Consider the following 115,343-nt stretch of genomic DNA (forward strand, 5'->3'; position numbering starts at 1 on the left):
CGGCCCGAACGAGCACCGAGCACCACGTTCCGCCAGCCATGTCGTCTATGCCGGGCATGGACATGGCCGGCACGGCCATGCCGGCAAGCAGCGGACCGCCTGTATGGTTTAGCGCTGTGAACTGGCTCGCTGCCGTCGGTTTCGCGGTTGCGGCGCTCTTTTGGACCTACTGGTACTTCGTCAAACGTCAGCATGAGCCGTCCCTGTTCAGGTCGCTGGGTAACCTAAGTCAGGCAGGGATGGCTATCGGCATGTCTATCCTGTTCTCCGCCACGCTATTTCGGATTTGAGCGTACGAAAGCCGCTTCCGACAGTCCTTTCGCGCCTTCAGCATGGGCGAGGTCGACGTACGCCTCCACTCCCTTATCCGCTCAAGCGTGGAGTGCCATTCGGCTGTTCAGTGCTGCATCGTTCGCGAAATCTTGTGTGCCCCAGGGCAAGCCGCGAAATGCCTTGCAACCAGCGGAGCCGCGTCGAAATCGCATACGGCGTGGCGCAACCCTGATGCAGGGTATTTCGTGGCTCCTCATTTCACAGCGCCCACTGATTTGCGTACGCCCAGCTGGGCCTCGCGACCGAAGCGGCGGAGCCGCAGCGAGTTGGTTACCACGCTGACCGAGGAGAACCCCATCGCGGCACCCGCCACGACCGGGTTCAACATGCCGAGCGCGGCGAGTGGGATTGCGGCGGTGTTGTAGCCGAAGGCCCAGCCGAGGTTCTGGTAGATGGTGCGCAGGGTCTGCCGGGAGAGCCCGATCGCAGACACGACACCGTCTAGCCGCTCAGACATCAGGGTGATGTCGGAGGCCTCGATGGCCACGTCGGTACCGGTGCCGATGGCAATGCCGAGGTCAGCCTGCACCAGGGCGGGCGCGTCGTTGACGCCATCGCCGACCATCGCGACCACCTTGCCCGTGTCCTGGAGCCGGCGAACCTCGGTGACCTTGTCTTCCGGCAACACCTCGGCCAGCACCTGCTCGATGCCGACCTGGTTCGCGATCGCGTTCGCGGTGCGGGCGTTGTCGCCGGTAATCATGGCGACCCGCAGACCCATGGCCTGCAGTTGACGGACCACGTCGACGGCGTCGTCTTTGACCGTGTCGGCCACCGCTAGCACACCCACCACGTGACCGTCGCGGCCGACGAACACCGCGGTGCGGCCCTGCTCTTCGAGGTCTGCGGCGGCTGCAGCCAGGTGGTCGGGCAACTCCAGATCGTGCTCGTCGATGAGCTTGCGCCGCCCAACCACCACCGGCCTGCCGTCAATCTCGGCGCGCACGCCGTGCCCGGCGACGTTGGTGAACGCAGTGGCGGCCGGGATCTCCAATCCCCGCTCATGCGCTTCGGCGACGATCGCCGCGCCGATCGGGTGTTCGGAGCCCGACTCGACTGCGGCGGCGATCCGCAGCACCAGATCGGGCTTGCGCCGCTTGCCGGCAACGACCTCGGTCACCCGCATCTGGGCGCGGGTGAGGGTGCCGGTCTTGTCGAATACCACCGTGTCGATCTTCTTCGACGCTTCGAGCACCTCGCCGCCCTTGACCAGGATTCCCAGGTCTGCGCCCCGGCCGGTGCCGACCATGATCGCCGTGGGGGTGGCCAGGCCCAGCGCACACGGGCACGCGATGATCAGCACCGCGACCGCCGCGGTCATGCCGCCGATCGGGTTGCCGGCAAGCAGCGTCCACCCCGCAAACGTCGCGACGGCAACAACAATGACGGCCGGAACGAACACGGACGAGACCCGGTCGGCCAGCCGCTGGACCGGGGCCTTGCCCCTCTGCGCCTGCTCGACAAGTCGCACAATCTGCGCCAGCGCAGTATCCGCCCCGACCGCCGTGGCGCGCACCGTCAGTAGCCCATCGGTGTTGACGGTCGCGCCGGCAACATGGTCGCCCACCGTTTTCTCGACCGGGACGGACTCGCCGCTCAGCATCGACTCATCGACGGCGGCGCGCCCGTCGATGACTTCGCCGTCGACCGGGATCTTCTCCCCCGGCCGCACGCGCACCAGGTCTCCGACGCGGACCTGATCGACTGGCACGCGGCGCTCCTCGCCGTCCACAAGCAGCGTGGCTTCCTTGGCACCGATCTCCAGCAGCTTGCTGATCGCCTCGCGCGCCTTGCCTTGGGCTCTGGCTTCGAAATAGCGGCCCAGCACCACGAACGCGATGATCAGCGCCGAGGTGTCGAAGAACAGAGGCCCACCGGCAAACAACTGATAAGTGGAGTAGAGGAACGCGGTCAATGTGCCCAGCGAGATCAGAGTGTCCATGTTCGAGGTCAACTCCCGCGCCCGCTCGACCGCCCCCTGGAGGAACGGCCACCCGGCGACGAATTGCACCGGCACCGTCGCGGCGAACGCCAACCAGCCCGCCCAAGGGTAGGCGCCGAAGAACATTGTCGAAGCCATCGCTACCAACCCCAGCGGGAAGGCCAACCACACCCGCCGCCACCACTTGCGCCGTTCGCGCCGACTCTGCTCGTCCGGCGACAACTCACCCCCGATGACCGGCCCAGACCCGCAGCCGCCGCAACTCTCGCCGTCCGTCGCACGATCTTGCACATCACGGCGCAAGCCGAACAGCGCCAATCCGATCCCGCTGGCAATTCTTCGCAGCACACCGGTCTTTGGAATATCAGCCGAGTGCGGGGCCCGCGCGGGCACCGATTCGGCGGGGATGTGCTCGGCCTCGGCGATCGCCGACAGCACGTCAGCGGTGTCGCAGGCTTGGGGCATGTACCAGACCACCACGGATGCGGTACGCGGATACGCTTGCACGGCCTGCACGCCGGTCACTTGGGAGACCATCTCCTCGATCGCGACGGCGCGAACAGCGTCCACACCAAACCCGGTGACGCGCACACGCATCCGCCCCGACGCATCGGATACAACTTTCAATGCGACGTCGCCGTCAAGGACCCCAGTGGTCATTTGTCGTCGCTCGAGTCCACCACTGTCAGTGGTGCAGCTTCCTCCCCGGCGCGCTCTTTGGCCTCAGCCACCACGTCGGCGACCGTCAGTCGAGCCTGCTCGGCGCCCGCCCCGGCCTTGCGCTCGGCCTCGCGGACAACGCGTATGCCCCAAGCGGTAGCGATGACCGTCGCCTTCCGCAACGGAGCCTTCCCCGCCGCCTTGCGCAGTGCCTCATACGCGGCAACCCCGACTACGCCGGTCGCCACCGTGGGTACCGCCTTCACCAAGAATCCGTGCAACACCATTCCGAGTGCTCCCTTTCATGTCATGCAAATTGTTGACCCGTCGGTGGGTTCAACTTCGGTGGTGTCCGCCGTGATGACCGGACTGAAGAGACCATCAAGCCACTGCCGCGGGCGTCATAGGCCAATTACTGCCGTACAAGCCGGCAACAATCTCTGGGGCCAAGGTGACTTCTGGACTCACCGAAACCAACCGTCAACCTTGAGCGCACCTCCGCAGCTCGCGATTGCCATGAATCCAGTGTTATCCTTCCAGTGCACTGGAAGGTCAAGGAGGGCGCATGAAGATCGGCGAGCTGGCCAAACTGACCAAGACCAGCACCAAGACGATCCGCTTCTACGAGGACTCGGGGCTGTTACCGTCGCCCGCACGCAGCGCTTCGGGGTATCGCGACTATGGACCCGAGATCGTGGATCGGCTGCGGTTCATCCATCGCGGTCAAGCGGCCGGGTTGACCCTGCAGAAGGTTCGCCAAATCTTGGCGATTCATGACCGCGGCGAGGTGCCGTGCGGGCACGTCCGCCAAGTCCTGCACAGCCGCCTTGACCAAGTCCGCGCCCAGATCGCCGAACTCGTCGCGCTTGAGGGTCACTTGCAGACTCTTCTCGACCGTGCATCGCGCCATACGCCGACCAAACATGACCATTCCACGGTGTGCTGGATCTTGGAAAACGATCTGGACGCCCCAGCCGGCGTCGAACTCACGGACGCCCGTGGTCAGTACAGCTAGATCGGCACCCTGCCGGGACCAGCACGTGCACGGTTTCCGAGGGCTCCTGCGCGTTTGCGTAGACAGTAGTGGGTTCATCGAGTCAGACTTGCGGATGTCTGTGACAGGTCGGGCTACACCTTGGCCATGACTGGTCAACGAGCTCGTCGAAGCCGCCGACGACAAACAACTGACCAAGGCCACCTACTGCCAGGGGCGTGTGGATCTTCTGCTGCTTGATTGGCTACACGGAACTAGGCACGTGCAGCGCCGACCTGCTCTTCCAGGTTTTGACCAGCGGAGGAAAGAACGCTATCGCGATCGCCAGCAAGGAAGCCTCCTCACGGTGGACAAACCGTTTACCGCCCCACGCTTCTGCGCCGCCATTCGCCCGACTTACCTTCGGCGGCGCCATTATTGAACCGGCACCGCCTCCTACCGGCTGGCCCAGACCCGAAATCTAAAGTCTCAGCCCCAGCTGAATCCGTGCCGCGGGCGCGTCGATCAGGCTAACGGCGCCGATCATCATTCAGCGCCGCCAGCACTCGCTCCCTGGTCGGGAGGTCCAGCCGGCACGCATTGGCGATCAATGGGGCACCCGATGTCATGACATCGACACCATCAACGAGCACGGTCGGCGATGTATATGCACCGACTCTTTCCACCACTCGCTCAGCGAAACCAACCTCGGACAGACAGTCCACGAGCAGGCGCCGAGCCAGCGCCGCATTTGGACACCCCGGGCTCGTGAGTAGCTCTGCACGCATACACCCAGCTTCGCTCACCCGGCATCCTCAAGCATCCTAAGTGGGCCAATTCATACCGCCAGCCGGACCCAGTTCATGTTGACATAGCGACCCGGGTGACGGATGGACTCTTATTGCCACCGAATTCCATATGCACCCTGCGCAGTTGATTTGCGGCCAACCGAAGGAGATGACCAGTGGAGTAGCAGCCACGCGCGTGGGCGGTCATGGACGGACGCGCCCGAGCCGGCCGTCCTTCGAGCACGAATTTCTTTGCTGCGGAACGGTTTCAGAGTCAATGCGTGGCCTAGGAACCTCTGGATGCGGTTGCTAGGCCATTCGGCTACGGTCTCGGCGTGACCGGGGCCGAAGGAGTAGTCGACGTCGACGACGACGGTTGGCCAGGCCCCATCGGCCCCATGCCACCGGGCCCCATCATGCCTCCCATTCCGCCGCCAGACCCGCCCATCTCACAGCGCATCACCTGCGGTCCGTTGTGATGCTCCCAGCGGGAGCCAAGGAAAAAGCCCGAAACAAACACCGCACCCACGATGAAGACAACACCGGCGGTGATTCCCACCACTGCCGCGGCCTGACCTAGACGGCTGGATCGCTGAGGGCTCGGTTCTCCGGCCGTGGATTCGCTTGGGGCTTAGGGTGTTTCAGTCATGTGCACCTCCGGGTTTCGCTAGATAACATTACGTGGCTTTGGAAGGCCGTTCCACCCTTGACGTTCGCGCCGGCTGGTCTAACGCCTCGGAAACGATCGGACTCGACCCGATCAGATCCGCCGCCGGCGCATCGAATATCCATATGCGGGTCGCGACGGAGCAATCCTCTTCCTGTCTGTCAGCGGCGCCATCGTAGGCGCCCAATTCCTCACGGGTCATTGATGCAGCACTGTCTACGTACACATATAGTAGATGATTAAACGGTAAAGCGCACAGGCCTCCCCAGTCTGAGTAACCGTCGAGGTCCAGCGATGATCGGCGTCGCCCGTCGGAGAATCGGCCTCGTGCACACGCACGCCTTGACGCAGTGATTCATATCAATAGCCCGTGAAGGAACGTTTACCCTCGACGAGTTCTTACAGAATTGGGCGTGGGCCTGTCCACTGACAGCATCGGCGGGCTGCGAGCCGGTGCCGGAAGACGCTACGGGACTTCCTTAATGGCAATCCCATGAGCGGCGACCCTGCTGCCCTGCCCTCAACGCACACGACGAATCGTCCTGACCTACGACACCGTCCAGCCCGGAGAACCCACACCGACCAGAACAACTTCGAGGCGGAGCCGTAGCGTTGCGCCTCGCATAACAATTGGGTGCGGCTGCGGTCGAGGCTAGATCGAGCGCTGGAGCATCACGTGGCCGTTGTCGGCCAAAACCACTTGTACTGCGGCGATCTGGGTTACCGGCATCGAAATGCTACCGGTGGGCGTCGCCGTATGGCCTGGGATCGCCACCCACGTCGCCAGCCGGGTCTGGCTGCCGTCGCGGCCCACGACGACCAACGCCACCGTATCGTGAGGAGCATCGGGTGGAGCTAGGCACACGAACTTCAGCGCGATGTTTGTACCCCATTGCTGGCCGCTAAGTGACACTGTCGACGCCAGCAGGGTCGTACCGATTTGGTCCATCGGCAGCGCCGCCTGTGGCGGCGAAGTCGGGAACCTGCCATTAACCCCAATTAACACACCGATCGTCAGGATGACGGCAGCGGCAGCCGAGCCCACCCAGATCATCGCGCGGCTTCGAACGCGGTGCGAACGGACCGCGGCCAGCATCGACGGCAGCAAATCCGGCGGCATCTCGGTTGCTCCGGCTGGGTGGTCTGCCTCGTTGATCGCACCAATGTCACTGCGGGCGAGCTGCGCCAGCATGGCCGGAATGCCGCTGAGCTCGGCAACGGCCTGACGGCATTGCGGGCAGCCGGCCATGTGGGCCTCGAATTCCCGCCAATCGGTGGCCGACAGTGATCCCAAGACGTACGCGGCATCCCACATCGCATGGAGGTGGTTGTCACCAGGCGGGCCAAGTCCGCGTAACAATGTCATCATCGCCCTCCATCCCTAGCTACTAGCAGGCATTCGGGCTCGAAGGCACACGGATCGGGCTGCCGGACGGCTTTTGGCCTCGAGCCAATTACCTTGCATCATTTGGCGTTCGCTGCCAGCGGGCATCGCGATGGGCGGTAGCGCGGTCAACGTGTCACCCCGTCCTCTTGCAGCGTAAGCCGTTCTGTCCGAGCGACATAGCGCAATCGGGACTTGACCGGCCCCTCGGCGATTCCGAGGTCCCCCCGGAGCAGCGTTTCCCAGACCACGACTTTGGCACGACAAGCGCCGCCCATCAATCGCAACGCGTATCGCCACAAGATGGCGGCCTGATCGTCGTCGCGAACCGTCATCGTCGCTTGCAAATCCGATCCGCTGATGACCCTTGGGCACTTCATCACCTCCTGCTATGTCACGAGGGAAGCACCTGGCAAGTTCACCAGCCGAAGCGTCACCACACCTTGATCATCTACGACAGCCGGTACGTAGATGCAGTTTCATATCTGGTCGTAGTCACGATTGTTTCGTCCGACTCCTCGACTACGCGCGGCCGAACGTGTTCATCGTCGCGCGACCGGCTTGGCCCGTGACACGACTAGCCGGCCGCAGCCAGAGCCGCATCATCTCTGTCCATTGCCGGAATTTTCGACTTTGTCGGCTGCCAGGGACAAGGGGCCAGCTCGGCGCCGGTTTTGCCATGAGCATGGGACCACCCGTTTGCCAGTGATGGGACCACCTGGCTAGCTGTTTTGCCAGTTATGGGACCACCCGGCGTGGCGTCGGGGCTTCCGGTTGCTCGGCCGCTGTATTGGCCGAATGAGCTACCGGGAGGTTTCTGTGATCGAAGTCAAGGAGATGTTGCGGCTGTGGCTGGATGGTCGCGGGTATCGGGAGGTGGCCCGGCTCTCGGGCACCGACCGCAAAACGGTGCGCCGGTATGTGGATCGGGCGCGCGCGTGCGGGCTGGACCGTGATGGCGACGCCTGTCAGCTGACTGACGAGCTGTTGGCGGCGGTGATCGCCGAGGTGCGGCCGAGCCGGCCCAACGGCAAGAGCCAGACGTGGGAGATCATCGACACTCAGCGTGAGCAGGTCCAGGCGTGGCTGAAACAGGACTTGACCTTGACGAAGGTGCACACGCTACTGGGCAGGCGCGGAGTGGTGGTGTCGTATCGCACGTTGCATCGATATGCCACAACGGAATTGGGCTTTGGGCAACGGCGGGCCACGGTGCCGGTGGCCGATTGTGAGCCCGGCAGCGAACTGCAGGTCGACTTCGGTCGACTCGGGCTGCTCACCGACATCGAGGACGGCCGCCGGCGGGTGGTGCATGGGTTGATCTTCACCGCGGTGTATTCGCGGCACATGTTCGTTTGGCCCACCTACCGGCAGACCCTGGGCGAGGTGATCGCCGGGTTCGAAGCGGCGTGGGTGTTCTTTGGTGGGGTGTTCGCGGTGGTGATCCCGGACAACATGAAGACCATCGTGGATAAGGCTGATGCGACCGACGCGAAGCTCAACGACGCATTTCGCGAATATGCCCAGGCTCGGGGATTCGCTGTGGACCCCACCCGCATCCGCAGCCCCCGCGATAAGCCTCGCGTCGAACGCTGCGTCCAATATGTGAGATCGAATTTCTTTGCCGGAGAAGACTTTCGGAACCTGAGTGACTGCCGCGCGCGAGCTGAGCAGTGGTGTGGGCAGGTGGCCGGGATGCGAATCCACGGCACCACCCGGTGCCGCCCGGTCGAGGTGTTCGCCGCCGAGGAGCTACCCCAACTCAAGCCGGTGCCCAACGAGGTGTTCGACATCCCGACCTGGAGCCGGCCCAAGGTGGCCCCGGATCGGCATGTGCAGATCGCGCGGGCGCTTTACAGCGTTCCCGGCGAGCTGATTGGCCGCCGCCTCGATGCCCGCGTGGATGCGCATACGGTCAAACTGTATTGGCGCGGTGAGCTGATCAAGGTCCACCCCGTGGTGGGTCCGGGGCGCCGCCACACCGATCCCGCCGACCTGCCCGCTGAGGTGTCGGTCTATGCCATGCGGGATCTGAACACGTTGCAGCGCAAGGCAGCCACCCACGGCACCCATGTCGGCGTCTACGCCGCCGCGGTGTTAGAACACCCGCTGCCGTGGACCAAGATGCGCCAGGTCTACCGCCTGTTGGGATTGGTGCGCCGCCACGGCGCGGAGGCGGTCGATGATGCCTGCCGACGCGCGCTGGACGCCGAGGTCATCGACGTCGGCCTGATCGAGCGCATGCTCACCCGTGGCGCCGGTGCGCAGCTGCCGCTGATCCCCAAGCCGTCGCCCACGGCATCCAGATTCGTGCGCGCCGCCACTGACTTTACGGTGCGGAGGCCATCATGAGCCCCGCCCGTCCTGACGCCACCCCAGCGGTCAAGCCGATCGAGATCTCTGCAGACCTCAAAGTCCTGATGCGCCGTCTTAAGCTCGGCCAGCTGCTCGACACCCTGCCCGAACGGCTCGCCTTGGCACGATCCAATCGGTTGCCGCATCACGATTTCCTGGAGATGCTGCTGGCCGATGAGGTCACCCGCCGCGACCGCAAATCCGCCCAACTACGCGCCAAGGCGGCCCGTCTGGATCCGCAGATGCAGTTACAGGCCTGGGACGATACCGCCGCGGTCAGCTACGACCGCCAGTTGTGGGCAGAGTTGACCTCGCTGCGGTTTTTGGCCGACGCCTACAACGTGCTCATCATGGGCCCGGTCGGGGTCGGAAAAACGTTCCTGGCCAACGCCTTAGGACACATCGCGGTCCGACGTCACCACAGCGTGCACACCGAACGCGCCGACAAACTCTTCAAACGCCTACGCGGGGCACGGCTAGACGGCAGCTATGAAGACGAGGTACGCAAACTGCACCGCGTCGAGCTACTCATCATCGATGACCTCGCGTTGCACCGGCTTGAAACCACCGAGACCAATGACTTCTATGAAATCATCGTGGAACGCCACCGCACCGCCTCAACGATCATCACCAGCAACCGCGAACCCCCAGAGATTCTCACCATGATGGCCGACCCACTGCTGGCGCAGTCGGCGATGGACCGGCTCCAATCCGCGGCCTACGAACTCGTCGTCGAAGGCGAGTCCTACCGGCAACGTCAGAAACCCCGCCCCGCAAAGCCGGTCAATTCGGACCAGCCGAATTGACCAGCAGCCATCTCGTCAGTCACCATCACAACGGCCAGTAACCGGAAACAACCGGTCCCATGCTCATGGCAAAACGGTGGTCCCATCACCCTGGCAAGCGACACGCTTGATCTACTATCTGTGTACATAGATAGTAGAAATGCATATCGGACTCGTCGCCCGACCGATTCTGGCGGGTGGCGTCGCAGTCTAGGTGGGCGATACGGTTGGGCAGTATCGGTTTTCAGATCCCGCGGTCGTGTGGTGATCGGTAACGAGACGGAGGTAATGCGCTGATGATGTCGTATGGCGGCGACGGCTGGGTTTGGTGTAGCGCGTTGTTCAACACGTTGGGGGTGATGGTGATTTTGGGTGTCATCACCGCGGCCGTGGTGCTTGCGGTTCATCTTGGCGGCGCGGGACGAAGCGGCCGGTCAGCGGGAGGAGATGGCGCGTTTGCTCGGGTCGGGTCACCTCATGAGCGCGGCGATGCGGAAGAGGATGAATTTTACCGCCGGTTGATGTAGGCGGGCGAGATGCGATGACTGCGCGAGTAATTGGCCGTATACAAATGATTTGGGGTAGCTGACCGCAGCGCGGAGTTCGTTTGGTATGAGCTCGACCCCGCCGACGCTGTACCGCGATACTGGGGTGGCTGCCGCCTACGGCGACGCGCAGGGGGGCCACCATCGCCGTGAGAACGTCTGGTCCCGCGTTGTCTGGCACCATCCGAGCTCATGCCCGCGAGGTGAGTGGTTTCGTGCACGACGGGATACCACGACGATGCAGGACGTGATGGACGGGGCCGGCGGGCCCGTGGGACCACCATAGCGGCCCGCGATCACGAGATGACTTTCAACAATACGTCTGCAACGCAGCCCTATTCGATGCGGTAAAGGCAGGACTCTGGCGGCCCGGTAATGGTTACTTGCGCCGGGTTCTTCTGGCCAGACGCTGCAGCGCAGCACGCAAATGCGCGGATTCCTCGGGACTGATCTGTTCGAGAAAGTGGCTGAGCACCAGTTCAGAGCGCCCCCCGGCGTCAAACACCTCGCGCATCAGTTGCGCACTGTGCTGCTCGCGGGTCAACGCCGGCCAGTACCGGTAGGCCTTGCCATCTCGCTCACGCGCCAGCCACCCCTTGGTGTGCAGGTTGTCCATGGTCGACATCACTGTCGTGTAGGCGATCTCGCGTTCAGCGGCCAGCTCGTCAAAAATCTCGCGGACCGTCGTGGTTCCATCCCGGTCCCAGATGCGGTCCATCACCACCGCTTCCAACTCCCCGAAGCCCCGCACCCGCACCGTCACCCTCCGATCCGCACAGCATTCGACGCCGGTCGCCGTCATACACTAACTACGTACGCACATAGTAGATTACCCATGGCCGGCACACAATGTCGGATGTCTGATCACGACGGCGGCGAAACCCAATCAACGTTGTTGCCGGCGTGTTCGTTTCCTGCCGTTGGGAGACCGTCGAAACGCAATTGTCGCACTGACGCATCGCTTCGATCGCCCGCCACGACTTCGGCGACCATGTCGGGTAACAACCCGATACGCTCTTATTCGGTTATGGAAACAATTGCCGCTGGGCCGTCGTCGCGTACTGACCGTCAGCTGCGCTCTACTTTTTGCCCCGCGCCGCCGCCCGGTGCGAGTCCCATGGCCGGCACCACCCGCATGTTCGGGCGCCTCCGAACTCATCGCGGCCAGCTTGGTCAATCCCGCCGCCCGCCCACTGCCTTGCCTATTCCTTCCTTATGTAGGCACAAACCAGTCGAAATGGCGTTCGCGCTACGAATGCGCGTTCACGTCAGCTATTGAGGTTGGCGGTCCGCGTTTCGGAGGCGCCTGGCGGCCCGGGAAGCGCCGGTGTGGTCAGTGGGCCTACCTGGACCAGGTAGGCGTCGAGATTCCAGATTTTTCTAGCATCTTGGGTGATTCAGCCACGCGTTGAGCGCCAAGCAAGCGATTCGGGCATTGTGCATCTCGGAGACACAAAACGGAGCTTGGCTGCCTCAGCGAACCTCCATTGTGCCGAAGGAGAACCAACACCGCCATTCAGGATTCAACAAGAAACGAGCGCCTCACACGCCGCAGTTTCGATCTGAAAGACACAGCAGCCCCCCAGGTTGCAATGTCGGAGGCACACGCCTAGCGCTGCTACATTTGGAAGCACTGTGCATAGCGACCTTCTCAAGCTTCCCCTGCTGCGATCGGCCATCGCCATCATCGCGGCACTCTGGTTGCTGGGTGGTGCCGCCGAGCACGCGTGGCACGCGGCCGCCACGGTTGATGCGGCTCAGCAGTCGGATAGCTCATCGAATGGTGCACCGGCGGTAAATGGCGATCACGCGCAGTGCGACAGCGGGCTGTCGCACTCCTGCCTCGTAGCGACGGCGGTGGCGGATGTCCCGCGCTGGGATGACGCGTTTCTGGTGTACGCCGGGGTCGCGGCGGTGGCCGTTGTCGGTTATTGCTTTGTGTGGGCGCGACAGGCCAGACGGGGTCCACCTCGAGGACCCGCTACACCCGTCGCCGGTCAAGACCTGCTAACACGATTTTGTCTCGCACGGCGCTGATAGGTCGGCGCCAGATCAGACGGCGTTGCACGGTCTACCGGTAATCCCCCTGCTCGATTGACGAGCATTCTTTCCCGCGGGATGGGTCGAAGACCTGTCGATATTTTCGATGAGTTGACCCGGCAGCCAAGCTGCGTCGCGTTATCTGGCGTCCTCACTCACCATGCGGCCCAGGGCCAGTCGGCCGCGTCTAAGAACAGTGAAGCGACGCCACCTGGAGTCGTTTCGTCAAATGCCTTTGTCGTTCGGGAGAATTTTGATGCGCCACCACACCATCGCGCCCGGTCTCCGGCCGCGGTTCGTGACACCGCCCGTCAGCGGACCGCTGAACCCGCAGAGCCAGTCATGGAAATAGTTGACTCAGTCGCCGCCCGCGGCGTACTAATGAGCGCCGCGCCAGTCGTCGCTAAAGGCACCGAGCCAATCGGACCAACAGCGTGTATTTCGCAGCGTTGTCACCGCGGGTCTAACGGCGCGCTCGGCTCACTCGTGGAGCGAGTCTCATGACGCAGTTTGGATCAGCCGCCACCCCGGGAAGCGACGACCTTAGCTGTTGCAGCACGACCCCTTCGAGAACAGCGATGACATTTCAACGCGATTCCCGATGGCACGCTGCCGCACGATGGGCGCGATGGCTGGCTTGGGTCAGCCTGATCTTTGTGGTCGCCGAAGGGGCGCTCGGCCTGTGGCAGGGCGTGGCTACAGGATCTGTCGCACTGACCGCATGGGCATTAGGAAGCGCACCCGAGGCGATGGCCAGCCTGGTCGTGATTTGGCGGTTCAGCGGCACGCGAACCTTGTCAGAGACGGCCGAGCTCCGTGCGCAACGTGGCGTAGCGGTGTCGTTTTGGCTCAGCGCCCCCTACATTGCCGCTGAATCCCTGCACCATCTACTCAAAGAGCACGTGTCACACACGTCGCTGGTCGGTGTTGTCTTGACGGCTGCCGCCTTGGTGCAGATGCCGATCCTGGGCCGCGCGCAACAGAAACTCGGCGCACGGCTGGGCTCGGGCGCCACAATCGGCAAGGGCATCCAAAACTATCTGTGCGCCGCACAGGCGGCCGCAGTCCTCCTCGGCTTGGCGGTCACCCTCGCATGGCGCAACGGATGGTGGTTAGACCCCGCCATCGGGTTGGGCATCGCCGCCGTCGCCGTCTGGCAGGGGCGGCGATCGTGGCGCGGCGAGGATTGCGGATGCTAGGGCCTGGGGCAGATGAACGGCACCGGAATACTCGACACCGCCATTGCATATATCGCGATATACGCATAGTTTGTCGACATGGATCGGGCGGTCGGGGGGCGTCGATGAACGAGAACCATAGCCACACCCACGGGCATACGTCGGCGGATTCTGACCGGCGATGGCTGGGCGGTGCGCTGGCAGTGATCGCCGGGTTCATGCTGGGCGAGGTGGTAGTGGGGATCATCGCGGGGTCATTGGCGTTGCTCTCTGATGCGGCCCATATGCTCACCGATGCGGCCTCGATTGCGTTGGCGTTGTGGGCGATTCGGCTGTCTGCGCGTCCGGCGTCGGGGCGGATGACCTACGGGTGGCGGCGCGTGGAGATTTTGTCCGCGCAGGCCAACGGCGTGACCTTGCTGGTGTTGGCGGCATGGCTGGCCTATGAGGCGATCAAAAGGCTGATCCACCCGCCGCAGGTGACGGGTGCACTGGTGCTAGTCACCGCGCTGGTCGGTGTGGTGGTGAACCTGGCGGCGACGTGGATGATCAGCCGGGCAAACCGGGCCAGCCTGAACGTTGAGGGCGCTTTTCAGCACATACTCAACGACTTGTTCGCCTTCATCGCCACCGCCGTGGCCGGGGTGGTGATCGTGGTCACCGGGTTCGGGCGTGCGGACGCGATCGCCACGCTGGTCGTGGTAGCGCTGATGCTGCGAGCCGGCATCGGATTGGTGCGGGCCGCTAGCCTCGTTTTTCTCGAGGCCGCGCCCCAAGGTATCGATCCGGACTCGATCGGGCAGGCCATGGCCGCTCACGATTCCGTCGTGGAAGTTCATGATTTGCACGTGTGGGAAATCACCTCAGGTGAACCGGCCCTGTCGGCGCACGTGATCGTCGCGCCGGGCCGCGACTGCCACGCCACCCGAAACGACTTGGCGCAGCTGCTGGCCCACGAGCATGGCATCTCCCACACCACGTTGCAGCTCGACCACGAAGCCTCCGAAATCGGCAGGCAGGGTGCAGCCGGCGAGCATGCGCACTGCGAGGGTCCACACGGCCCGACGCATCGTTTCACCGGCGCCTGACAGACCCACCACGGACCATAACCAGCCTCCGGTCTACGGAAGGAGAAACCATGCCGCACAAGCCAACCCGCGAAACACGCTCACTGCGGGTATTGGTGCTGGGCTACAGCGGGGTGCTAGCCGGGGTTGCTGGCTTCATCAATTCGGTGGCACTGCTGGTCTTGGCGTTTCCGGTGGGCAACCTGACCGCACTGAGCACCAAGCTGGGCATGGACTCAGCCAATCCGCTGCTGTACGAGAGCTGCATGATCGCGCTGATCGTAGGCGGATTTTTGGCCGGAGCCGCCGGGGCCGGCGCTGTACTGGCGCCGGTGCAAACCCACACCAGTGCGCGCCACGCCGCGGTCCTGCTCGCCGAGGCCGCGCTGCTGGTGGCCGCAGCCGGTATCGAGATTCCCGGTTTCAAGGCGCTGCTGGCGGCGGCCGCGTGCGGGCTGCAAAACGCGATGACCTCGAACGCTCCCGGAATGTCGATCCGCACCACGCACTTCACCGGCACCATCACCGACCTCGGATTGATACTGGGCCGCAGCCGCCGCCACGGGATGGACAAGTGGAAGGCCGCGGTGCTGACGACGACCGTGGTGCTATTCGTCGGCGGCGGCGCGACGGGCGCCCTCATTGGCGGCCGGTTCGGCCACAACGCACTGCTTCTTCCAGCTGCCGCCTGCCTGGCTGTCGCGGTGGCCAGCCTGCTGTATAGCCGGCGGCGCAGCACCCGATTGGCCCGCGCGATATCGGCCCCCGAGCGCTCGCATCGCTCCCTTGCTGATCAGGCGACGGCGGGGTAACCGCGGAGCCCAAGTCATGCGCATTCGTATATGCGCATGCGTTTATAGTTTGTTAGTCTGGGCGGGTAAGGCATCGCCGTTGCCTGATTAGGGAGGTCCAAATGGCAGACGAGCGCGGATCAATGGAGGCCAAAGAGTCAACGCTGCTGTGTCCGCGGTGTGTGTCGCAGATGCTGCCGGTGCAGCGCTTCGGGGTGACGATCGATCAGTGCACGGGTTGCGGCGGCGTCTTCCTGGACCGGGGCGAACTAGAGCAACTCTCCGAGGCCGAGGCCAAGTTCTACGCCGCCCAACAGCCACCCCAACCCGCGCCACCGCCGGGAGGGTATGCGCCTGCGCAGTACCCAGCGCAGCCCGTGTACGTCGAAAATCCCCGCCCTAGAGGATTTTTGGGTGGATTGTTCGGAGAGGGCTATTACGGTGGTCACCACGGAGGATATCGGGGCGGACACCACTGACGATTGCGCCGGCGGCATTGCCTTCAACTTCCGTGCATGCCCGACCCAGTGGCCTCCACATCCCACAGTCGCGCACTGTCAAGTTTATCCAGCCCAAATGTTGAGTCGCCGTCGGCGGCGGCCAGCGGCGATCGGACAGCCGGGCTCGCATCTGACCAACTTCACGGCGCATGGTGCCGTCGTGAGGCCCTCCCCCTTGATGGACCGGTTAGTACCGAGGCCCCCCCACGCTGACCACCCCGTCGGCACGACGCCTGGCAGTCGCAGCCGATGCAGGTGCTACGCGCGGGCTGGCGGCTGCGCTTTGCTTGCCGGCGCCCCCGGCCGGTTGGCCCAACCGAAATTCATAGTGATATTGCGATGTATCTATGTTACGGTCGAATGAGTAGTAGGTGAAATGCGCCCGACAGGGCCGAACACGAGGAGGAAGTTGATGTTTCCGCATGCGCTAGCGGCGAAGGCGGCCGCTACGGTGTTCACCGGATTGGTGGGCGTGAGTGCCTATGAGCTGTTGCGTAAGGCGGCTGGTGGGGCGCCGGTGCGTCGGGCGACGGTCGCGGCCGCGGAGTTGAGTTTGCGAGGGACGCGTCGTGCAGAAGTGGTAGCGGAGTCGGCTCGGCTGAAGGCGGCTGACGTGGTCGCCGAGGCGCGTGAACGCATCGGTGAAGAGGCTTCCCCGCCGGCTGCGGCCGCGGTCCACGACCACGACCACTGATCGCTGTTATGACTGTTGTCGAGGACACCGCCGTAGAAATTCTCTCCGATGCGGCGGGGCGGATGAGATTGCATGTTCCGTGGGTTCGTTCGGATTCCCGTCGTGCGGTGGCCGTCGAAGACAAGGTGGACAAGCAGACCGGGGTGCGCGCGGTGCACGCCTATCCCCACACCGGATCGGTCGTGGTGTGGTATTCACCCAAGCGTTGTGATCGCTCGGCGATCATGGCGGCCATTGCGGCGGCCAAAGACGTCGCTGCCGAGCTGATTCCCGCGCGTACGCCGCGCTCGGCTGATGTTCGCAACACCGAGGTGCTGCGCCTTGCGGTCGGCGGGGCGGCGCTGGTGTTGTTGGGTGTGCGCCGCTACGGTTTCCGCCGCCCGCCGCTGCTGGGGCCCAAGGGTCAGCTGGTGGCCACCGGCGCGACGGTGTTCATGGGCTATCCGTTCTTCCGCGGGGCGCTACGTTCGCTTCGTTCTGGCCGAGCGGGCACCGACACCCTGGTGACGGTGGCCACGGTGGCCAGCATGGTGTTGCGGGAGAACGTGGTCGCGCTGACCGTGTTGTGGCTGCTCAATATCGGCGAGTACCTGCAGGACCTGACGCTGCGCCGCACCCGGCGGGCCATCGCCGACCTGTTGCGCGGCACCGCGGACACCGCCTGGATCAGGGTTAATGATGGCAGCGAAGTCCAGGTGCCCATCGATACCTTGCAAATCGGTGACGAGGTCGTCATTCACGATCACGTGGCGATCCCGGTGGACGGCGAGGTGCTCGACGGCGAAGCGGTAGTCGACCAGTCGGCGATCACCGGCGAAACGTTGCCGGTCAGCATGGTCGTCGGCTCCCGCGTGCACGCCGGATCGGTGGTGGTACGCGGACGCCTCGTGGTGCGCGCGGCCGCGGTGGGCAGCGAAACCACGATCGGGCGCATCATTTCCCGCGTCGAGGAGGCCCAGCACGATCGGGCGCCGATTCAAACGGTCGGTGAGAACTTCTCGCGCCGATTTGTCCCGATCTCGTTCATCGTGTCCGCGGCAACCCTGCTGCTGACCGGCGACATCCGGCGCGCGATGACCATGCTGTTGATCGCGTGTCCATGCGCGGTGGGATTGTCGACCCCGACTGCGATCAGCGCAGCGATCGGCAACGGGGCGCGCCGCGGCATTCTGATCAAGGGCGGATCGCACCTCGAACAAGCCGGGCGGGTGAACGCCATCGTGTTCGACAAGACCGGGACGCTCACCGTTGGGCGCCCCGTCGTGACGAATGTCGTTGCCTTCCAGAAGGACTGGCAGCCCGAAGAGGTCTTGGCCTATGCGGCCAGCTCTGAGATCCATTCGCGTCATCCGCTGGCCGAAGCGGTGATCCGCTCGACCAACGAACGCCACATCACGATCCCGCCGCACGAACAGTGCGAAGTATTGGTCGGCCTGGGCATGCGCACCTGGGCTGATGGCCGCGTTTTGCTGTTGGGCAGCCCGTCGCTGCTGCGTGCCGAAAAGGTCCGCGTGTCCAAGAAGGCAACCGAGTGGGTTGACAAATTGCGGCGCCAGGCTGAGACCCCGCTGTTGCTGGCGGTGGACGGCACGCTGGTCGGGCTGATCAGCCTGCGCGACGAAATCCGCCCCGAGGCCGCCGATGTGCTGAACAAGTTGCGCAGCAAGGGCATTGGGCGCATCGTGATGCTGACTGGTGATCATCCGGATACCGCCGAGGTGGTGGCCGGCGAACTCGGTATCGACGAGTGGCGCGCCGAGGTGCTGCCCGAAGACAAGCTTCAGGCGGTGCGCCAACTGCAGGACGAGGGTTACGTCGTCGCGATGATCGGTGATGGCGTCAATGACGCGCCGGCACTGGCGACCGCCGATATCGGGATCGCCATGGGTCTGGCCGGCACCGACGTCGCAGTGGAAACCGCCGATATCGCACTGGCCAACGACAACCTGCAGCGCCTGCTCGATGTACCCGATCTGGGTGCGCGAGCCGTCGCGGTGATCCGGCAGAACTACGGCATGTCCATCGCCGTCAACTCCGTCGGTCTGCTCATGGGCGCCGGAGGGGCCCTGTCTCCGGTGCTGGCCGCGATCCTGCACAACGCATCCTCGGTCGCGGTGGTCACCAACAGCTCTCGACTGATCCGCTACCGCCTGATGAACGGTCAATCCCCGACCGCGAACGAACACTCGACGGGGGAGCCCGTCGGCACCGCTAGCGAGCAACCCGCGGCGTCGCCACCGTACAGCAAGCAATCGCGCAAGCTGTCGCCGGTTCGCACAGGACAGGACTGACCATGATGCCTGTGTCCGCGCTGACGCTCTACCTCGTCTTCGCCGCACTCGGGTTCGGCTGGCGCAGCTGGACCCAGCAGCGGCGCACCGGCTCGACCGGATTTCGCGGCGTCAGTGGACGTCCCGGCTCGCTGGAATGGTGGGCCGGCGTCGGATTCGTGGGCGCCATCCTCGCCGGTGTGGCTGCCCCGCTGCTGCAACTCGGTGAAATCCTCACTCCGATGCCGGTCCTGCACGCACCCGCTGTCCAAGCGTCCGGGGTGGTGGCGGCGATCGCAGGACTCGCCGCCACCCTCTGCGCCCAACACGGCATGGGTGAATCCTGGCGGATCGGGGTCGACCCCGACGAAACCACCACCTTGGTACGCACGGGTGTGTTCGGCTGGGTCCGCAATCCCATCTTCGCTGCCATGCTCGTCTTCGCCGCCGGCATCGCTTTGATGACGCCCAACCCGCTGGCCCTGGCCGCGTTCGTGGTCCTGCTGGCGGCCATCGAGGTTCAGGTCCGTGTCGTCGAAGAGCCGTATCTGGCCCGTATCCACGGCCGCGCCTACACCGATTACCGCGCCGCGGTTGGGCGGTTTGCGCCCGGCATCGGGCGCAACTAGACACCGCCCTGAAGACGGAGGCCCCATGACGTGGACCGATGCCCACACTGCCCGGTGGAATCGATACTGGGACAAGGTTTCCCGCAACCTACGACTGAGAAATAGGGTTCTTTGACCGCCACAACCCCGGCTGCGCATGCCCCGCCGCGGAATTCCCAAACCCGTCGACTGCATACCGACGCCACACATCACAGGTGCACCGCGATTCGGAACCATAGTTCAGCCGTTGCTGTTATATCAGCGACAACTGTACAGTTGCGGCCATGCTGACGTGTGAGGTGCGGGAATCGGCGTTGTCGCGACTGGGCCGGGCGCTGGCCGATCCGACGCGGTGCCGAATTCTTGTCGCGCTGCTGGATGGAGTTTGCTATCCCGGCCTGTTGGCTTCGCACCTGGGATTGACCCGATCCAATGTGTCCAACCATCTGTCGTGCTTACGGGGCTGCGGCCTGGTTATCGCAACGTATGAGGGCCGCCAGGTTCGTTATGCCCTGGCCGATAGTCACCTCGCGCGTGCCCTGAGCGAGTTGGTTCAGGTCGTTCTCGCGGTGGACACCGATCAGCCTTGCGGTGGTGAGCAAGCCACGTTCGAGGGAGTCCGCACCATGCCGGCTAGTCGATGAGCGGGCTCGCCGAATCGCGACGAGCAAGCAGAAGATGAGGAGGGTTAGCCGTGGTTGCACATGGACTACTGATCAGGGCGACCGGGACGGTATTTACCGGGCTCGTCGGGGTGAGTGCCTACGAAGTGTTGCGCAAGGCGGTGGGAAAAACTCCCGTCCACCGCGCAGCGGTGACCGCCACAGAATGGGGCCTGCGGGGAACCCGGCGCGCCGAGGTGGCGGCCGAAGCCGCACGGCTGAAAGTTGCCGACGTGGTCGCCGAAGCTCGCGATCGGATCGGTGACAACGCCTCCCTTCCGGTCGACCCCGTAGCCGACGACTGCTGTAGCTGACATCGCACGCTGGGCACTCCTCGGCGGATAGGAGAGCTTTACATCCGCGATGAGAAGGGCGCTCTGCTATACCGCTAGGAGGGCTGATGATGCCGACCACCGCTGCGCATCCCGATGCTGGCCTCAAGCTGAGCGTTGTGTCTGCGACGGCGCGACGAATGCGGGTGCACGCCAGCGGGTTTCGATTCGACACCGGCCGCGCGGTCGCGATTGAGGACGCCGTTGGTATGGTCACCGGCGTCGAAGCCGTGCGGGCCTATCCGCGCACCGCCTCAGTGGTGATCTGGTACGCGCCTGAGCGCTGCGACACCGCCGCCGTCCTGTCGGCGATCGCCGATGCTGAGCACATCCCGGTAGCGTCGGTACCACCGCGTACCCCGCACTCGGCGGACGGCCGCAAGCCCGGTGTGGTGCAACGAGTCATCGACTGGAGCACGCGGGTGCGGTCGGGCTCGTGCGATTTTGAGAAAGGTCGTCCTCCGCAGACGGTTAGCGATGGCTGTTGCGACCATGATGACAGCGAGGACGCGCCGGAGCGGCTCTGGCAGGTCGTCAAGCTGCGGCGCGCTGCGTTGTCCGGGGTGTTGCTGACGGGGTCGGTGATCACCGCATGGGTCACTCCACTGGGGCCGGTCGCTCTGGCATTCAAAGTCGTCGCCTTGGCGGTGGGGGCCTCGACGTTCGTGCCGTCGGCCATCAAGCGACTTACGCAGGGCCGCATCGGTGTCGGCACGTTGATGACCATCGCTGCGGCCGGCGCCGTGGGTCTCGGTCAGGTCGGCGAGGCTGCCATGCTGGCGTTCTTGTTCTCCATCAGTGAGGGCTTGGAGGAATTCGCGGTGTCGCGTACGCGCCGCGGCTTGCGCGCGTTGCTGTCGCTGGTGCCGGATCAGGCCACAGTGCTGCGCGCGGGCAGCGAAACCGTGGTGGCCGCAGCCGACCTTCAGGTCGGTGATCAAATGATCGTCAAACCAGCTGAACGTCTGGCCACTGACGGCATCATTCGTGACGGTCGCACTTCGTTGGACGTCTCCGCGATCACCGGTGAGTCGGTACCGGTCGAAGCCGGACCCGGCGACGACGTGTTCGCCGGGTCGATCAACGGTTCCGGCGCGCTGCTGGTGCAGGTCACCGCAACGGCAGAAGACAACTCGCTGGCGCGCATCGTGCACATCGTGGAAGCCGAGCAGGCGCGCAAGGGCGCCAGTCAGCGACTGGCCGACCGCGTCGCGCGACCGCTGGTGCCGGGCATCATGATCGCCGGGGCCGCGATCGCCGGGGTGGGCAGCATTTTCGGTAGCCCTGCCGTCTGGATCGAACGTGCTCTGGTGGTACTGGTTGCTGCCTCTCCATGCGCGTTGGCCATCGCGGTGCCCGTGTCGGTGGTGGCCTCCATCGGGGCGGCCGCCAAGTTCGGTGTACTCATCAAAGGTGGCGCCGCCCTGGAAGGCATGGGCACCCTCGGCGCAATTGCCCTGGACAAGACCGGCACCCTGACGGCCAATCGGCCTGCGGTCATCGAAGTCGTCACCACTGGGGGCGCCACTCGCGAGGAGGTGCTGGCTACGGCAGCCGCGCTGGAAGCCCGCAGCGAGCACCCACTGGCCGCGGCCATTCTTGCCACGACCCGAACGTCGGTCGCCGCGGCTAGCGACGTGCACGCCATCCCCGGTGCCGGATTGACCGGGCGGCTCGACGGCCATGATGTTCGACTGGGACGCCCTGGCTGGCTGGACCCAGCCGGCCTCGCCGAGGACGTCATGCGCATGCAACAAGCCGGAGCCACAACGGTTCTCGTCGAACGCGACGGGCGGCTACTCGGGGCCATCGCCGTACGCGACGAACTACGTCCGGAAGCCGCCGAGGTCGTCGCCGAACTGCGAGCCGGCAACTACCAGGTGGCAATGCTCACCGGCGACAACCGCGCCACCGCTTCAGCTTTGGCCGCCGAAGCCGGAATCGAGCACGTGTACGCCGAGCTGCGTCCCGAGGACAAGGCACACCTGGTCGCAGAGCTACGTGCCCAGCGGCGGACCGCGATGGTTGGCGACGGCGTCAACGATGCTCCGGCCCTGGCCGCCGCCGACCTGGGAATCGCTATGGGCGCCATGGGAACCGACGTCGCCATCGAAACCGCCGACGTCGCGCTGATGGGCCAGGACCTGCGCCATCTGCCCCAAGCGCTGAACCATGCCCGTCGTTCCCGGCAGATCATGTTGCAAAACGTCGGGCTATCACTGGCGATCATCACCGTGCTGATGCCGCTGTCGCTGTTCGGGACCATGGGTTTGGCTGCGGTGGTATTCGTGCATGAGCTCACCGAGGTCGTCGTCATCGCCAATGGCGTGCGCGCCGGACGCATCAAACCACTTGCTGGGCCAAAGCCATCGAGTCACGATTCAACGTAACGATGCAACGAATCTACGGCCCGTCCAGGATCGTCAAGTACCGCCGGGGCGGCGGTATCAGGACGCGATGTCGGCCCTGGTCGCCAATTGATTGCCCATGCTGTCGCGTCTCCCCCGCAGCGAATCGCCGAAGCGCGTGACTCGCGAGGGTTACCCGTTCGAGTGGGCTACGGCATCCTGAGCCCGACGAGCGCCCGGTAAGAAAGGTGAGCAGAAGTGAGTGGACCCGAAACGCCAGCTAAGCAGGCCGGGGCGCACCCGGTTATGCATCTCTCAGAGTTGCTGCACGCGCCGGTCCTGGCCCGGTCGGGCGAGGCTGTGGGCCGGGTGCAGGACGTGATTGTGCGGCTGCGCGGCGCCGACGAGCATCCGCTGGTGAGTGGGATCGTCGCTGTGGTGGGGAGGCGGCGGGTGTTCATCGGCAGCCCCTCCATTTCCCAGTACGCCCCAGACCGCGTGGTCTTGGCGACACACAAAATCGATCTGCGCGGTTTCGAACGCCGCGACGGCGAGGTGTTGCTGCGCACTGATGTGCTAGGACACCGGTTGATCGATGTGGCTGCCGTGGAGTTGGTACGCGCCTATGACGTGGAGCTCGAAGATACCGGGGGCGGGTGGGTGCTTGTCCGTCTGGATACTCGCCGCCCGGCGCGGTTCTTCGGACTAATCAAAAGCCGGGGTGGGCATGCGGCCCGAGATTGGAAGGCATTCGAACCCCTGATCGGCCACGCCCGCTCCGGTGCATCGCGACGTCAGTCAGGCCGGCTCAGCGGGTTCAAACCCGCGGACATCGCTGATCTTCTCGAAGACGCTGACAAAGCCGAGGGCGGCGAGATCCTCGACCGGGTCCGCAGCGACCCGGAATTGGAAGCCGACGTGTTCGAAGAACTTGACCCTGACAAGGCCAGCCGATTGCTCAATGACATGGCCGATGACGAGGTCGCCGCACTATTGGGCCGGATGCGCGCCGACGACGCCGCCGACGCGATCGCAGACCTGCGTCAATCGCGGCGCAGGCGCGTGCTGGAGCTGATGCCGGGCCCGCAGCGCACGAAGGTGATCACCCTGATGGGCTTTAACCCCGACAGTGCCGGCGGCCTGATGAATGTCGACTTCGTCTCCTGCGCCGCAAGCACCACCGCGGGCACGGCGCTGGCAGTGATCGCGGGCGCCACGACGATACAGCCCGAGGCATTGGTCAAGATGCATGTCCTTGATGAAGACAACCGCCTGGCTGGTGTCGTGTCGGTGATCGACCTGCTGCAAGCCGAACCCGGTCACACCGTTGAAGCACTGATGGATTGCGACCCAATCCGGGTCGGCGCCGAAGCCGATCTGACCGACGTCGCCCTATTGATGGCCGACTTCAACCTCTACTCCATCCCCGTCGTCGACGGCCAGGATCGCGTGCTCGGGGTTGTCACCGTCGATGACGTGCTAGAAGCTACGATCCCCGAGGATTGGCGTCGCCGCGAACCCGCCCCCCGCCCGGTCCGCGAAATCACCCCACCAGATGACGATCGCGATGCGCCTGCACCTAACAGTGAGGCGCGGTGACCTCCGGCGAAGAGAACGCGACCGGCCACGCAGCAGCGACTCACCGATCCGAGTCGCCACCACCGAAGCGCACCGCTGTGCTTGACTCGGCTCACCTCGGTGATATCGAGGGCGCCTTCGGGCGCATTAACGTCGAGGAGACCGACCATCCCCGCACGTTCAAGACGCGGCTGCTGACGCTGCTTGCCATTGTGGGTCCCGGAATCATTGTGATGGTCGGCGATAACGATGCCGGCGGGGTGGCCACCTACACCCAAGCTGGCCAAAATTATGGCTACTCCCTGCTGTGGGTGCTACTCCTGCTCATCCCGGTGCTCATTGTCAACCAAGAGATGGTGGTCCGGCTGGGCGCGGTTACCGGCGTCGGACACGCCCGCTTGATCAACGAACGCTTTGGTCGCGGCTGGGGCTGGTTCTCCGTCGGCGACCTGTTCCTGCTCAACTTCCTCACGATCGTCACCGAGTTCATCGGCATCACTTTGGCCGCCACCTACATCGGTATCTCCAAATATATTGTCGTTCCGGTTTCAGCGGTCGCGCTCATCGCGATCATGGCCAGCGGCAGCTTTCGCCGTTGGGAGCGGGCCATGTTTGTCTTCATTGCCATCACTTTGGCGCAGATCCCAATCCTGCTGATAGCGCACCCACAGTGGGCCCAGGCCGCCAAATCATTTGTGGTGCCGAACATCTCCGGCGGCGTGACCTCGGATGCGGTGCTTTTGATCATTGCCATCGTCGGCACCACCGTGGCGCCTTGGCAGCTGTTTTTTCAGCAGTCCAACGTCGTCGACAAGCGCATTACACCTCGATTTATGGGCTATGAGCGCGCCGACACCGTGTTGGGGGCGTTCATCGTGGTGATCGGCGCCACCGCGCTGGTCATGATCGGCGATTGGGCGGCGCGCTCCACTAACACCACAGGTGGTTTCACCGACGCCGGCGCCATCTCGCATCTACTGGGCCAACACAATTCGACGCTCGGCTGGTTGTTCGCGATCGTGCTGATGGACGCCTCGATCCTCGGCGCCGCCGCAGTGACCCTGGCCACCAGCTACGCCTTTGGCGACGTATTCGGCCTGAAACACTCGCTGCACCGGGGGTTTGCCGATGCCAAACCTTTCTACCTTTCCTACAGCGCAATGGTGGCGTTTGCGGCAGCGATCGTGCTGATCCCTGGCGCCCCCCTTGGATTGATCACCACCGCCGTGCAGGCCCTCGCTGGCTTGCTGTTGCCCAGCGCCAGCGTGTTCCTCCTGCTGCTGTGCAACGACCGGGAAGTATTGGGCCCCTGGGTGAACCGGCCCTGGCTCAACTGGGTTGCCGGGCTGATCGTCGGCGTCCTGCTGCTGCTGTCGGGAATCCTGATCGCGACTACCTTGTTCCCCGACCTCAACGTGATCGTTGTCGCCGGCTACCTGGCACTGACGTTGGTCATCCTCGCCGCAGCCACGGTACCGGCACTTCGTTGGATGGGTCGCCGCCAGCCCTCACCACCGGCGGCATCGAGCCCGGCGCGGCCTATTGACCGCAATAGCTGGCGAATGCCACCACTGACCTTGTTAGAGCCCGTGACCTGGTCGCCAGGGACCCGTCTAGGCATGATTGCGCTGCGCGGCTACCTCGTCGTCGGCGCCGTCCTGCTCATCGTCAAGGCTGTCCAGCTCAGCGGCCGATGAATTTGGGCCAACCCGAAAGGTCACTAAATGAGCACGCCACGCAACGGGCGATTCGCCGCGGAAGCCAACTACCTACCGCACTACAACGACATCCAGCAGATCACAGGAACTGCCATCCTCGCCACCATTGCGGTCGCCCTGGCAGTGGCATTCATCATCATCCAACGTCGACGACGCCGCGCGCGCACCAAACAAAGCCATGTCGGTGGCCCCCGACGCTCCCGCGTCTCAAGACCTTTTAACACCCGCGGGAGAGATTAATGGCCCAAACCAATGTGCCTCGGTGGAAATGGTTGACAACGAGCGTAATCCTGCTCTTTGCTGCTGCGCTGCAGTTCGCTCCACCTGTATCAGCGGATCAAACTGACGATGACTTCCTCGCCGCGCTCAAGAAACACGGGATCGTCTTTACCAACCGCGATGTCGCAATCGCGGCCGGTCATAAAGTGTGCACCGGACTCGATGCAGGCCAGACGCCGGCCAACCTGATTTTGTCGCTGGTAAAAGACACCGACCTCTCGGCACACGTGGCCGGCTATTTCTTCGGCACCGCAGTCAATGCCTACTGCCCGCAATACCGCCCGGATACCACTGTGCCGGGAGCATAGGCCAAGAAGACGGACAAATGGCGCACCACTAGCGGCCACGGGGCACTCAGCGGGCGGCGTAGCCCTTGCACTCGCACCCCACCGACGCAACGACACATCGTTCGTGAAATTCGACGGATAACGAAACGGCTCGTCGCCCATCCTCGAGTTCGAATCTGCTTCACCCCAACATACTCGTCGTGCTCGAGCAGGTTGAACGGTGGTTTGGGTTACTCACCAATTAGAAGCCTGCCGGGGCGCACGCCACTCAATCCAGGCCGTCGAGAATGACATCTCAGACAATCTTCGTCTAGCAAGGCTAGCGACCTCGGCATCACCCTAGCCATGTTGAAACTGATGGTCATAATGAGTATCTGGTAGGACGTGGGTGGTGACAGCGTTAGGGAAGTGCGGCCGTGCGGTCGAAACCCGTAAACCCAATACCATCGATTGCGCGGCGACCTTCGAGTGTTCTTGGACGCAACTGTGATGTCTCGCAATGTATTCCACAATCAAAGGTGACTTGTTTGGGCCCTCCGCAGCGGGTGAGCACCTTGTCTGCGGCTACCGCATTGCTCGACCCGATTCTGACCAGAGCCGTTATCGAACTTGTCCGGCCAGAAGGTGACTGTTCGCCTCAAAAACTGGGAACAGACGCGCGATCCGTTTAGCGTATGTCGGACCGAGTACGACTGCGCGGAGGCATTCCCCCCCCCCCCCCCCCGAAAATGATCAAAACCGTTGCCGTTGAACACCCGGAGAACACGTGACTACTACCAGCAGCATGCTGGAGAGCTATCCCCAAGACCTCGGCGGAGGGGATACGGCCAACGTGACAGCCTGTATCGAAGCCTGTATCGACTGCGCGCAAGCCTGTACAGCCTGTGCGGACGCTTGCCTCAGCGAAGCTGCGGTCGACGAGCTGAGGAAATGCATCCGCACGTGCCTCGACTGCTCGGATATCTGCGACGTCACCGGCCGTGTCCTCTCCCGACACACCGGCTACGATGCCAACCTGACCAGAACGGTGCTCGAAACATGCGCCATCACCTGCAAAAGCTGCGCAGACGAGTGTTAGGGGCACGCCACCCATCACGAGCACTGCCGGCTGTGCGGGGAAGTTTGCCGCCGCTGCGAACGGGCATGCCGCGAGCTCATCGGCTCGCTCGGCTAAGTGCTCGCTCGGCACCTACCAGCATGGCGCCGCCACCGCCGCGCTCCTGCGCGCACGCCGTGATGGCTCAGCTGGTGTACTCGAGGCGAGTCATCATGCCGGCCTCTTGGTGATAGGTGTTGTGGCAGTGGAACATCCAGACGCCCGGGTTGTCAGCGACGAGGACGGCGCTCAATTTCTGTTTGGGCAGTACGTTGACAGTGTCTTTGCGCGGGCCGGGCGTGCCGTCGGGCTTGATCACCTGGAAAGTGTGTCCGTGCAGGTGCATCGGGTGGTACATCATGGTGGTGTTGTCGAATGCCAGCGTGGCGCGTTGGCCCTGGCGTACCTGTAGCGGCTTGGTCTTGCTGTAGGGCTCGCCGTTGATCAGCCAATCGTACTTCGTCATGTCGCCGCTGAGGACCACAGGGAGATTCGCATCGGATTTGGCTCCCAAGTCGACTTCCGGTGCGGCGGAGAACATTTCGACGGTGCCGACTCGCTTGTTGAGTTCGGGCGGCTGGAAACCCGGATCAGGGGCGCTGCCGGCGCCGGTGGAGAGCAGGGCCCGCGCCAGCGCATTTTTGCCTTCGGCAAGAGCGACCAGCGGGAAAACGCCGTCGGCGGCGGTGACGACGACGTCGTAGCGTTCGGCCATGCCGACCAGCACGGCGTCGACCTCGGTGGGCACTACAGGATAGCCGTCGGTGTGGGTGACGGTCATCGAGTGCCCGGCTAGCGCTACGCGGAACGCGGTGTCGGAGCCGGAATTGATGATCCGGATCCGGATGCGCTCTCCGGGCTTGGCGCTGAATGTGGTGGGAGCGGCGGGAATGCGGCCGTTGATGAGGTAGTGCGGGTAGGCAATATCGCCTGGGTCGCCGCCAAGCAGACTGCTGGTCCCGACACCGTCCATCTCCATGGGAGGCATGTTTCCCATGCCCGGCATGCTGCCCATGCTGGGCCTGCGCTGATTGGTCAAATCGTCGTAGAGCTGCCTGGGGGTCTTGCCGACGCCGTCGGTCCAGTCGTCGAGTACGACGATCCATTCGGCGTCATAGCGGCCCGACTCTCGGGGGTCATCGATGATCACGGGCAGATACAGGCCGTAGTCGGCGTCCAGGCCGACGTGCGGATGCGCCCAATAGGTGCCCGGGTGAGGTACCGAAAATCGGTAGGTGAAGTCGCGGCCGGCGTCGATGTTCGGGGTGGCGGGTGCGACGCCGTCCATGTCGTTGCGCAGCGCGATGCCGTGCCAATGCACCGAGGTGGCCGAATCGAGCCGGTTGGTGACCGTGACCGCGAGTTCGTCACCGACATTGGCGCGGATCAGGGGCCCCGGGATGGCGTTACCGTAGGCCATCGTGCGCACAGTGATGCCACCGAGGTCGATTGTCGTCGGTTGAGGCGTCAGTGCCGCCGTTACGGTACGCCCGGTGTGGGGCCGCGCCGCCTCGGCAGCAGCGATGGCGGCCGCCATCGCCGTGTTTCCGGTACGTGTTTGCTCGCCGGATCGGCCGCATGCGGCCAGGGCGAACCCGCCGGCGACGGTGGCAGCCACAAAACTCCGCCTGCTAAGTCGCGCCCTGTCAGAAGTCGATTCGCGCATGCCTGCACCTGTCTTTCGTTGCGCCGTTCGGTGTTTCGTTCGATCCCGGAGAGCCGCGTCCCGCTCCGTCGAGCTTGAATATACCGCATGGGGGTATTGCTGTACCGTTGGGTTGGCCGCACTGAAAGCATATCCGGGAAGGATTTTTAGATGGGACTGGCGCAGAGGCTGTTCGCTGATCATCGCCACGGTGACGGCACCGGGTGGGTGCTCAACTATCCCCGTACCTATGAATGGGCCACCAATGCGTGGTCTCTGGGGCTACGTGCGCGCATGTGGGACCGGCTGGTCGGGCTATCCGGCGCCGAGCCCGGCGATAGGGTGCTCGACGTCGGCTGCGGGACCGGATACTTCACTCGGCGAATCGCACGGGCGGTGCACCCTGGTGGCAGGGTTGTCGGGATCGATCCCTCACAATCGATGGTCGACTACGCCGCGCGGCGTGCGCCGGCGAACGCGGCCTTTCAGGTTGCCTCCGCCGAAGAGCTGCCCTTCTCCGACCAATCGTTCGATGTGGTGGTATCTAGCTTGGCGTTTCACCACTTTCCAGTCGACCGACGCGCCGACGCAGTGCGGCAAATGTACCGAGTTCTGCGACCGGGCGGACGGCTATGCATCGCCGATCTTCGCCCCTCGGGCGGTGGCGCCTTGCACCGGATTGCTGCTGTTTTCAACGCCCATGCCAGGGAGCAGAACCGGCTACACCAGCTCGATGAGCTGATTACCGATGCGGGGTTCTCCATCGTCGGCACCGGTGACCGGTTGTTGCTGCACTACATCACGGCGCAACGGCCGCTGGGTCGATGAATCCGGTGGTGGGCGCGGCGGAGCACTGGTTGTAATCGACATGCCGGGCCGAAGGTGACGGTAGATCTCAGGCATAACTATGCCGGCCGTCGTACAGCCCGTGAAGCGTCGTCAGCATCTGGTCAGGCGCAACCTAGGACTGCTCAACCGCCAAAGGCCCCGGTTTACATATACGGGTATGGGGTATATTCTGCTTCTATGTCCACCGGACGCGCAGTGAACTGCTCATCGGCGACGCACGCGATGAGTTGCGAATCCGCGCATCGGAAACACCCCGGCTTATTCCCGGTTTTCTCCCATACTGGCAGGGCTGGCGTGTCGTGATATTCGGTGGTGCTAGCAGGTTGCCTCGGCTCCGGTATGTAGTGGCCGTGGGGGCTGCGGCGTGGTTGGCGGCGTGGGTTCTCATCGGTGCCCACAGCGTGATGGGGCATTCGCAGTCTTCGGTGTCGCAGTCTTCGATGTCGCAGCCGGCGCATGCGTTGGTGGCTTCGCTGGGTGGTGAGTTCACCGTTGATGTCGATCATCCGCATGTGGGCAAGGGTTCCTCGGGCGACCATCACGAGCAGTTCACCACGGCGGTGCTGCCGCGCTCAGGCGCGGTGGTGGCTGCGTTAATCGCGTTGAGTGCGGTGGCCGCCGTGGCGCTGACCGGTGGGCTGGCCCGGTTTGGGGTGCCCGCCGGGCGCGGCCCCCCGCGCGCCCCGGCTCTTTCTGTTACCGGTCAAGACGTCTTGACCCGGTTCTGCTTGTCTCGTCGCTGACTGGTCAGCGCCAGGTCGTTTGCAGCACGTGTGTGCTCGGCGGCTGGTGATCGCTGACCCCTGTCAAGTGCCGCACTGATTCGCGGCGTTCGCAAGAAAGCGACGATTCTCATGACCGATGTTTTGTCTTTCGATAACTATGTTCACCCGATCCCGGCGCTCAAAGTTGTTCAGCCACGTGAGTGCGCCCAGCCCGGCACCGACGCCTATCGGCGTCCCGGTGCGATGGTGGGCCATACCCCGGTGCTGCGCATTGAGGCGCCGTTCGCCCCGCCCGGACGCGGGTTTTGGGCCAAGCTGGAAGGGTTCAATCCCGGCGGCAGCATGAAAGACCGCCCGGCCCTGCACATGGTCGAAGCCGCCCGGGCCCGCGGCGAATTAGCTCCCGGGGCGCGCATCGTGGAATCCACCAGCGGTAGCCTGGGGTTGGGGCTGGCGTTGGCCGGCCAAGCCTACGGGCATCCGGTCACCGTGGTCACCGACACCGGCATGGAGCCGATCGTGCGTCACATGCTGGCCGCCTACGGCGCCCAGGTCGAGCTGGTCACCGAGCCGCACCCGGTGGGGGGCTGGCAACAGGCCCGTAAAGACCGGGTCGCCCAGCTGCTGGCCGCCGAGCCGGGGGCCTGGTGCCCCGACCAGTACAGCAACCCCGACAACATCACCGGCTACCGGTCGTTGGCGTTGGAGCTGCTCGATCAGCTTGGCGGGGTCGATGTGCTGGTCTGCTCGGTGGGCACCGGCGGACACTCCGCCGGCGTGGCGCGGGTGCTGCGCCAGTTCAACCCCGACATGAAACTGATCGGGGTCGACACCATCGGCTCGACCATTTTCGGTCAGCCGGTAGCCAGCCGGTTGATGCGCGGGCTGGGCTCGAGCATCTATCCGCGCAACATCGACTACGCCGCCTTTGACGAGGTGCACTGGGTGGCCCCGCAGGAGTCGGTGTGGGCGTGCCGCACTTTGGCGGCCAGCAACTTCGCCAGCGGCGGCTGGAGCGTGGGGGCCGTGGCGCTGGTCGCGGGCTGGGCCGCGCGCACCTTCCCGCAGGACACCCGCATCGCCGCGGTGTTTCCTGACGGGCCGCAACGCTACTTCGACACCATCTACAACGACGACTACTGCCACCAGCACCAGCTGTTGGACTGGCAACCCGTCGCCGAGCCCACCGTCATCACCGACCCCACCCAGCAGGTGGTGACCTCCTGGACTCGCACCAGCACCGTCGTCAGTCCCGCACTGATCGCAGCCGCATGAGGGATTTCCTCACCCGGTTTCGAGGCTTCGACCGGCCCAGCCAGGTCCTGATGCTCAACCAGTTCGGCATCAACATGGGTTTCTACATGCTGATGCCGTATCTGGCCGGGTACCTGGCCGGCCCGCTCGGGCTGGCGGCCTGGGCCGTCGGGCTGGTGCTAGGCGTGCGCAACTTCTCCCAGCAGGGCATGTTCATCGTGGGCGGCACCCTGGCCGACCGGCTGGGCTACAAGCCGTTGATCGTGGCCGGATGCGTGCTGCGCACCGGCGGATTCGCGCTGCTGGTGGTGGCTCACTCGTTGCCGGCTGTGCTGATCGCCGCGGCGGCCACCGGGTTCGCCGGCGCGTTGTTCAACCCGGCGGTACGCGCCTATCTGGCCGCTGACGCCGGAGATCGCCGGGTGGAGGCCTTCGCCATGTTCAACCTCTTCTATCAGGCCGGAATCCTGTTGGGTCCGCTGGTCGGACTGGTCCTGGTGGCCGTTGATTTTCAGGTCACGGCGGCGGCAGCGGCGGCCGTGTTCGCAGTGCTGACCGTGGCGCAGCTGTTGACGTTGCCGCAACGCGGTGTCGATTCGGCGCCGCAGCAGAAGTCATTCCTGCAGGACTGGCGGGTTGTCGCCGGCAATCGGCCGTTCCTGCTCTTCGCGGCGGCGATGATCGGCTCCTACGTATTGACCTTCCAGGTGTACCTGGCGCTGCCGCTGCAGGCGTCGATGCTGGCGCCGCGCTCTGAAACGGCTTTGGTTGCAGTACTTTTCGTTGTCTCGGGCCTGGTTGCAGTGATCGGACAGCTGCGCATCACCCGTTGGTTCACCAAACGCTGGGGACCCGGACGTAGCCTGGCGATCGGTGTGGCCATCCTGGCGGCCTCGTTTGTGCCGCTGACTGTCGTCCCCGACGGCCATCGGTTCGGGACACCGGCGGCGGTGGGGGCCCTGCTGGTGTCGGCGGCGCTGCTGGCCGTCGGTTCGGCCGCGGTCTTCCCGTTCGAGATGGACACCGTCGTCTCGCTGGCCGGAGGCCGGCTCGTGGCCACCCATTACGGGTTCTACAACACCATCGTCGGAGCCGGAATCCTCGTCGGCAACTTGGCTACCGGATCGATATTCGGTGCGGCCCAACGGCTGAGCGCCGGCGCACTGGTGTGGGGCGGGCTGGTTCTCATCGGCATCATCGCCGCAGTTGCCCTCTACCGTCTCGAACCCGCACGCGACCTGCAACCGGCTCATTCCGAGCTTGGCGGCGTCCAAGCGGCGGTACCGACGATAACCGGCCGGGGCCGACGCCGGCGATTTACACCGCCGCACGGCAAGGCATCTGTGTCCCCGTCTCCTGGTCATCCTTTCGGGCGCCGGCCCGCGATGACGACGACTCTGACCCCAAAGAGTCGCCGCAGAATGGCATCGGCACGCAACCAGGCGCAAGATTGCTCACGTTCGGTCGCGTCGATGACGTCACCTTGTGATTACCCATGTGACTCCGCAGGATCCACCGTTAAGCACCCGATCGGCGCGAAATCCCCATGCGATTAAGGGATTTGACGCGAACAGCTGCCAACGGCTCGGCCGCGCGCATCGCCTGCCGGGTGAGTCCTCATGTGTCCGGGCCGATAGATCGAAGCCGCGAGCTGGTGTTGTCGTGCGAGCGGGCCGGCGTACCGATTACCGCCTGGGTAGAGGAATGCCAGCTCGGCCGCCCGCTATACCTCCGGTGGGTAGGGGTATTCGGTATGGGGGTGCAATTGTGCGCGTCAGCCCCTGCGGCCCGACTGCTGATATCGACTTTACCTGCGGCATTAGGGCCGCGAGCAGGCACACTCCTGACCCGGGCACAATGTGGTATCGGCCGCCCTACGTATGGCATACCCCCCTATAGACAGGTACAGTTGAGACACTATGAGTCCCCGCGGCGCAGGCAGTTCGGTGCGGTTGCGCGCTGTCGTCGCGATCGCGGCTGCAGTGTGGCTGGTCCTCGGCGCCCTGGGGTGTGGGTTGGTGCATTTCGCGCCTCTCGCGTTTGACCCACCGCACGCCTTCGTGACATCGGCGGATGGCGGGTTTGGCACTGGCGGGCCCGGCATGCAGGCCGACCATGCTTCGCTTTACCGCGGCCTGGCCGCCAAATGCTCCAAGGTGTTCGGGGCTATGCCGGTGCCGGGGCCGGTTACCGCGCTGGTGGAACTCGGTCTCGCGGTCGCGGTGGTCGCCGTCGCAGGTTCGCGGGTCAAACTCGTCGTGCCGGTTGGGCGAGCCCCGCCCCGCGCAGCTGCCATTGCCTTCACCGGTCGAGACCTCTTGACGCGGTTCTGCATAGCTCGCCGATGATCAGCCGGCGGCAGGCCATCGTGTTGCGCCACGACGGCCGGTGAACGCTCGCCCACCGTCACCAATCTCTGCCGCCCCTTCCGCTCGGATGAATGCCGGGCCAATGAACACGTCAATCCTGCCTGACTCTGTCTAGCCGAGTTGGGCGACGCGGTTTCCGTCCCGCGGCGACCGCACCAGCGCCTTAACACACCGCAGCGGACGGGGTCAGCCCATGTCCGTAATCCCAAGTCTCCAAGGAGAAGTCCATGTTCTCACTCACCGTCGCCCCGCAAATGTTGACGGCGGCGACCGGTAACCGGCTGGGCATCGGCTCGGCGATGAGCGCCGAAAACACGCCCGCGGCCGCACCGACGACCGGGGTGGTTCCCGCCGCCGCCGATGAGGTGTCGGCGTTGACGGCGCTGCAGTTTGCCGCGCACGCTCAGATGTATCAGGCCGTCAGCGCCCAAGCTGCGGCGATCTACGAATTGGTCGCGAAAACCCTTGGTGTCAGCGCTGATTCGTATGCGGTCACCGAGGCCGCCAACGCGGTCGCGGCCGGCTAAGCATTCCGAGGTGAAATGATGGATTTCGCTGCTTTGCCACCCGAAATCAACTCGGCAAGGATCTATGCCGGTCCGGGGCCGGGCTCGATGCTGGCCGCAGCGTCGGCCTGGGAAGGACTCGCCGAGCAGCTATATTCGGAGGCCGCTTCGTATTCCTCGGTGGTTTCAGGGCTGACGAGCGGACCGTGGCTGGGTCCGGCGTCGGCGGCGATGACCGCCGCGAGCGCCCCCTTCGTGGCGTGGATGGACACCACTGCCGCCACGGCACAGCTGACGGCTTCGCAGGCCATGGCGGCCGCGGCCGCCTATGAGGCGGCCTTTGCGATGACGGTGCCGCCACCAGTCATCGCGGCCAACCGCAGCCTGTTGATGTCGCTGATCGCGACCAACATCCTCGGGCAAAACACGCCCGCGATCGCGGCCACCGAGGCACAGTACGCGGCGATGTGGGCCCAGGACGTCGCCGCGATGTATGGCTACGCGGCCGCCTCGGCGAGTGCGTCGCTCCTGACCCAGTTCATCCCGCCGCAGCCCGCCAGCAACCCGGCCGGCCTGGCCGGACAGGGAACCGCGGTCGGCCAAGCTGTCGGAAGCTCGGCCAGCACCGACGCGCAGGCGGTCCTGTCACAGGTGACCTCCACGGTGCCGACGGCTCTGCAGCAGCTCGCGTCGCCGCTGTCGTCCACATCCGAGTCGTCCACGGGGTCGCTGTCGTCGTTGAGTTCGTCGCTCAGTTCCATGAATCCGGCGTTGTCGATGACAAGTTCGGTTGGGTGGATATCGAGTTCGCTGCTCTCGAACGCGAATCAGATGAAGAATTTGATGCCGGCCGTCACCGCCGCCAGCACCGCAGCTTCGGGACCGGGATTGACGGGCGCGCTCGCGTCCAGCGCGCTGGGAGCACCCGGCTCAGCAGGACTCGGCGGGGCAGCCGTGTCGGCGGGCGTGGGCCGGGCGGCCACGGTCGGGGCGTTGTCGGTGCCCCAAGCCTGGGCTTCGGCGGCCCCGGCAATGAGTCCTGCCGCGACGGCGCTGCCCAGCACCAGCCTGGCCACTGCCCCAGGAGCCACAACGGGGGCTCCCGCAAGCATGCTCGGCGCGCCGATGGCAACGATGGCCGGGCGCGGCATAGGCAACGTCGGCGAAACCGACCTCCGGTTCATGCCCCGCCTGACAGTGGTACCGCCCTCGGCGACCGTCGGATAACAAAGGAGAGCACCAATTCGTTTTGGCAGGCGGCCATGACGCCGGCCACGTCGAGCAAAACTGATGATTTCCAGGTAAGGAGACACTCCAATGACTGCACGCTTGATGACCGATCCGAACGAGATGCGATCCATGGCAGGCCGTTTCGACGTGCACGCCCAAACCGTCGAAGATGAAGCCCGCAAGATGTGGGGGTCCTCGCTGAACATTGCCGGTGCCGGATGGAGCGGGACCGCTCAGGCCGCGTCCTACGACACCATGGGCCAAACGAACACTGCGTTCCGCAACATCGTCACCATGCTGCACGGGGTGCGCGACGGCCTGATCCGCGACGCCAACAACTACGAACAGCAAGAGCAAGCCTCACAGCAGATGCTAGGCAGTTAGGAGAACCGACGATGAGCATCAACTACCAATTCGGCGACGTCGACGCCCATGGCGCGCTGATCCGCGCCCAGGCCGCTTTCCTGGAGGCCGAGCATCAGGCCATCATCCGTGATGTGCTTGCCGCCGGGGACTTTTGGGGCGGTGCGGGTTCGGTGGCCTGCCAAGAGTTCATCACCCAGTTGGGCCGCAACTTCCAGGTCATCTACGAGCAAGCCAACGCCCATGGGCAAAAGTCCAAACTGCCGGGGCCAACATGGCCTCCACCGACAGCGCCGTTGGGTCCAGCTGGGCCTAACATCCACCCAGAGGCGCCAGCCGCACCTCGATCGAAAGAGCAAAGAGCCTGCACGACGCTGGGCCAGCCGAAATCAACTAGCCTGCAAGATGATTGGCGCTGCACAACCATTGCGAGTCAACTCCCAGACTGCTTCAGGTCGCCGGCGGCGGCGCGGCGGCCCGGACCCAGCAGGGCGGCGATCGGTTTCGGGGCGTCGTGGAGGCGTGGTAGGCCATAATCCGGGTGCACTGCGCATGTGGGGACGTGGACAAGACCCTGTGGCCTGCACGGGTGAAAGGAGTGCAGCGATGTATGCCGGTGTGGCCTCGACGCTGCTGGTATCCCTAGCGGGCGTCGCCGGCGCGTATGGGATGCACCGGCTCACGGCGGTGTGGGCGGCCGCGTTGACGTCGCTTCCCTTCCAGTCGGGGTGGCGGCCCGAGGAGCACGCGCTGTCCCGGTATCACGTGCGCTGGTATCCAGCGACACTGGTCTTTCTCGCTTTCGACGTCGAGATGCTGTTCATGTACCCATGGGCCATGGTCGTCGCACAGATGGGCACCACCGCGATCGTCGAGATGTTCCTATTTTTGGCCGCGTTGTTCGTCGCGGTCGCGTGGGCGTGGCGGGAGGGCGCACTGCGATGGGTATGACCGCCGCCTTAACCCGAGCTGCTGTCCGCCGGGTCCACGTCCTGACCGTCGAGGTCCCAGGCGATTGGGTTCTGCGCGCAGCGGTGGAGCGCTGTGTCGCTGCTCGGGGCTGGTGTGCAGCGGTGTCCCCGGCGGACGCCGATGCACTAGCGGTATGCGGCATGCCCGGGTCCGAGTTGGGCGAAGTCGTCGAAAGGATCTGGGACCAACTGCCCGGCCCCCGTGTCCGCATCGACATTACTGACAAGGAGTCGATCGATTCTGCGCTGGACCGCGCAGGCGCGGAGCTGCTCGATTGCGGGCGACAACGAGACGACGCCCGTGATCGCGCACAATCGCCCCGCCCGGACCACAGTGGCCACCACGGCGGAACAGCCCATGGCGGCACGGATCACCGCGGCATGAACCACGGCGCAATGGACCACAATGGCCACCACGGCATGGACCACAGCGCGATGGAGCACGGCGACATGGACCACCACAACATGGACCACGGCGCGATGGACCATAGTGGCCACCACGGCATGGACCACGGCGGCATGGAGATGGCACCCGCCGGCATTGCTCTGGCCGAAGGCGGAGAGGACCGCGATGGCCTCGAGATGGATGTCCTGCACTTGCGTCTCGGCCCGGTCCTCCCGCACTGGCCGGCGGGGTTGGTATTGCGGTGCTCATTGCAGGGAGACGTCCTCGCCGAGGCCGAGGCATGGATCGTCGATAACGACCATGAAAGCCGATATAAGGCCCCGCCGGAACGCACCGAATTGGTGGTGGCTGCCCGACAGTGCGACCACGTCGTCGATCTGCTGGAGTTGTCGGGGTGGCCGCGGGCGGCGGCCATAGCGCGGCAGGCGAGGGACCTGTTGCTGGGCGACTCTGACGTTGACCGAGCGCGGGAGCTGCTCGACGGCCTGCACAAGATGCTCGGCAAGTCCAGGTTGCTGCGCTGGTCGTTACGCGACCTCGCGCCGCTGACATCTGAAAGTCTCGACCGTCATGAGCTGCCCGCGGCACTTGCCGGCGATACCTACGACCGGCTACTCACCCGAGTCGGTCTAGCGCGCACTCTGTTGCGAGAACCCTTAAATTCCAGTCTATTTGAACTTGACTCGACAAAGATAAGCGATGTGCTACCGGCCCTGGTGCGCGGCCTGGACATGGCCACTGCCCGCCTGGTAGTCGCCAGTCTCGGCATCGACACCGCGCGCGCAAACGAGAGCATCCCTCATGGGTGACCCGACGGTTACGTCGGTGCCAGGCGTCTGGGCGCTCGGCGCCGCCGGGTTGCTCGGAGCACTCGGCCTCTATGCCGCCTCCCTCGATGGTGTGCTGACCGACCGCGGCAACGGTGTCCGCACGGGCGGAGCGGCCACACCGCTGTGGGAGGCGGCGCGGCTGATGCGGCAGCGTCGGCGCACCATCGTCGCGGCGGACGCGATGCTGTGGCGGGTCGGCGCCACGGGTCTGATCGTCGCCGCCATGTTGATGGTGACCGTGGTGCCGCTGGGCCGATGGACGCTGTTCGATCTCGATGTCGGCGTCGTGTGGTTCAACGCGATGGACGTGATGGTGTGGGCGCTGGTGTGGCTCGCCGGTTGGGGTCCGAATTCGGCGCATTCGCTGATCGGCGGCTACCGATTCCTGGCCCACGGCCTGGGCTATGAGCTCCCGCTCATGTTCGCGCTGGTCGCTCCGGCCATTGCAGCCCAAAGCCTGCGTGTCGGCGCGGTCGCCGCGGCTCAGCAGCAATTGTGGTTCGCGGTATGGATGCCAATCGCGTTTGTCGTCTATTGTCTTGGGGTAGCGGCCTTTTCGGTATGGGGCCCGTTCACGCCGGCGCTTGGCGCCGACGTCGCCGGCGGCGTGACCACGGAACTCTCCGGTGTGGACCGGCTAGTGTTCCACGCCGGGCGATACGCGCTGCTGGTCGCCGGTGCCGCGTTCGCCGTGCCGATGTTCCTCGGCGGCGGCGACGGACCGTTGCTACCGGCTTGGTTGTGGGTGTTGCTCAAAACCGTTGTACTGCTGACGGTTTTGGTATGGCTGCGTAGACGGGTTCCCGTCTTTCGGCCGGAGAAGTTCATGGAGTTCGGCTGGGTGGTCCTGCTGCCGGCCGTCCTGTTGCAAGACCTGGTCGTGGCCATAATCGCTACTTGGAGGAGCTGATACATGATCGTCGACGTGGTCTTCTGGATCTGCGCGGCGATCGCCGTGCTCGCCGGTGCGGCCGTCTTCCGGGTGACCTCGATGGCGCGCGCCACGTATGCGCTGGCGGTGTCGTTCGTCGCCGTGGGTGTCGCGGTGCTGCTGCTGGCGCAGAACTACATCGGCGTGGTGACGATCTTGATGATGGTGATGGAGATGGCGGTGATGGCCGTCTATATGGTCATGTTCATGGGCATGAACCCGGCGCTGATGCCGATGAGCATGGTGCACGACAAGCGCCGGGCCCTCACCGCGGCCGTGGGCACCTTCGTTCTGCTGGCGACCGGGATCCTGCTGGTCGACTGGCCATCGCGGCGCGGTGCACCACCACGCGATGTCACCGTGGCGCTCGGGGAGGAGTTGATGGGACCGAAGATGCTCGCGATGGCCGTTATCAGCCCAATCATGGTGGCCACCATTGTGGCCGCGATTGTGTTGGCGGCCAAGCGGAGCCGTTACGACCGGTTCGGCGATGACTTGAAACAACGTCCCGCCCGCGACCCGCAGCCGGGAGGTGTCGGGAGATGACCCTCGACACGGTGCTGCTGGTAGCGGCCGCGTTGTTCAGCATCGGACTCTACGGTGCGCTCTCCCAACAGGTCGTGGTGATGGTGATGATGGGTCTCGAGTTGATGATCAACGCGATCATCCTTGCCGCCGCGGGCTTTTGGTGGTTCCTCGCGCCGGCGCCCACCGGCCAGGTTTTGCTGCTGGTGATCATCGCGGCGATGACCGTGGAGATGGCGATGGGCTTCGCCGTCGCGACGCTGCTACACCGCGACCACCGGGCCGACATGACCGATATGGCCGCCGAGCTGTCCGGCTGACCGTGGCAGGGGGCACACCAGCGCAGCTTTGGTTGTGGTTGCTGATCCTCGCGCCGGCCGTGGCCGGCGCGACGTTACTGCTGGGCCGCCGGTTCGAGCGGTACGCCGCGGCGATCTCGGTGACCGCGGCGGCAGTCATGCTGGTGTCGTCGATCGTCGTGGGCTTTGCCCGCCCGGAACTGGCCGTGGCGTTCATGGCCGGCACGGAATTCGCGTTACGGATAGATGCGCTGGCCGCGGTGGTAGTTCCGATGGTGGCGGCGGTGACGCTGCTGGTGTTGGTATTCGCCGCCGGGGACATTCGGGAAGCGCCGGGCCGGTTCCACGGGTTGATGCTGTTATTCGCCTCGGCTGTCGCCGTAACCGCGTCGGCAACGACGTTGCCGACGCTGCTGTTGGCGTGGGAGGTGATGGGGGCGGCGTCGTACGCGCTGATCGGGTTCAGGTGGCGCGACGAGTACCGAATGTCGGCCGGGCTCACCGCCTTCCTGACCACCCGCACCGCCGACCTCGGCCTCTACCTGGCCGCGGCGGCTGCGCTGGCCGGTGGCGCGGGGCTTGCGCTGGCCGACCTGCCCGACGCGAGCGGCGGCTGGCGGCACGTCATCGCGTTCGGGGTGCTGCTCGCGGCGCTCGGCAAGGCCGCGCAGCTGCCGTTCTCGTTCTGGCTGTCCCGGGCCATGGAGGGTCCCAGCGCGGTCAGCGCGCTACTGCACTCGGCCGCGATGGTCGCCATGGGCGCATATCTGCTGCTGCGGACGCAGCCGCTGCTCGCGGCCACCGGGTGGGCCGCGCCGGCCGCGGCATGGATAGGTGGGGGAACTGCGCTGCTGTTGGGCGCGGTCGCGGTGGCGCAGCGTGATCTCAAACAGCTGCTGGCGGCCTCGACCGCAGCGCAGCTCGGATTCGTGGTGATGGCCGCGGGTGTGGGCGCCGTCGGCGGCGGCGCCGCGCAGCTGATCGCCCACGCCTTCACCAAGGCCGGATTGTTCCTTGCGGCCGGCGCCTGGTTGTCGGTACTGGGCACCAAGCAGCTCGACGACCTTTGGGGGGTCGCGCGACGGTGGCGGCTCCTGGGCTGGTCGGCCACCGTCGGCGCCCTGGCTCTGGCCGGCGTTGCGCCGCTGTCGCTATGGGCGACCAAAGACACGGTGCTGACCGCAGCCCTGCACTACTCCCCCGCCCTCTACGCCGTGGGATTGGCCGCGTCGGCTCTCTCGGCGGCCTATGCCGGAAAGGTCCTAACCGTGCTGTGGCGCACCAAAGCTGCCGACAGCAGCCCCGGCGTCACGCGAGACGCTCTCGGCCCCAACGCCTTCCAGCAGGCCCCTATCGTCGTCCTCGCGGTCGGCGCCGCAGCGGCGGTAGTGTTGGCGTTGCCGCCGGCCGGCTCGGCTCTTACCCGGGCGCTGCGCGGCACCGCGAGCCCACCCGCGACGGCGCTCGAGCTGCTAGGCTCGGCAGCGCTAGCGGTCATCGTCGTCGCGGCGGTGGCGCGCTGGTGGGTACCCGAGCCCCGGTGGGCAGGCGGCTGGCTCGGCCTGGAGCAGGTCGCTCATCTCCTCGTCGTCCGGCCCACATTCGGCCTCGCACGCATCCTGGCGCGATTCGACGACCGGGTGCTCGACCGGGCCGTGGAGGCAACCGCCATCCACTCGCTACGGGCAGCGCACCGTTTGGCGCACACGGACATTCGCGCGGTCGACGGTGCGGTGGAAGCGGTCGCGGGTTGGATGCGCCGGCTCGGTGAATTGGCGCGCCGACCGCAAACCGGCCAGCTGCACCAGTACTACCTCGCGGCTGTGGTGGTGCTGGCATTCGGTGTCGTGGTCCTGGTCGTAGCGAGGTGAGCGTGCTCAGTGTGATCGTTTTCCTGCCGCTAGCGGCGGCCCTGGTGTTGCTGGCGCTGCCGCGGCTTGGCGGTGCTGCGGCAAACTGGATTTGGGTTGCGGTCACAGCCGCCGATGTGGCGCTGACTGCGGTGGTGTGGGCGCTCTATCGGACGCCCCGGCCGGGTGCATTGGCGTTCGAGGAGAAGGCCCGATGGATACCCGGGGTCAACAGCAGCTACCACCTAGGGGTCGACGGGCTATCGCTGCCGCTGGTCGTCATGACGGCGGTGATCTTTCTGGCCTGTGCCCTCTACAGCCTGCGCGGCCGCGACCGGCCTAAACCGCTGGCCGCGCTGTTTTTGTTCCTGCAGACGGTGAGCCTGGGTCTGTTCGTGTCCGCCGACCTGATTCTGTTCTTTGTTTTCTTCGATTTATCCATCGTGGCAATGTATTTCGTGATCGCGGGCTGGGGCCATGGCGACGCCGGCCGGTCGGCGCTGAAGTTTTTCCTCTACACCTTCCTGGGTTCGCTGGCGCTGCTCGTCGGTTTCATCGGCCTGTATATCGCGGCCCAGCCGCACACGTTCGACATGGTGACCCTGGCCGCCAGCACACCTCTGGGCGGCAGCCCCGTCGCCGGCGGCTTGGTTCTCGCGGCGATCCTGCTGGGACTGGCAGTCAAGACTCCCACCGTCCCGTTCCATACCTGGCTGCCGCCGGCGCACACCGATGCCCCCGCGGTCGGCTCGGCGGTGCTCGCCGGGGTGCTGCTGAAGATGGGCGCCTACGGGTTCGTGCGGATAGCAATGCCGATGCTGCCGCAGGCCTGGCGCGCGTGGGCGTGGGTGATCATCGTCGTCGGCGTGGTGTCGGTGCTCTACGGCGCGCTGGTGGCGTTGGCCCAAAACGACTTCAAGCGGATGGTCGCCTACACGTCGGTCAACCATATGGGCTACATCGTGCTCGCGGTCGGTGCGGCCGGGCTGATCGCGGGTGACACCGCCCAGGCTCGCGGGGTTGCGGTCACGGGCGCCGTCACCCAGATGGTCAGCCACGGTTTGATCACCGGTGCGCTGTTTTTGATCGCCGGCGTGTTTTACGAGCGCGCTGGGACATACGACATGAACACCTTCGGAGGGCTCGCCGGGCCGGCCCCGAAACTGGCTTGGCTCTTTGCCGTCGGCGCATTCGCCTCCCTGGGCTTGCCGGGCTTCTCCGGCTTCATCGCCGAATTCCAGATCTTCACCGGCAGTATCGCCGCCGCACCGATCACCGCCGTCGCGCTGCCCGGCATTCTGGTCACCGCGGCGCTGTTTCTGCTCGCGCTGCAGCGCATCTTCACGGGCGAGACGCGCGGACACTCGGTGGGATTTGCCGACCTCCGTTATTCCGAAACGTGTTCTGTCGGAATGCTTCTCGCCTTATCCGTCGCCATAGGCGTGTTTCCGCGGCCGTTGCTCGATCTGATCGAACCGGCCGCTCACGCGCTCGTCGGGCTGGTCGGGCGGTAGCCGGACGTGGAGACGGGGATGCGGCCGCTGCTGATGCTGCCCGAGATGCTGGTGTTCGGCGGCGGGCTCGTGGTGCTGATCAGCGGATCGTTCCTGGCCCGGCGCCGGCAGTGGTGGGCCCGGGGAGTCGCCGCCGCCGCGCTGTGCGGTGCCATCGCCGTCGCGGTGGTCGGGATGGCCGGTCCGGATCGGACCGCTTTTGACGGCACCTTCGCCGCCGACACCGCCACGGGCGTGGCGCGGATCGTGGTCATGGTCGGGACGCTGTTGGTGCTCGCGGTGGCCGCCGGTGAAATCGCCGGCTCGGTCCGCGAAAGCGAAACGTACGCACTGCTGCTGTTTTGCACCGCCGGAGTTATGGTCCTGGCCGGAGCCGACGATCTGCTCGTGCTGATAACCGGATATCTGCTGGCCGGCATTCCGCTCTATGGGCTGATCGGGCTGGTGCGCTCCGCGAAGGGCGCCGAGGCGACGATGAAGGCCTACCTGATCGGCGCATTATTCGGGATCGTCCTGATGCTCGGCGTGACCGTGCTCTACGGGGCTTCCGGCACCACCCGCTACGGCGACCTGGCGGCCGGTCTTGGCAGCGCACCAGGTGGTGCCATCGCCGCAGGACTGCTCGGTGTCGTCGCGGGCCTGATGTTCGAAGCCGGCGGCGTGCCCGCGCACTTCTGGATTCCGGATGCGGCAGAAGGCGCGAACGGCACCGCCGCCATGTTCTTGACCACCGTGCCGAAGGTCGGGGCGCTGCTCGCGCTCTACCGCCTGGTCGACGTGCTGCCCGGAAAGACGGCCTGGCCGTTACTGGTCGCGGTGATCGCCGTCGCCAGCATGACGCTGGGCAACCTCGCCGCCTACTGGCAGCACGACCCCCGACGACTACTGGGCTGGTCGACGATCAGCCAGGTCGGCTACCTGCTCGTTCCGATCGCCGTGGCGGGCCGCAGCGACCTCGCGCTCCCGTCGTTGCTCTTCTATCTCGCCGGCTACACGCTCACCAACAGCGCGGCATTCGCTGTGAGCACAGCGCTGCCGGCCCGGCGCCACCTCGACTCCTACCGGGGTCTGGCTTACGTTCGGCCCTGGCTGGCCGGTGCGCTGGTGGTCGCGCTGCTCGGCCTGGTCGGAACTCCGCCGACGGCGGTCTTCATCGGCAAGCTCACCACGGCGACGGCGGCGTGGGACGGTAGCCAGGCATGGCTCGCCGTGGTTGTCTTCGTCAACTCCGTGGTTAGTCTCTTCTACTATCTGCGCTGGATCATCCCGTCATTCCAGCGGCCCGCCGAAGGCATGAGAGACAGCGTCGTCACGGCGGAGAAATGGTCCGCACGGACCGCGATAGTGGCGGCGGGCCTTAGTCTGGGGCTCGGAATCGCAGCCGGTGCCGTCTGGGAAATGCTCCCCAGATCGCTGATGTAGCCCGCGGAACTGCTGGCCCGCATGAACTGTGCCTCGCTTACGCTGAGGGAGTCGACATGGTGGATCAAATAGGGAAGCGGAAGGGTTAGCGGATTGCCCGACGTCACATACCCCGGCCAAACGAGATTCGCGTTCCGTTCCGGTGTCACCTGCTTGGTCACGCCCGCTGGAGCGGTGCTGCTGAATCCTCCGCGCAGCGAGAAGCTGACCCAATTGACCCCTGGCCAGCTACAGGCACTCAAAACGCTGAATCTCGGGCCGGCAACGCTGTCGGAGATACTCACGCCGACGAACGAAAGCGGTGTCGGCACGCTGATTGATCAGCTCGCCACGAGCGGTTGGCTGACGGTCACGGTCCGCGACGAAAAGAACGATTTTTACTCCATCCTGCCGTTCGGGCGGCCCGCGACACGGCCGGCGCCGATGTCGCCGCGTTCCTTCGCGCTATCGAAATTTGCTGTACTGCACCGAGACTCAGAGGGCTTCGTCCTTGAGCATCCGCTGGCATGGTGTGATGTGCGCATCCACGACTCACGCCTGCTTGTCCTACTCGACGGGCCCGCAGCAGACGCCTCAGGCATGCCGAGCGCCGTCACCTCGCGGTTCATCGAGGATCTGCACTGGTGTGGCATCCTCACCCACCTCGGCGACGAAGACGGCAGGTTCGATGCTCTCAGCTGGAGCGCACCGGATCTGTGGTTTCACCGCCGCAGCACGCTGGGTCAACGCACCGTCACCTGGGAGCGTTTCGGCCCGACCAAGTGGGCGAAGGGTCGATTCCCGCAGCCGCCCGCGCGCAGGACAAATTATCCGGGTGAGCCTATTGCCCTTCAGGTTCCCGATCTGGCGGCCATACGAATGCAGGACCCGACTTTGACGGCCGTCCTCGAAGACCGAGTTTCCACAAGGACATTCGATGACGCCCGCCCGATTACTGTTGGGCAGTTGGCCGAACTGCTCTACCGCACAGCGCGAACGCGGAGAACCGAACTCGTCGCCGACGGCGAGGAACTCGTGTCACGCCCGTACCCTTCTGGTGGCAGTCTGTATGAGCTGGAGCTCTACCCTGTGGTGCGCAATGTCGCCGGACTCGCGCCGGGAATGTACCACTACGACTCGTTCGACCATGTGCTACGCCCTGTCGCTGGACCAGATTCGAAGGCCGTGTCCCAGCTGTTGAAACCGGCCGCAGCAACTCTCACCGGAGGTGCCGAGCCGCAAGTGCTCGTCGTCATGGCTGCACGTTGCGGTCGCATCATGTGGACCTACGAGCAGATCGCCTATGCCGCCATCCTCAAAGATGTCGGCGTCCTCATGCAGACGATCTACCTGGCCGCGACCGCGATGGGCCTCGGCGCGTGCGCGCAAGGCTTCGGTGATACCGCCGCTTTCGTCGCGGCCACCGGTGTCGATGAACTACAGGAGTGCAGCGTCGGCAGTATCATCGTCGGGTCGCCCGCCCCGAACTAGCCCTCGGCGAGAATCTGCTCGTTGGTCAATGCTGCGACGTCGAGGCAGTGGGGTGCAATGACGGCCAGAGCGCGCGAGTCGGGGCAGCCGGCATTGAATCGTCGCCGAGCCCAAAGAAATTGGCGTGCACGCCAACCGTCGGTGCGATGCGGTGCGGTGCGGTGCGGTCGCTGACCGGGACGGTGGGTAGTTCGGGCGCCAGCTTTCTATGCGGGGCTTTTAGTCAATCCGGCTGCGAGCGCGGCTATGCCGCGCTGCCAGAATTGCGTCAGTCGTTCGATATCGGAGTGCCCGAACAGGGCATCGCTCCAGAGCCAGTTAGCCGTCAGTTGCGGACCCTCCGGTGTTCCCCGTATCGCCACGGCGAGGTACAGCGCAAAACGCAGTGGCAGATCTGGCTCAGGGTCGACGGGCAATGCGTCGACTTGGTCGCCGGCAATTAAGGACCAGGGCTGATCCGTTCCACCGGCGAGGTCGAGGCGGCCCAAGTAGCTGAACATGATCTGAGGTTCGACAGAATCCTGCAGTTCTGGAACGTGGTCCACATAACGAAGCAGTCCATAGTCCAGACCTTCATTCGGGACCATCCTCAAATGGTCAGCCACGGAATCTAATAGCGCTCGGGCCGCTGCCGGATCACATTCTGCCTGCTCGGCGTCGACACCTGATGCACCCACTCCGAGCCGTACCGGGTAGGCAGTCGTAAACCAACCGACCGTGTTGGTGGTGTCGGTCCCCAAAATAGCGTCCGCGCGCCCATGGCTCTCCATCGTGACGAGCGTGCCTGCCGCAAAGTTTTGTTCACGAGTACGCCGCCAACTCGCGACGGCCATCGTGAGCGCGGCCAGCAAGAATTCGTCCATGCCCTCATCTCTGGTGAGCGCTGTGAGCACGCGCTCAGTGACGTCGATCGGTGTGAGTGCCCGTGTGACCCGCAGAGTCGACCACGTGTCACGCGTCGGATCAGGGTGCCGCCTACCCAGCGCAGGATCGGGCCCGTGAACCTGCGCTGTCCAGTAACCGCGCTGGCTTTGCACTTCGGCCGTAGCGGCCCGCTGCCACATCAGCTCCGACCAGCGGCGGTAAGAAGTGAACTCGGGCATCGTTTTCGGCGTTGCACCCGATGTCACCGAGCGCCACGCCTCCGCGAGATCCCCGAGCATGATGTGCCAGGAAACCACGTCGACCGCCAGGTGATGCGCGGTGATCAGCAGCATCTCGCCTTGCCCGGCGCTGGACAACCAAACGGCGCGCACCATGGCACCTGAGTGGGGATCGATCTCGTCGGTGACCTTACGCGCCGAATGTGTCAAGACCGCATTGAATTCCGCGGCGGACGATTTCGGTAGCTCAACACGCGTGAGCACGTCAGCGGCACGGACCACGCCGGGTTCGCGGGTAACCAGGCGTGGCCCCTCAGCGGTCTCGATCAGAATCGATCGCAGAGTGTCGTGCCCGTCGAGTAACAGTTGCAGCATCGTCTCGATTGATAGACAGTCGATTTCAGACGGCAATCGCAGTAACACGGTATGGGTGAATCGGCGGTAGTTTCCGTACTCGTAGAGCCAGGACACCATCGGCAGCGGCGGGATCTCACCGTATTCGATGTTTTCGACGGCCGCATCGGATTCCGGCGCCGCATCGACAGCAGCAGCGAGTTGGCGAATTGTCGGAGCGCTGAACACCATCCGTGGACTCAATGTGAGACCGCGCCGCCGTGCCTTATGGACCACCGAGATCGCCACAATGCTGTCTAACCCAAGTGAGAAGAAGTCATCGTCGATGTGCGGCACTACGCCGTTAAATTGTTCTTCGAATATTTTGCACAGTGATCGTTCGGTGTCGGTGGACGCCGATGCCGCCCCGCCTTCAGTGACACGCAAGAGCGCATCCTCGGCAAGCCGGTCCAATGCACCACCATCCAGCTTGCCGTTCGCGTTCACCGGCAGCTGAGGCATCGCCACGATTCGGGCGGGAACCATGTAAGGCGGCAGCCGTTCAGCGAGCGCGGCACGCAACCGCACCAGGTCGGCAGCCATATCCTCCTGCCACACAACAAAACCCACGAGGCTTGTGCCACTGTCGCGACGCAGAACGGTAACCGCGGCATCGTGTATCTGTGGCTGGCCACGCAGGGCCGCCTCGATCTCGCCGATCTCCACGCGGTAGCCACGTATCTTGACCTGGCAGTCGCAGCGTCCCACATAGGAGTATCCGCCGTGCGGCAGGCGACGTACCAGGTCACCGGTGCGGTACATGCGTTGACCGGGACGCAGCGGGTCCGCCACGAAGCGAGCCGCGGTCATCGCAGACCTGCCGACATAGCCACGGGCCAGCTGCGCCCCGGACAGATAGAGCTCGCCCACCACACCGTCCGGCACCATCCGCAACGCCGAATCTAGGACGTAACCGACGGTTCCAGCGTTTGCGGTGCCGATCGTCGGCTTTTGATATTCCGTGACCGGTGCCACCACCGCTTCGACCGTCGTTTCGGTGGGGCCATAGCAGTTGTAGACGGCCGTTTTAGAAGTTGGCGACGGAGCGCGCAATTGCTCCCACAGCGCGGTATCGATTGCTTCACCGCCGAGGGCCAGCACCGAAAGAGAGTGGTCCAAAAGTCCCGCGGCACGCAGTTGGAGAAACATCGACGGGGTGGTGTCGATCATGTCGATCTGGTTGGCGGCCATCCCTTTCACGAGCCGATCTGCGTCGCGCATCTCCTCGGCGTCGAACAGGTGGATTGCATGCCCGTCGAGCAGGCCGACCATGGGCTGCCACGAGGCGTCAAAGCTCAGGGACCAGGCGTGGGCGATCCGCAGCGGGCGGCCCAGGCGCGCCGAAGCCGCCCGGTAGACACGGTCGCGGTGGTCAGCGAAATAGCTGAGTAAAGCCGCATTGGTGCCGATGACGCCCTTGGGTTCACCGGTCGAGCCCGAGGTGAAGATGACATACGCGCTGTGCTCGAGGTGACGGCGAACCGCCGGCGTGGCGGCTGCGCGTTGCGAGATGCGCTCGGCGGCAGCGCGATCGTCGATAACCACTGTGGCGACCCGGCCGCTTACCAACTCCGTGTAGCCGGCTTCGGCGATGGCAAGTACCGGATTTGCTTGCCGCAAAATAGATTCGATACGCGCGTTCGGCAACGTGATATCGACCGGCAGATAGGCGCCACCGGCGGCGAGCACCGCCAGGATGGCGACGATGGATCGGGTCGAGCGCGGCAGCACCAGCGCAACGACTTTTTCCGGTCCTATGCCCTGCTCCGCCAACTCCCCCGCGAGCCGGCAAGCGTGCGCGTGTAGTTCGGCATAGGTATAGCACTCACCACCGCCGGTAGTCAGGGCGACGGCATGCGGTGTGTCGTGGACCTGCCGCTCGAACGTCTCCCACACCGAAGTGCTCTCCGAAGTGGGCAGCGGCCGCGTCGCAAGTCCTTCGAACTCGGCGCGCTCCGCCGTGGTGAGAATATCCAGTGCATCGGGCGTGTCGTCGCCAATATCGGGGAGTTGACGCAGCACGGCGAGCAAGCGCTCGCCGATCTGGGAGGGCCGAAGATGCGAAAGTGCCTCGGGAATCGCCTCGACCAGTACCAACAGCGCGTCGTCTCGCATGTGCGAGACCACAGTCAACGGGTAGTGCGTGAGACTCTCCATCTCTGCCGGACTGAACCGGGCTCCGTCTGGTGTGATCACCGTCCGGATAGCGTCCTCGATCGGTGCGTTCTCGAAGACGAATAGCGAATCAAAGAGGGTTCCCCGGCCATGCTCACGCTGGATTTCCGACAGGCTGAGATAACCGATGTCGCGCATCGCCGATGACTCGCGCTGCAACCGGGCGCATTGCTCCACCACCGAGTCGGCGGTGCTCACCTGGTGCACCACCGGCACGGCGTTGATGAACAGTCCGACCATGGTTTCCACGCCGGGCAGGTTTTCCGGCCGGCCGGACACGATGGTGCCGAAAACGACATCGCGACGGTCGGTGAGCCTGCTGAGCACAACCGCCCACGCGAATAGCACCGCGGTGTTGAGGGTAAGACCGTTGCGACCCGCCCACTGTCGCAGCCGCACCGTATCGGCCGCAGGCAACAGCAATTCGGTCTTTTCCGGCACGCCCTCGCCCGCGGCGACGGTCCCGTCTGCCACCATGAGCGGGCCGGACACACCCTGCAGATACGTCATCCACTGGGCGGCCGCGGCCGCCCTGTCCTGCTGGGCGAGCCAGACGATGTAGTCACGGTACGGGCGCGCGGTCGGTAGCCCGTCGGTCGATCCTCCCGCCCGATACACGGTGAGCATCTCGGTGAAGAACACGGCGAGGGACCAGCCATCGACCAGAATATGGTGGGCGGTGAAAATCATCCGGCGCCTGGTCTCGCCGGGAGTGCCAAGCAGCACAACCCGCAATGCCGGTCCACGACTCAGATCGAACGGGCGGCGCCGCTCCGATCGTGCGATGGCATCGAATTCCGTTGGCGGTGCGAACCGTTCGGACCAGGGCAGCTCGGCCTGCGTGGGCACGATCTGCACGGGCTTCGGTACATCACGATCCCAGAAGGCGGCGCGCAGATTCGGGTGTCGGACCAGCATGGCTTGAGCGCTGCGGCGGAGCAGCTCGAGATCGACTGGTCCGTCGACATCGACGACGAACTGCATGCTGTAAAGGTCGATACTGTCCTGCGCCAATCGGTATAACGCAAACAGCCCTTCCTGCAAAGGGCTGAGAGCGAGCACGTCCTCGATCTGCGGCGGAGCTGTGGTCACAAATACCTCACGGGTGCCGTCACGACTGGTTGAGCCAGGATGCGTTGAGTTGCGCCAACGCATCGGGGGTCAGGCCCGACGCGCTCATCGGCGTATATTCCTGCTTCGGCGGCGAATCCGCCTCGGCCGCCGGCTCACCCGCTGCCGCGTCGACCGCCGCGGCCAGCTCGCCGATGGTCATGTACTCGAACACCATTCCCGGCGTGAAGGCCAGTCCCTGCGCGGTGGCCTGCGCCGACCATTTAATGGAGATGATGCTGTCACCGCCGAGCGCGAAGAAGTTGTCGTCGCGATCGAGACCGGTGACGTCGAGCAATTCCTCCAGCAAGGTGATGAGGATCCGCTCGGTTTCCACCGAGCCTGCGGTGGCCGGTTTCGATGGCGCAGCGATGGGCGGGGCCGGCGGGGCGAAAAGTTTCTCCAAATCATCCGTGGGAAGCAACTCCACGCTGGACACTGGACGGTCCGGCGCCGTCGCGAACGCATCGAGTGCTGCGTTCAGAGCGGCGGCGATAAGGGCAACCGTCGCAGGTTCGTAGAGATCGGCATTGGCGACGACGCGCACGTCGAGTTCACCGCCCGGCGTCACGCTCATGCCCACGTCCAGATCCAGTAGTGAGACCTCGAAGTCCATCGGAAGCGGTACGACCGTGGTGCCGCCGGTCTCGGTGAGAGGGCGCGGTATCAGCGCCCAGTCCTCTCCGCGAAAGTGGATCATGTTCTGAAACAGCGGGTTTCGGGACCGCGAGCGCGGTGGGTTGAGAGCCTCAACCAGACGTTCGATGGGCAGCTCTTGGTGTGCGAATGCGTCGAGCACCGTGTGGCGGCTACGGGTGAGCATGGTGCGCAGGCTTGGATCACCGGACAGATCGTCGCGCAGCACCACCACGTTGGCGAACAAGCCGATCAGATTAGCCGTGATCGGTTCGACACGGGACGCGACCGGACTGCCGAGCGGAATGTCCGTCCCTCCGCCGAGCTTGTGCAGCACTACCGCCAGGGCGGCCTGGTAAACCATGAACTCGCTGGCGACATTTTGCTCGGCAAGCTGTGTCAAGGACGCCCGGCGGGTGGCGGGCACGGTGAAAGTCACCACCTCCCCACGCTTTCCGAGCGCCGGCGGGCGGGAATAATCGTGGGCAACCGAGACCTCGTCGGGCAACCCAGCGAGGGCGTCACGCCAATACGCCAGCTCAGCCTGTCCCCATAGGGAAGCGAATGCATCTCGTTGCCACAGTGCGTAGTCCACGAACTGGATCGGCGATGTGGTCCACTGCGGCGCCTGCCCTTGGTGCCGCGCGCGGTAGGCGGTGACGAGGTCGTCAAAGAAGATCCCCAGAGAGGCGTGATCGCTGACGATGTGGTGAACGACCACCAATAGCACATGCGTATCCGTGCCCAGCGCCAACAGGGTGACCGTAATCAACGGCCCCGACTCGGGCGTAAACACGTGCCGGCGCAGCTGCGCCACCGCGTCATCGAAGCCGTCCGGGGTGACCTTCCGGACTTTTAGTTCCAACTGCAAGCTCGGGTGCACGATTTGATACGGAACGCCTTCGTGCTCATCGAAGTTCGTGCGCAGGGCCTCGTGGCGCTTAACGACGTCGTTGACCGCCTCGGTGAGGGCGACGATGTCCAGGGGACCGTCGAACCGAAGCGCAAAGGGCATGTTAAAGCCGTCCCCCGCCCCTTCCATCCGATACTGGAACCACGCGGCGAGCTGCGAGTAGGACAACGGGAGCCGCTCCGGGCGAACAGATTCGACGAGTTCTGGGCGGCTCGATTGCGACGCCGTCGTTGCGTCGTCGAAAGTGTCCTCGGCGTCCATCGCGTCAAGGTCGATATCGAACTCGGCACGGAACTGCTCGACCAGCGCAGCCGCCAATCCGGCCGGGGTGGGCGTATCGAACACGGCGCGAACGGTCAGCTCTATGCCGAATTCGGCACGGATCTGCGCGACCAGCCGAGCCGCCAGCAGGGAATGGCCACCCAGCCCGAAGAATGAGTCGTCAGCACCCACACGCTCCCAGCCGAACAGCTCGGCGAAAATCGAGCACATCCGGCGCTCGGTCTCGGTCGCCGGCTCACGGTAGCGGCGCACGGCGATAGGCGTAGGTGCGGGCAGTGCCCGTTTGTCCAGTTTGCCGCTCACAGTCAGCGGGATCTCATGGATAACCGCAAATGCGCTGGGCACCATGTATTCAGGCAGCGCCGAGGCGGCATGTGCGCGTATCTCATCGAGATCTGAGTCGGCGGAGAGGTGCTCATCAGCCGCTGGCACCAGGTACGCGGCCAGCATGGGCCCAGCCTCGGTGTCTTCCACGGATACGAGGCAGTGCCGCACCGCTGGATGCGCTGTGATCACGGACTCGACCTCACCGAGCTCGATGCGGAAGCCACGAATCTTGACCTGCTCGTCGGCTCGGCCGACGAATTCCAGGTCGCCAGAGATGTTGCGGCGGACCAGGTCTCCGGATCGATACAGCCTCATGCCGGGATTGAAAGGGTCGGCGATGAATCGCTGCGCGGTCAGCCCGGGACGACCGAGATACCCACGCGCCAACTGAATGCCACCGAGGTACAGCTCACCGACGACCTCCGCGGGCACCGGTTGCAACTGCTCGTCGAGCACATAGGCGTAGACGTTGCGGTTCGGCACGCCGATCGGCACCACACGCGCGCCCTGCGACCCCGCGACCCGCTTGTGTGTCGAGCACACGACGGCCTCGGTCGGGCCATAGTGATTGCGTAGCTCCGCGTCGAAGTAGCTGGCGAATTTGTCGGCCACCTCAGTGGGAAGCGCTTCTCCGCCCACCGGCACATGACGCAACTGCCGCCATTGGCTGGCCTGCGGCAGCATCAGCAGGGTGCTCAGCATGGAGGGCACCATGTGCAGCACGGTGACGCCGCGGCGATTGATCAGCTCGGCAACGTAATCGATGTCCCCGAAGGCCTCGGGCCTGGGCACGATCAGCTGTGCGCCAAGCGACAACGGGATGAAGATGTCTGCCAGTGAAGCATCGAAGCTCACCGACGACGATTGCAGCCACCGGTCTTCTCCGGTCACGCTCCACTCGGCAATGAAACCATCCACGTGCTCGGCGATCGCGCGGTGCGAGACAGCCACGCCCTTGGGCCGCCCGGTGGAACCGGACGTGTAGATGACGTAAGCCAAGTGGTCGGGACGCAACGGACGTAGCCGGTCGGCATCGGTGAGCACGGCGTCCGACAACTGTGCGGCGGCATCTTCGGCGGGGTCGAGTTCCCGCCGCCCGATAACCGTCTGGGGTCGGGCATCCGTGACGAGGTATTGGATGCGGTCGTCGGGATAGGCGGGGTCGATCGGCAGGTAGGCCGCACCGGCTTTCAGCACGGCGAGCAGCGCGACGATGAACTCTATCGACGTGGTCATGCGCAGCCCGATGACGTCCTCCGCACCGAAGCCTCGTCCGATAAGCCAGCGCGCCAAACGATTCGCGCGAGCATGCAGGTCGGCATAGGTCACTTCACCCGCGTCGGAAACGAGCGCGACCGCGTCGGGAGCGACGGCCGCGGCTGTTTCAAGCATCGCGACCATCGTGGTGGCCGGCGTGGCGACAACTTCCCCGTGCGACTGCGCCAGGACGGCTTCCCGCTCGCCGGCGCCGAGCAAGTCCAATTTGGTGAGGCGACGTTCGGGTTCGGCCAGGGCGTTGTTCAACAGCTGCAGATAATGGGTCAGCATCTGATCAACGAGTGCCGAGCTCAACACGTCGGTCTGGTGCTCGAGCTCGACCGATACTCCCTTTGGGTCGAGCACAACCGTCAAGGCCAACGGAAGCTGGGCGGCTACCGCGCCCAATTCGAGTTGTCCTACCGTGACACCGTCCAGTATCAATCCACTTGCGCTGTTGCGCATGCTGAAACCCAAGCGGACCAGCTGGTCCATGCCATCGTGCCCTATAGCCCGTTCCGGGTTGGCTTCGCGCACCACTCGATCGATGCCGACGGACTGATGGGCGAACCCGGCAAAACAGGTTTCGCGTACCGAGTCGACGAACGAGGTGAACGTGTCGTGCGGTCGAGCCACGATCCGCAGCAATAGCGTGTTGCCGAAGTACCCGATCGCCCCCTCGGCCGGGCCGCCGCGTCCGGTGACCGGCACGGAGATCAGAAAATCTGCTGCGCCGGTATAGCGGCGCAGCAGCACGCCAAAGGCCGCCAACAACACCATAAACGGTGAAGCGGAACGGTTTCGGGCAAAATCCTCGACCCTGCCGAACATGTCGTCGGGAAGGGCGCGAGTTCGACGTTCGGCCTGCCTGGACGGCTGCGCAGCACCCACACCGGGAAGCTCCAGCGGTTCCGGTGCCGGCCGCAAAGTGTCCGTCCAGTAGCCGATGTCGGCACTGGTGGGTTCCGCCTCGTTCCCAAGCACCGCGACCGAAACGAATTGCGGCGCGTGGCCGTTCAGTTGATGACCGTTATAGGCAGCGCTCAGCTCACCGAAGAAAACAGCCCAGGAGTCGTCATCCCAACAAATGTGGTGGACGACCAGGATCAGCACGAATTCGTCCGCGCCGGAGCGGATCAGGGTTGTCCGCAACGGACGATCCTCGGTGAGGTCAAATGGCCGGCCGAACTCATCTCGCGCCAACGCCTGGATCTGGCGCTCGCGCTCGGCCTCTGAGAGATGGGTCAAATCAACTGTTCGCCAACCGATCTCAACGTCATCGGAAAATACTTGATAAGGTTCACCCTCGCTATCCACCGCGTAGGTGGTACGCAAAACGGCGTGCCGGGCAACGACCTCATTGAGGGCTGCGTGTAAGCGCGCCTCTTCCAGAGCGCCCGTCAGCCGGTAGGCGACGCAGATGTTGAGCGTAACGTCGCTTGGGTCCATGGCCTGTAGAAACCACATCCGGCGCTGGCCGGGCGACAGCCGATAACGTTCTCCCGGACAGATCCGCACCAGTTCGACCGACTCCCGCGCCGCCAGACCGCGTTCGGCGATGCGCAAACGTAACAGTTCCAGGCGACGTTGCTCCAAAGTCTTGACGTCGTCGGCCATGGCTCGCCTCACTCCCGTTATTCAGTTCGCCGGATCGATCAGAGCATGGGACGTCCTACATCCCAGATCCGGAACCCGAACGACACGACACGCATCCACGATCCCTTCGTCGCCGGCACCGTACCGCGACTGCGGGCTTATGTTAGCCTTCGCTAAGTTACAGGGCTCGTGCGCCTGCCGCGGCGACGAGATCGGATTGCCCATTGCCCTATGTGCTCGTCGCGCACCACATGGGCCCGTTCGGTCGGGAGGTACACGGGTGCAGATGCTAGATCTGCAGCAATGCCGCGCCGCGGTTGATCATGAGGTGTTCGCGGGCGAATTCTCGCTGCGCCGGCTGGACCCCGACGGCGACCTCGACCTGATGCATTGCTGGATGAACGACCCCGAGGTGGCGCGATTCTGGAGGAAGCCGTGGTCCCGCGTCCGGATTGCGTCCTATCTGCAACAACAGCACTCCAGCGCGCACTCGGTTCCATACCTGGGTCTGTTGGATAGCTTTCCGATGAGTTATTGGGAGCTCTACCGCGCCGACCTTGATCCGCTGGCCGAGTACTACCCCGCCCGCGAGCACGACGCAGGCGTGCACATGCTGCTGGGTCCACCCGAGTGTCGCGGACGGCGGCTGGCGGTGGACCTGCTACGCACGGTCTCGTCATGGCAACTGGATGCGGATCCGCAAGCCGCCCGGGTGGTCGCCGAACCCGACGTTGACAATGTGCGGGTGCTCCGGGTGCTCGACCACGCGGGGTTTCAGCGCATCACGGAGCTCGACCTGCCGAACAAGCGCGCCGCCCTCATGATCCGTGACCGATAGGGCCGACCAGCGCCGCCCCGAACCCGGACGACGGGCCGGTGCCATCTCCCGAAGGCGAGGAGCTTATGTTAGCCTACGCTAAGTTAATGACGCATGCGGTGGTCGTGCCGCCGCGGACTCCTCGCGGCGCATACAGCGACACGAAGCGAAAGGTAGCGTTGCATGCCGCGCACACTGGGGTGGATCAGACAGTTCCACGAACCGGATTTGCCCGAAAGCGTTCCGTTGCTGGTTTTTCCGCATGCTGGGGCTGGCGCGTCGGCGTACCGCGAATTTTCGAAAGCACTGCGCACGACATTCAAGGTCATTATTTTCCAGTACCCGGGACGGCAGGACCGGGCGGCTGAAGCGTCGTTGCAATCACTCCCCGAGATCGCCGCTGGAGCGTTCGGCGAATTCTGGACGTCGGAGCACAATCGCGGGATCCCGATCGTCACGTTTGGGCACAGCATGGGTGCGTTGGTCGCGTTCGAGTTTGTCCGTATCGCCGAAGCCAGCGGAATCGATGTGCGCCAGTTGAACGTCTCCGCGGCGGTTGCCCCTTGCCGCGCAGCGGCCAAGCCACCGCATCCCAAGGATGACGAGGGGATCCTCAACCATCTGGCGGCGCTGGAGGGAACTAGCACCGATGTGTTCACCGACCGCGAAATCATGAGACGGGCGCTTCCGGTGATCAAAGCCGATTACAACGCTTTTGACGTTTACTCCTGCGCCGACGACATCAAGGTAGCGGCTCCGGTACACGCGATGGGCGGTGATCAGGACCCCTATATCACGATGGGCGATCTGTACGGATGGGGCAAACATACCGACACCCTCAAGGTCACGATGTTCGACGGCGGACACTTCTACCTGGAATCGCACATAGGCGCCGTCGCGGAGTTGTTGGCGTCTAGTGCGCACCGCGAGCAGACGGCGTGAGCAGCGACGACCCGATCGTCATTTCCGGAATGGCCGTCGAGGCGCCCGGGGGAATCGACAGTCCCGCAGCCTTGTGGTCCGCACTTGCCGAAGCCAGGGAACTGATTGCCCCCTTTCCGCGCGATCGCGGCTGGCCGATCGACGATCTCCTTTCGGTGTCCGAGCTAGACAGCTGGGGGCCGGTATTCGACGCGGGCGGATTCCTCGACGGCGCAACAACATTCGACCCGCCTTTCTTCGGTATCACGCATCGCGAGGCCCTCGTGATGCAGCCCCAGCAACGGGTGGCGATGCGCGTGGCGTGGAAGGCACTGGAGAATTCGGGGATAAACCCCGGTGCGCTGGACGGCGACGACGTCGGCTGTTTCGTCGGGATGTCCCCGATGGAGTACGGCCCGCGTGCAGCCGTAGCCGATGCCCACAGCGGGCATCGGATCGCCAGCCTAGGCCAGCTGGGGGCCGCCGGGCGTATCTCGCACTGCCTTGGACTGTCCGGGCCATCGATGTGTATCGATTCGGCGTGTGCGTCGTCGTTGACCGCACTACACCTGGCAGCCACGGCGGTGCGGACGGGCGAGTGCGAATGGGCGCTTGCCGGCGCGGCGTGCGTCATGGGGTCACCGGGAGCTTTCTACGAGTTCGCAAGGCTCAATGCGCTTTCCACTGACGGGCATTGCCGCGCCTACTCGGAGGACGCCAGCGGCACCGTGTGGGGGGAAGGCGCGGGGATGGTCGTTGTCGAATCTGAATCCCGCGCACGCCGACTGGGACACCGGATCTATGGACGCATCCTGGCCGTCCGCACCAACCACAACGGCAAAGGCAAGCCGATCCTCGTACCCCGGGTGCGCGCGCAAGAGCAGCTCATCCGCAAGACAATTGACGCGGCGGGGATCGATCCGGCCGAAGTCGGAATGATCGAAGGGCACGGCACCGCGACCCGCGCGGGCGACCCGGTGGAATTGCTGGCCCTTTTCAAGACCTACGGCGCGGCGGGATCCGAGGCGCGGCTGGGCTCGTTGAAGTCGAACGCCGGGCACGCGCAAGCGGCATCCGGAATCCTCGGACTGATCAAACTGTTACTCGCCGGCCAGCACGGTCAGATCCCACCAACGCTCTTCTCGGACAACCCCACCGAGACGGTGGACTGGGACCTGACAGGCCTGCGATTGGCGACAAAACTGCACCAGTGGGAGCCCATAGGCGACGTCCGCTACGGCGCGGTCTCATCGTTCGGCGCCGGTGGCGCCAACGCGCATGCGATCATCGCGATGCCCGCAAGTTCCCTGGAGTGAATAGTGGCACCTCTTACCTACCGGCTTCCGAACGACACCATTCCCGTCCTGTTATCGGCCGAAACCCGCGAATTACTACGGTATGAGGCTGTCGCCCTCCTTTCTTATGCCGCAGACCATCCCGAGGTGACACCCGACCGGATCGCCGAAATGCTGTTTCGGACGCGGATCGCGCGCCGGCACCAAGCCCTAGTCATGGTGAGCCAGCGCGACGAGTTGATCAGCGCCCTGCACGCGGTTATCGATGAATACGAACATCCTTCGTTGGTGCGCACCAATACACCCGCCAGCACCCGCCGGCTCGCCTACGTTTTTCCCGGGCAGGGAGGCCAACGACCGGGGATGGGGCGGCTCTTTTACGAATCGATACCGGCATTCCGAACCGAGGCAGATCGCTGTGCCGAGGCATTCCAGACGCAGTTCGGCGAGTCGCCGCTGAAATACCTTCTCGACGACAAATTTCCAGCCGAAGACAGTTCGGGCGTCGTCCAGCCCGCGTTGTTCACCCAGATGGCCGGCCTGGCCGCGATGTGGCGATCATTCGGCATTGCGCCCAACGTCACCATCGGGCACAGCCAAGGCGAGATCGCCGCAGCCTACGTATCCGGGATGACCACTTTGGCAGATGCCGCGCTCGTCGTCGGGCTCCGTGCACGTGCCGCCGACGAGTTCGCCTCCGGTGATTACGCCATGGCCGTTGTCGCCGCCGACCGTGACACCTGCGAGGACTTACTCGCACGTTGCTCGGGCTGGGCGCAGCTGTCGGTGGTGAATTCCCCGAGCATGGTGGGCATTTCAGGCGATCAAGAGACGGTGCAGGGCATCGTGGACACGTTGACCGAGCGCGGCACGTTCGCGCGCGTCATTCGCGTGCAGTATCCCGCGCACAGCAGCTTGATCCATGAGCTCGCCGCTTCGGTACGTGCGTCCATGCAGCGCCAACTGCAGAATGCGAAGTTCCTCGACACCGACATCGACTGCCTCGGAGGCACTCTCGGCGGCCCCATCATGCCTGAGCTGCCGGTCGACGAATATTGGTTCTGGAACCTGCGCAACACCGTTCGCTTCGACAAAGCGATTGCGACCGCGGTGCGGCACGGCATCGATACTTTCGTCGAACTAGCCGAACATCCGACGCTGCAGTTGGCGATTCACGAGAATCTCGCCCTCCAGGCGGACGAACGCGAGGCGGTGGTGGTCGGCACGTCGGAGCGAACCGCCACCGATTTGGGCGAGTTCACCCGCGGCCTCGCGCAGGTGGCAGTACACGACCTCGACTATTCGTGGGAGTGCTTGCGCACCGAATCTGACGGCCACGTCCGGCTGCCGTTACGCGATTTCCCCAACACCCGGATGAACGAGACGCGGCTGTGGCTGCCGTATAACGAGGTTCTGCCCGTGCGTGCCCGCCAATCATCCGCTGTCACACCCGTTGCCGCAGTGACTGATTCGGCGCGCAGCCGAGCCGCAGAAGCCATACCGGCTCGCCTTCTCGTCGAGGAGTGGGTTCGGCTGTCGCAACGCTCACTGATGCCGCCGCGCGCCCTCGGAATCGTGGATCACACCGGAGCCTGCGGGGACCTGGCCACCACCTTATGCGTCGTGGCCGAAGAAATCGGCGCCACGGCTCGCATGATCAACACCGAAAGCAGCGCCGCCAGCGGCGATCTTAATACGCTCGTCATCCTGGTTCCGCAATCGCCCGAACTGGACGACGCCGCCGCAGCAGCCGAGGTCGCGACATTCTTTGCCGACCGCAGCTGGTGGCCGGGGATACACGACGCGGTCACCGACTGCTGGCTCGTAACAGTCGGCGGTGAGACGGTTGTTGCAGACGATGCGCCGCCGGACCCGGTTCACGCGGCAGCCAGCGCAGGGTTTCGCAGCATAGGTGCCGACTATCCAGGCATTGGATTCCGACACCTCGATCTCCCGCGCGGAATGACGGCGTCAGACTCGACACACGCAATCCTCACGGCGCTGCACACGGCTGAAGAATCCGAGCTGGCATTCCGCAACGGCGGCCTCTACGCCAAGCGCATCGCCGAGAGCGACACCTCCGCCGGCGACTGCGACACAGCACCCCCTGAGCATGTGCTCATCATCGGGGGAACAGGAAATCTCGGGCTCGAATTCTGCGAGCACTTCGCGCACTGCGGCGCGCAGCGAATCACTTTGGTAAGCAGATCGGGCGAGACGGCTGCCGTCGCAGATCGACTGCAGCGCATTCGTTCGGCCGCAGCGACGCCGATCCATGTCACTAGGTGCGACGTGGGCGACCAAGCAGCGGTCTCGCGACTGGCTGCCGAAAACCAAAGCGTGCCTGCGGATCTGATCATCCATGCCGCCGTAGAGTATTCGGCTGTCGAATTCCTGGACATCACCACCGAGAAAGTCGACCAGGCATTACGCGCCAAAGTTGTTGGCATCTGCCGCATATTAGGGACGTTCCCCAGGACAGACAACTGTCGGGTAGTCCTATGCTCCTCGGCCAGGGCGACGATCGGCGGCCGGGGACAGGTCGTCTACGCGGCGGCCAATCGGATACTCGACGCTATGGCGCACCGACTCCGAGCCGAGGGTTTGGACTGCGTGTCCGTGCAGTGGGGACAGTGGACCGTCCATTTTGATCTCGATGACGCCAGCATGGCGCAGCTGGCCGCCATCGGCGTCGTCCCGATGTCTCCCGCCGACGCAATCGCTTTGGGAATGCGCCGACTTCCTGGAAATGCCATCGTCGCGGCATTCGACTTCACTCGCGCACGATCAGTCCTGGAGGTCTACGGCTACGGCCCGCTGTTGTCCCAGCTGACCTCGCCCGTCGCGGCAACTTCTATCGTCGAAGCTCCAGCCCCCGTCGAGGAGACAGGTCTACCCCGACGATTGGTAAACCTGCTAGCCGAAGCCATCGGTGTCGACCGCACCGAGACGATTGACACCACCGCCCCCATGGTCGCGATCGGCCTGGATTCCCTGCAGGCACTGGAGTTACGCCGCCGTGTGAAGGCCGAATTCAATCACGATCTAGAGGTCTCGGACCTTCTCGGAGGGGCATCCCTTGCAGACGTTCTGACGCAGTTGGGCGGGCCGCGAGCTGCACCTTGACCAGGAACTAATTCCTGTGCGTCGCGTCGATTCGGCCGCCGGACTGCATGCCGGCCCGATGCGACTCGAGAAATGGGCGCTTCGCTTCGCAGTGAGGCCGTCAACCAGCCGTTGGTGGTCCGTGCCATCTTTCGATCGGGGCAATATTTTCGGCGAAATGTGGTTATGCCAAATGAACCTTCGTCCCCGTGAGCTCGGCAGCGCGTTCGTTCGGGATGTTGACACTTGGACAGATACCCTATGGGGGTATATTGTTGATTGAAACGGCTTTCGACGTGAAAGGAGCCGACATGAGCACCGTCACAGTCAGGGTTGCGGGAATGACCTGCGCCCATTGCGCATCCTCAGTACATGATGAGGTCGGCAGCATCGCCGGCGTCACCGCAGTCGACGTCGATTTGTCAACTGGCAAGGTCACCGTGGAGAGCGACAACCCAGTCGACAACGACGCGCTCAAGGCCGCCGTCGAAGAGGCCGGATACCAGCTCGCCGGCTGAGGCAAACCCTCAACTGTGTGCGACCCCCGTCGAACGGTCCGCCGGCCCGCTAGCAGGCCGGGCCTCTAAAGGAGAGCAGTGTGCGTCCCGTCATCGAGACAACACCCATCGGCCACGTCGAGCTGCTGATCGACGGCATGACCTGCGCGTCGTGCGCGGCCCGAATTGAGAAGAAGCTCAACAAGCTTGACGGCGTCACCGCGACGGTCAACTACGCAACGGAAAGGGCCAGCGTGGCCTACGTCGGCGATGTCTCGCCCGATCAGCTGGTGGCCGCGGTCGAGGAGGCCGGCTACACGGCGGCGCTTCCCCAGCAGAAGGCGGCCGATGGTGACCCGAACGAGCAGCCCGACGGCGACCCCACGGCATCGCTACGGCAGCGGCTCCTGGTTTCGCTGGTGCTGACCGTGCCGGTGATCGTGATGGCAATGGTCCCCCCGCTGCAGTTCGCCAACTGGCAATGGCTGTCGCTGACGCTTGCTGCTCCAGTTGTGGTGTGGGGGGCGTGGCCGTTCCATCGGGCCGCGTGGGCCAACCTGCGCCACCGCACCGCGACGATGGACACGCTGATCTCGATGGGCACGCTCGCCGCGTTGGGCTGGTCAGTCTATGCGCTGTTCTGGGGCACTGCCGGAATGCCTGGCATGAGGCACGCCTTCGAGTTCACCGTCACGCGTACCGACGGTGCCGGGAACATCTATCTCGAGGCCGCCGCCGGTGTCACAACCTTCATCCTGGCTGGCCGGTTCTTCGAGGCCCGAGCCAAGCGGAGGGCCGGCGCCGCGCTGCGTGCGCTGCTCGGCCTCGGCGCCAAGGACGTCGCTGTGCGCAAAGGCGGTCTGGAGCAACGCATTCCGATCGAACAACTGGCAGTGGGCGACGAGTTTGTGGTGCGGCCGGGGGAGAAAATCGCCACCGACGGCGTCGTCGTCGAGGGCGCTTCGGCGGTGGACGCATCGATGCTGACCGGCGAATCGGTGCCGGTGGAGGTTCGGCCCGACGACCACCTCATCGGGGCCACCATCAACGTCGGCGGCCGACTCGTGGTGCGGGCCAACCGGATCGGCTCCGACACCCAACTGGCGCAGATGGCCAGGCTGGTCGAGGAGGCGCAAACCGGAAAGGCGAACGCGCAGCGGCTGGCCGACAAGATCTCGGCCATCTTCGTGCCGATCGTCATCGTGTTGTCGGTGGCGACGCTGGGATTGTGGATGGTCGTCGGCGGGTCGATCGGCGCGGCGTTCACGGCTGCCGTCGCAGTATTGATCATCGCCTGCCCCTGCGCACTGGGCCTGGCCACGCCGACCGCTCTGATGGTCGGCACCGGCCGCGGAGCCCAGCTCGGCATCCTCATCAAGGGTCCCGAGGTGCTGGAATCGACGCGACGCATCGACACCATCGTCCTCGACAAGACCGGCACGGTAACCACCGGCGCGATGGCCCTGATCGATGTGATCACCGACGACGGCGAACAGCCCGATCAGGTGCTCCGGGTCGCCGGCGCGCTGGAGGCTGCCTCCGAACATCCCATCGCCACCGCGATCGCAAAAGCGGCACGCGAGAAGCTCGGCGAGATTCCGGCCGTCGAGGAATTCACCAACCTCGAGGGGCTCGGTGTCCAAGGTGTGGTCGACGGCCACGCGGTGATGGTAGGCCGCGAACGACTGCTGGCGGACTGGTCGCAGCACCTGCCGGAGAAGCTCGCTGAGTCCATGCGGGCGGCCGCGTCGCAAGGTAAAACCGCCGTCGCAGTTGGCTGGGATGGCAGGCCACGTGGCGTGCTCGTGGTTGCCGACGCGGTCAAATCGACGTCGGCCGAGGCCATCAGCCAATTACGCGCGCTTGGATTGACACCGATCATGCTCACCGGCGACAACCAGGCCGCCGCTGACACAGTCGCCCGTCAGGTCGGCATCGACCGCGTGATCGCGGAGGTGCTGCCCCAGGACAAGGTCGATACCATCAAGCGGCTGCAGGCTGACGGCAAGGTGGTGGCCATGGTCGGCGACGGCGTCAACGACGCTGCCGCGCTGGCCCAGGCCGACCTCGGACTGGCGATGGGTACCGGCACCGATGTCGCCATCGAGGCCAGTGACCTGACTCTGGTCCGCGGCGACTTGCGCGCGGTTCCCGACGCAATCCGGCTGTCGCGCAAGACGCTGGCCACGATCAAGGGAAACCTGTTCTGGGCCTTCGCCTACAACGTCGCCGCGCTGCCGCTCGCCGCCGCCGGGCTGCTCAACCCGATGCTGGCCGGCGCCGCGATGGCGCTCTCGTCGGGGTTCGTCGTCAGTAATAGCTTGCGGCTCCGTCGGTTTCAGCCGGGTATCCGGTGATCCCTCGAGCGTCTTGACAGTTACAGCGAGGCCAGGAGCTTCTGCATGGTGTCGATTTCCTGCTGCTGGCTGGCGACGATCGAGCGGGCCATCGCCGTCGCCGCAGGATATCCGCCGGAATTGACCTCGTCCTGGGCCATGGCGATCGCGCCCCGATGATGTTGGATCATCTGCGTCAAGAACAGCTTGCTGGCCTCCACGCCTTGGGCGTTCTTTAGCGCGGCAATGTCCTCGTCGGACATCCCGCTCATACCCGGCATGGTGCTCTGAGTGGGCATCATGCTCTGGCTGGGCATCATCGTCTGGCTCGGCGTCCCCCACTGGCCCAACCAAGTCTGCATCTGTTCAATCTCGGGCCCTTGAGCTGCCTTGATCTGATTCGCCAGATCCACGACACGGGAATCGATCCCTTGCTTACCCAACACGATGTCGCTCATCTCAATGGCCTGCTGATGATGCGGAATCATGTGCTGCGCGAACACGACATCAGCCTGCTTATGGCCGTCGGGGGCCGACGCTGAAGTCGGTGCGCCCTTTGTGGGGCCAGCCTGGTCATTGCCGGAGTTACTACATGCGCCGACGCCGACCAGCGCCGCCAACGCCGCGACAGCCGCCGCCAGAGTCCTGATTCTCATCACAACAAGCCCTTTCCTCCGTTTTCGCGGCCGCCCCCCGGCGCTCTGGCGATGCGCTGACTTGTCGACCGCTGCACGACAGCTACAAGTCTGCCCGCAGCCGCTTTGGCTCAATCAGGCGCTTCGACGAAATTCGATAAAGACCGTATCCGGTCGACGATGCTCCTGAGGAACGGTCGTATTGCTACAGCATCCCGATAGAACCAGTTGACCGGCATACACCGAATCGCGGCGGCGGACGGCATTCTCGTTCAGCGAATGAATCCGGCTGTACCGCCAAGGGCAGTGCAGGGGCATCAACACCTCACAACCCATCATGGCTGTGCGGCGACTGACGGCGGCTGAACGCGATTTCTCGGACCAGGCGCCAAACCCTTTGTGAGTTCTTGCGTCATGTGCAAGTTAATCTGTATTTCGCTCTGTTCGTTGACGTGGGAGCGCTTGCAAACGTGTGAGGCCGTCCCCTCAGCAGTCGGGACCGTCTCATTAGGTCGCCTTCCTTCGTGGTACCGGCACTGCCCGAAGGATCGCGATTTGTTTGCTGCTCGGCTGGCTACCCCCATACGACGCGCACCGGAGCCGTCGATGCCCTCGCGGCCATGAAAGCGATCGGAGGAGAACGTGGACTTCGCAGTACTACCGCCGGAGGTTAACTCCGCGCGGATGTACGCCGGTCCGGGCTCGGGACCAATGCTGGCCGCCGCCATGGCCTGGGACGAATTGGCCGCCGCGCTGCAGTCGACGGCGGACTCCTACCAGGCGGAGATCACCGCCCTGACCTCCGGCCCGTGGGTCGGCCCGTCGGCTGCGGCCATGACCGCGGCGATCGCCCCCTATCTGGAGTGGATGCGGACCACCGGCGCCCAGGCCGAAGAAACCGCCACCAAGGCCCGGGCCGCGGCCTTCGCCTACGAGACGGCCTTTGCCGAGACGGTGCCACCCCCGGTCATCACGGCGAACCGCACCCTGCTGGCGTCCCTCGTCGCGACCAACTTCCTCGGGCAGAACACGCCGGCGATCGCCACGACCGAGACCGAGTATGCCGAGATGTGGGCGCGTGACACCGCGGCGATGTTCGGCTACGCGGGTTCTACGGCGTCGGCGACCAGGCTGACGCCGTTTGTCGAGCCGGATCAGACCACCACCTCCGGTGCCGATCAATCCGGAGCCGTGGCACAGGCCACCGGCACCGCCGCCGGGAGCGCACGCAATGCCGTTGGACAGCAATCGCTCTCGGCGGTACCCAACATGCTGAGCAGAGCTGCAGTGGGACCAACTGCCGTCGACCCGTCGGTGACGGACGTGCTGGGCGTGGAGAGCGATCTGATCACGGTCTTTCTCAACGGGCCCGCCAGCGTCGCTGGACTCGGCACGGTAACACCCTTCGGTACGACGACTCTTCCCTTCAACATTGCCGGCGCGCTAACCGGTTTCCACACCGATGACATCGTCAGCGGCTGGGCCGGTGTGCAGTCCTGGCCGGGGGCGGGCGCGGTGCCGCCATCGCCATTCCCGGTCATCACGAACCCGGCGGGCGGGTTTGGAACTCTGGCGTCAGCGGGGCTCGGTGAGGCCAACACCGTCGGCGGCCTGTCGGTACCGCCCGGGTGGACAGCCGCCGCCCCGGCGATACGACCGGCCGCCTTGGCGTTGCCGGCGACCAGCGCCGGCGCCGCCGCCGAAGCCGCTGCCGCGGCCGCCCCCAGCGGCACCGGGAGCCTGTTCGGCGAGATGGCGGTGGCGAGCATGGCCGGGCGCGCGATGGCCGGCACGAGCGCGTTGGGTCGGGAGCGAAGCCGGGCCGAGACGGCGAAATCCCCGCGCGACCCGAACAAGAAGGACAAGACAAACGCCCCGCAGGTTTCGCCGGTCGGAGCGATCAACATCGCTGCCGAGCTCCGCGAGCTGGCGTCGCTGCGTGCCGCCGGAATCCTCACGCAGCAAGAATTCGACGAACAGAGAATGCGCCTGCTGCCAACATGATCCAGGCCCATGCCATGTGTTCGTTACCCGGCGCTTAATGCCTCGCGAAGGGTTGAGCGACGTGTGCTTGCGTCATGCGGGTGCGACGGCGCTCGCGGATTGCTGCGTCGTGTGAGCTCCACCTGGCAGCGGTTGTATGCATGCGTGCAGCGTTCAAGAGCGAACAAGTCGTGCGATTGCGGCGGAGGCTTCGGCCAATTTCGCGTGGGCCTGGTCGCCGCCCTCCGCGGCGGCGCGGGTCAGGCAGTGGTCAAGGTGCTCGTCGAGCAGATTCAGCGCGACTGACCGTAAGGCGCTGCTGGCGGCGCTGATCTGGGTGAGGACGTCGATGCAATACTTGTCGTCCTCGATCATCTTCGCGATGCCGCGGACTTGGCCCTCGATGCGGCGCAGTCGCTTGGCGTAATTGTCCTTCTGCGCCGAATATCCGAGTGGGGTTGTCATCTATCCTCCCAGCGTCTTGGTCATCGGGGGACCTGCGCCTACTGCGTGGCGAAGAGGGTCAGCCATCGCAATGGCGTCGGTGTCGTGGAAGCGGTGCCAGGATCGCGGAAATCCGAGTGCTGATGGGCCTCATTATGGCACGTACCGTGCCGTATCGCGCCCAACGGGTAATCACCCATTAGAGGGCCCAACCAGACCGGTGGCCGAGTTCAGGCTCGTGTAGGCCCGCACGTCAGGCAACGGGCCGTCAGCCGTATGGCAAGACTGACCCTCTCGACACTGCGTGTATCGACACACGAAGCTGGAAGCCGCATTACCCTTTGCGGGTATGGGGTACACACCGTATCGTCGGTGTTGTGGACTTTCCCCTACCTACGTTCGGACGTTTGGCCGACCCCCACGGGCGGCTGATGGGGTATCGATCACGGACTGATCTCGGCCGGGTGTCGACTCATTTTGGAGCGCGGATGGCCACGACCAGCGGTGCTACGGTCGGGGTGTTATGAGATTGGCCAGCGCTAGCGGAACGCCACGGCTGCGGTATGTGGTGGCGGTGGGGGCTGCGGCGTGGTTGGCGATGTGGGGGGTCCTGATCGGCGCCCACAGCATCATGGGGCATTCGCAGTCTTCGCTAGCCCATCCGGCCCACGCGTTGGTGGCTTCGCTGGGTGGTGAGTTCACCGTTGATGTCGATCATCCGCATGTGAGCAAGGGTTCTGCGGGCGGACATCATGAGCAGTTCACCACGGCGGTGCTGCCGCGCTCGGGCGCGGTGGCGGCTGCGTTAATCGCGTTGGGTGCGGTGGCCGCCGTGGCGCTGACCGGTGGGCTGGCCCGGTTTGGGGTGCCCGCCGGGCGCGGCCCGCCCCATACCCCGGCTTTGTCTGTTACCGGTCAAGACGTCTTGACCCGGTTCTGCTTGTCTCGTCGCTGACTGGTCAGCGCCAGGTCGTTTCTGCCCTTTAGTGGCAGCGGCCGGCGACCGCTGACCCCTGTCACCATGTGCCGCGCACCGGTATTCGCGGCTCCCGTGTGAAAGCGACGAATTCCATGGCTGAAATTCTTCCCTTCGACAACACTTGCGTTCACCCCATCGCGGCCCTGAAGGTTGTTGAGCCGCGCGACTGCGCACCACCCGCCCCCGCCACTTCCCGGCGACCCGCCGCCCTGGTGGGTAACACACCGGTGCTGCGCATTGAGGCGCCGTTGACCCCACCCGATCGCGGGTTTTGGGCCAAGCTAGAAGGGTTCAACCCCGGCGGCAGCATGAAAGACCGCCCGGCCCTGCACATGGTCGAAGCCGCCCGCGCCCGCGGCGAATTAGCTCCCGGAGCGCGCATCGTCGAATCCACCAGCGGCAGCCTCGGATTAGGCCTAGCGCTGGCCGGCCAAGCCTACGGGCACCCGGTCACCGTAGTCACCGACACCGGCATGGAACCCATCGTGCGCCACATGCTGGCCGCCTACGGCGCCCAGGTCGACCTGGTCACCGAACCCCACCCCATCGGCGGCTGGCAACAAGCCCGCAAAGACCGCGTCGCCCAAGTTCTGGCCGACCACCCCGGCTCCTGGTGCCCCGACCAATACAGCAACCCCGACAACATCACCGGCTACCGGTCGTTGGCGTTGGAGCTGCTCGATCAACTCGGCAACGTCGACGTGCTGGTCTGCTCGGTAGGCACCGGCGGACACTCCGCCGGCGTGGCGCGGGTACTGCGCCAATTCAACCCCGACATGAAACTGATCGGAGTCGACACCATCGGCTCGACCATCTTCGGCCAACCCGCCACCACCCGGCTCATGCGCGGCCTGGGCTCCAGCATCCATCCCGCCAACATCGACTACCACGCCTTCAACGAAGTCCACTGGGTCGCCCCCCACGAAGCCGTCTGGGCCGCACGCACTTTGGCGGCCAGCAACTTCGCCAGCGGCGGCTGGAGCGTCGGCGCCGTCGCCCTGGTCGCCGGCTGGGCCGCACGCACCTATCCCAAAGACACCCGCATCGCCGCCGTCTTCCCCGACGGACCCCAACGCTACTTCGACACCATCTACAACGACCACTACTGCCACCAACACCAGCTCCTGGACTGGCAAACCACCCCCCAACCCACCACCCTCACCGACCCCAACCAACACGTCATCACCTCCTGGACCCGCACCACCACCATCACCAACCCCACACTGCTGCGCGGGGCAATACCGATCCGAAAGGCGGCTGCGGGGATGCAGGGAGGAAATGGCTCAGTCGACGTGAAAATTCCTGCATAGACGCGCTGCAAGTATTGTGCGCAGCAGACTTCCCATTCATCACTGCGGCTGGATCAAAATACGAGAGGACGGAATACAGTAATGGTTTCTGCAGCAACAGGCAGCCGACCGGTACAGCAGATTCTGGACCGCGAGGACGTGGGATTGCGCGTGCTAACACGCAGCGATATCGCCGACATTGCGATCAGTCCCACTGAGGTAATGGAACTGGTCAAGGGCGCTTATCTGCGAGTGGCCGAAGGTTCTTCCCGGGCGCCGGCAAAAATCATGATGCGCTCGCCGTACCGGGATTCGGCCGCCTATGCGATGCCCGGCTATGACGGCGGTTCACAAATCACGGCGTTTAAAGACTATTATATGCAAAACGACGACGGGAAAAAAGAATACATCACCATCACGCTCTACGACGATAAAGCGGGTTTGCCAATAGCATTGATGGACTGCTTCCGAGTGACCGCGCTACGAACTGCCGCCAACACCGCGCTGATCGCGGGCGCATGCGCACCGCCCGGGGCCCGCACCGCGCTGGTGACCGGTTCGGGCGCCCAAGGCCGATACACCTTCCCGTACCTGCTGACTGCTCTGCCGGACTTGGATCGGCTCCTGCTGTTCGGCACCCATCCCGATGGCATCGCCGCCGTGCGCGCGCATGTCCGCGAGCAATACCCCGACCGAGACATCGAAATCGTCACCGACCCCGAGAAAGCCGCCAGCGAAGCCGACGTTCTAGTTGCCACCTCGGCTGGGCCGGCCACCGAGGTCAAGTTCCGCACCAGCTGGCTTAAGCCTGGGGCGCTGTTCGTCTCGGTCAACGGGACCGGCGTGCACTCGTCCTCGCTGCGCGACGCCGACTACGCCGTGGCGACGAGCGCGGGCCAACTGGCGGTCACGGGCACCCGCTTCGCCGACGAGAACGGCTCGTTACGCTTGGACACCGAGCTGCCCGACATCCTCGCCGGACAAGCACCGGGCAGGCGAGACAACGATGACCGGGTCTTCGTTTTCAACAGCGGCATGGCCATCACCGACATCCCTGTGGCGCACGAACTGGCCGCCCAAGCGATCGCTCGTGGACGCGGACAGGAAATCAAACTGTGGAGCTAGCACAGACGCCGTTGTCGCTGCCGGCGGTAGAGCCGGAATGGTTCCGGGAAGTCATATCTGATCGTTCGTTGATAGCCGATATGGCTCATGCGCTCGGAGGCCCGTTTCACGTGCTGTTCGCGCCGCAGTTCGCCCGAAACCTGAAGGCGTTTAGCGATGTGCTCGACTCGGCGGGCGTGGAAGGGCAAGTATTTTTCGCCAAGAAAGCCAACAAGGCGGGGTGCTGGTTGCGCGTCTGCGCGCAGGTCGGCGCAGGTGTCGATGCAGCCAGCGCCCCGGAATTGGTTCATGCGCTTAGTTGCGGTGTGCGCGGTTCAGACATCGTGGTCACCGGGCCCGCCAAAAGCGAACATCTGCTCTGGCTAGCCGCCCGCCACGGTTGCTTGATCGCAGTGGACGCCCTCGACGAGCTCGACAGGGTTATCGCGCTGGCCCATCGCGGCGAGAGCGTCCGGATCATGTTGCGGGTGCTTCCAGAGGTGAACCCGCACAGCAGATTTGGTCTAAACCCCACCGAATTGGATGCCGCGCTACAACAATGCGCCCAGCAGCGGTCGCGTGTGTCAATGGAAGGATTCTCGTTTCACCTCAACGGATACGAGGTCGCGCCACGTGCGCAGCTGGCGGCCCAGCTGGTTGATCGTGTCGTTGAGGCACGTGCGCAAGGGCTGGCGGCAACGTCCATTTCTATCGGCGGCGGATTCGCAGTGAGCTACCTCGACGCCGAGACGTGGGATCGGTTCTTGCGCGACAGCACCGAAAGCGACTTTCACGCCGGCAAAACGTTCACCCACTTCTACCCCTATCATCAGGAGCCGACCGGGGCCGACATGTTGGCCGCAATCCTCTCCAGCGAGGACGCCGGCGGCCAAGGCACCGTCGGCGACCGATTCGCCACGACGGGAACCAAGCTCCTGCTCGAGCCCGGCCGCGCGTTGCTCAACGGGGCAGGATTCACCGTTTTTCCCGTGCAGGGATTCAAGCGGCGCGGCGACTACGGGATCATCACCGTTCTCGGGCTGAGCATGAGCTTGTCGGAGCAGTGGAAATCCAGCGAGTTCCTCCCGGATCCGACGCTGTGGCCGCAAGAAAGCTCGGACGAGCTGCAGTCGACAGGCCCGGTCCGATGCTGCGTCGGCGGGGCTAGCTGCCTGGACTATGACATGCTGACCTGGCGAAAAGTGGAGCTACCGCGGCAGCCGCGTTATGGTGACCTGCTGATCTACCCCAACACCGCTGGCTACCAGATGGACAAGAACGAATCCGAGTTCCATGGACTCCCCTTGCCGCCGAAACTCGAGGTGACTTGCGACGACGAGGGCCGGTTTCGCTGGCGCCCCGACCAGAATGGCGATCGCTGGTGAGCCGGGCGCCCGTGGGTGAAAACCGCCGGGTGCGGCTTGCTCCCCTGATGCGCACCGGCCGGCAGCTCACCGCTTTGGCCGCACCCATCGCGGGTGTGCAATTCGCCCAAGTTGCGTTGACCACCACCGATTTGGCCATGATGGGCCTCATCGGAGTGCAAGCCATCGCCGCCGGTGGGCTTGCCGCGATCCTGTACAACCTGATGCGCACCATGTGCGTCGGTGTAGTCACCGCGGTGGGAAATCTGGTCGCCACTGCAGCCGCTCAAGGGGAGGCACGTTCCGGAAGCGACCGCCCAGACACCAAGGCGCACACGGAGATCCGCCAGATCAACCGATCCGCCTTCTTGGTGGCCACCATGACGGCTGTCCTTCTCGGCGCCGCACTGATCGCCTTGGGCTATGTATTGCCCGTCTTCGGGGTGGACAAAGACGTGCTGGCCCTCGCGCGACCCATGATGATTGCCTTAGCTCCAGGGCTTGTCCCGATGGTGTGGCTGAATGTGTTGCGGCAGTTCTCCGTTGGTATGCGCCGCCCCGGTCCCCTGTTGGCGGTCAGCATCGCCTCCATCGCACTGAACGCGGCGCTGGACTTGGTGTTCATCTACGGACTGCTGGGCCTCCCCCGGCTGGGCTTGGCAGGCATCGGACTGGCAACGACGCTGGTGCAGGTACTCACCGTTGCGGCCTTCTATTTCATCCTGCGCCGTGACAATCACCTCGCCCCGCTGCTGTCGATCGACGGCTGGAATGCCGACGCTGAAATGGCCCGCCACATCCTGCGGTTGGGAGTCCCTATTTCATTGACGTACGGCTCGGAGGCGGGGATCACGTCGCTGGCCGCCGTGGTGATGGGAACCTTCGGCCCCATCGTGTTGGCTGCGCACAATGTGGTGACTCAGCTGACCCGCATCGCCTTCCAAATCAGCATCGGCTTATCACACGGATCATCCATCCTCATCAGCCGTGCGACCGGCAAAGGTGATAAAGGGCAGGCCGAGCAGATAGCGGTCGTCGCGCTTCTCCTGGGGGTAATTAGCACGGTGACACTCGGACTGCTCTACGTGGTAGCCCCCTACTGGGTTTTACGGCCATTTTTAGACCCCGCCGATTCGGCCACTATTGTGATCGCCAAATTCTTCCTCTTCTTCGCGATAATCCAGCAAATCGTGGACTTCACCCAAAACATCGCCGTGGGACTCCTGCGGGGCATCGGCAACACCAAAGCCGGCTTGCGAGCAACCACGATCGGGTACTGGTTGGTTGGCCTGCCCGCTATGTTGCTCCTGACATTCCCGGCGCAATTGCATGGGGCCGGAGTGTGGATCGGGCTCAGCACCGGCTTCGCCGCGACGGCGGCGCTGCTGCTGCGACGGTTCCGCAAGGATCTGCCTCAAGCAGTCTGACCGGCGTCTGCGTTTTGATAGCGGGAGTTGACGTATAGGGTGCGGTCAGTGGGTTTTGTGGCGCGGTTTCGCGGGTTCGACACGGCCAGCCGGATTCTGCTGATCAATCAGTTCGGCATCAACGTCGGTTTCTACATGCTGATGCCCTATCTGGCCGGCTACCTGGCCGGCCCGCTCGCGCTGGCGGCGTGGGCTGTCGGGCTGGTCCTGGGTACCAGGGATTTCTCTGAGCTCGGCATGTTCATCGTGGGAGGCACCCTTGCCGATCGGCTGGGCTACAAGTGGCTGATCGTGGCCGGATGTCTACTGCGCACCGGTGGGTTCGCACTACTGGTGACGGGCCAGTCCTTGCCCGTCGTGTCGATCGCCGCCGCAGCCACCGGTTTCGCCGGTGCATTGTTCAACCCAGCGATCCGCGCGTATCTGGCCGCCGACGTCGGCGTCCGCCGTGTCGAGGCGTTCGCGATGTTCAACATTTTCAATCACGCCGGCATCTTGCTTGGCCCAATTGTTGGACTTGCCCTGATGGCCATGGACTTTCGGGTCGCCGCGGCCGGCGCGGCAGTCGTCTTCGCCGTGCTCACAGTCGTGCAACTACTGGCGTTGCCTCGCTGCCGCGCCGACCCAGCGCCGGAGAAGACCTCGATACTGCAAGATTGGCGGGTCGTCGTCGCTAACCGCTCTTTCCTGTTGTTCGCCGCGGCGATGACCGGTTCCTATGTGCTCTCGTTTCAGATCAATCTCGCACTGCCGTTGCAGGCGTCGATGCTGGCGCCAGGATCTCATTCATTACTAGTCGCAGCACTTTTCGCCGTTTCAGGGCTCACCGCGGTTGGTGGACAATTACGCATCACCCGCTGGTTCGCCGAGAGGTGGGGAACCAGACGCAGTTTGGCCGTGGGCCTGACCATAATGGCAGCGTCGTTCCTGCCGTTGATCGTCGTCCCAGACCGCGAACGCTTCGGTGCTCTTCCGGCGATCGCGGCGCTTCTGATGTCTGCGGGCCTGCTGGCCATCGGCTCGGCCGCCGTCTTCCCGTTCGAGATGGACATTGTGGTCTCGCTGGGCGGCCGACTGGTCGCCACCCATTACGGCTTGTACAACACCATCATCGGGGCCGGAATCCTCGTCGGTAATTTGGCCACGGGCGCGGTCATGGGTTCCGCACGACAAATGGGCCTGGGCGAACTGGCATGGGCAGGAATGGTTCTCGTCGGAATCGTCGCCGCTGTGGCCTTACACCGCCTGGACCGGACCCACCGCCTGCAGCCCGCCCACTCTGACGTTTTGCCCACCTGAGCGGCCGGCTGTTGGTGGGCCGCAGCACGGTTCGGCGCCTACATACAGTCAGGGCGATGCGTAAGCGATCATGTCCCCCACGCGATCCTTACCTCCAGCGAGGCCACACCAGCTCAAGTCGGTGCGTTGGCACCCCGACGAAAGCGGCGGTGATGGCTACCCGACCTCCCGGGGCACCCACAGCGGAAGCTTTCCGGCTTAGACGATATGCATTGGCGGGCCGGCGAAGGCGAACGACGGGCACTGATCATGGCTCACCACCTCGCAGTGCCAATCCGGCACGAGATCGGAACTGACTGGGGCCTATCGGGAACACCAGGGGCGGCCCGTGGCGGGTCACACGGCCCGCGCGCAGACCTAATGACGGCGCGCCTTTATACCTGGCGCGTGAAGCCGTGGATTGACCGGAGGTACCCTACGGGGGTGGTGTAGATCACACCGAGAGACGTCTATCCGATGCCACTGTATCCGCTGGCTACAGATGATGGCCTGCGTATAGCTCGACGGCCTGCGGGTCGCATCGAGTCGCAGATGCGATGACAAATCACCGGTAGATGAGGGGTAACCCAGGTGATCATCAGGATACTGGTTAGCGCTGCAATCGCTGTCGCCTCCGTCGGACAAGCCCCACCGACCAGTGCTGACCCGAATCCGTTCGGCACACTCAGCTGTAGCTGTTGACCGCGCTCACTGAAATTCCCCACTGATGCTCATCGAAATTCCCCACCCGTGTGGCTCCGCCGAGAAGGGCGGGCCTCCTTCGAAGCTTCTGGTGTCTGACGCCAGTTGCTTCATCGAAGGAGGCCCGCTTTCTCATGCTCACATGGGAGGACGATGTGGAAGTACATGCCCTACGCAAACGTGGTTGGACGATCTCGGCGATCGCCCGCCACACCGGCTTTGACCGTAAGACGGTCCGCAAGTACCTGGCCGGCGACGGCAAGCCCGGGGTGCGGGCCCGGCCCGACCCGGATCCGTTCGAGCCGTTCGTCGACTACGTCACCGCGCGGCTGACCGAGGACCCGCACCTGTGGGCCCGCACCCTCTACGACGAACTCGAGAACCTTGGGTTCGCCCTGTCGTATCAGAGCCTGACCCGCAACATCCGAACCCGCGATCTGCGGCCGGTGTGTGAGGCGTGCCGGACCGCCACGCAGCGCCCAAACGCGGTTATCCCACATGCACCGGGTGATGAAACCCAATGGGATTGGCTGGAATTGCCCGACCCACCGCAATCGTGGGGCTGGGGCAAGACTGCGCACCTGCTGGTCGGCTCGCTGTCGCACTCGGGCAAGTGGCGCGGTTATTTGGCGCCGAGCGAGGACCAGCCGCATCTGGTCGCCGGCCTGGACCGCGTGACCCGCGGCCTGGGAGGTTGTACCCGGGTGTGGCGCTTCGACCGGATGGCCACGGTCTGCGACCCCGGTAGCGGCCGGGTGACCGCCTCCTTCACCGGGGTGGCCAAGCACTATGGCGTGTCGGTGGCGATCTGCCCGCCCCGGCGCGGCAACCGCAAGGGCGTGGTGGAAAAGGTCAATCACACCGCTGCGCAACGCTGGTGGCGCACCCTGGCCGACGAGGTGACCGTCGAGGCGGCGCAAGCGAGCCTGGATCGCTTCGCCCGGGTCCGCGGCGATACCCGGCTGCGGGCCACCGCTGATGGCCGCTCCTCGGTCGCCGTGGTGGCCGAAACGGAGCCACTACAACCGGTGGCGGCGCAGGCGTATCCGGTGATCGTGGCCGAGGCACGCACCGCCTCGCGCCAAGCGATGGTGTCCTACCGCGGTAACCGCTACTCGGTGCCCCCGGAGTTGGCCGCCGCCAACGTGGTGGTGTCTCATCCCGTCGGCGGGCAGTTCTGCGACATCGCCACCATGAGCGGGATCGTGATCGCCCGACACCGACTGGCCGCCGACGGGCTCGGAGTGATGGTGCGTGACAGCGGCCATGTCATCGCCCTGGACGCCGTGGCAATGGCCACCGCGACCACCGGGCGCCCGCACCGCCGCAAGGAAGGCATCCCACCCGGACCGGCTGCCAAAGCCGCTGCCGCGCAACTGCTTGCACTCAAGCAGCCATCCACCACCGCAATTGAAACGTCGACTCCGTCAACCGATTCCACCGTCATCGATCTTTCCGCCTACGAGCGGGCCGCCCAGAACAGGACCATCCAATGACCCCCACCCCGCGCACCGGAAAGCCCACCACCACGACCGAGGAATCGCCGTCGGCGGCGGCGAGCCGCTATCAGCAGTTGCGTTCGCATCTGGCCGAGCTCAAACTGGCCGCGGCCGCCGAAGCCCTACCGGCGGTGCTCGACCAGGCCACCGCTGAGGGGCTGTCGCTGACCGTTGCCTTGGAGCGGCTGCTGGCCGTGGAGGTCGAGGCCAGCACTGCCCGACGGTTGGCCGGGCGGCTGCGGTTCGCCTGCATACCCACCCCGGCCACCCTGGCCGATTTCGATGTCGATGCCGCCGCCGGGATCGACCGCAAGCTGATCGACGAGCTGGGCACCTGCCGCTACCTGGAATCGGCGACCAACATCCTGCTCATCGGCCCGCCCGGGACCGGCAAGACGCACCTGTCCGTCGGGTTGGCAAGGGCCGCAGCCCATGCCGGATACCGGACGTACTTCACCACCGCCGCTGATCTGGCCGCACGGTGTCACCGTGCCGCGATCGAGGGACGCTGGGCCACCACCATGCGCTTCTTCGCCGGCCCGACCCTTCTGGTGATCGATGAACTCGGCTACCTTCCGTTGCCCGCCGAAGCCGCTTCGGCATTGTTTCAGGTTGTCTCCCAACGCTATTTGAAGACCAGCATCGTGATCACCACCAACCGCGGGGTGGGTGCATGGGGTGACATCCTCGGCGACACCACCGTGGCCGCCGCCATGCTCGACCGCCTGCTGCACCGCTCCGTGGTCATCAACCTCGACGGCGAGTCCTACCGCCTCCGCGACCACCACGCCGCCGCGGAAACCCTGCGCCGAACCACCACCGGCACCCGCCAACAACTACACTGACCGCTGCTCACAGGTGAGGATTTTCGGCGAGCACAGCCGGGGATTTTCGATGAGCGCCGTCACTGTCGAGACACTGCTCCTCCGGGCAGCCCAGCCCTAGGGGAAGAGACAGACCGCGGAGTGCAAGACGGTATGTCTGCCTGGTTGCCAGGACATCGCGCCGAGCCAGTGAAATGAGCCCAGGACATCGCGTCAAGCCAATGAAATAAGCGCCTGGTGTCCCCTGCTACCCAGTCCGCCCTGGAGCAGATCTGGGACTACACCCGCAACCGGTGGAGTGCCAACCAAGCCGAAACGTACGTGCGCGAGATTCAGTGAGCCATTGATCCGGCAGCGTTTTCAGAACCGGAAACGACATTCACCGACGACTTCAACATCCGGGGGCGCGCCCCGGCAATTCCGGTCTCCGCCGTGAGTCACCGCATCGCCCACGGTCGGCAAGGCACTCGGGACCCCGCTGCGCCGGCCGACGACTTCCCCAGTTAGTCAGCATGCCGGGCGATATTCAAGCCGCTCCGCATTCTGCGCCGCTCCGCGAGCCAATCACGACCGCTGGCCAGCCAGCCGTCGCCATCTCGCGCCAACATGCCGCCACCATTGTTCGGGACCACCGCCAGGGTGGCGCGTCAACTCGGAACAGCCGCCACTGCGCGCCGCTCGCCTGCCACTCGGCCATCGTGACACCCGACCTCGCGTTTCACCGGCCAAGAAACCGGGCGGGCGCGAGTTGAGACTTCCACGTGTCGCGGACCGCGTGTTGGCACACGCGGTACCCGCGTTCGACCCTCAGGCCACTCGGTAGTCTGCCGCTGATGGAGCAAGCGTTAGCGCGAGCCTTAGTTGCGATGGACCCTGTGCCGCTGTCAGTCGTGCACGGAATCGTCAGCGACGACTGGCTCACTGCGGACCAGACTCATTTCGACGTGCGCTTCCCGCAATTGACGTTCTCGGTGTAGACCTCGTCGACTACCGAAACGAAGGGCGAGAAGGCCATTCGTCTCCGCGTGCCCTGTGTCGTGTCCGTGCCAGAGCCGCTCCGCCCCTCGAGCGTGGCGGGATAACCCGACGCGCGGTTTTCGAGGTCGCACGACGGAGGACCATCGGTTCGCAGAAGCGCCGCGCGCAGGGAGACCGCCACCGCGCCATGGCTCAGTCATCCGCGCCCCGATCATTTCGGTTCACGTCCAACCGCGCTGCCTGGCGCGTCAACCGGCTAACCCTCTTTGCACTGCAAATGACCCGTGCGGCCGGGTGCACTTACCTGAAAGTTAGCGCTGCTAATTTTCACCATGCGCCGAACATCACACCTTTTGCACTTAGGTCTCGTATTGATAACATTTCGTCCAGATGTTTTCCGGAGCAGCGTGGTAGGGGGCGTTGACGCAGTGGTCTTGGAGGCAAGAACGGTTTCGGAACGGGTGTGCCCGCGCTGCGGTACGTCTTTCGAAGTACCCGATAAGGGGCCGGGTCGACGCCCTGTGTGGTGCTCCGCGCGTTGCCGGCGGCGAGCATCCGCGGAGCGCATCGCAGCCCTTGATTCCGGCGCGGCGGTGCGTGTCGTCGAGGTGCCTCGCGCGCATCGTCCCGACCCTGATGCGCGCCTACCGCTGCCCTCCATGGAGACCTTGGCGCGCCTGTTTCTTAGCTCGGACTACCAATGCAAAATTCTCCTGCAATCCCTTGTGCACCGGTACGCGTCGGGCGACATCGGCGACGAGTTGCGGTCCGCGATGGAGCAGTTCGCGGCCTCGGTAGATCTCCACCGGGTCCTGTCGGAGGATCCGTCGTACCGGCAGGCCCGCGACGAGATCGAGACGCTCCGCAGGCGTCTCCGCCATGACGTCGACGCTGCCGATCAGCGCGACCAGGAACTGGCCCGCCTGCGCCGTGAGTCTGAGGAGTTGCGGCGATTGCGAATCCGCGTGGCGGAATTGGAGTCTGTCGTGGCGAGCGCCGCTTACCCACTGCACCAAGCTGGCCAGCACGACGTCATGCTCAGCCGCCAGCAGCGCCGCGCAGCAGAACGCGCGGCCCGCAAAGGTCGCTACTAAGCCGGCGGCCACACACACCGAGCCGGAGTGGAGCAGCGGCGCACGACTGCCGACCGAACCGGTGAGCGCGGGAAGATGCGCCAATTCTCGTCCCGGCCGACCGTCGCGTAACGCCACCGCCAGCTCTAGCCTTTAGAAACGAGGTACCGCACGACACTGGCGCCCGAAAGCTCGCGCCGGCCGATGCGGGAAGGGAACGCAGCACGATGGCCTTGCTAGACGGGCACTGGTACAGCTCAGCCGAACTTGCCGAGCTGCTCCACGTCGACGCATCCACCATTCGACGCTGGCGTACGTCGCATCCGCCCAAAGGCCCGGCCTTCGTACGCGTTTCGGACCGGGTGTACATGTATAACTCCAACGATGTCGAGGCATGGTTGTCCAGTCGGCACGTTGACCCCGGCGAGGTCGCGTGATGGCCGAAGAACTGACACTTCCACTTGGTGTTTCGTTATCAGTTGACATCGAGGAGCGCCCCAGCCGAGCTGCTCCCTTCCGCGCTCGGGTCCGGTGGATCGACCCGATCACCAAGAGCCGCGCTTCGAAATCAGCTTCGTTTGCAACGCGTGAAGCCGCGGTCGACTGGGCCGCCCGGATGGAACGCGCCGCGGCGCACGGGGTCGACCCGAAGACGGCCACGACGTCGCTGGCGGAATACGGCACCACGAACATGGAATTGGCGCTGCGTGGGCTTGAGTCCAAGACCACCGATCCCTACCTGGCCGGCTGGCGCAAACGCGTTGTCCCGACGCTTGGGCACCTGCCCATTGCGATGGTCACCAACGGTGCAGTGGATCGAGCTGTGCACGCGTGGATCGCGGACGAATGCAGTCGATCAACTGTCAAGAACAGCCTCGCCGTGCTCGTCCGCATCATGGAACAAGCGCTGCGAGACGGCATCATCGACCGCAATCCGGCTCGAGTCTCCGGTTGGCAGCGCCAATACAAGCTCGCCGAGGACGAACTCGACGATCCACGGGCACTTGCGCTCCCGAACTGGACTGCCCTCACCACCCTCGCCGATGCACTCGTCGCCCGGTCGGCGGGCCGTTATCGGGGTTGGGGTGACGCAGTCATCTTCGAGGCGTGCACCGCCGCCCGCATCGGCGAAGTGGCCGGATGCCTGGTGCGCGACATCAACACCCACGAGTGGATATGGACGGTGCGCCGTCAGACCACCCCATCGCCGGGTGGCTTGGTGGACAAGAACACTAAGGGCAAACGTGCGCGCGAAGTCCCGTTGATCCCGGCTGTCCGCGAACTCGTCCAGCGACGGATGGACGTCGTCGCAAGCAACCCCGATGCGCGACTCTTCATCGGCCCCAGGGGCGGAAGGATCACCACAGCCACGCTGCGCGACGCCACCTCTTGGGATGCCGTGGTCACCCAGCTCGGCTACGAAAAGCTCACGCGCCATGGTTTACGGCATACGGGACTGACGTGGATGGCCGATGCCGGTGTCCCGCTACACATCCTCCGCAAGATCGCCGGTCACGGAGCGCTGACAACGACCCAGCGCTATCTGCACCCCGATCGGCAATCCGTCATCAATGCGGGCGACCTGCTTGAGCGGCACTTGTGGTCCCCAAGTGGTCCCCAACTCCGCGTCATCTCATCCTGACCTAATCGCGTCACCGCAGATCAGGACACATTTCCTCTGGTCGGGCTGACAGGATTTGAACCTGCGACCACTTGACCCCCAGTCAAGTGCGCTACCAAACTGCGCCACAGCCCGCGCGCCAGTGGTTCCACCGGCAGCAGGTCGAAAGCCTACCGTAAGCGCTCCACCAATTCGCCAGGCGCCCAGCGTCTGGGCGACCAGCGCCTCGTCATCCAACGTGCTAGCGCATGCGCTATCGGGTTCGAGAATCACCACCTGGTCCGGAAGTGACCGACACCGTCGCGAGAGCCCCGGCGCTCAGCGCCGGCGGGCGCCCCGCTTTTCGCGCACCCGCACGTTGATCCGGATCGGCGACCCCTCGAAGCCGAAGGTCTCGCGCAGCCGGCGCTCCAGGAAACGCCGATAGCCCGCCTCGAGAAAACCGGTGGTAAACAGCACGAACGTCGGGGGTCGGGCGGTGGCCTGGGTGGCGAACAGGATCCGCGGCTGCTTGCCGCCGCGCACCGGTGGCGGGGTGGCCGCCACCACCTCTTTCAGCCAGGAGTTCAGCGGGCCGGTGGCGATCCGCGCATCCCACGACGCCAGCGAGGTCTCCATGGCCGGCACCAGCTTTTGCACGGCGCGGCCGGTCTTGGCGGAGATGTTGACGCGCGGCGCCCACCGCAGCTGCACGAGTTCGCGGTCGATCTCGCGCTCCAGCAGCTCGCGCCGGTCCTCGTCGACCAGGTCCCACTTGTTGAACGCCAGCACCAGGGCCCGGCCGGCTTCGATGACCATCGACAGCACCCGCTGGTCCTGTTCGGTCAGCGGGTCCGACGCATCGATCAGCACGATCACCACCTCGGCCGCGTCGATGGCCGCGTGCGTGCGCACCGAGGCATAGAACTCGTGGCCGCTGGCCTGACCGACCTTGCGCCGCAAACCCGCCGTGTCGACGAACCGCCACACCCTGCCGCCCAGCTCGATGAGGGAGTCCACCGGGTCCACCGTCGTCCCCGCGACATCGTGCACCACCGAGCGCTGATCACCGGCCAGCTTGTTCAGCAGCGAGCTCTTGCCCACGTTGGGTTTACCGACCAGCGCCACGCGCCGCGGGCCACCGGGTTTGGGGCCCACCTCCGACACCGCGGGCAGCGCGGCCAGCACCTCGTCGAGCAGATCGGCCACCCCGCGGCCGTGCATGGCGCTGATCGCGTGCGGCTCACCGAGCCCCAGCGACCACAACATCGCCGCGTCCGCTTCGGCCTTGTCGCTGTCAACCTTGTTGGCGGCCAGGAACACTGGCTTTCCCGACCGCAGGAGGATCCGGGCGGCGGCTTCGTCGGCCGAGGTGGCGCCGACGACGGCGTCGACCACCAGGATCACCGCGTCCGCGGTGCGCATGGCCACTGAGGCCTGCTCGGCCACCAGCTGCTGCAGCCCCTTGGCGTCGGGCTCCCATCCCCCGGTGTCCTGCACGACGAACCGGCGGCCGGTCCACAGCGCGTCGTAGGACACCCGGTCGCGGGTGACGCCCGGGATGTCCTGAACCACCGCTTCGCGACGGCCCAGGATCCGGTTCACCAGCGTGGACTTGCCGACATTGGGCCGGCCCACCACCGCCACCACGGGCGCGGGGCCAGCCTCCTCCTGTTCGTCGATGCCGAATTCGACGGATTCCCAGTCGCTTTCGTCGCTCCATGTACCGTCCTGGGTCACCGCACCGCCCCGCTTCGCTGTGTGACCAAATCCCGCAGGTGCGAAATCACCTGCGCCTCGGTCATCTCGCTGGTGTCGACGACCACCGCGTCGGGGGCGGCCCGCAGCGGCGACACCGCCCGCGTGGAATCCAGATGGTCACGACGGCGGACGTCGGCGAGCGCGGCGTCGTAGTCGTCGGCCAGCCCGGCCGCCACGTTCTGGTCGTTGCGCCGACGCGCCCGCGTTTCTGCCGACGCGGTCAAAAAGATCTTCACCGGCGCGTCGGGCAGGACGACGGTGCCGATGTCGCGGCCCTCGACGACGACATCGCCCGGCCCAGCGGCCATCTCGCGCTGCAACGCGACCAGCCGGGCGCGCACCGCGGGCACCGCCGACACCGCCGAGACGGCGCCGGTGACGGCATCCCCCCGAATCTCGGTGGAAACGTCCTCTCCGGCAAGCAAACACCGATCGCCGTCCACCGACAGCTGCGCCGTCGACCCGACCCGGCCGACCGCGTCGACGTCGCCCGGATCGACGCCCGCACGCAACACGGCCAGCGTCACCATCCGGTACATCGCCCCCGTATCGAGGTAGCGGGCCCCTAAAGCGCGCGCCAATCCCTTTGACACCGAAGACTTTCCGGTTCCCGCCGGCCCGTCAATGGCGACCACGACGCTCGCTGCGTTCGTTTCGCTCACAGGCCTACCGCCTTGTAGAGCTGCCCGATCTCGTCGCGACCCAGCGCCCGGAAGCTGCCCGGGCGCTGCTTGCCGAGCGACACCGGCCCAATGTCGGTGCGCACCAACGCTTCCACCGGGAACCCGGCCGCGGCCAGCAGCCGGCGCACGATGCGATTGCGGCCCTCGTGCAACGTGACCCGCACCAGCGTCTTACCCGGAATCGCGTCCACCACCGCGAACTCGTCGACCCGCGCGGGACCGTCGTCCAACTCGATCCCGGCGCGCAGCGTCTTGCCGACACCGCGGGGCACCGACCCGGTCACCGTCGCCAGATACGTCTTGGGCACCTCGTGGGAGGGATGCATCAACCGGTGCGCGAGTTCACCGTCGTTGGTCAGCAGGATCAACCCTTCGGTGTCCGCGTCCAATCGCCCGACGTGAAACAGGTTCTTGTTCCCGCGAACTCGCCGTTCGATCAAATCACCGATACACGGCCGCCCGCGGTCGTCCGACATGGTCGAATGCACTCCGCGCGGCTTGTTCAGCGCCAGATACACCTGCGAATCGTCGAGGACGATCCGGGCCCCGTCCACGCGGATCACCGAGGCGTCCGGGTCGACGCGGGTGCCCAACTCGGTCACCACCTGACCGTCGACCTCGACGCGGCCCTCGATGATCAACTTCTCGGCGGCCCGCCGCGACGCAATTCCGGCCTGGGACAACACCTTTTGCAGCCGGATCCCCTCAGCGTCGACCATCAATCCTGGTCCACGTCGAAGGTCAGCGCCGGGTCGGCCGCCTGGCCGCCGGAAAGTTTGATGAAACGTGGCTCGCTGTCCAGGGACTCGCTGAGATCCTCGATCGTGTCCACATCGGGCAACAGGGGCGCGATGTCCGGCAGGTCGGCCAGCGACGTCAGCCCCAGGCGCTCCAAGAAAAGCTCGGTGGTCGCGAACGTCGTCGCGCCGCTGTCGTCGTCCACCCCGGCTTCGGTGATCAGGCCGCGCGCCAGCAGCGTGCGCATCACGGCGTCGACGTTGACGCCGCGCACCGCGCTCACCCGCGCACGCGTCACGGGCTGGCGGTAGGCGACCACGGCCAGCGTCTCCAGCGCGGCCCGGGTGAGCTTGGACCGCGCGCCGTCCAGCAGCAGTTTTTCCACATACGGCGCGAACCGGGCGCGGGTATACATCCGCCAGCCCTCGCTGTTCTTCCGCAGGTCGATCCCGCTGTCGCGCGCGGTCAGTTCCTCGGCCATCTCCTGCAGCTTGGTGGCGATCCGGTACACCGGCTGTTGCGTGGCGGACGCCAGCGCCTCTGCGGTGACCGGGGTGTCCACCACCAGCAGCAGCGCCTCGAGCACCGAGCCGAGTTCCTCGGACTCCATCGGCGCGGCCTCGGCGATGTCCGGGATGCCCACGTCGAGGTCGGAATCCAGGTCGACTTCGGGTTGCGCGGCGTCGCTGGGCTCCGCACCGTTCAGATGCCGTTCCTCCGCATCGCTGCGCTCTGCGTCGTCACCGGCGCCCATCATGATTCGTCCCGCACTTCTACCAAGGCTTCACTGACCGGACGTTCCCCGGTCCACGAAATTTGGAGCACGCCAAGCGGCTCTGACTGGTCGAATGCTACCGCCCGCGACCGATACAGTTCGAGCAGCGCCAGGAACCGCCCGACCACCTCCATCGACGCCTCACAATCGGCGACCAGCTCGGAGAACGTCGCCCACGCCCCGCTGCCCCGCGCCTGAAGGATCGCCAGCAACTTCTTGGCCTGCTCGGGGACGGAGACCTGCACCTCGTGCAGGTGCGCCACCGACACTGTCGGGACGGGCCGCGGGCTGAACGCGATCGCTGCGATCTGGGCGAAGCGGTCGGCGTCGACGCCGATCATCACCTCGGGCAACAGCTCGGTGAACCGGTCCTCCAGCGACACGGCGCGCGGGTAGCTGCGCAGCGCGGTGGCCTCCAGCTCGGCGAACATCTCGGCGACGTGCTTGAACGCGCGGTACTGCAGCAGCCGGGCGAACAACAGGTCGCGCACCTCCAGCAGCGCCAGGTCTTCGTCGTCGTCGACCTGCCCGGCCGGCAGCAGCCGGGCGGCCTTCAGGTCGAGCAGGGTCGCGGCCACCACCAGGAACGCGGTGGTCTCCTCGAGCTCCAGCTGGGGACCGATTTCGCGGGTGTAGGCGATGAAGTCGTCGGTGACCTGGTGCAGTGCCACCTCGGTCACGTCCAGGCGATGGGCGAAGATCAGCTGCAGCAGCAGATCGAACGGCCCCTCGAAATTGGTCAGGCGGACCTGAAAGCCGTTCTGCTGGGGCGCCTCACCATTTGCGGTCGCGTTCACGCGCCGAATCGGTCGATGAATTCGCGGGCCAGCGCGCGATAGGCGATGGCCCCGGTCGATCGCGGGGCCCACGTGGTGATGGGTTCGCCGGCCACGCTGGTCTCCGGGAACCGGACGGTGCGGGTGATGACGGTGTCGAACACCAGGTCGCCGAACCGCTCCACCACCCGGGCCATCACCTCGCGCGAGTTGACCGTGCGCGGGTCGTACCGGGTCAACAGGATCCCGCTGATCTCCAGCTTCGGGTTCAGCCGGTCGCGCACCTTGTCGACGGTGTCGGTGAGCAGCGCCAGACCGCGCAGCGAGAAGTACTCGCACTCGGTGGGAATCACCACCCCGTCCGAACAGGCCAGGCCGTTGACGGTGAGCAGACCCAGCGACGGCTGGCAGTCGATCAGCACGTAGTCGTAGCGATCCAGCACCGGGTGCAGCGCCCGGCCCAGCGTCTGCTCGCGTCCCACCTCGTTGACCAACTGGATCTCGGCGGCCGACAGGTCGATGTTGGACGGCACCAGATCCATGTGCTTGACCCGGGTCTGCAGCAGCACGTCGTCGATCGACACGCGCGGCTCCACCAGCACGTTGTGGATGGTCTTTTCCAGCTCGTAGTGCGGGACGCCCAGGCCGGCGGACAGCGCGCCCTGCGGGTCCATGTCCACCAGCAGCACCCGGCGGCCGTACTCGGCGAGCGCGGCACCCAGATTGATGGTCGACGTGGTTTTCCCGACGCCCCCCTTCTGGTTGCACATGGCGACGACTTTGGCCGGGCCGTGCGAGGTGCGCGGCTGTGGCTCCGGGATCGCCCGTGGCGGCCGCCCGGTCAGGCCGAGCTCGACGCCGTTGTCCGGCTGCTCGGTCATGGCGGGGGTGTTCGGGAGGTGAACATCGACCGAAAGTCTAACGGGTCCGCGCGCCGAAACCCGGCGACCCGCAGGCAATTAACCAGCCAATATGAGCGGAAATCGGTGGTGAAACGCACATCCCGACAGCCTATTCACTCCAGTCACAGCAGCACCAGTTTGGGGGCGATATGCCGGCCGCGAAAAGCTGTCGCCAGCGAGGGCACCGCCGGCGGTCGGCCTATCGTGGCCCCTATGGATCTCAAGCGACGGATACCCCTGCTGCGGTGGTCGGTCTGGCGGATGGCCGTCGGGAATCGCAACATCACCACCACGGGCCAGATCGGCGACGGGCGCGAAGCCGCCGCCGTCGAATACGTGCTGCGCAACGCCCGGGCCGGCGACGTCGACGACGTGCTGACGACCATCGACAAGTTCGCCTACGAGAAGTCGATGTTGATCAACGTCGGCGACGAGAAGGGACTGCTGCTCGACGCCGCGGTGCGGCGCGCCGATCCGGCGCTGGCGCTCGAATTGGGCACCTACTGCGGCTACGGCGCGCTGCGCATCGCCCGGGCCGCGCCGAAGGCCAAGGTGTTCTCGGTCGAACTCGCCGAGGCCAACGCCGCCAACGCCCGCCAGATCTGGGCGCATGCCGGCGTGGCCGACCGTGTGACCTGTGTGGTCGGCACCATCGGCGACGGCGGCCGCACCCTGGATGCGCTGGCCGAACACGGGTTTGCCGCTGGCGCACTCGATTTCGTGTTCATCGATCACGACAAGGACGCCTACCTCGACGACCTGAAGAGCATCCTGGATCGGGGCTGGCTGCATCCGGGCTCGATCGTGGTCGCCGACAATGTGCGGGTGCCGGGCGCACCGAAGTACCGCGGGTACATGCACCGGCATCAGGGCACGCGGTGGAACACCGTCGAGCACAAGACCCACCTCGAGTACCAATCGTTGGTGTCCGACCTGGTGCTGGAGTCCGAATTCCTGGGCTGAACTGACGCTCGAGCGTCGACTTGTTGTCGACGATTTCGCCGTTTTCGCGCAACAACTCCACGTTCGGCGGGGGACGCAAAGGGAGCGCGCCCGAGCGCGGATTATCGCGCCCGCGGGTGGGCCTCGGCCCACACTTCGCGCAACGCGTGCACGGTCACCATGGTGTAGATCTGCGTCGTCGTCACCGAGGCGTGCCCGAGCAACTCCTGCACGACCCGCACGTCGGCGCCGCCCTCGAGCAGATGCGTGGCGAACGAGTGCCGCAGCATGTGCGGCGACACCCCCGAGGTGATGCCGGAGCGCTCGGCCGCGTCCTGCAGGACCTGCCACGCGCTCTGACGCGACAGTCGCCCGCCGCGGACGTTGAGGAAGATGGCCGGCGTCCCGCGCCCCCGGCGCGCCAGATCCGAACGTCCGCGCACCAGATAGGCGTCCAGCGCGGCCACGGCGGGGCGCCCGATCGGCACCAGCCGCTGCTTAGCGCCCTTGCCGCGCAACAACACTGAGCGGGCCTGCGTGTCGACGTCGTCCACATCGAGGCCGACGGCCTCGGAGATCCGCGCGCCGGTCGAATACAGCAGCTCCAGCAGCGCGCGGTTGCGCAGGGTCAGCGGGCCGTCGGCCGGGCTGTCGCCCCCCGCGCCCTCCAGCAGCGCCAAGACCTGGTCGACGGTCAGGCTCTTGGGCAGCCGGCGGCCGGGCGTGGGCGGGCGGACCGCGCGGGCTACGTCGAGTTCGGCCAGCCCCTCGGCGGCGGCGAAGCGGTGCAGGCCGCGCACCGCAATCAGGGCCCGCGCCGCCGACACCGCCGACAGCGCCGCCGCCCCGGTCTCGGGGTCGCCGCGGCGCAGCGCCACCAGGAACTCGCTGACGTCGTCCTCGCCCACCTTGGCCAGATCGTGAATTCCACGGTCCGACAAGTGTTTTGTGTAGCGGCGCAAATCGCGGCGATACGAGCTCAGGGTGTTCGCCGCGACGCCGCGCTCGATCGTGAGGTGGTCGAGGTAACCCTGGAGTTGGGAATCCAGCGCCACCGTCGTCATGGCCCGGCCTTTCGGGCCGCGAACGCCGTCGGCCGGTCGATCCAGGGACTGTCCACCGGCCGCGGCTGCGCGAACCCTTCGGTGACGGCGTGGGCCGCCAAGATCCCCGCGATGGCAATCGAATTCACGATGTCGCCGCGCAGCACCCGGCGGGCGGCCTCCGCGACGGGAACCCAGCTCATCGTCATGTCGGCTTCCTCGTGATGCGCCTCGGGCCTGCCCACCTCGGTCAGCCCGGTGGCCAGATAAATCCGTACCGATTCGTCGCTGAAGCCCGGCGCGGAGTTGAGGTCGACCAGCACCCGCCAGGTGTCCGCCCGCAGGCCGACCTCCTCGTGGAGTTCGCGGGCGGCCGTCTGCTGCGGCGGCTCCCCCGCGACGTCGAGCAAGCCGGCGGGCAACTCCCAAAGCCGCCGCCCGAACGCGTGCCGGTACTGGTAGACCAGCGGGATGTTGTTGTCGGCGTCCAGCGCCGCGACGGCAACGGCGCCGTAGTGCTCGACGACCTCGCGCACCGCGGTGGTGTCGCCCGGCATCCGCACCCGGTCGCTGCGCAGCGCGAAAATCTTTCCGGTGTACAGCGTTTCGGAGGACGCCGTGGAGAAGACGTGTTCAGCCACGGGACGCGGGCTCAGGTATGGGCCGCGCGGCGCTGTCCCGATGCTGGATGCCGTTGGACGACTGCTCGGGGATTTCCACCGGCAACCGTTCGCCGGCCTTGTATTCGAGGGCCGCCCCGACGAACGCGACGAACAACGGGTGCGGCCGGGTGGGCCGGCTCTTGAGCTCCGGATGAGCCTGCGTGCCGACGATGAAGGGGTGCACGTCCGGCGGGTACTCGACGAACTCGACCAGGTGGCCGTCGGGCGAGGTGCCGGAAAACCTGAGTCCGCTTTCCGCGATCTTGTCGCGGTAGGCGTTGTTGACCTCGTAGCGGTGCCGGTGGCGTTCGGACACCTGCGTCGCGCCATACGCCTGGGCCACGATCGAATCCGGTTCCAGCACGGCGGGATAGGCGCCCAGCCGCATGGTGCCGCCGAGGTCCGCCTCGCCGGCGACGATGTCGACCTGGTCGGCCATCGTGGAGATGACGGGATCCGGTGTGTCCGGGTCGAATTCGGCCGAGTTGGCCTCGGTCAGGCCGGCCGAGCGGGCGGCCTCGATCACGATGCATTGCAGCCCGAGGCACAGGCCCAGCACCGGCAGGCCCCGGGCGCGCGCGTAGTGGATGGCGCCGAGCTTGCCCTCGATGCCGCGGATGCCGAACCCGCCCGGAATCAGCACACCCTGCACGTCGGCCAGCGCCGCCGCGGCACCGGGCCCGGTCTCGCAATCGTCGGACGCCACCCAGAGCAACTCGACCTTGGCGTGGTGCTTGAAACCGCCGGCGCGCAGCGCCTCGGTGACCGACAGGTAGGCGTCGGAGAGTTCAACGTACTTGCCCACCAAGGCGATTCGCACCGTTTCATGCGGCTCATGCACCCGGCGCAGCAGGTCGTCCCATTCGGTCCAGTCGACATCGCGGAACGGCAGGTTGAGCCGGCGCACCACATAGGCGTCGAGTTCTTCGCGGTGCAGCACTTTCGGAATGTCATAGATCGACGGCGCGTCCGGGGTGGAGATGACGCCGTCGATGTCGACGTCGCACATCAGCGCGATCTTGTTCTTCAGCGCCTCGGGAACGTCGCGGTCGCAGCGCAGGATCAGCGCGTCCGGGGTGATACCGATGCTGCGCAGCGCGGCCACCGAGTGCTGCGTGGGCTTGGTCTTGAGTTCACCCGACGGGGCCAGGTAGGGCACCAGCGAGACGTGTAGGAAGAAGACGTTCTCGCGGCCCAGGTCGTGGCGCACCTGGCGGGCCGCCTCCAGAAAGGGCTGCGACTCGATGTCGCCGACGGTGCCGCCGATTTCGGTGATGACCACATCGGGGCGGTTGCCCTGCGCGTCGGGCTGGGCCATCGCCAGGATGCGGCCCTTGATCTCGTCGGTGATGTGCGGGATCACCTGGACGGTGTCGCCGAGGTACTCACCGCGGCGTTCCTTGGCGATGACGCTCGAATACACCTGCCCCGTAGTGACATTCGCCGAGCCGGACAGATCGCGATCCAGGAACCGCTCGTAGTGGCCGACGTCGAGGTCGGTCTCGGCGCCGTCCTCGGTGACGAAGACCTCGCCGTGCTGGAACGGGTTCATGGTGCCCGGGTCGACGTTGAGGTACGGATCGAGCTTTTGCATCGTCACGTACAGCCCGCGCGCCGTCAGGAGCTGACCGAGGCTGCTGGCGGTCAATCCCTTACCCAACGAGGATGCGACGCCCCCGCTGACGAAGAGGTGCTTGGTGGCGGTTTGCGGGTGCTTTCGCAACAGGCGACCTCCGTGAAGACGGGCAGGGCTTGAAAAATGTTTCTAGCGAACAACTAGATGGGCCTGCCGACCCACGGAAACCCACCCTAACATCCACGACGCCGAGCCGCGGTGAACACGCCCGCTACTCCACGGTTATTGGGGCACCGTGATCGACGTCGCCCCGTGACCGGTGCCGTACTGGCCCGCGTGACCGCCGCCCAGCAGGTCGTGCAGGCCGAGCACCGCGGTGATGCGTCCCGGCGCGGCGTCCACGTCGTCGACCGTGCTGATCGCGGAGTTCAGGCCGGCGTCGGCGCGGGCCACCGCGACAGCGGCGCCGCCGGTCGCCGAACCGTCGCGCCCGGCGAGCAGCGTGCCCGAGCCGTGCGGGGCCAGCGCCGCCGAGAACCGGGCCACGCTCGCCCCCTGGTTCCCGGCGTCCTGCGGTAGCGCGCCGCCGGTGACGACGAGCGCGGCGTTCGCCGCGCCCATGTGATCGCTCGCCTGATAGGTGATGAAGCCGGTGTCGCGCAGCGCCGCGAGCACGGTGTTGCGCTGGGTGTCGTCCACCGGGGGCACCGCGGGGTTGGGGTTGGCCAGCAGGGCGATGCCCATCAGGTCACCCGCCTGCGAACCCTGGTCGACGAGCTTGGTGCTCAGCTGCTGTCCGGCGGGCAGCACCGACGAGTTCACCACGGTCTGCAGCTTCTCCGCCGAGTTGGCCTCGACGAACTCCTGCGTCAGCGACACCGTCCCGGTCACCGTCCCGCCGGCCTGACCGATGAACTTCGACACCGCGGCCACGTCGTCGTCCTTGGCGTCCGGGGTGCGGAACACCACCACCGACTTGCCGGCCAGCGCGTCGTGCACGATCCGGCCGGCCAGCTGAGTGTCGAAATTGTTTGCCGCGCTGAGCTTTTCGTTCAGCACGTTCTTCTGGTCGTTGAGCCCACTGATCTGGGTGTTGAGGTCCTTCTTCTCGTCACGCAAGCTGGACAGCAACGTGTCCGACAGAAAGCCGGAACCCAGCACGACGCCCACGGCCAGCGCCAGGAACACGGCGGCCAGCGACAGGGCGTGTTGGCGCAGCGAGATCATCTAGGTGACCCACTTCTGCACCATCAAGCAGAAGTGGTTCCAGTAGTCGGTGACCCAGTGCAGCACCACGCCGTCGGTGCGAGACACCCACAGCGCGACGATGACGGCGATCAGCATCGTCAGCGCCAGCAGCGCGATGGCCCCCGCCGAGATGTGGTTGCGGTACAGGGTGGCCACGGCCTTGGCGTCCACCACCTTCTCCCCCACCCGCAGCCGGGTCAGGAAGGTGGACGGGTTGCTGTGCGCGCGGGTGCGGTCGAAGAACGTCTCGATGTTGGCGGTGTGGCCGGCGGTCACCAGCAGCGCGGCGCCGTGGTGGTCGGCCAGCAGCAGGGCCAAATCGATCGCCGACCCCGCGGCCGGGAACGTCATCGCGCCGACGCCCAGGTCCTGGATGCGTTCCAGCCCCGGCGCGTGCCCGTCGGCGTCGGCGGGCAGCACGACCTGGGCCCCGCACTTCAGGGCGTCGGTGCTGATCTGGTCGGGGTCGCCGACGATCACCTGCGGGCGATACCCCGCCTTCCGCAACACGTCCGCGCCGGTGCCGACGCCGATCAACGCCGGCTGGTACTCCTTGATGAACGGCTTGAGCGACTTGAGATCGTCCTCGGCGCTGGGCTCGTCGGCGACGATCACCACGTGCCGGCGGCGCAGGTCGACGTCGACGTCGGGGATGCCGATGCCGTCAATCAGCAGCGGGCTCTCGCTCTTGATGAACTCGATGGTGTTGCCGGCGAACGCCTCCAGATGGGCGGACAGGCCGCTCTTGGCCTCCCGCATCAGATCGGCGATGTCGTGGTCGGTGCGCTCGGTGCCGCGGACCAGCCGCCGGTCGCCGGCGTACACCCCGCCCTCGTGCAGGCGGATCTTGGCGCCGTCTTTGACCTTCTTGAAGACGTCGGGTCCGGCCTCGTCGATCAGCGTGACCCCGTTGTTGACCAGGACCTCGGGCCCCAGGTTGGGGTAGCGGCCCGACACCGACGGCGAGGCGTTGACGACGGCGGCGATGTCGGCCTCCACCAGGGCGTCCGCCGTGATGCGATCCAGATCGAGGATGTCGAGCACGACGATGTCGCCGGGGCAGACCCTGCGCAGCAATCGGTCGATGTTGCGGTCAACGCGGGCGGTGCCGACGAGGCCCGGCCGGGCGGGATTACGGGAAAGCAGGCCTGACATCTTCATGGGGGCGATTCTGTCGGTGATGCGCGGACGACGCGGGGAGGCGCGCCGTAACATTAGCCCCAGAAGTTATCTAGAGTCCCATTAGTAACAGCTGTGTGCCGAACTGGTCTCGAACGTCGACTTGATGCGGCGACACGCCGGGGTTGGCCGCCACAAGTCGACGCTCGCGGAGACAGGGGCCCGAGACAGGGGGCCCGGAGACAGGGGCCGAGACGGCGGCCGCAACACGGGGCTAGATCTCGTCCTTTTGCGCCGCCTCGAGCAGCTCGCGGGCGTGCGCGCGGCCGCTGTCGGATTCGCCCAGCCCGGCGAGCATCCGCGCCAGCTCGGCGACCCGCTCGTCGCCGCCGAGGCGCCGCACCACGCTGGTCCCCTTCGGCCCCGCGGCGTGCACCACCAGGTGCACGTCGGCGTACGCCGCGACCTGCGGCAGGTGCGTGACCACGATGACCTGGTGGGTGCGCGCCAATCGCGCCAGCCGGCGCCCGATCTGCACCGCCGCGCGGCCGCCCACCCCGGCGTCGACCTCGTCGAACACCATGGTGGTGCCCGCGGCCTCTTTGCGGGAGGTGGCCAGCACCACCTCCAGGGCGAGCATCACCCGGGACAGCTCGCCGCCGGAGGCGCTCTTGGCCAGTGGCAGCTGGTCCATGCCCCGGTGCGCGGCGAAACCGAACTCGACCTGGTCGACGCCGTCGGCGCCGGCGTGGACGCGCTCGCCCGACGGCAGCCGCAGCGCGGCCGAATCCTCGGGGTCCGACGCGGTGTCTAGCGCGGCATCCAGGGTCACGTCGATGGTGAATTGGGCGTCGGCCATCGCCAGCCCGGACAGCTCGGCGGTGACCTCCTTGGCGAGCCGCTTGGCGGCCTTGCGCCGCGTGGTGCTGAGATCGACCGCGGCCTGGGCCAATTCGCGGCCGAGCTCGTCGACCCGGGCGGCCAGCGCCGCCAAGCCCTCCTCGGAGACGTCGAGCTGGGCCAGCCGTTGCCGCGACTCCTGGGCCCACCCGATCACGCCGTCGATGTCCGCGGCGTACTTGCGGGTCAGGGTACGCAGTTCGGCCTGCCGGGCCAGCTTGGATTCCAGCGCGCTGGCGTCGACCGGCAGCTCCTCGAGGAAGCCGCCCAGTTCGCCGGCCGCGTCGACGAGCACGGTCAGCACCTCGCCGATCTGGCCGGCCAGCGCCGTCAGCTTGGCGTCGCCGGTGGATTCCAGTGCGGCCCTTGCCTTTCCCAGGCTGTCGGTGGCACTGAGGCCGTCGGTCTCCTCGGAGGACAGCGCCGCGCGGGCGGTGGCGGCGGCCTCGCGCAGGGTGTCCAGTTCGGAGAGCCGCACGATCTCGGCGACCAGGGCGTCGTCCTCGCCGGGTTGCGGGTCGACGGCGTCGATCTCGTTGAGGGCGAACGTCAGCCGGTCGGCCTCCAGTGCGAGCTCGCGCATGCGGTTGCGGCGGTCGAGCAGGTCGCGCCGCGCCGACAGCCAGGCGTCGCGCAGTTTGCAGTACCGCTCGAGCGCGGGTCCGGCCTTGGCGAAGCGGTCCAGCGCCGCGCACTGCTCCTCGGGCCGGATGAGGCGCAGCTGGTCGTTCTGCCCGTGCAGGGTCAGCAGCCCGGCGGTGAAGTCGCCCAGCGATTTGGCGGGCACGCTGCGGCCGCCGAGGTAGGCCCGCGACGGCCCGTCACGGCTGACCGAGCGCAGCGCGATCACGCTGCCGTCCTCGTCGCGTTCGGCGCCCGACGCGTCGAGCATCTCGTCGAGCCGCACGACCATGGCCTCGTCGAGATCCGTTGTGCTGAACCGCCCTTCGACGACCGCCCGCTCGGCCCCCGACCGGACCCGGGTGGCGTCGGCGCGGGCGCCGCCGAGCAGATGCAAGCCGGTGACCACCATGGTCTTTCCGGTGCCGGTCTCCCCCGTCAGCACGGTAAGGCCGCGGTCGAACTCGCCGACCGCCGAGCTGATCGCCCCGAGCGACTCGATCCGGATTTCAGTCAGCATTCAGTCAGGATCCCGTGCTGTGCCGTCAGTTTCCGCGCCACCCGGTCACCGGCAGCCGGAACTTGCGCACCAACCGGTCCGTGAACGGGGCACTGTCCAGCCGGGCCCATTTCACCGCCGTGTCACAACGTTTCACCTCGATGCGGCTGCCGGCCGGGATCAGCATCTCGCGGCGGCCGTCGCAGAACACCAGGGCGTCGTGGCCGTCCGCCTCCACCTCGATCGCGATGGTGGCGTTCGGGCTGGTGACCATGGGGCGACCGAACAGCGCGTGAGCGTTGTTGGGTACCACCAGGATTGCCTCCAGGTCGGGCCAGAGCACCGGGCCGCCCGCGGAGAACGCGTAGGCGGTGGAACCCGTCGGGGTCGACACCAGGACGCCGTCGCAGCCGAAGGCGGACACCGGCCGCCCGTCGATCTCGACCACCACCCCGAGCACGCCGAGCCGGGGGCCCTTTTCCAGGCTGACCTCGTTGAGGGCCCAGCCGTGCGCGGAGACCCGGCCGCCCTGGCGCACGACCACGTCGAGCGTCAGGCGGTTCTCCACCCGGTAGTCCTGTGCGACAACGTGGTCCAGCACGCGGTCGATGGCCTCGGCCTCTGCCTCGGCCAAAAAACCGATCCGCCCGAGGTTCACGCCCAGCACCGGGATGTCGGCGTTGCGCGCCAGCTCGGCGGCCCGCAGGAACGTCCCGTCGCCGCCGAGCACCAGCACCAGTTCGCAGCCTTCGGCGGCCCGGGGGTCGGCGTTGACGACCTCGATCTCGACGCCCATCGCCCGCATGTCGTCGGGGGCCAGGTGCAACGGTCCCCGGTCGACGGCCTCGGCGGACAGCACCCGAAGCCCGATTCCGTTGTCGCCCAGCGTTTTCTGTACACGGCGGGCCGTCTCGGTGGCTTCTTCGCGGCCGGTGTGGACGACCATCAGGACGGTGCGTTCGGCTGGAGTCACTGCGGCCCGCTTTCCACCGCGTGCCGCACCGCCGCCACCAGGGCGTCGCCGGCGAGCGGACGATCGGCCTGGGCGCGCAGCCGAAGGAAATATTCGACGTTGCCCGACGGCCCCGGCAGCGGGCTCGCGGTGACGCCGACGGTGTGCCAACCCAGCTCGGCGGCGCGGCGCGCGACCGACGTCACGGCGTCAGCGCGCAGGCCGGGGTCGTGCACCACACCGCCCGCGCCGACCTGGCCCTTCCCCACCTCAAACTGTGGCTTCACCATGGGAACGATATCCGCGTTCGGTGCGGCGCAGCCAGCCAGCGCCGGCAACACGGTGGCCAGCGAGATGAACGACAGGTCGGCCACGACGAGGTCGGCCGGCCCGCCGATCGACTCGGGCGTCAGGTCACGAACGTTGGTCCGCTCGACGACGACAACCCGCGAATCGCTACGCAGCGACCACGCCAGCTGGCCGTATCCCACGTCCACGGCCACCACTTCGGCGGCCCCGCGATCCAGCAGGACTTCGGTGAAGCCGCCCGTCGACGCGCCGGCGTCCAGGCAGCGGCGGCCCGCGACGGAGATCCCGAAGGCATCCAGCGCGCCGATGAGTTTGTGCGCGCCGCGCGAGACCCAGCCGCGTTCGCCGTCGTTGGCCACGGTCAGGGCGGCGGTGACGGCGACGGCGGTGCCGGGCTTGCGGGCGGGCATCCCGTCGATGCTCACCTTGCCGGCGCCGATCAACTCCGCGGCCTGCTGACGCGACCGGGCCAGGCCGCGCCGCACCAGCTCGGCGTCAACGCGGGCGCGTCGAGACATGCGCGCACTCAGCCCTTCTCCGCCGACTCCAGCGCGGCCAGCAGGACGTCGTGGGCCTCGGAGAGCCGGCGCGCGATCTCTTCGAGCTCGTCGAGCGAGGGCGCCTTCTCGGGGTCTTCCTGGTCGCCGGGTTGGGGCAGCCGGGCCAGCAGGGCGTCGATCTCGGCGCGAATCTGATCGGGGTCGATACTCATCGCGTTCCTACGTTAGTCGGTGCGCACCAAAGACCAGCGCTGCAGCGCGGCGCGCGCCTCGTCGTCGCCGGCCTCGATGCGCACGGCGCCGGACCCCGACGCGCCCCACACCGCGCTGGCGACCGCGCGCACGATCGACAGGCCGTCCCCGTCGTCCGGCCCGTCCCCGCGGACCGTGACCGCCCCGTCCGCGACGTCGACCCGCCAGCCCGGCTGCGGGCCGACCGCGAGCCGCTCGCCGTCGGTGTGCAGCGAGCGCAGATCGTGGCCGATGTAGGTGGGGCGCTGGGCGGGCTTGGCGTACACCGCGTCCCGCGCGGAGTTGACCCCGGTGAGCACCATCAGGCTGGGCAGTTCGGCGGCGTTGGCGCCCTCGATGTCGGTGTCGAGGCGGTCGCCGATCAGCAGGGGCGCGCGGAAGTTGCCCCGGGCCGCCGCGCCGCGCAGCAGGGCGGGCGCGGGCTTGCCCGCGACCTGGGGTTCGGCGCCGGTGGCCGCCCGCAGCGCGGCCACGAACGATCCATTGCCGGGCAGCAGCCCGCGCTCGGTGGGCAGGGTGAGGTCGACGTTGGAGGCCACCCACCGCGCGCCGGCCCGGATGGCCAGCGCCGCCTCGGCCAGCTCCGGCCACCCGATGGTCTGGGACAGGCCCTGCACGACGGCGGCCGGGTCGTCGTCGTAGCTGCGCACCGGGCGCAGCCCGACGGCGGTGATCTCGCCGGCCAGGGCCTCGGTGCCCACGATCAACACCGGCGAGCCTTGTGGCAGTTGGTCGGCCAGCAACCGGGCGGCGCTTTGCGCGCTGGTGGCGACGTCGTCGGCGACGGCGGTGAAGCCGAGCTCGCTCAGGTGCGCGGCGACCTCGTCGGCGCTGCGGGAGGCGTTGTTGGTGACGAAGTACGCGCGGCTGCGCACCTCGGCCAGCGCCTGCACCGCGCCCTCGGTGGGCCGGCGGCCGCGAAACATCGTGCCGTCGAGGTCGATCAGCAGGCAATCGTATTCCTGCGCAAGGGTTTTCACGTCGTCAATTCCGTCGCGTCAGCCGAGTTCACTGACCCGGTCTTCGGCGTCGGTGACACCGTCGACGTCGGCCGCCGCCGAACGCAGGAACCATTGCAGCGCCTCGTCGGTCCGGCCGAGCGCGAGCAGCGTGTCCGCGTAGGCGTAGAACAGCCGCGCCGCCGTGGAGCCGGTGCGGCTGGGATCCAGTTGCGGCGTGGACAACACGGTCAGCGCCTGCTCCAGCTGGCCGAGGTCCGCGCGCGCCCCGGCGGCGACGATGCGCAGCTCGTCGGCGTCGTCACCCGACAGCTCGGCGGCCTCCGGTCCGCGCGCGAGCTCGATGGCGCGCTCCGGACGGCCAAGTCCGCGTTCGCAATCGGCGATCAACGCGAGCAACGCGGACTTGCTGCCCATGCGGCGTGCGGCGCGAAACTCCGCCAGCGCCTGCGACCAGTCGCCGCAGTGGTAGGCGGCGATGCCGACCGCCTCCCGGATGGTGGCGATCCGGCTGGACCGGGCCCGCGCCGCGCGGGCGTGACGCAACGCCGCCTCCGGGTCCTCGTCGAGCAGCTCGCCCGCGGCGACGAGGTGGCGCGCCACCGCGTCGGCGGTGGCGCGGTCCAGGGTGCTCAGTTCTCGGCGGACGTCGGGTGCCAGCTGCTTGGCTTCCACGCCGGGCGGGATCGGCGGCCCGTCCTGCGGGGCGCGATCGGCCTGGGCGTCGCGGCGCGCGCCGCTCTGCGGCTGAGCCGGCCGCGCACGGCCCGGACCGGACCAGTTGCCGGATGCCGGCCGCGCCCTCCGCTCGCCGCGGTGCCTCTGCCTGTCGTCGACCACGCTGCCGAGAATACGGGCAGCGCCACACCTAACTCGGCAGCCGGTTGCCCAGGAGCGGCGCGATCAGCGCAGGGCAGTAGGTCGCGATCGCCACGATGGTGAACCTGCCGGCCGTCTCGTACGACATGCCGTTGCCCTCGGCCATCTTGGACGTCACCGCGTCGAAGGACCCGCCGGGCTCGAACAGCATCGGGCACACCGACTGTCCCATCGCCGTGGTGCCGGTCGGCTGGCTATAGGAGATCCCGGCGTTCGTCAGCGCCGACAGGAACGCATTGCCGAGCATGTCCGCGCGGATCGGCGCCGACATCGCCCCCGACAGCACCGCGGCCAGCGCCACCAGGCCCGTGATCACCCCCAGGCTCCGCAGGACGGTCGACCGCACACGCGTCGCGAAAATCACCGTGACAACAGTGGTCCCCTCGGGTCACGCCGACGACACGGTGGGGTAAAGATCTGTGCACGCGCGTGTTTCGCGGAGGCGCTACGGCGCCCGGGCGGTCTAGACCTTTTCGACCCCGGCGACGGTGCGCTTGCCGCGGCGCAGCACCAGCCACCGGCCGTGCAGGAAGTCCGCCGGCTGCGGGGCCCACTCCTCGCTTTCGATGCGGACGTTGTTGACCGAGACACCGCCCTCGCCGATGGTGCGCCGCGCGGCCTTGCGGCTCTCGGACAGCCCGCTGGCCACCAGCAGGTCGACGATCCCGTCGGGGCCACCGGGTTTGAGCTCGGCGACCGACGTCTCTCGCAGCGCCGCGGACAGCGTGGCCTCGTCCAGCCGGTCCAGCTCGCCCTGCCCGAACAGCGCCCGGCTGGCGTGCTCGACGGCCTCGGTGGCCGCCTCGCCGTGCACCAGCACGGTGAGTTCGCGCGCCAGCCGCCGCTGCGCGGCGCGTTGTTGAGGGCGCTCGGCCGTGGCCTGCTCCAGCTCGCCCAGCTCGTCGGCCGACAGGAAGGTGAACCAGCGCAGGTAGCGGATCACGTCGGCGTCGGCGGTGTTGAAGAAGTACTGGTACCAGGCGTACGGGGTGGTCAGCGCGGGGTCCAGCCACAGGCTGCCGCCGCCGGTGGACTTGCCGAACTTGGTGCCGTCGGCGGCGGTCACCAGCGGCACGGTCAGCGCGTGGACCGAGGCGCCGAGCTGCTGGCGGACCAGCCGGACCCCGGCGATGATGTTGCCCCACTGGTCGGAGCCGCCGATCTGCAGGCGACAGCCGTAGCGGCGGTGCAGTTCGACGTAGTCGTTGGCCTGAAGGAGCATGTAGCTGAATTCGGTGTAGGAGATGCCGTCGCCGTCCAGGCGGCGCCGCACGGTGTCGCGGTCCAGCATGACGTTGACCGAGAAGTGCTTGCCGATGTCGCGCAGGAACTCGATCGCCGACAGCGGGCGCGTCCAGTCCAGGTTGTTGACGACGACGGCGCCGGTCGGTGAGTCCCCAGAATCCGAGAAGTCGACGAAGCGTCGCAGCTGTCCGCCGATCCGTTCGGTCCACTCGGCGACGGTGTCGGCCTCGTTGAGGGTGCGCTCACCGACGTCGCGGGGGTCGCCGATCATGCCGGTGGCGCCGCCGGCGAGCACGATGGGGCGGTGGCCGGCGCGCTGGAAGCGGCGCAGTGCCAGCAGGGGCACCAGGTGGCCGGCGTGCAGGCTCGGCGCGGTGGGGTCGAAGCCGGCATACACCGTCATCGGCCCGCGCCGGGCGTCGGCCGCCAGCGCGTCGAGGTCGGTGGACTGCGCGATCAGGCCGCGCCAGCCCAGCTCGTCGAGGATCATGGTGTACGAGTCTTCCAGAGCGCCGACGGCGGGCGTCGACTTGTGGCGCGGATCCGGGGCGTTATCCCCCAGCGACCCGGCGTTCGCCGTGGGTCAGTCGCTGGCCCCCGGGGCCGGCGCGCGCGGGCTGCGGCGGTACGCCGAGACCTCGGGGCGCCCGGGAAGCCACAACCGCCACGGCCGGTCGGCGGCCTGGCTGACACCGACCCGCGGGCCCGACATCGAGCTCAGCGGTTCGTGCAGCTCGAGCGTCACCGGGCTGTTGCCGTCGAACAGGTCAATTCCGTTGTCGTCCATGGTGATTCCCATGGCCGCGCACAGGTTCCCCGGCCCGCGCGCCAGCGCCGCGGTGTGCACCAGCTCGCCGCGGCGGGCCCGGGCGGCGTCGGTCCCGTCCTCGATCGCGGCCGCCCGCAGCAACACCGCGGCCGCGGTGCCGTCGGGACCGCACGAGACATTCGCGCAGACATGGATGCCGTGGCTGCGGTAGGTGTAGAGCCGCCCCGGCGGCCCGAACATCACGAAATTGCGGGCGCGCAGGCCCTTGTAGGAGTGCGCGGCGGCGTCCGGCCACGGACCGTCGGGCACTCCCCCGTAGGCCTCGACCTCGACGACGATCCCGCTCACGCCCCGCGCGGTGAGGGTGGCGCCCAGTAACCGGCGCGCGGCCTCGACCGGGTCGACCAACAGCCGCGCCGCGGCCGTGCTTGCGCGAGATCGTCGTCGAGCCTCGACCAATTGAAGATCCTGAATCCTCTTTTCAGTAACCCAACGAACCTACCGGCGGCCCGAACATGGCAGTATCCCGGTGTCCGGGAGCCGAAGGAGGCCGACATGCACGCGATAGACCCGGCCGCCACGGCGTGGCTGCTGGCCAGCACCGCGCTGGTCTTGCTGATGACCCCCGGCCTGGCGATCTTCTACGGCGGCATGGTCCGCACCACCGGGGTGCTCAACATGATGATGATGAGCTTCATCTCCATCCCGCTGGTGACCGTGGCGTGGCTGCTGATCGGCTACACCCTCGCGTTCTCCGAGGACGGGCCCGGCGGGCTCGTCGGCAACCTCAGGCATTTCGGGATGCTCGGCATCACCCCCGACACGGTGCACGGCACGGCGGTGCCCGAATTGCTGTATGCCACGTTCCAGTTGACGTTCGCGATCATCACGGCCGCGCTGGTCAGTGGCGCGATCGCCGACCGCGCGAAGTTCGCGGCCTGGATGGTGTTCGTCCCGGTGTGGACGATCGCCGTGTATTCGATTGTCGCCCACTGGGTCTGGGGGCCGGGCGGCTGGCTGGCCAAGTTGGGCGTCCTCGACTATGCGGGCGGGCTGGTCGTCGAGATCGTCTCGGGTTCCTCCGCGCTGGCGCTGGCGCTGGTGCTCGGGCCGCGCATCGGTTTCAAGAAGGACGCCATGCGGCCGCACAACCTGCCGCTGCTGTTCGTCGGTGTCGGGCTGCTGTGGTTCGGCTGGTTCGGGTTCAACGCCGGCTCCGCCCTGGCCGCCAACGGAACCGCCGCGGCCATCTTCCTCAACACCCTCGTCGCGGGATGTCTGGGCATGCTGGGTTGGCTTGCGGTCGAACAGATTCGCGACGGCAGGCCCACCACGTTCGGTGCGGCGTCGGGTGTGGTCGCCGGCCTGGTGGCCATCACCCCGTCGTGCGGGACCGTCAACACCCTCGGCGCGACGGTCGTCGGCCTGGCGGCGGGTGTCGTGTGTTCGTTCGCGGTGGGCGCGAAGTTGCGCTTCAACTATGACGATTCGCTCGACGTGGTGGGCGTGCACTTCGTCGGCGGCGTGGTCGGTGTGTTCCTGATCGGGCTGCTCGCCACGGCGGTCATGACCGCGGGCCCGCGCGGCCTGTTCTACGGCGGCGGCGTCGGCCAGCTGGGCAAGCAGACGCTGGCGATCGCGGTCGTCGCGTTCTACGCGTTCACCGTGTCGTTCGTGCTCGCCAAGGTGATCGACCGGGTGATGGGTTTCCGGCTCAGTACCGAAGACGAAACCACCGGCGCCGACCTCACCCAGCACGCCGAAACCGCCTACGCCGAAGGCGTGCACGGGCACCTGCCGCAGCGACGCCCGGCGATCGGCGAGCGCTTCAACTAGGCCCGCCCGGGTCCGCGAACGCCCGGATGCCGCGACCCCTTGACAGCGCGGCCGCGCGCGACGAATATTCATCACATGATGAGTTCATCTCGTGATGAATTAATCTCGGATCAGGCCGAGCCGGCGGTAGAGATCGAGCACCTGCGCGTGATCCGCGGTAAACGCCCGGCCCTGCACGACTTCTCCGTGCGGATCGCGGCGGGCAGCATCACCGGCCTGCTCGGCCCGTCCGGCTGCGGCAAGACCACGCTGATCCGATGCATCGTCGGCACCCAGATCGTGACCTCGGGCCGCGTCTTCGTGCTCGGCAAGCCTGCCGGCAGCGCCGAACTGCGCCGTCGCGTCGGCTACCTGCCGCAGGACCCGACCATCTACAACGACCTGCGCATCGTCGACAACGTTCGCTACTTCGCCACGCTGTACGGGTTCGACGGCCGGGCCGCCGACGCCGCCATCGAACGGGTCGGGCTCACCGATCACCGAACGGCCTTGTGCGGCAACCTGTCCGGTGGCCAACGCACCCGGGTGTCTCTGGCCTGCGCGCTGGTCTGCCAGCCCGATCTGCTGGTGCTCGACGAGCCCACCGTGGGACTCGATCCGGTGCTGCGCGCGGACCTGTGGGATCAATTCGCCGAATTGGCCCGCGCGGGGACCACATTGCTGGTTTCCAGCCACGTGATGGACGAGGCCGACCACTGCGGGGACCTGCTGCTGATGCGCGAAGGCCGGCTGGTCGCCCACACCACCCCGTCCCAACTGCGAGAGGACACCGGATGCACGTCACTGGAGGACGCGTTTCTGTCCATCATCAAGCGCAGCACCATGCGCGAAGCCGGTTAGGGCTCAACGGGTATACGGCGACCACGACGCGGATCCTGCGCCAGCTTGCCGCCGATCACCGCAGCGTCGCGATGATCCTGTTGGTGCCGGTCCTGGTGATCACCCTGATGTACTTCATGTTCGAAAACGCCCCGCACCGCCCGGGCGGCCCGACCCCCTTCAACAACGCCTGCCTGATCCTGCTCGGCCTGTTCCCACTGTTCGTGATGTTCATCATCACGGCGATCACCATGCAACGCGAACGGGCCTCGGGAACGCTGGAGCGCATCCTTACCACTCCGCTGCGCCGGCTCGACCTGCTGATCGCCTACGGCACCGCGTTCTCGACGGCCGCTGCGGCGCAAGCCATTCTGGCGTGCGTCGTGTCGTTCTGGCTGCTCGGCTTCGACACGGCGGGCAGCCCGTTGTGGGTGTTCGTGATCGCGATCGTCAACGCCGTGCTGGGAGTCGGCCTGGGCCTGTTGTGTAGTGCGTTCGCGCGCACCGAGTTTCAGGCCGTGCAGTTCATCCCGCTGGTGATGGTGCCGCAGCTGCTGCTGGCGGGCATCATCGTGCCGCGGGCGGTGATGCCGCACTGGCTGCAATGGATCAGCAATGTGCTGCCGGCCAGCTACGCGCTCGAGGCCCTGCAACAGGTGGGCGCGCACCCGGAACTGACCTTCATCGCGGTGCGCGACATCGTCGTCGTGTTGGGCTTCGCCCTGGCGGCGCTGTGCCTGGCGGCGGCGACGCTGCGGCGACGGACGGCCTAGTGGCGAGGGCTCCAGTGACGGCCACCAGCGCCGGGCGCCGCCGGCGGGGGCGGCCCGCCGGGAACTCCGACACCCGCGACCGGATTCTGGCCAGTGCACGGGAACTGTTCGCGCGCAATGGTATTCGTAACACCTCGATACGTGCGGTGGCCGCCGCGGCGGGCGTGGACTCGGCGCTGGTGCACCATTACTTCGGCACCAAGGAGCAGCTGTTCGCCGCGGCCGTCCACATCCCGGTCGACCCGATGGACGTCATCGGCCCGCTGCGCGAGGTGCCCGTCGAGGAGCTCGGCTACCGGATTCCGTCGATGTTGTTGCCGCTGTGGGATTCCGAGATCGGCGCGGCGTTCATCGCGACGCTGCGCTCGATCCTGGCGGGGTCGGAGATCAACCTGTTTCGCGCGTTCATTCAGGACGTGATCGCCGTCGAAGTCGGTGCCCGCGTGGACGATCCGCCGGGAAGCGGAATGATTCGCATCCAATTCGTGGCGTCGCAACTGGTGGGTGTGGTGATGGCGCGCTACATCCTGCAACTGGAGCCGTTCGCGTCGCTGCCGGCCGAGCAGGTCGCGCGAACCATCGCCCCCAACCTGCAGCGCTACCTCACTGGGGATCTGCCGGAGGGCCTTGCGCCATGAGCCGGGCGTGCTCGTCGTCGTCGACGTCGCGGGCCTCGTCGATGAGCAGCACCGGGATGCCGTCCTCGATCCGGTAGGCGCGGCGCAGCCGGGGGTTGTAGAGCAACTCGTCGCCAATCAGCACCAGCGGGCCGCGGTCGGCCGGGCACACCAGGATGTTCAGCAGCGCGTCGTCGATCATGACCGCGCGCCGCTCAGTTCGGCACGCACTCCGGGAGTCAGCCGCCGGTAGTGCTCGGTCTCCGCATCGAAGTACCAGACGTGCCGTCCCGCCTTGGGAATCCCGGCGGCCCGCAGCGCGCTGACGGTCGGGCGGTAGGTCGCGCTCAGCGTCATCTCCGGGACCACGCAGACGATGTCGGGCCCCAGCCCGATCGGGATCTTGGCGAAGGCCTCGGTCAGGTCGGCCGCCGTGATGGAGGCGCCCGGCAACAGCGTCACCGCCGACACCGCCACCTCGTGGTCGCGCACGGGCACGTTGTAGGTCACCGCGAGGTCGACGCCGTTGATGCAACCCAGGGCGTCGGTGACCGGCTCGGCGTAGACCAGCCCACGCGGGGTCCGCACCACCGAGCCGCGCCGGCCCGCCAGCCAGTAGTCGCCGTCGTCGTCGCGGTAGAACAGGTACTCGGTCGAGATCCAGGTGTCGCCGGCGGCGAACACCCCGCGCTTGACGGAGGCGCTCGGATCGATCGGGCCGTTGGACGCGGCGAGCAGAACCCCGACCTGTTTGGGTTCGGCGATCTGCACGAAGCCCCGCTCGTTTTCCAGGATCAGGTCGTGTTCGGTGTCGTAGGCGCCCAACTCGATGCGCCCGGCGCCCGGCAGCGGGCGGCCCTTGCTGCCGACCTTGGCCCCGGACACGTTGGCCAGCACCGCCTGCCCGTCGGTGGTGGCGAAGAACTCGACGACGTGAGCGGGCGCGAACGCCTCGACGACACGCTCCCACAGCCCGGTCGGCATGCCGGAGCCGATGAACAGGCGCACCGGGTGGTTGCCGTGCAGGACGAAGGGCGGATCGGCCGGGTTATCGAGGATCTCGCCGAGCATGGCCCAGGTGTAGGACACCACGGTGACGCCGTACTGGCGCACCTCCTGGATGAATCGGGTCCGGTCCAGGCCGCGCGACAGCGCGATCCGGGTGCCGCCGACCACCGCGCCGCCCAGGCTGACCAGCAGCGCGGACTCGTGGTGCAGCGGCGTCAGGCAGTACACGGTGTCACGGCGATCGAGGGCGGCCGTCGAGGCCGTACCGAACGCCGAGACCGCCCAGCGGTAGTTGGTGATCTGCTTGGCCACCAGCTCGCCGCCGGCCGAGCTGAACGCGATGAACGCCAGGTCCCGGGCCAGTCCCGGGTTGGGCCGATACCAGCCGGGCAGCTCGACGGCGTCCGGGTCGATCTGTTCCATGTCGATGACCTGGGGTTGCTCGTCGGAGTCCTCGGGCAGGTGCAGGTCCCGCGTCTCGCCGCCGCCGAGCACCAGCACCTGCCGCAGCAGTTGCCCGTCCGACTCCAGCACCGCGTCGAGGTTGGTGGGGTCGGTGAGGATCTCGGTCACTCCTCCGAGCCGCACCGAGGCGGCCAGGTCGGCGTCGGGCCGCATCACCACCGCGATGGCGCCCAGGCGGGACAGCGCGGCGATGGCCACCAGCGCGCTGGGCCGGGTCTCCATCAGCACGCCGACCCGGTCGCCCTGCCGCACCCCGACCTCGATGAGGCCGCGGACGACGTTGTTGATGCGCCGGTTCACCGCCTCGTAGGTGTGCACCCGCCCGTCGAACAACAGGAATTCGCCCTGCGGGGCGTCGTGCGCCTGCTCCTCGATGATGCGGCCCAGCGAGATCCTGGTGTGGTCGTTGATCTGCCCCAGCCGGACCAGTCGCGGCAGCGTGCGGGCCGTTTCGACGGCCAGGGTGCGCACGGATTTGTTGGCCGCGACGACGGTGTTGGCCGCCCCGCGGACCATGCCCAGCGCCGCCTCGGAGGCCTCCCCGATGCCGTGCGCGAGCCGGGAGCTCAGCGCCACGCCGCTGTCGGTGTGCTCGGCGGGCTGGTCGGCCATCGGCGCGATGCTGGTGGGCTTGTCGCCGCCGGCGGACAGCCATCGCACCCATTCCGCGACGGTCGGCCAGCTTTGTTGGGCCGCCTTGGACCCGACGACCAGTCCGAAATGCCCTGTGCGGATGGTGGATTCGTAGACGTCGGCGTCCGGTGCCGCGCGCCGGATGCCGCGCACCGAGGCGGGCTGGCCGATGTCGTCGACCTCGCCGACGAAGGCCAGCACCGGGCAGGTGATGTCGGTCAGGGTGACCATCTGTCCGTTGACGGCGAAACCGCCGGTCATCATCCGGTTGTGGGCGATGAACTGCTTGAGCAGCTCGGAGATCGCGGGACCGGACCACGCGATCCAGCCTTCGCGTTCGAGGAAGCGCCGCTGCTGCTCGCGCGGCAGCAGCGCCTCGCGGTCGTGCAGCTGGCGGACGAAGTCGACCCGCGCCTTGGCGGTCTTGAGGGGGTCGAGCATCTGGAAGCCGGTGCGCGCCATCCAGCTGGGGATGGCCAGCCGGCTGAAGACGTGGTCGGCCATGAAGTTGGCGGCGGGCGCGGCGAAGTTTGCCGGGATGCCCATCGGCAAGGCGGCCAGTGTGTCGACCGGGGAGCCGAAGGTGACGATGCTGGCCAGGCTCTTCGAACGCCGGTAGGCGGCGACCTGGTAACACCACATGCCGCCCTGCGAATAGCCGACCAGATGGATGTCGCTGCCCGTGGTGTCCCGGACCGTGTCGATGGCCTGACTGAGCGCGACGATGTGATCGGCCAGCGTGCGGCGCATGCCGCCTTCGACCTTGTCGGGTTCGCCGAAGTCGATGACCCAGGGATCGAGCCCCCGGCTGTGCAGGATCCCCACCGCGCCTTCGTCGCGGGTGACGTCCCACATGTCGGCGGACATCATCATCGGATGCACCATCAGCACCGGCGGCCCGACGGGCGATTGGCCGGGCCGACTGTCCGGCGGGAAGTACCGCCGGAGCTTGTACATCGGCACGCTCTCGACGATCTGGGACGGTGACGGCACCGTGCCGGTTTCCAAGCCCCCCAGTCGCAAGACTTCCAGCCCGTTCTGCGCGGTAGCGATCAGCCGCGCGACCGGTCGTGTGACCATCGAAAGATTGACATCCACTGCTGCTCCCTGAGTCTTGACAGCTTGGACATCATGGCACATCTGGGCAGCTAGAAGGGCGGTGGTTACACCGATCCGGCGGCGGCGGGCGCCGTGCGAACAGACCCGAGCTCCGCTGGAAAGGCGGTGGCTCGCCGTCGGCTTCGGCCGACGACTCGGGGTGCACTGCGGCGGTAGGTCGTTAGCCACCGGCGCCCCGCCTGGTGGCTCGCTGTGAATCACCTGCGCGCCAGTTTGTGCGGCAGGGCACGGGGTACGCAGTCGATGCGCTTCGGTCACGACGCGTCGTCGCGACCGTTTCGGTTGAAATCCACAGCTGGGCGCTATGAGACCGCCGGACCGCGTTCCTTCCAGCCCGAAGGAGAGGTCACCGCATGACGCGATGGACGTACTCGGCCGGCACGGTCACGGCACACCCCAGCGCAGTGCCGCTGCGCACCCCACGACTCACCCAGGAAACCAGCCCGGGCCGGTGACCCGGCACGACGCACGCGCAGAAGGGATTCACATGTTGTTGCTCGGCAACGGCGGACGGCGCAAAGGCCGCACCGCCGGAAGTGACGGGCTGGGCGAGGTCTCGCACCTGGCCGAGCGGGCGCTGTACGACGTCGCACACGGTCGTTTCGAACGCTCGCTGTCCGGGCTGACCGCCGTTGCGGCGCTCGTCACGACGGCCGAAATCTACTTCGAGCACTACAAGGCGAGCTTCGGCAACAAGTGGATGTGGAGCCCGATCGTGGTGACGCCGCCGGTGGTCGTCGCCGGCGTCGGGGGGGTGTTCTCGCGGCGCTGGGCCAAGCTGTGGCTCCCGATCACCGCCGGCATCTACACGGCCAACGGTCTGATGGGCGAATACCTGCACGCGCGCGGGGTCGCCCGCAAGCCGGGCGGATGGAAGCACGCGTCCTACAACGTGCCCATGGGCCCGCCGATCGCGGCGCCGGGATTGATGTGCATGGTCGGCGGGATGGGGCTGTTGGCGTCGATCCTGCGCCGCGAACGGTTCCGGGGTTAGGCATCGGGATCACTGAGATGGCTGACACCTCACGCCCCGACCACCTGCCCAACCTGCGCCCCGACGGCAAGCCGCCGCACCCGTCCTGGCTGCCCAAGCAGCGCCGCGGCACCACGCCGCAGATGATCGGGCGCTACCCCGATTTCGACGTGCTGGAAACCGCCGGCACCTGGGACGAGGCCACCAGGAAAGTGGTGCTGGCCCGGCTCGAACCTCCCGGCCCCCTGCGGTTCTTCACCGCCGAAGAGGAGCCGTGCCTGCGCGCGTTCTGCGACACGGTGCTCGCGCAGGACGACGAGCCGCGCGTCCCGGCGGCCGAATCGGTCGACTCCAAGCTCGCCGACGGGCGCCTCGACGGCTACCAGTACGCGGACATGCCCGACGACCGCGACACGTGGCGCTTGGTGCTGCGCGGGCTCGACGAGACCGCCGCCAGATACGGCGCATCCTCCTTCGCCGCCGCCGGGACCGAAACCCGCGAACAGATCGTCGGGCAGTTCTCGCAGGGCGAGCTGGAGGGCGGTGCCTGGGAGAACCTGAACGTCAAGCGCGCCTGGTCGGTGTGCATGCGAATGACGCTGTCCGGCTTCTACTCCCACCCGTGGGCCTGGAACGAGATCGGGTTCGGCGGCCCCGCCTACCCGCGCGGGTTCATGCGCCTGGGCGGCGCCACCGGGCCCGACGCCGCGCGTGAACCGTACGAGATGCCCGGCGCCACCGACGAAGACCCCGTGCAGGTCGTGCAGAACGGCGAGGTGTGATGGGCGACTTCTGGCGTGGCCTGCTCAAGGGGGCCGTCGGACCCAAGGACAACGACTCGCGGTTCCTGCTCGACGTGCACTCGCGCGACCTGCCCGGCGAAAAGACCATGCGCCGCTACCGCGACGACGACGAGGTCGACCTGGTGGTCGTCGGGGCCGGCGCCGGTGGTTCGGTGCTGGCGCAGCGGCTGGCGCGCGCCGGCTGGCGGGTCGTGATCCTCGAGGCCGGCCCGTTCTGGCACCCCGACGAGGACTGGGTGTCCGACGAGGCCGGCTCCCACGCGCTGTACTGGACCCAGAAGCGCATCATCGGCGGAGACGACCCAATTGAGCTGGGCAAGAACAACTCCGGGCGCGGGGTGGGCGGCTCCATGGTGCACTACGCCGGCTACACCCCGCGGTTCCACCCCAGCGATTTCGCGACCCACACCCTCGACGGGGTGGGCGCCGACTGGCCCCTGCGCTACGAGGACATCCGACCCCACTACGAGCAGGTCGAGCTCGAGCTGCCGGTGGCCGGCCAGAACTGGCCGTGGGGCGACCCGCATCGCTATCCCTTTGCCCCGCATCCCATTTCGGGGGCGGCAGCCAAAATCTGGCGGGGCGCGCTCAAGCTCGGCATCGAGATGCGGGTGGGGCCCGTCGGCATCGTCAACGGCACGTTCGGCAACCGCCCGCACTGCATCTACCGCGGCTACTGCCTGCAGGGCTGCAAGGTCAACGCCAAGGCCAGCCCGTACGTCACGCACCTTCCCGACGCGCTGGCCCACGACGTGGAGATCCGCGCCAACTGCATGGCCTCGCGCGTTGAACTCGACGAGACGGGCGCGGCGCGGGGTGTGGTCTACTACGACGAGGTGGGCGGCAAAGAACGGTTGCAGCGCGCCAAAGTGGTTGCCGTAGCCGGGTATTCGATCGAAACACCGCGCCTGTTGTTGAACTCGGTGAGCGAGCGCTTTCCGAAGGGGTTGGGCAACAACGACGATCAGGTCGGGCGCTACGTGATGGTGCAGGGCGCCACCCAGTCCGCGGGCCGCTGGTCCGAGGAGGTCCGGATGTACAAGGCGCCTCCCCCGGAGGTGAGCTCCGAACAGTTCTACGAGACCGACCTCTCTCGCGGGTTCGCCCGCGGGTTCTCCATCCAGACGGTGTCGCCGATGCCCATCGGCTGGGCCGAACACGTGATGGCGGACGGGCACTGGGGCCGCGCCCTGCGCGAGTACATGCGCGACTACAACCACTGGGCGACCGTCGGCGTGCTCAACGAGTTGTTGCCGCTGCCGGACAATCGGGTGACGCTGGCCGAAGAGAAGGACCCCTACGGCATCCCGGTCGCCCGGTTCGACTACACGCTCTGCGACAACGACAAGGCCAACATGGCCTACTCCACCAAGGTGATCGGCGACATCCTGCACGCCGCCGACGCCCAGGACGTGCTGACCATCGAGCGTTTCGCCCACCTGATCGGCGGCGCCCGCATGGGCACCGGGCCACAGAATTCGGTGGTCGACTCCGATCACCGGGTCTGGGGCGTGCCGAACCTGTTCCTCGCCGACGGCTCGGTGTGTCCCACCCAGGGTTCCGCCAATCCCGCGCTGACGATCATGGCGTTGGCCTCGCGGCTCGCCGAACGAATGGCCACCGGAAAGATCGATACCGGCGTGGGGCGGGGGTCGAAGGCGGGAGCCCGTGGCTGACCTGAAGATCGACACCGCGACCACCTTCGCCCCCCGCGTGCTGCGCGAGTATGCGCTGCTCGCCGACGGCGAACGGGGCGCGCTGATCGGTCCGCAGGGCGACGTGGCGTGGATGTGCGCCCCGCACTGGGATTCCGACGCGGTCTTCTCCAATCTCATTGGCGGCGGCGGGGTTTACGCCGTCACCCCGACCGACGTGCGGCACGTCTGGGGCGGCTACTACGAGCCGGGCAGCCTGATCTGGCGCAACCGCTGGACCACCCGCGACGGCATCGTGGAATGCCGTGACGCGCTGGCCTTTCCGGGCGACCCGGACCGGGTGGTGCTGCTGCGGCGGCTCACCGGCTGCCGCGGGACGGCTCGGGTGCGGGTGCTGCTGGCGCCGAGTGCGGGATTCGGCCGGCACGGCCCCGGCAAGGCGACCGTTCATGACCGGGTGTGGAGCGCCCGCTCGGGGCCGCTGCGCTGGCGCTGGCAGGCCGGTTGCGACGCGCGCCCCGTCCGGGCCGCCCAGGAGAAGGGCGAGTTGCTCACCTGTGAGATCACGCTCGAGGAGGGCCAGCACCACGACCTGGTGCTCGAACTGTCCGAACACGCACTGCCCGACCAGCCCCCGGACCCCGACCTGGCCTGGGAGGCCACCCCCGCGGCCTGGCAGCGCAGCGTGCCCGAGCTGAGCTGCACCATCGCTCCGCGCGACGGGCGCAACTCCTACGCCGTGCTGCGGGGACTGACCAGCAGCGGCGGCGGCATGGTCGCCGCCGCCACCATGAGCCTGCCCGAACGCGCGCACTCCAACCAGAATTACGACTACCGCTATTCCTGGATCCGCGACCAGGTGTACGCCGGCATGGCCGCCGCCGCCGTCGGCACGACCGAGTTGCTCGACCGGGCGGTGGAGTTCGTCGGCGCCCGGCTGCTCGAGGACGGCCCGAACCTCAAGCCCGCCTACACGGTCACCGGCGGTGCCGTGCCCGGCGAGGAAACGCTCGACCTGCCCGGCTATCCCGGCGGCGCCGACAAGATCGGCAACTGGGTCAATCAGCAATTCCAGCTGGATGCCTTCGGCGAGGCGCTGCAGCTGCTGGCCAAGGCGGGCGCCGCCGACCGGCTCGACGCCGACGGCTGGCGCGCGGCGCAGACCGCGATCAAGGCCATCGAAAAGCGTTGGCGCGAACCGGATGCCGGCGTCTGGGAGATCGACAACGAGCGCTGGACGCAGTCACGCCTGGCCTGTGTGGGAGGGTTACGCGCCGTCGCGAAGCTGGCCGGCGCCGGTCCCGAGGTGGCCGCGTGCGCTCCGCTGGCCGACGCGATCCTCGCCGAGACCGCGTCGGAAAGCCTACACCCGCACGGGTATTGGCAACGCAGCCCCGGGCAGACGGGCGTCGACGCATCGCTGCTGCTGCCGCCGGTGCGCGGGGCGGTGCCCGCCGACGACCCGCGGACCATCGCCACGCTGGACGCCGTTCGCCGGGAACTCGCCGACGACGGGTTCGTCTACCGCTTCCGGCACGACGAACGCGACCT

General features: G+C 66.2%; 93 protein-coding genes, 1 tRNA gene and 5 pseudogenes (2 of these 99 only partly in view). 66 read left to right on the forward strand and 33 right to left on the reverse strand.

The window, feature by feature from the left end; all coding sequences use genetic code 11:
- A protein-coding gene (locus W7S_RS14080; RefSeq protein WP_014711793.1) for a DUF5134 domain-containing protein crosses the window boundary here: on the forward strand, positions 1-290 show its 3' portion. Its footprint begins 349 nt before the window's first position; 290 of the gene's 639 nt are visible here — the last part of the coding sequence; the start codon falls outside the window, past its left edge; the stop codon is at positions 288-290.
- A gap of 236 nt (positions 291-526) precedes the next feature.
- On the opposite strand, the gene W7S_RS14085 is transcribed toward W7S_RS14080, so the two are convergent.
- Positions 527-2,872 (reverse strand): copper-translocating P-type ATPase, encoded by a 2,346-nt coding sequence (locus W7S_RS14085; protein WP_014711794.1) that lies wholly within the window; start codon positions 2,870-2,872, stop codon positions 527-529.
- A 59-nt stretch (positions 2,873-2,931) separates the two neighbouring features.
- The gene (locus tag W7S_RS14090; protein WP_014711795.1) at positions 2,932-3,222 is read right to left on the reverse strand and encodes a DUF1490 family protein; all 291 of its coding nucleotides are present in this window, start codon (positions 3,220-3,222) and stop codon (positions 2,932-2,934) included.
- A 278-nt stretch (positions 3,223-3,500) separates the two neighbouring features.
- Between W7S_RS14090 and W7S_RS14095 the strand changes: the two genes are divergently transcribed.
- Together W7S_RS14095 and W7S_RS27870 are read left to right on the forward strand one after the other, a co-directional pair.
- The gene (locus W7S_RS14095) at positions 3,501-3,950 is read left to right on the forward strand and encodes a heavy metal-responsive transcriptional regulator (protein WP_014711796.1); all 450 of its coding nucleotides are present in this window, start codon (positions 3,501-3,503) and stop codon (positions 3,948-3,950) included.
- A 130-nt stretch (positions 3,951-4,080) separates the two neighbouring features.
- Positions 4,081-4,389 (forward strand): annotated as a pseudogene (locus tag W7S_RS27870) (ATP-binding protein); the annotation flags it as partial.
- Positions 4,390-6,015: 1,626 nt separating this feature from the next.
- On the opposite strand, the gene W7S_RS14100 reads toward W7S_RS27870, so the two are convergent.
- Positions 6,016-6,732, reverse strand: coding sequence for an anti-sigma factor (locus W7S_RS14100; RefSeq protein WP_014711797.1), 717 nt, complete (start codon positions 6,730-6,732; stop codon positions 6,016-6,018).
- Between the two features lie 143 nt (positions 6,733-6,875).
- Positions 6,876-6,974, reverse strand: a pseudogene (locus W7S_RS27875) (RNA polymerase subunit sigma); the annotation flags it as partial.
- Positions 6,975-7,545: 571 nt separating this feature from the next.
- Here W7S_RS27875 and istA point away from each other — a divergent pair.
- From istA to W7S_RS26950, 3 genes are all read left to right on the forward strand, one after another.
- Complete coding sequence (istA, locus tag W7S_RS14110) at positions 7,546-9,099, forward strand: IS21 family transposase (protein WP_033712892.1); 1,554 nt, start codon at positions 7,546-7,548, stop codon at positions 9,097-9,099.
- Positions 9,096-9,908, forward strand: coding sequence for an ATP-binding protein (locus tag W7S_RS14115; RefSeq protein ID WP_014711800.1), 813 nt, complete (start codon positions 9,096-9,098; stop codon positions 9,906-9,908). Before istA ends, W7S_RS14115 begins: the two co-directional genes overlap by 4 nt.
- A 275-nt stretch (positions 9,909-10,183) precedes the next feature.
- Positions 10,184-10,414 carry a hypothetical protein gene (locus W7S_RS26950; protein WP_020822714.1) on the forward strand — a complete coding sequence of 77 codons (231 nt, stop codon included), beginning with the start codon at positions 10,184-10,186 and terminating at the stop codon, positions 10,412-10,414.
- Between the two features lie 397 nt (positions 10,415-10,811).
- On the opposite strand, the gene W7S_RS14120 is transcribed toward W7S_RS26950, so the two are convergent.
- Positions 10,812-11,189, reverse strand: coding sequence for a BlaI/MecI/CopY family transcriptional regulator (locus W7S_RS14120; protein WP_033712913.1), 378 nt, complete (start codon positions 11,187-11,189; stop codon positions 10,812-10,814).
- Positions 11,190-13,050: 1,861 nt separating this feature from the next.
- On the opposite strand from W7S_RS14120, the gene W7S_RS14125 reads away from it, so the two are divergent.
- The 15 genes and pseudogenes from W7S_RS14125 (at position 13,051) to W7S_RS26315 (ending at position 27,958) form a co-directional block, all read left to right on the forward strand.
- Positions 13,051-13,671 (forward strand): cation transporter, encoded by a 621-nt coding sequence (locus tag W7S_RS14125; protein WP_020822717.1) that lies wholly within the window; start codon positions 13,051-13,053, stop codon positions 13,669-13,671.
- A 104-nt stretch (positions 13,672-13,775) separates the two neighbouring features.
- Positions 13,776-14,738: a cation diffusion facilitator family transporter gene (locus W7S_RS14130; RefSeq protein WP_014711802.1), complete on the forward strand. Its 963-nt coding sequence runs from the start codon at positions 13,776-13,778 to the stop codon at positions 14,736-14,738.
- Between the two features lie 50 nt (positions 14,739-14,788).
- Complete coding sequence (locus W7S_RS14135) at positions 14,789-15,529, forward strand: DUF1275 family protein (RefSeq protein WP_014711803.1); 741 nt, start codon at positions 14,789-14,791, stop codon at positions 15,527-15,529.
- A gap of 122 nt (positions 15,530-15,651) precedes the next feature.
- On the forward strand, positions 15,652-15,987 hold the full coding sequence (locus W7S_RS26295) for a zf-TFIIB domain-containing protein (protein WP_014711804.1): 336 nt from the start codon (positions 15,652-15,654) through the stop codon (positions 15,985-15,987).
- Between the two features lie 433 nt (positions 15,988-16,420).
- On the forward strand, positions 16,421-16,702 hold the full coding sequence (locus W7S_RS14140) for a DUF1490 family protein (RefSeq protein ID WP_008257367.1): 282 nt from the start codon (positions 16,421-16,423) through the stop codon (positions 16,700-16,702).
- Between the two features lie 8 nt (positions 16,703-16,710).
- Entirely contained in the window at positions 16,711-18,993 is a 2,283-nt protein-coding gene (ctpC, locus tag W7S_RS14145; RefSeq protein ID WP_020822720.1) for a manganese-exporting P-type ATPase CtpC, read from the forward strand.
- Between the two features lie 5 nt (positions 18,994-18,998).
- Positions 18,999-19,601 carry an isoprenylcysteine carboxylmethyltransferase family protein gene (locus W7S_RS14150; protein WP_033712914.1) on the forward strand — a complete coding sequence of 201 codons (603 nt, stop codon included), beginning with the start codon at positions 18,999-19,001 and terminating at the stop codon, positions 19,599-19,601.
- Positions 19,602-19,864: 263 nt separating this feature from the next.
- A complete protein-coding gene (locus W7S_RS26300) occupies positions 19,865-20,224 on the forward strand; it encodes a helix-turn-helix transcriptional regulator (protein WP_020822721.1) in 360 nt (119 codons plus the stop codon).
- 50 nt (positions 20,225-20,274) lie between these two features.
- Positions 20,275-20,556 (forward strand): DUF1490 family protein, encoded by a 282-nt coding sequence (locus tag W7S_RS14155; RefSeq protein ID WP_014711808.1) that lies wholly within the window; start codon positions 20,275-20,277, stop codon positions 20,554-20,556.
- A gap of 86 nt (positions 20,557-20,642) precedes the next feature.
- Positions 20,643-22,964 (forward strand): cation-translocating P-type ATPase, encoded by a 2,322-nt coding sequence (locus W7S_RS14160; protein WP_014711809.1) that lies wholly within the window; start codon positions 20,643-20,645, stop codon positions 22,962-22,964.
- Positions 22,965-23,228: 264 nt separating this feature from the next.
- The gene (locus W7S_RS14165; protein WP_014711810.1) at positions 23,229-24,521 is read left to right on the forward strand and encodes a magnesium transporter MgtE N-terminal domain-containing protein; all 1,293 of its coding nucleotides are present in this window, start codon (positions 23,229-23,231) and stop codon (positions 24,519-24,521) included.
- The gene (locus W7S_RS14170) at positions 24,518-26,197 is read left to right on the forward strand and encodes an Nramp family divalent metal transporter (protein WP_020822723.1); all 1,680 of its coding nucleotides are present in this window, start codon (positions 24,518-24,520) and stop codon (positions 26,195-26,197) included. The genes W7S_RS14165 and W7S_RS14170 overlap by 4 nt, the downstream gene beginning before the upstream one ends.
- Before the next feature lie 27 nt (positions 26,198-26,224).
- Positions 26,225-26,458, forward strand: a complete 234-nt coding sequence (locus W7S_RS26305; protein ID WP_020822724.1) for a hypothetical protein — start codon at positions 26,225-26,227, stop codon at positions 26,456-26,458.
- The gene (locus W7S_RS26310) at positions 26,458-26,805 is read left to right on the forward strand and encodes a DUF732 domain-containing protein (RefSeq protein WP_081490110.1); all 348 of its coding nucleotides are present in this window, start codon (positions 26,458-26,460) and stop codon (positions 26,803-26,805) included. Before W7S_RS26305 ends, W7S_RS26310 begins: the two co-directional genes overlap by 1 nt.
- Positions 26,806-27,568: 763 nt before the next feature.
- Positions 27,569-27,958, forward strand: a pseudogene (locus W7S_RS26315) (four-helix bundle copper-binding protein).
- A gap of 67 nt (positions 27,959-28,025) precedes the next feature.
- Here W7S_RS26315 and W7S_RS14175 read toward each other — a convergent pair.
- The gene (locus W7S_RS14175; RefSeq protein ID WP_033712894.1) at positions 28,026-29,546 is read right to left on the reverse strand and encodes a multicopper oxidase family protein; all 1,521 of its coding nucleotides are present in this window, start codon (positions 29,544-29,546) and stop codon (positions 28,026-28,028) included.
- A 150-nt stretch (positions 29,547-29,696) separates the two neighbouring features.
- On the opposite strand from W7S_RS14175, the gene W7S_RS14180 reads away from it, so the two are divergent.
- From W7S_RS14180 to W7S_RS14265, 18 genes and pseudogenes are all read left to right on the forward strand, one after another.
- Positions 29,697-30,353: a class I SAM-dependent methyltransferase gene (locus W7S_RS14180; RefSeq protein WP_014711813.1), complete on the forward strand. Its 657-nt coding sequence runs from the start codon at positions 29,697-29,699 to the stop codon at positions 30,351-30,353.
- A gap of 365 nt (positions 30,354-30,718) precedes the next feature.
- Positions 30,719-31,117: a hypothetical protein gene (locus W7S_RS14185; protein ID WP_020822727.1), complete on the forward strand. Its 399-nt coding sequence runs from the start codon at positions 30,719-30,721 to the stop codon at positions 31,115-31,117.
- A gap of 111 nt (positions 31,118-31,228) precedes the next feature.
- Positions 31,229-32,374, forward strand: coding sequence for a PLP-dependent cysteine synthase family protein (locus W7S_RS14190; protein ID WP_014711815.1), 1,146 nt, complete (start codon positions 31,229-31,231; stop codon positions 32,372-32,374).
- A pseudogene (locus tag W7S_RS14195) lies at positions 32,371-33,615 on the forward strand (MFS transporter); the annotation flags it as partial. The gene W7S_RS14190 and the pseudogene W7S_RS14195, both read left to right, overlap by 4 nt.
- 657 nt (positions 33,616-34,272) lie before the next feature.
- On the forward strand, positions 34,273-34,701 hold the full coding sequence (locus tag W7S_RS14200) for a hypothetical protein (protein ID WP_014711817.1): 429 nt from the start codon (positions 34,273-34,275) through the stop codon (positions 34,699-34,701).
- A gap of 248 nt (positions 34,702-34,949) precedes the next feature.
- Entirely contained in the window at positions 34,950-35,249 is a 300-nt protein-coding gene (locus W7S_RS14205) for a PE family protein (protein WP_014711818.1), read from the forward strand.
- A 15-nt stretch (positions 35,250-35,264) separates the two neighbouring features.
- The gene (locus W7S_RS14210) at positions 35,265-36,455 is read left to right on the forward strand and encodes a PPE family protein (protein ID WP_014711819.1); all 1,191 of its coding nucleotides are present in this window, start codon (positions 35,265-35,267) and stop codon (positions 36,453-36,455) included.
- Between the two features lie 90 nt (positions 36,456-36,545).
- Positions 36,546-36,842, forward strand: coding sequence for a WXG100 family type VII secretion target (locus W7S_RS14215; RefSeq protein ID WP_014711820.1), 297 nt, complete (start codon positions 36,546-36,548; stop codon positions 36,840-36,842).
- Between the two features lie 11 nt (positions 36,843-36,853).
- A pseudogene (locus W7S_RS26320) lies at positions 36,854-37,137 on the forward strand (WXG100 family type VII secretion target).
- A gap of 290 nt (positions 37,138-37,427) precedes the next feature.
- On the forward strand, positions 37,428-37,772 hold the full coding sequence (locus tag W7S_RS14225; RefSeq protein WP_014711822.1) for an NADH-quinone oxidoreductase subunit A: 345 nt from the start codon (positions 37,428-37,430) through the stop codon (positions 37,770-37,772).
- 161 nt (positions 37,773-37,933) lie between these two features.
- Entirely contained in the window at positions 37,934-39,007 is a 1,074-nt protein-coding gene (locus W7S_RS14230) for a hypothetical protein (RefSeq protein ID WP_050593740.1), read from the forward strand.
- Positions 39,000-39,938: an NADH-quinone oxidoreductase subunit H gene (locus W7S_RS14235; protein WP_014711825.1), complete on the forward strand. Its 939-nt coding sequence runs from the start codon at positions 39,000-39,002 to the stop codon at positions 39,936-39,938. The genes W7S_RS14230 and W7S_RS14235 overlap by 8 nt, the downstream gene beginning before the upstream one ends.
- A 3-nt stretch (positions 39,939-39,941) precedes the next feature.
- Positions 39,942-40,505 (forward strand): NADH-quinone oxidoreductase subunit J, encoded by a 564-nt coding sequence (locus tag W7S_RS14240; protein ID WP_014711826.1) that lies wholly within the window; start codon positions 39,942-39,944, stop codon positions 40,503-40,505.
- Positions 40,502-40,804, forward strand: coding sequence for an NADH-quinone oxidoreductase subunit K (locus W7S_RS14245; protein ID WP_014711827.1), 303 nt, complete (start codon positions 40,502-40,504; stop codon positions 40,802-40,804). Before W7S_RS14240 ends, W7S_RS14245 begins: the two co-directional genes overlap by 4 nt.
- Before the next feature lie 32 nt (positions 40,805-40,836).
- Entirely contained in the window at positions 40,837-42,654 is a 1,818-nt protein-coding gene (locus tag W7S_RS14250; RefSeq protein ID WP_014711828.1) for a proton-conducting transporter membrane subunit, read from the forward strand.
- Between the two features lie 2 nt (positions 42,655-42,656).
- Positions 42,657-44,147 (forward strand): NuoM family protein, encoded by a 1,491-nt coding sequence (locus tag W7S_RS14255; protein ID WP_014711829.1) that lies wholly within the window; start codon positions 42,657-42,659, stop codon positions 44,145-44,147.
- An 18-nt stretch (positions 44,148-44,165) separates the two neighbouring features.
- Positions 44,166-45,569 carry an NADH-quinone oxidoreductase subunit N gene (locus W7S_RS14260; protein ID WP_014711830.1) on the forward strand — a complete coding sequence of 468 codons (1,404 nt, stop codon included), beginning with the start codon at positions 44,166-44,168 and terminating at the stop codon, positions 45,567-45,569.
- A gap of 93 nt (positions 45,570-45,662) precedes the next feature.
- Positions 45,663-47,039 (forward strand): SagB family peptide dehydrogenase, encoded by a 1,377-nt coding sequence (locus W7S_RS14265; protein ID WP_020822733.1) that lies wholly within the window; start codon positions 45,663-45,665, stop codon positions 47,037-47,039.
- Between the two features lie 206 nt (positions 47,040-47,245).
- Here W7S_RS14265 and W7S_RS14270 read toward each other — a convergent pair whose 3' ends face one another.
- Both W7S_RS14270 and W7S_RS14275 read right to left on the reverse strand, forming a co-directional pair.
- Positions 47,246-51,802 carry a non-ribosomal peptide synthetase gene (locus W7S_RS14270; RefSeq protein ID WP_014711832.1) on the reverse strand — a complete coding sequence of 1,519 codons (4,557 nt, stop codon included), beginning with the start codon at positions 51,800-51,802 and terminating at the stop codon, positions 47,246-47,248.
- A 19-nt stretch (positions 51,803-51,821) separates the two neighbouring features.
- Positions 51,822-56,852 carry a non-ribosomal peptide synthetase gene (locus W7S_RS14275; RefSeq protein ID WP_014711833.1) on the reverse strand — a complete coding sequence of 1,677 codons (5,031 nt, stop codon included), beginning with the start codon at positions 56,850-56,852 and terminating at the stop codon, positions 51,822-51,824.
- 259 nt (positions 56,853-57,111) lie between these two features.
- Between W7S_RS14275 and W7S_RS14280 the strand changes: the two genes are divergently transcribed.
- The 6 genes from W7S_RS14280 to W7S_RS14305 all read left to right on the forward strand — a co-directional run bounded on the left by W7S_RS14280 (position 57,112) and on the right by W7S_RS14305 (position 65,823).
- Positions 57,112-57,669, forward strand: a complete 558-nt coding sequence (locus W7S_RS14280) for a GNAT family N-acetyltransferase (protein WP_014711834.1) — start codon at positions 57,112-57,114, stop codon at positions 57,667-57,669.
- A 162-nt stretch (positions 57,670-57,831) separates the two neighbouring features.
- Positions 57,832-58,590, forward strand: coding sequence for a thioesterase II family protein (locus W7S_RS14285; protein WP_014711835.1), 759 nt, complete (start codon positions 57,832-57,834; stop codon positions 58,588-58,590).
- Positions 58,587-59,885 carry a polyketide synthase gene (locus W7S_RS14290; protein ID WP_014711836.1) on the forward strand — a complete coding sequence of 433 codons (1,299 nt, stop codon included), beginning with the start codon at positions 58,587-58,589 and terminating at the stop codon, positions 59,883-59,885. The genes W7S_RS14285 and W7S_RS14290 overlap by 4 nt, the downstream gene beginning before the upstream one ends.
- A 3-nt stretch (positions 59,886-59,888) precedes the next feature.
- Positions 59,889-62,990, forward strand: coding sequence for a nocobactin polyketide synthase NbtC (gene nbtC / locus W7S_RS14295; protein WP_020822736.1), 3,102 nt, complete (start codon positions 59,889-59,891; stop codon positions 62,988-62,990).
- A 290-nt stretch (positions 62,991-63,280) separates the two neighbouring features.
- Positions 63,281-63,487 (forward strand): heavy-metal-associated domain-containing protein, encoded by a 207-nt coding sequence (locus tag W7S_RS14300; protein ID WP_014711838.1) that lies wholly within the window; start codon positions 63,281-63,283, stop codon positions 63,485-63,487.
- 137 nt (positions 63,488-63,624) lie between these two features.
- The gene (locus W7S_RS14305; RefSeq protein WP_231504893.1) at positions 63,625-65,823 is read left to right on the forward strand and encodes a cation-translocating P-type ATPase; all 2,199 of its coding nucleotides are present in this window, start codon (positions 63,625-63,627) and stop codon (positions 65,821-65,823) included.
- Positions 65,824-65,843: 20 nt separating this feature from the next.
- Here the strand turns inward: W7S_RS14305 and W7S_RS14310 are convergent, their stop codons facing one another.
- Positions 65,844-66,458 carry a DUF305 domain-containing protein gene (locus W7S_RS14310; RefSeq protein ID WP_033712897.1) on the reverse strand — a complete coding sequence of 205 codons (615 nt, stop codon included), beginning with the start codon at positions 66,456-66,458 and terminating at the stop codon, positions 65,844-65,846.
- Positions 66,459-67,079: 621 nt separating this feature from the next.
- Here W7S_RS14310 and W7S_RS14315 point away from each other — a divergent pair.
- The gene (locus W7S_RS14315; RefSeq protein ID WP_033712898.1) at positions 67,080-68,441 is read left to right on the forward strand and encodes a PPE domain-containing protein; all 1,362 of its coding nucleotides are present in this window, start codon (positions 67,080-67,082) and stop codon (positions 68,439-68,441) included.
- A 153-nt stretch (positions 68,442-68,594) separates the two neighbouring features.
- Here W7S_RS14315 and W7S_RS14320 read toward each other — a convergent pair whose 3' ends face one another.
- On the reverse strand, positions 68,595-68,885 hold the full coding sequence (locus tag W7S_RS14320; RefSeq protein WP_008257501.1) for a metal-sensitive transcriptional regulator: 291 nt from the start codon (positions 68,883-68,885) through the stop codon (positions 68,595-68,597).
- A 502-nt stretch (positions 68,886-69,387) separates the two neighbouring features.
- Here W7S_RS14320 and W7S_RS14325 point away from each other — a divergent pair.
- The 11 genes from W7S_RS14325 (at position 69,388) to W7S_RS14370 (ending at position 83,023) form a co-directional block, all read left to right on the forward strand.
- On the forward strand, positions 69,388-69,819 hold the full coding sequence (locus W7S_RS14325; RefSeq protein ID WP_231504777.1) for a hypothetical protein: 432 nt from the start codon (positions 69,388-69,390) through the stop codon (positions 69,817-69,819).
- Between the two features lie 236 nt (positions 69,820-70,055).
- Positions 70,056-71,153, forward strand: a complete 1,098-nt coding sequence (locus W7S_RS14330) for a PLP-dependent cysteine synthase family protein (protein WP_020822742.1) — start codon at positions 70,056-70,058, stop codon at positions 71,151-71,153.
- Between the two features lie 81 nt (positions 71,154-71,234).
- Positions 71,235-72,257: an ornithine cyclodeaminase gene (locus tag W7S_RS14335; protein ID WP_020822743.1), complete on the forward strand. Its 1,023-nt coding sequence runs from the start codon at positions 71,235-71,237 to the stop codon at positions 72,255-72,257.
- 80 nt (positions 72,258-72,337) lie between these two features.
- Positions 72,338-73,621, forward strand: coding sequence for an alanine racemase (locus W7S_RS14340; protein ID WP_014711845.1), 1,284 nt, complete (start codon positions 72,338-72,340; stop codon positions 73,619-73,621).
- Between the two features lie 11 nt (positions 73,622-73,632).
- Positions 73,633-75,027, forward strand: a complete 1,395-nt coding sequence (locus tag W7S_RS14345) for an MATE family efflux transporter (protein WP_232067536.1) — start codon at positions 73,633-73,635, stop codon at positions 75,025-75,027.
- A gap of 48 nt (positions 75,028-75,075) precedes the next feature.
- A complete protein-coding gene (locus W7S_RS14350) occupies positions 75,076-76,326 on the forward strand; it encodes an MFS transporter (protein WP_014711847.1) in 1,251 nt (416 codons plus the stop codon).
- 815 nt (positions 76,327-77,141) lie between these two features.
- Positions 77,142-78,503, forward strand: a complete 1,362-nt coding sequence (locus W7S_RS14355; protein ID WP_014711848.1) for a DDE-type integrase/transposase/recombinase — start codon at positions 77,142-77,144, stop codon at positions 78,501-78,503.
- A complete protein-coding gene (gene istB / locus W7S_RS14360) occupies positions 78,500-79,351 on the forward strand; it encodes an IS21-like element helper ATPase IstB (RefSeq protein WP_014711849.1) in 852 nt (283 codons plus the stop codon). Before W7S_RS14355 ends, istB begins: the two co-directional genes overlap by 4 nt.
- A 1,616-nt stretch (positions 79,352-80,967) precedes the next feature.
- Positions 80,968-81,402, forward strand: coding sequence for a hypothetical protein (locus tag W7S_RS14365; protein WP_014711852.1), 435 nt, complete (start codon positions 80,968-80,970; stop codon positions 81,400-81,402).
- A 206-nt stretch (positions 81,403-81,608) separates the two neighbouring features.
- Positions 81,609-81,818, forward strand: coding sequence for an AlpA family transcriptional regulator (locus W7S_RS26325; protein ID WP_008257535.1), 210 nt, complete (start codon positions 81,609-81,611; stop codon positions 81,816-81,818).
- Positions 81,818-83,023, forward strand: coding sequence for a site-specific integrase (locus tag W7S_RS14370; RefSeq protein ID WP_033710438.1), 1,206 nt, complete (start codon positions 81,818-81,820; stop codon positions 83,021-83,023). The genes W7S_RS26325 and W7S_RS14370 overlap by 1 nt, the downstream gene beginning before the upstream one ends.
- Before the next feature lie 37 nt (positions 83,024-83,060).
- On the opposite strand, the gene W7S_RS14375 is transcribed toward W7S_RS14370, so the two are convergent.
- From W7S_RS14375 to W7S_RS14405, 7 genes are all read right to left on the reverse strand, one after another.
- Positions 83,061-83,137, reverse strand: a tRNA-Pro gene (locus W7S_RS14375).
- A gap of 183 nt (positions 83,138-83,320) precedes the next feature.
- A complete protein-coding gene (gene der, locus W7S_RS14380) occupies positions 83,321-84,721 on the reverse strand; it encodes a ribosome biogenesis GTPase Der (protein ID WP_014711854.1) in 1,401 nt (466 codons plus the stop codon).
- Positions 84,718-85,404 carry a (d)CMP kinase gene (gene cmk / locus W7S_RS14385; RefSeq protein WP_041297876.1) on the reverse strand — a complete coding sequence of 229 codons (687 nt, stop codon included), beginning with the start codon at positions 85,402-85,404 and terminating at the stop codon, positions 84,718-84,720. Before cmk ends, der begins: the two co-directional genes overlap by 4 nt.
- Entirely contained in the window at positions 85,401-86,144 is a 744-nt protein-coding gene (locus W7S_RS14390; RefSeq protein ID WP_014711856.1) for a pseudouridine synthase, read from the reverse strand. Before W7S_RS14390 ends, cmk begins: the two co-directional genes overlap by 4 nt.
- Positions 86,144-86,920, reverse strand: a complete 777-nt coding sequence (scpB, locus tag W7S_RS14395; protein WP_225336783.1) for an SMC-Scp complex subunit ScpB — start codon at positions 86,918-86,920, stop codon at positions 86,144-86,146. Before scpB ends, W7S_RS14390 begins: the two co-directional genes overlap by 1 nt.
- Complete coding sequence (locus tag W7S_RS14400; protein WP_008257548.1) at positions 86,917-87,735, reverse strand: segregation/condensation protein A; 819 nt, start codon at positions 87,733-87,735, stop codon at positions 86,917-86,919. Before W7S_RS14400 ends, scpB begins: the two co-directional genes overlap by 4 nt.
- A complete protein-coding gene (locus W7S_RS14405; protein ID WP_008257550.1) occupies positions 87,732-88,595 on the reverse strand; it encodes a ParA family protein in 864 nt (287 codons plus the stop codon). The genes W7S_RS14400 and W7S_RS14405 overlap by 4 nt, the downstream gene beginning before the upstream one ends.
- Before the next feature lie 234 nt (positions 88,596-88,829).
- On the opposite strand from W7S_RS14405, the gene W7S_RS14410 reads away from it, so the two are divergent.
- A complete protein-coding gene (locus W7S_RS14410) occupies positions 88,830-89,579 on the forward strand; it encodes an O-methyltransferase (RefSeq protein WP_036428952.1) in 750 nt (249 codons plus the stop codon).
- A gap of 101 nt (positions 89,580-89,680) precedes the next feature.
- Here W7S_RS14410 and xerD read toward each other — a convergent pair whose 3' ends face one another.
- The 14 genes from xerD to W7S_RS14480 form a co-directional block, all read right to left on the reverse strand.
- Positions 89,681-90,622, reverse strand: coding sequence for a site-specific tyrosine recombinase XerD (gene xerD / locus W7S_RS14415; protein WP_008257558.1), 942 nt, complete (start codon positions 90,620-90,622; stop codon positions 89,681-89,683).
- Complete coding sequence (locus W7S_RS14420) at positions 90,619-91,242, reverse strand: NUDIX hydrolase (protein ID WP_014711857.1); 624 nt, start codon at positions 91,240-91,242, stop codon at positions 90,619-90,621. The genes xerD and W7S_RS14420 overlap by 4 nt, the downstream gene beginning before the upstream one ends.
- Positions 91,235-92,986, reverse strand: coding sequence for a CTP synthase (locus W7S_RS14425; protein ID WP_008257563.1), 1,752 nt, complete (start codon positions 92,984-92,986; stop codon positions 91,235-91,237). Before W7S_RS14425 ends, W7S_RS14420 begins: the two co-directional genes overlap by 8 nt.
- A gap of 135 nt (positions 92,987-93,121) precedes the next feature.
- Positions 93,122-94,066, reverse strand: coding sequence for a copper transporter (locus W7S_RS14430; protein ID WP_008257565.1), 945 nt, complete (start codon positions 94,064-94,066; stop codon positions 93,122-93,124).
- A complete protein-coding gene (gene steA, locus W7S_RS14435) occupies positions 94,067-95,248 on the reverse strand; it encodes a putative cytokinetic ring protein SteA (RefSeq protein WP_008257567.1) in 1,182 nt (393 codons plus the stop codon).
- 232 nt (positions 95,249-95,480) lie between these two features.
- Positions 95,481-97,247 (reverse strand): DNA repair protein RecN, encoded by a 1,767-nt coding sequence (gene recN / locus W7S_RS14440; protein ID WP_014711858.1) that lies wholly within the window; start codon positions 97,245-97,247, stop codon positions 95,481-95,483.
- A 25-nt stretch (positions 97,248-97,272) separates the two neighbouring features.
- Positions 97,273-98,199: an NAD kinase gene (locus W7S_RS14445; protein WP_014711859.1), complete on the reverse strand. Its 927-nt coding sequence runs from the start codon at positions 98,197-98,199 to the stop codon at positions 97,273-97,275.
- Positions 98,196-99,005 (reverse strand): TlyA family RNA methyltransferase, encoded by an 810-nt coding sequence (locus W7S_RS14450; protein WP_014711860.1) that lies wholly within the window; start codon positions 99,003-99,005, stop codon positions 98,196-98,198. Before W7S_RS14450 ends, W7S_RS14445 begins: the two co-directional genes overlap by 4 nt.
- Positions 99,006-99,013: 8 nt before the next feature.
- Positions 99,014-99,199, reverse strand: a complete 186-nt coding sequence (locus W7S_RS14455; protein ID WP_008257585.1) for a hypothetical protein — start codon at positions 99,197-99,199, stop codon at positions 99,014-99,016.
- Between the two features lie 12 nt (positions 99,200-99,211).
- The gene (locus W7S_RS14460; RefSeq protein WP_014711861.1) at positions 99,212-100,219 is read right to left on the reverse strand and encodes an HAD-IIA family hydrolase; all 1,008 of its coding nucleotides are present in this window, start codon (positions 100,217-100,219) and stop codon (positions 99,212-99,214) included.
- An 18-nt stretch (positions 100,220-100,237) separates the two neighbouring features.
- Entirely contained in the window at positions 100,238-101,038 is an 801-nt protein-coding gene (locus W7S_RS14465; protein WP_014711862.1) for a hypothetical protein, read from the reverse strand.
- Positions 101,039-101,066: 28 nt separating this feature from the next.
- A complete protein-coding gene (locus W7S_RS14470) occupies positions 101,067-101,441 on the reverse strand; it encodes a DUF732 domain-containing protein (RefSeq protein WP_014711863.1) in 375 nt (124 codons plus the stop codon).
- Positions 101,442-101,540: 99 nt separating this feature from the next.
- On the reverse strand, positions 101,541-102,812 hold the full coding sequence (tyrS, locus tag W7S_RS14475) for a tyrosine--tRNA ligase (protein WP_014711864.1): 1,272 nt from the start codon (positions 102,810-102,812) through the stop codon (positions 101,541-101,543).
- 93 nt (positions 102,813-102,905) lie between these two features.
- A complete protein-coding gene (locus tag W7S_RS14480; RefSeq protein WP_014711865.1) occupies positions 102,906-103,550 on the reverse strand; it encodes a DNA-3-methyladenine glycosylase in 645 nt (214 codons plus the stop codon).
- A 96-nt stretch (positions 103,551-103,646) separates the two neighbouring features.
- Between W7S_RS14480 and W7S_RS14485 the strand changes: the two genes are divergently transcribed.
- The 4 genes from W7S_RS14485 (at position 103,647) to W7S_RS14500 (ending at position 107,157) form a co-directional block, all read left to right on the forward strand.
- Positions 103,647-104,927, forward strand: a complete 1,281-nt coding sequence (locus W7S_RS14485; RefSeq protein ID WP_014711866.1) for an ammonium transporter — start codon at positions 103,647-103,649, stop codon at positions 104,925-104,927.
- Positions 104,928-105,002: 75 nt separating this feature from the next.
- Complete coding sequence (locus W7S_RS14490; RefSeq protein WP_014711867.1) at positions 105,003-105,767, forward strand: ABC transporter ATP-binding protein; 765 nt, start codon at positions 105,003-105,005, stop codon at positions 105,765-105,767.
- Entirely contained in the window at positions 105,701-106,519 is an 819-nt protein-coding gene (locus tag W7S_RS14495; protein WP_081490112.1) for an ABC transporter permease, read from the forward strand. Before W7S_RS14490 ends, W7S_RS14495 begins: the two co-directional genes overlap by 67 nt.
- A 14-nt stretch (positions 106,520-106,533) precedes the next feature.
- Complete coding sequence (locus tag W7S_RS14500) at positions 106,534-107,157, forward strand: TetR/AcrR family transcriptional regulator (protein ID WP_014711869.1); 624 nt, start codon at positions 106,534-106,536, stop codon at positions 107,155-107,157.
- Here the strand turns inward: W7S_RS14500 and W7S_RS14505 are convergent.
- Both W7S_RS14505 and W7S_RS14510 read right to left on the reverse strand, forming a co-directional pair.
- A complete protein-coding gene (locus tag W7S_RS14505; protein ID WP_014711870.1) occupies positions 107,123-107,338 on the reverse strand; it encodes a Trm112 family protein in 216 nt (71 codons plus the stop codon). The two genes, W7S_RS14500 and W7S_RS14505, sit on opposite strands and share 35 nt — an antisense overlap.
- A complete protein-coding gene (locus W7S_RS14510) occupies positions 107,335-110,382 on the reverse strand; it encodes an acyl-CoA synthetase (protein ID WP_085976446.1) in 3,048 nt (1,015 codons plus the stop codon). The genes W7S_RS14505 and W7S_RS14510 overlap by 4 nt, the downstream gene beginning before the upstream one ends.
- A 466-nt stretch (positions 110,383-110,848) precedes the next feature.
- Here W7S_RS14510 and W7S_RS14515 point away from each other — a divergent pair, with 466 nt between their 5' ends.
- The 4 genes in view from W7S_RS14515 to W7S_RS14530 are tightly spaced (at most 17 nt apart) and all read left to right on the forward strand, a layout consistent with a single transcriptional unit that may run on beyond the window.
- The gene (locus W7S_RS14515) at positions 110,849-111,355 is read left to right on the forward strand and encodes a hypothetical protein (RefSeq protein ID WP_009953465.1); all 507 of its coding nucleotides are present in this window, start codon (positions 110,849-110,851) and stop codon (positions 111,353-111,355) included.
- Positions 111,356-111,372: 17 nt separating this feature from the next.
- On the forward strand, positions 111,373-112,116 hold the full coding sequence (locus tag W7S_RS14520; protein ID WP_014711871.1) for a gluconate 2-dehydrogenase subunit 3 family protein: 744 nt from the start codon (positions 111,373-111,375) through the stop codon (positions 112,114-112,116).
- Complete coding sequence (locus W7S_RS14525) at positions 112,116-113,813, forward strand: GMC family oxidoreductase (RefSeq protein ID WP_014711872.1); 1,698 nt, start codon at positions 112,116-112,118, stop codon at positions 113,811-113,813. Before W7S_RS14520 ends, W7S_RS14525 begins: the two co-directional genes overlap by 1 nt.
- Positions 113,806-115,343: the 5' portion of a glycoside hydrolase family 15 protein gene (locus W7S_RS14530; protein ID WP_014711873.1), read on the forward strand. 253 nt of this gene lie beyond the right edge of the window; the window shows 1,538 of its 1,791 coding nt (coding positions 1-1,538); it begins with the start codon at positions 113,806-113,808; its stop codon lies beyond the right edge, outside the window. Before W7S_RS14525 ends, W7S_RS14530 begins: the two co-directional genes overlap by 8 nt.

The sequence above is a fragment of the Mycobacterium sp. MOTT36Y genome (assembly GCF_000262165.1).
In the GTDB taxonomy this organism is placed as follows: domain Bacteria; phylum Actinomycetota; class Actinomycetes; order Mycobacteriales; family Mycobacteriaceae; genus Mycobacterium; species Mycobacterium intracellulare.

Coding starts and splice junctions, on each gene's coding strand:
- W7S_RS14130 (WP_014711802.1), top strand. CDS start 13,776: ATGAACGAGAACCATAGCCACACCCACGGGCATACGTCGGCGGATTCT.
- W7S_RS14090 (WP_014711795.1), bottom strand. CDS start 3,222: ATGGTGTTGCACGGATTCTTGGTGAAGGCGGTACCCACGGTGGCGACC.
- W7S_RS14210 (WP_014711819.1), top strand. CDS start 35,265: ATGATGGATTTCGCTGCTTTGCCACCCGAAATCAACTCGGCAAGGATC.
- W7S_RS14230 (WP_050593740.1), top strand. CDS start 37,934: ATGCCCGGGTCCGAGTTGGGCGAAGTCGTCGAAAGGATCTGGGACCAA.
- W7S_RS14275 (WP_014711833.1), bottom strand. CDS start 56,852: ATGGCCGACGACGTCAAGACTTTGGAGCAACGTCGCCTGGAACTGTTA.
- W7S_RS14245 (WP_014711827.1), top strand. CDS start 40,502: ATGACCCTCGACACGGTGCTGCTGGTAGCGGCCGCGTTGTTCAGCATC.
- W7S_RS14140 (WP_008257367.1), top strand. CDS start 16,421: ATGTTTCCGCATGCGCTAGCGGCGAAGGCGGCCGCTACGGTGTTCACC.
- W7S_RS26950 (WP_020822714.1), top strand. CDS start 10,184: ATGATGTCGTATGGCGGCGACGGCTGGGTTTGGTGTAGCGCGTTGTTC.
- W7S_RS26300 (WP_020822721.1), top strand. CDS start 19,865: ATGCTGACGTGTGAGGTGCGGGAATCGGCGTTGTCGCGACTGGGCCGG.
- W7S_RS14115 (WP_014711800.1), top strand. CDS start 9,096: ATGAGCCCCGCCCGTCCTGACGCCACCCCAGCGGTCAAGCCGATCGAG.
- W7S_RS14150 (WP_033712914.1), top strand. CDS start 18,999: ATGCCTGTGTCCGCGCTGACGCTCTACCTCGTCTTCGCCGCACTCGGG.
- W7S_RS14200 (WP_014711817.1), top strand. CDS start 34,273: ATGAGTCCCCGCGGCGCAGGCAGTTCGGTGCGGTTGCGCGCTGTCGTC.
- W7S_RS14370 (WP_033710438.1), top strand. CDS start 81,818: ATGGCCGAAGAACTGACACTTCCACTTGGTGTTTCGTTATCAGTTGAC.
- W7S_RS14180 (WP_014711813.1), top strand. CDS start 29,697: ATGGGACTGGCGCAGAGGCTGTTCGCTGATCATCGCCACGGTGACGGC.
- W7S_RS14215 (WP_014711820.1), top strand. CDS start 36,546: ATGACTGCACGCTTGATGACCGATCCGAACGAGATGCGATCCATGGCA.
- W7S_RS14300 (WP_014711838.1), top strand. CDS start 63,281: ATGAGCACCGTCACAGTCAGGGTTGCGGGAATGACCTGCGCCCATTGC.
- W7S_RS14240 (WP_014711826.1), top strand. CDS start 39,942: ATGATCGTCGACGTGGTCTTCTGGATCTGCGCGGCGATCGCCGTGCTC.
- recN (WP_014711858.1), bottom strand. CDS start 97,247: ATGCTGACTGAAATCCGGATCGAGTCGCTCGGGGCGATCAGCTCGGCG.
- W7S_RS14305 (WP_231504893.1), top strand. CDS start 63,625: ATGACCTGCGCGTCGTGCGCGGCCCGAATTGAGAAGAAGCTCAACAAG.
- W7S_RS14520 (WP_014711871.1), top strand. CDS start 111,373: ATGGCTGACACCTCACGCCCCGACCACCTGCCCAACCTGCGCCCCGAC.
- W7S_RS14490 (WP_014711867.1), top strand. CDS start 105,003: ATGATGAGTTCATCTCGTGATGAATTAATCTCGGATCAGGCCGAGCCG.
- W7S_RS14505 (WP_014711870.1), bottom strand. CDS start 107,338: ATGATCGACGACGCGCTGCTGAACATCCTGGTGTGCCCGGCCGACCGC.
- W7S_RS14510 (WP_085976446.1), bottom strand. CDS start 110,382: ATGTGCCATGATGTCCAAGCTGTCAAGACTCAGGGAGCAGCAGTGGAT.
- W7S_RS14125 (WP_020822717.1), top strand. CDS start 13,051: ATGACATTTCAACGCGATTCCCGATGGCACGCTGCCGCACGATGGGCG.
- W7S_RS14095 (WP_014711796.1), top strand. CDS start 3,501: ATGAAGATCGGCGAGCTGGCCAAACTGACCAAGACCAGCACCAAGACG.
- W7S_RS14335 (WP_020822743.1), top strand. CDS start 71,235: ATGGTTTCTGCAGCAACAGGCAGCCGACCGGTACAGCAGATTCTGGAC.
- W7S_RS14495 (WP_081490112.1), top strand. CDS start 105,701: ATGCACGTCACTGGAGGACGCGTTTCTGTCCATCATCAAGCGCAGCAC.
- W7S_RS26305 (WP_020822724.1), top strand. CDS start 26,225: ATGAGCACGCCACGCAACGGGCGATTCGCCGCGGAAGCCAACTACCTA.
- W7S_RS14405 (WP_008257550.1), bottom strand. CDS start 88,595: ATGACCGAGCAGCCGGACAACGGCGTCGAGCTCGGCCTGACCGGGCGG.
- W7S_RS14340 (WP_014711845.1), top strand. CDS start 72,338: ATGGCTCATGCGCTCGGAGGCCCGTTTCACGTGCTGTTCGCGCCGCAG.
- W7S_RS14165 (WP_014711810.1), top strand. CDS start 23,229: ATGCATCTCTCAGAGTTGCTGCACGCGCCGGTCCTGGCCCGGTCGGGC.
- W7S_RS14355 (WP_014711848.1), top strand. CDS start 77,142: ATGCTCACATGGGAGGACGATGTGGAAGTACATGCCCTACGCAAACGT.
- W7S_RS14430 (WP_008257565.1), bottom strand. CDS start 94,066: ATGATCTCGCTGCGCCAACACGCCCTGTCGCTGGCCGCCGTGTTCCTG.
- tyrS (WP_014711864.1), bottom strand. CDS start 102,812: ATGATCCTCGACGAGCTGGGCTGGCGCGGCCTGATCGCGCAGTCCACC.
- W7S_RS14175 (WP_033712894.1), bottom strand. CDS start 29,546: ATGCGCGAATCGACTTCTGACAGGGCGCGACTTAGCAGGCGGAGTTTT.
- W7S_RS14455 (WP_008257585.1), bottom strand. CDS start 99,199: ATGAGTATCGACCCCGATCAGATTCGCGCCGAGATCGACGCCCTGCTG.
- W7S_RS26310 (WP_081490110.1), top strand. CDS start 26,458: ATGGCCCAAACCAATGTGCCTCGGTGGAAATGGTTGACAACGAGCGTA.
- W7S_RS14235 (WP_014711825.1), top strand. CDS start 39,000: ATGGGTGACCCGACGGTTACGTCGGTGCCAGGCGTCTGGGCGCTCGGC.
- W7S_RS14450 (WP_014711860.1), bottom strand. CDS start 99,005: ATGTCTCGACGCGCCCGCGTTGACGCCGAGCTGGTGCGGCGCGGCCTG.
- W7S_RS14135 (WP_014711803.1), top strand. CDS start 14,789: ATGCCGCACAAGCCAACCCGCGAAACACGCTCACTGCGGGTATTGGTG.
- istB (WP_014711849.1), top strand. CDS start 78,500: ATGACCCCCACCCCGCGCACCGGAAAGCCCACCACCACGACCGAGGAA.
- scpB (WP_225336783.1), bottom strand. CDS start 86,920: ATGATGGGCGCCGGTGACGACGCAGAGCGCAGCGATGCGGAGGAACGG.
- W7S_RS14525 (WP_014711872.1), top strand. CDS start 112,116: ATGGGCGACTTCTGGCGTGGCCTGCTCAAGGGGGCCGTCGGACCCAAG.
- W7S_RS14515 (WP_009953465.1), top strand. CDS start 110,849: ATGTTGTTGCTCGGCAACGGCGGACGGCGCAAAGGCCGCACCGCCGGA.
- W7S_RS14390 (WP_014711856.1), bottom strand. CDS start 86,144: ATGGTCGACGCTGAGGGGATCCGGCTGCAAAAGGTGTTGTCCCAGGCC.
- istA (WP_033712892.1), top strand. CDS start 7,546: ATGAGCTACCGGGAGGTTTCTGTGATCGAAGTCAAGGAGATGTTGCGG.
- W7S_RS14205 (WP_014711818.1), top strand. CDS start 34,950: ATGTTCTCACTCACCGTCGCCCCGCAAATGTTGACGGCGGCGACCGGT.
- W7S_RS14325 (WP_231504777.1), top strand. CDS start 69,388: ATGAGATTGGCCAGCGCTAGCGGAACGCCACGGCTGCGGTATGTGGTG.
- W7S_RS14310 (WP_033712897.1), bottom strand. CDS start 66,458: ATGAGAATCAGGACTCTGGCGGCGGCTGTCGCGGCGTTGGCGGCGCTG.
- xerD (WP_008257558.1), bottom strand. CDS start 90,622: ATGACGACGGTGGCGCTGGATTCCCAACTCCAGGGTTACCTCGACCAC.
- W7S_RS26295 (WP_014711804.1), top strand. CDS start 15,652: ATGGAGGCCAAAGAGTCAACGCTGCTGTGTCCGCGGTGTGTGTCGCAG.
- W7S_RS14190 (WP_014711815.1), top strand. CDS start 31,229: ATGACCGATGTTTTGTCTTTCGATAACTATGTTCACCCGATCCCGGCG.
- W7S_RS14485 (WP_014711866.1), top strand. CDS start 103,647: ATGCACGCGATAGACCCGGCCGCCACGGCGTGGCTGCTGGCCAGCACC.
- W7S_RS14225 (WP_014711822.1), top strand. CDS start 37,428: ATGTATGCCGGTGTGGCCTCGACGCTGCTGGTATCCCTAGCGGGCGTC.
- W7S_RS14100 (WP_014711797.1), bottom strand. CDS start 6,732: ATGATGACATTGTTACGCGGACTTGGCCCGCCTGGTGACAACCACCTC.
- W7S_RS26325 (WP_008257535.1), top strand. CDS start 81,609: ATGGCCTTGCTAGACGGGCACTGGTACAGCTCAGCCGAACTTGCCGAG.
- W7S_RS14320 (WP_008257501.1), bottom strand. CDS start 68,885: ATGACAACCCCACTCGGATATTCGGCGCAGAAGGACAATTACGCCAAG.
- W7S_RS14085 (WP_014711794.1), bottom strand. CDS start 2,872: ATGCGTGTGCGCGTCACCGGGTTTGGTGTGGACGCTGTTCGCGCCGTC.
- W7S_RS14160 (WP_014711809.1), top strand. CDS start 20,643: ATGATGCCGACCACCGCTGCGCATCCCGATGCTGGCCTCAAGCTGAGC.
- steA (WP_008257567.1), bottom strand. CDS start 95,248: ATGAAGATGTCAGGCCTGCTTTCCCGTAATCCCGCCCGGCCGGGCCTC.
- W7S_RS14285 (WP_014711835.1), top strand. CDS start 57,832: ATGCCGCGCACACTGGGGTGGATCAGACAGTTCCACGAACCGGATTTG.
- W7S_RS14260 (WP_014711830.1), top strand. CDS start 44,166: ATGCGGCCGCTGCTGATGCTGCCCGAGATGCTGGTGTTCGGCGGCGGG.
- ctpC (WP_020822720.1), top strand. CDS start 16,711: ATGACTGTTGTCGAGGACACCGCCGTAGAAATTCTCTCCGATGCGGCG.
- W7S_RS14410 (WP_036428952.1), top strand. CDS start 88,830: ATGGATCTCAAGCGACGGATACCCCTGCTGCGGTGGTCGGTCTGGCGG.
- W7S_RS14365 (WP_014711852.1), top strand. CDS start 80,968: ATGGAGACCTTGGCGCGCCTGTTTCTTAGCTCGGACTACCAATGCAAA.